A 115,343-nucleotide genomic window follows, 5' to 3' on the forward strand; every position below is an offset into this window, starting at 1 on the left:
AATATATTATTTAATAGTATAAAAGGCTTAAAAACCAAAATTAAACCCAACCTAGTAAAAAACTAGAAAAAACCTGTTGCTTTGTATATAATTATTATATACAAAGCAACTATTATAAATGAAATATACTGCTATTTTATCAATCTTTTTATTAATGCATAGTGTTAATTTATTTTGCTTTCAAAATAAATTAACCACTTCTTGTTGGGAATTCCCCAAAGAGGATATAATGAAAAAAAAAATAAAAATGGGCATAATTTACCATAATTATATAAATCCTATTTTTTACAATGAAAACTATAAATACATCGCCTTTATCGGAATATTAACATCTTATAATGAATGGATTGAAATACAATTCAGCCCCATCAATTTTTTTACTATCCCAATAAATAAAGATTTTATTTCAAATACTTATTTCAATTTAGCTCTCACTATTTACATTGCGAAATATTCAATTTTAGCTGATACGCTGACTATAAAATTCTTCATTGGAACCCAAATCAATTTAACTCTAAGAACTACTACATTTATAGGAAAAACAACTAATGCATTTCTCTATCCAATCCTTCCCATAATTACCTTCAAACTTGAAATTGATTTCATACCTAATAACTATAGTATTTACTATAAATTATCAACTTCTTTTAAAGAATTTATTCTTTTAGATCTAGGAATTTCTATATTTATGCAATAAAAATTTCCAACAAAACAAGAAATTATATAAATTTAAATTATTTAAATCTCAAATTGCCAAAGACCAAAAACAATTTCACTAAGGAATAAGGACTATATTTACACCCGAACTTAAAGCCTTTTTAATAGCATTTTCAATATTAGAAAAATTTCTTGTAATTGCTCCCATATCATAAGAATCTGTTATCATAATACTAGTAATATTTAAATTTTCCCTTATAATATTAACAATATTTTTAGACATACTAGTTATATCTTTAGAAATTTTAGGAACATTTACATGGCCAATCATAATAAATTTAGCAGCTCTACCAAAAACAAATGGAACAAAATTATTTAACATCAAAAAGCTTTTACTATAAGGCAAAAACGCCAAATATTTATGCGTATCTGTAGTTGTTCCCCCTAATCCAGGAAAATGTTTGATTGCCGAAAATACTCCATGATTCTGCATTCCATCAATAAAAGCTTCTACCATAAGTCCAATATTATAAGCGGAATATCCTCCGAATGTCCTATTTAGCAAAGGAGTGTGAGGTGCAAATTTTATGTCAGCAACTGGAGCCATATTCAAATTAATACCCAATCTACGCAATTGCTTAGCAAGAACTTCACCAATTTTATAAATAAGATGCAAATCTTTAACACCCCCTACATGCTCCATAGCCGGAAAATTATAAACCCCCATTTTTTTATTTTCACTAGCTCTACTGACTATCCCCCCCTCTTCATCAATAGCAATAAAAATATCATGTCCGATATGACTCTTTATTGCACTAATCAATCTCCTTGTTTGCTCAGCATCTTTTAAATTTTCTCTAAATAAAATTATACCAATCGGATTAATCTTTTTTATTCTATTAATATCATTGCTATTAAGACCTTGGACATTCTTGAAATTTGTTAAATTTCTAATCCCAATAAATAAGTTTCTATCTTTTAAAAGAGTTTGAAAATCTAATTCACCTAAAAATTTTATAAAATCTACAAGATCTGATTTATCCTCGTTAAAATATTCATAATCTATTTCTGGCAAAGATTCTATTGCAAATAAATTTAAACAAAAAAAGCTAAAAAATGAAAAAAATAAGGCTTTCAAAAAGTCCATTTATCTAGCCCACAAAGCAAACCATAATCTTTTGATAGCAAATCATAAAGAGCTCTAAAATTCTTAGCAGAATTATCGACCCCCTTCTTATAACAATATCCACATCTATCTTCAAGATTGCTATTAATCAACATGTCAATAAATAACTTTGCGGGAAGAAATCTTCTATTTCTATCAACCGTTAAAATTAATGGATTTTCCATTAATTTTAGCACTTCCCATGTTATTTGCTCAACCGAAATATATTTACCGATTTCTTTATTTTGCTCTATAATTCTAATGGGCATTTTTTCTATTATTTCATCAATATTTTTTATCAAATACTCTAAATTAAAAAGCCCGGTTGCACAATTAAATAACAACCTATTGCCCTTATTTTCAAAATCTTGCACAATTTCTGAAGAAATTCCCCCGCCAATATCAACACAGGTTAAACGATTTTCACAGTTTACTGCCAATATCCCTCCCTTAAAATCTGCTTTGCTTTTAAAACTAAATTCAAACCCAGAAGAACAATTGGTCAAAGCCATTACAGCAAGTGCTTTAAAATTAATTGTAAAGCCCACATTATCAACATTACCAATGTATATAAATCTTTTCCCAGATTCATAAAGCTTTAAATAAATATCTTTTAAAATTTTAAAATTTTGACCATGCCCGGCAGGTAAAGCCAAAATAGAATTAGCATTTTTATTATCTTTAAGAGTAAAATATTGATAATTAAAGCTATTCAGTCTTTCATAACAATAAACTAAGGGCTGAACAGCTGTGAAAATATCTTCTTTCTTAAGAGAACAAAAATTTATACCTTTAATCAAATCATCTACAAATAAATCATCCAAAAATTTTGAAATAAATTCATTCGTTTTACAACTAGTCATTTGAAATATTGAGGGTTTAATCATTTTGCCATAAAAAGATTCATATCTTTTAGCAACCATTAAAAGGTGCCTAATTTTCAAAGCCAAAAATGAAAATCCCAAACTACCATCTTTATTAATATAAGCTGGCGTTATCCCCTTTGGAAATTTTTCAAATTTTTCTTTAAATTCAAGTATTTTCGATTCATATAGCATATATAAATCTTCATTTAACGCCCTATTTTTAGCTAAATCAAAATAACTTGTTGCAGAGCCTCCATTTAAAATTCCAAAAGAAAGGTATGGGAAAAGCATTAGTCCTAAATTTTCAAGATCACAAGAAGAAAAAATATAACAATCGCCTTCTTCTAAGTACAAAAATTTAGAAAAATCATGAAAATATTTTTTTAAATTATCTTCAACCAAACCTTTGCGAAACTTAAACCTCAAAATTTTATCCGAAATATTTAAAATATTTTCATGGCTATCATAAGGAAAATATTTAATGGATTCAAAATTATTAATCCCTATCTCGCCAGAATTAAGTTTTTCAAGTATCATTTCAGAAAAAATTTTATCAACTTTAACATTCATCAGTTAAAACCAAAACCCTTAAAGAAAAGCTTATTAATATAAGCAAAAAACTAATTTTTTAAGTATAATAATATAAGTGACCATATTATTAATTGTTAATTATAGCAATAATATAGCTGGAATATCAATGAGAAGAAATTGACATGCTTAAACAATATTCACTTAACATGAAAAATTTTAAAAAAGCTTTTGATGAGATGATACTTTCTCCTTCAGGATTTAGAAAAATTTTTGCAAAATCAAAAAATGAAGATTCAACAGAAAATGAAATAAACAATGAAGATAAAGTGCTAATAGCGCTAATAATCTTCACAATATCAAATTATTTTAAAAATGAACCCAACCCCTACATTGGATTAGGATTAGACTCAAGACCAACTGGCAAAATTATTGCAGAAATAACAATAAAAATATTAATAACAAACAAAGAAAAGATTAAGTTTTTTGGAATACTTCCAATAACTGAAATTTTGGCTTATATGAAAAACAACAAAGATTCAAAGGGCTTTATTTACATCTCTGCAAGCCATAATCCAACAGGATACAATGGGATAAAAATAGGGTTAAACGATGGTGGCGTACTAAATTCCGAAAAAGCTCATGAAATAATAAAACAAATTAAAAATAATAGCCGAAATGAAAAGCTAATAAATCATTTAATTAACACTCTAAACAAATTTGATGAAGATAACTCTCATTTAGAGAATTATAATAAAATAATAAAATTAGAAAGAAAAAATAAAAACCAATCTTACAAAAGATATAAATCATTAATACATGAAATAGCATATGAAAACGATATTAACAATAAAAATATCGAAATTTTAGAAAAAAGAATACTAAAAAATCCAATTGGGATAATAGCAGAAATGAACGGAAGCTCCAGAATCAATTCAATAGATAAAGAATTGCTAGAATCTTTAGGATTGAAAGTAAAATTATATAATAACGAAATGGGTATTTTTAAGCACAATATTATTCCTGAAGGAAAATCTTTAAATGAATGTAAAAAGCTGCTACAAAATAAATACATACAAGACAATTCTTTTGAACTAGGATATGTGCCAGATTGTGATGGAGATAGGGGGAATCTAGTGTTTATAGACAAAACCACAAACACTGCGAATATCATCGAAGCGCAAAAAATATTTGCACTTGTAGTAATTTCAGAGCTTAGCTATCTTCATTACATAGGAATAAAAAATAATGTAGCAATAGTAACCAATGATGCAACATCTCTAAATATTGAAAAAATTGCAAATTTTTTTAACGCCAAAGTTTATAGAGTAGAGGTTGGAGAAGCTAATCTAACAGAAATGGCAGATGATTTAAGAGCTCAGGGGCTGGTTGTAAAAATCTCAGGAGAGGGCTCAAATGGAGGCTGCATAATTCACCCCTCAAGGGTAAGAGACCCAATTACTACTTTAATTAGTATCGTAAAATTATTAAAAATGAAAGAACTTTACCAAATATGGTGTAAGTTGTCTAAAAACTACTATAAAGAAAAGTACGACTTAAAAGATATTTTAAATACAACAAATTTTTATAGTAATGTAATAGTATCATCCAAGAAAGCCAATTTAACAAATCTAAAAATAGAAAATCAAGAAATTTTAAAAAGCAATTATGAAAATCTATTGATTAAAGAGATAAAAAGCAATAACTTATTTCAAGAATTATCAGTAGTTGATTATGAAATCATCAACTATGAAGGCAAAAGACAATCTAAGATTAGAACGGGGGATTCTTCGGGAGGATTAAAGGTATTGCTAAAAACTGACAAAGAAATCGTTGCAACCTTATGGATGAGAATGTCAAAAACAGAACCGGTAACAAGGGTGCTCAGCGAAGTTATTTATGCAAAAAGACACATTTTGTTCAAACTACTAGAATTTAACAAAAGATTAATAAAAAAGGCAAACCTACCTAATAATTAATATTGTTTGATTTAAATAATAAGTTAATCACTAGTATAAGTCTAGCATAAAATCAATAATTTTCATTCCTCATTTTTTATTTTTTCCTCAACACTATATTTTATTCCATTCCAAGTTTTTGAAAGTCCTATTAAGTCCTTAACATCTTTTACTACTTTATTTGCAACAAACCTTGCCTTGCTTGTACCATCAAAAATAATTTCATCAATGTAATCTTTTTTTTTGGCTTCATAAAAACTTCTTTTATCCCTTATTGGTTTTAAAAAGTTATTCAAAGCTAAAAACAATTTTTTCTTAACCTCAACATCGCCTACTTTACCTTTCTTATACCTATTTTTAAGATCTTCAACTTCTTCATGATTACTATTAAAAATTCCGTGATAAATAAAAACGGGATTACCTTCAACATTACCAGGAATATCTGCCCTTATTCTATTTGGATCTGTATACATGGACATAATTTTTTTTTCTAATAAATTTTCATCATCGTTTAAAAAAATTGCATTATTAAGACTCTTGCTCATTTTATTCTTGCCATAAATACCCACCAAAGGACGAGAATCTGTGAAAACAGATTCGGGTATTGGGAAAAAATTATTTTTATACAAATGGTTAAACCTTCTTGCAAGTTCTCTTGCAAATTCAATATGAGATTCATTATCACGCCCAACGGGAACTAAATTTGCCTTTGTCATCAAAATATCTGCACTCATAAGAACAGGATATCCCAAAAGGCCATAAGGAATCTCTTTAAGTCCGGCCGCAATGCTCATGTCTTTTATACTTGGAATTCTTTGCAAGCGCGCAACAGTAACAATCATTGAAAATATTAAATGGAGCTCAAAAAGCTCGGGTATGGCTGATTGCAAATATATACTAACCTTATCAGGGTTAATACCACAAGCAAGATAATCTAAAACCATTTCCCTAACATTGAAAGGTATTGCATTGATGCTCTTCAAGTCGGGCTTTGTAGTCAAAGTATGTAAATCGGCTATAATAAAATATGTTTCATAATCTTCTTGAAATTTCAACCGATTTACTACAGATCCCACATAGTGCCCTAAATGAAGAGAGCCGGTAGGTCTATCTCCCGTAAGCATAACCTTTCTTTTCAAAATCAAATCTCCTTATCTTTACCCGAAATGCTAACATTACTTAAAATCTCAGAGCCACCTAAAAATACAGAAAAAGACTTAAGCCAACTAACATTATCAACTATTACCTTTACAATCACAGTAAAAGGATAAGATATTAAAAGACCCACAATGCCCCAAAGCCATCCCCAAAAAAACAAAAAACATAAGAGCAAAAATGGTGAAATATCAAGTCTTTTTCCCTGCAATTTTGGCTCAAGAATATTTCCAATCAACATTTGAACAGAAGTATTATATATAAAAATATAAAGCACTATGTTTAAATTGGGATAAAATTGAATTAAAGATGTTATTACAATAAAAAACACAGCTAATATCGAACCAATGCTGGGAATAAAATTGAAAACAAAGGAAAGAACCGCCCAAACAAGAGGAAAATCTTGCCCAAATAAGGTTAATCCAATAAATACTAAAATGCCTGTTAAGCAGCTCACAAAAATTTTTATCCCCAAATATTTACCAATTTGATTATTAATGGTATCTAGAGCTCCAATAAATCTAGTAGATACCGGTTTTTTAAAAGCTTTACCAAGTTTCTTTTCAAAAACATGTATTTCTGAAAGCAAAAAATACAACAACAAAAAGACCACTACTAAGCTACTTGTAAATCCAATAATCTCATTGTAAACTCTTGTTAGAAATGGATAAATATAACCTGAAAAATTCATATCATTAATAACAGAACTATCAACTTTATATCGACTAAGCACATCTTTCATAATAAATGCTAATTGATTTTGATAATAAGGCAATTGCTTCATTAGAACAGTAACGCTGTAATAAACAAAACTAAAAATCAAATAAGAAAAAGAAAATAATAAGAAAAATATAATAAAAACTATTAAAAATTTTGGAACTTTAAATCTTGCTAAAAAAGTATAAACGGGATACATCAAAAATCCCAACACTATGGAAATAGCCAAAGGTTTAAATACAGTTTCTGCTATTTTAAAAGCCCCAATAAATATTAAAACTATAACAATACAATAAAAAACAGATTCCACTTTCCAAGGTTTTAACCCTTGATTTGTATTTAAATCTTTAAGCATATTCCCCTCTTTTAATTTTTTTGCTGCTTTTATCAACTAAACAAAAGTAAGTTAAATAAATTACACACTCAAGCAAATTTTCTCCATTATCCAATTATATAATTTAGTGCCCTTGCTATAATTGGCCTCAGCAAAATCTCCCACTCTATTCTCATAAAACAATTTTTTTGCATTCTTATCATTTCCATGATACACTGTTAAGGTATTTCTACAATGTTTCAAAATATTATTTAAGATTTCAAATGCTGGAATATCGCTAAATCCATCTGCAATGTAAAATATATTTTTAAAAGGAATTTGTCTTTTGCTCTTTGGGACTCTCTCATTAATTTTCTCATAAGACCCTTTATTGATTTCAAAAATAACTCTGGTTTTGATTGTATGATCTACAAAATAGCAAACACTGCTTAAAATCTTATTTTTAGAAAATTTATCATCTCTTCGTTCGTAAAAAGGCATCAAATAAGAATCTATAAACTCACATGCCCACACTTTGCTCACATAGGGCGCAATTTTGCTTCCCAAAATCATTTGTCTAAACCCACTTGAAACAATGTAAATTTTAATCTGAGAATTATTACCTTCCAATTTCTTATTTATTTCAGATATCTCATCAAATAAACCAATAACCCCCTCAAAAAATCTTAACTTAGCGCCCAAATCAAATAATGCTCTATTATCAAGACTTTTAAAAAACCCCTCTCTTACGTAGGTTAAAAAATGGGATAAATATATCATTTCATTAGAAATTATATTATAACCATTTTGCCTATAAACATACTCTAAGCCTTCAACTTCTTTCCAAAAGGAACAAGAATCAATACAATACTCATCAAACAGTACTTGCTGCATATTACCATAAATAAGAGTATTATCAAAATCAAATATTAAAGCTATAATATTTTCTCTTTCATTCATAAATTAAAAAACAATTTAACTTAAATAACCACAAATTATGCTTATTTATATATTTTATATTATACTAATATAGGTTAATAAGTACAGTGTTTTCACATTGAGTAGAAAATTTATGATAGACATAAATGATTTAAATCAAATAAAAGATACTTTTTCAAGAATTTTAGATCTAAGCTTAATCAGCATCCTAGTATACTACATATATAAAAACGTAATCAATTCTTATTCTACAAATCTATTAAAAGGAATGTTAATCATAATCTCTATAGGAATTATCTCATATTATTTAAATCTTTATACTATTAGTTGGCTGCTGAATTATATAGCCAATATATTGCCAATAGCAATAGTCATACTTTTTAATCAAGAAATAAAAAAAATAATAATGCAAATTGGAAATTTCAATTTGGCCTTTAAACTTTCAAATAAAAAAGAAGAAACTTTAAAAGTTATTTCTGAAATCCTAAAAGCAGTCAAACACCTATCTGAAAACAAATCTGGCAGTCTGATATGCATTGAAAAAAAAATACAGTTGGAACAAATAATAAACAAAGGGACTAAAATTGATGCACTAATATCTAGTGAACTGTTAATATCACTATTTGAACGCGAAACTCCTCTTCACGACGGAGCTGTGATAATTAGCAAAAATAAATTAAAATATGCAGGCTCATTTTTACCATTATCTAATGTTGATTCTATTAGCAAAGCATTTGGAACAAGACATAGAGCAGGACTTGGAATTTCTGAAAATTCTGATGCAATAACAATAATAACCTCTGAGGAAACTGGGTCTATTTCTATTACAATCAATGCAAAATTGGAATACAATTTAAGCTTAAGTGAAATTAGAAACAAGTTAAATCTCGAGCTAATAGAGTAAAATAATGAAAATAGGCAAAAAAATAATAAATATAATAAAATTACTATTTGATGATTGGCAAAATAAAGCTATTTCCATTTTAATAGCTATTCTAATGTTTGTAGCATTTAATTTCAATAAAATAGAATCAATAACAACTGAAAAAGAATTCAAAATTATCTTGAATGATCAAATAACTCTTGGGAAAATGCCAGACTTTAGCAAAGTCAAGATTACAATAAAAGTCAATAAAGATGACTTAAAATACCTTGACATTAATAAAATAATATTATTTATTGAAGCATCAAACATAAAGATTCCCGGAAACTATAAGCTACCAATAAAAATAAAAAATCTTAACTCAATACACATTGCAGAATATAAGCTTTCAAAAACAAATGTTTTGCTAAATCTTGATAACAAAATCTCTAAATTAGTCAAAATAGAGCCCAAGTTTAAACTTATAGAAAAAGATGGCAAGGGAGAATATTTTATTGCAAAATACAATATATTGCCCGAGAACTTATTAGTATATGGGCCTGAACAAGAGCTCAAAAAAATAAACACTATTCAAACCAATGTAAAAGAGTTTGACACAAGAACTCTATTTGTATCAGATTATCTTGAAGTAGTCCCACCAAATCCTCTAGTTATGTTTGAAAAAAGTCATGTGGTAGTCAATATTTATTTAAACAAAAAATATTCAAACACAACAATTAAATCTCCTAATCTTATTTTTAATAATCTTAAAAATGGCCTTGAAATTAAAGATAAAGAAAAAATAATAAACCCAGAAAACAAAATGTTTGTAAAATTAAAAACAAGACTTTCTGAAAAACAAATTAAAGCTCATATAAACAATCAAAATATAAGTCTTGCTTTTGATTTGGCAAATATAAAAACTCCCGGAATTTATAACATTGCTACAAATATAATTTTTAAAGAGAATATCAATGAAACAGAAATATATGATTATGAACCTAAAAAAATAAAACTGGAAATAATTGAAAGCTCAGAGATCAAACCATGAAGTCAATAGGATGTGATATAATAAAAGTAGCAAGATTTAAAAATTTTTTAGAAAATAAAAAAAAAATGGAGAGGTTCTTTACACGTAAAGAAATTGAAAATTTTAAATTAAAAGGGGGCAGCGTTATAGAAAGTTTAGCTGGAAAATTTGCAGCTAAAGAATCTTTAATTAAAGCATTAAGTCCACTGTTGCAATATAAAATAAATTATACCCTTAAAGATATTGAAGTAATAAAATCTTTAAAAGGAAATGCAGAATTTTGTTTACATAATGAAGTTGAAAAATTTGCAATAAAAATGAATTTAAAGCTATACCTAACAATATCCCATGAAAAGGAGTACGCTATTGCATTTGTAATAGTAGAAAATTAATTCATGAAAAAAATATCATATTTTACAAAAGAAAAAATTGAATGCCCTGTATGCTCTTTTAAATTTCAAAAAGAAGAATTTTTGACTGGAAGTAGTAGGTTAATAGCTGGAGAGTTAAAAATTGATCTAAAAAGAGAGTATATAAAAAACGACAAATATGGCAACATTTATCCTAGGATATATTCTGTAACAGTATGCCCAAAATGCTACTTTGCGGCATTCCCAAGCGAATTTAATTCAATCCCTAAAAACAAGAAAGAAATTTTACAAAATAAAAAATACGAAAGAAAAAAAATAAATGTGATTTTTGACAACATGATCAACTTTAGTAAACCTAGGACATTAAAGGAAGGAGCTGCAAGCTATATTCTTGCTATGCTATGTTATGAGCATCTGGAAAAGAATCATAACCCCACATTAAATCAAGCAAAATCAGCAATAAGAGCCGCTTGGACATTTGAAGACCTTGAAAAAGAAGAACCAAATAAAAACTATAATTATCTTCAAAAAATATTTTATCACAAAGCTGCTTATCTTTATAAACTAGTTATTGAAAAAGATAAAGACAATTCAGAACCTGTTAGCGCATCAACCATATTTGGTCCAGATACAGATAAAAATTATGGCTATGACAGCGTACTATATTTATCAGGTCTTCTAGAATACTTTTATGGAAATAAAGACAATAAAGAATACAGATACAAACAATTAAACGACATAAAAACCACTCTTTCTAAAATAGCAGGCATGGGTAAATTTTCAAAAGAAAAGCCTTCAATACTTATAGATAAGATCAAAGAGGTTTACTTTAAAATATCAAAGGAAATGAAAAATCTCAAATAAATGAAAAAAATATTAGCTGAAATCGCTTACGACGGATCTATATACCATGGATTTCAAATACAACCAACAAAGCCTACAGTTCAAGGAGAAATTGAAAAAGCTCTAATGAAAATCAACAAAAAAAAAGTAAAAATTCATTCATCCGGAAGAACAGATAAGGGTGTTCATGCAAAAAGACAAATCATAACTTTTTATATGGATATTAATATTAAGCTCAACAATCTAAAAAAAGCTTTAAATGCAATATTATTAAAAACCGGTATAAAAATACTAAAACTCAAGTATGTGGAAAATTCATTTCATCCACGTTTTAGCGCCCAAAAAAGAAAATACAGTTATTATATATTAAATAGCGACAATCACTATCCCTGGGAAAGCTATCAAGCTCACTATGTAAATAAAAAACTAAACATAAGCAATTTAAACCAAATGGCTAAAACGTTGATTGGAAACCATGATTTTACCACATTTTCATGCATAAAAGATAAAAGCAAATCTAAATTTAGGCATATACATTTTGCCAAATTTAAAAAAAGAGGGAAATATATTATTTTTGAAATAATAGGATCTTCCTTTTTGTGGAAAATGGTAAGGTCATTAATAGGCACAATGCTGGACATCGAAATAAAAAACGAATCAATTTCTACTTTTGAAACAATACTAAAATCTAAAAATAGAAACCTTGCAAGAAAAACTGCGCCTGCAAATGCTTTATTTTTAGACAGGGTTTACTATGAATAATAGTATTTTAACTAAAAAACTTTTTTTACTTAAAATATTGAAAAATAATATCGAAGGCAAAATTACAGAAAATTTTGAAGAAATAAACAATGAAATTAAACAAAAAATAGAAAAAGCTAAAAACACTAAAACTTATCAAAAAAACGAAAATAGCAAAGAACCTGCAAAATTAACTTTAGAAAACAAAAATTCAACAAAAATATTGCTAAATAATAGCATACAAGAAAAAAATATCAACGATCACATCATAATATATGTAAACAAAAACTACCTTAACGAAATCTCAAGGGATATTATCACAAAATGGTGCAAAAGCATAAACATACACAATTATAAAATAATAGATACTATTGAATCACTTAACTTAGAAATAAGCAACAAAAATCCTAAAGCAATTTTATCTTGCGAAGAAATAGATTTTTTCTTAAATCAACCGTTAAGAATTCAAATTGTAAGAGGAATAGAGCTAAGATTTAAAGGCATTCCATTAGTTTTTACATATCTTCCTACAAATCAAATAAAAAATCCAGAATTAAAAAAAGAAATATGGCAAGATTTAAAAATAATAAAAGGCATAATAAAATATGGTTGAGCATTGTCATTCAACTTATTACTATGAAATTGCAATAAATATTCCTTTAAATAAACTTTTTTTTTATAAATTTAACCTGAATCTAGAAATTGGAATAAGAGTAATGGTTAATTTCAATGGATCCAATAAAATTGGAATAATTATTAAAAAATATTTTGAAGACGAATTCAAAGAAAAATTTGAATTCAAAATAAAAGAAATTATCAAAATAATAGATACAACTAAACTAATAACAGAACATAACATTAATTTAGCACATTGGATTAGTAAAAAAACATTTTCGGGATTTGGAGAAACTTTATTCTTTGGGCTACCTAAAAATTCAAAATCTAAAAACCCCCAAACATTCCCTTCAATAAATGAGAAGCATCCAGACCATAAAAAGTGTCTTCAGCTAAACAGTGAACAACAAAATATTTACAAAGAAATTATAGAGTCAGAAACAACTAATATTTTTTACCTTTTTGGAATACCTGGATCTGGAAAAACTGAAATATTTATCAAATTGTGTGAATACTATTTAACACTAGAACAACAGGTACTTTTTTTAATTCCTGAAATATCATTAGGATATCAAATAATAAAAAGAATAAAATATGCATTAAATATGCACCATAAAATTTATGAATATAACTCTAAAGTTTCAAATTCTAATAAAAATTTAATATGGAATAAGGTCAAAAATGGAGAAAGCCTGGTTGTCGTTGGCATTAAAAGTGCTTTAATGCTGCCTTTTGCCAAATTAAAATTAATAATTATGGACGAAGAACACGAAACTACATACAAATCTGAAAATACTCCAAAATTTCACTCAAGACACATATCATTTTTTTTGCAAAAAAAATTTAATGCAAAATTTATAATGGGAAGCGCAACACCTTCTCTTGAAGCATACTATGCAATGAAAAATAACCAAATAAAAAAAATAATAATGCAAAACAAATACTCTCAAAGTAAAATAAAAGATATAAAAATAATAAACATGAAAAAAGAATCTAGCACAATTTCATCAGAGCTGTTATACAGTATACAAAAAAGTTTAAATGAAAAAAGACAATCTTTAATTTTCATTAATAAAAGGGGATATCTAAAAAATCTCGAATGCAACGAATGTGGGTACACAATTTGTTGTCCAAACTGTTCGTTTGGCTTGATTTACCACAAAAAAGAAAACAAACTTTTATGCCACTATTGTAGCTATAAAACAAAAACAGCAAACCATTGCCCTCAATGCGAATCAAAAGATATTAAATACAAAACTTATGGAATTCAACTTGTTGAAAAAGAATTAAAAAAATTTTTACCAAATGCAAAAATTGCAAGAATCGATTCCGATATTACAAAAATAGAAAATATAGATTCCATAAATAAGTTCGAAAATAAAGAGATAGACATACTTATCGGAACACAAATCATTGCAAAAGGATTCAATTTTGAAAATATTAAAACACTGGGTATAATCAACGCAGACATTGGAATGAGACTACCTGATTTTAGAAGTAGCGAAAGAATTTTTACAACACTCTCACAAATTATGGGAAGGGCCGCAAGATTCAAAAATGACAACACAATTATTATACAAACAAAAAATCCCAATTATTACGCCATAAAATATGCTTATAAGAACCAATATGAACAATTTTACGAACAAGAACTAGATATAAGAAAAAAATTGAACTATCCTCCGTTTAACAAAATTATTAGAATAATATTTAGAAGTAAAAATGAAGAATCTGCTAAACAAAAATGTTGGGAATTTTTTGAAAAATCTAAAGAATTTTTGCAAGAAGGAATTGAACACTTAGGCCCATCAGAAGCTATCATGAAAAAAATATCCAACAATTACAGATACAATATAATATACTTGTCAAAATCCTACAACCTGCTTGAAAAACTAGTTAATAAGACAAAAGAAAAAGTAAAAATGACAAATACTGTTTACATTGAAATAGATTATTATCCAATATCATTAATTTAGGTAAAATCTAGTCCTTCTTTACTTAAAGACTTAAGAAACGTTGAAAGCACGTATAAAGCCTTATCATTGTGGCCTCCCTCTGGAATAATAAGATCCGCATATTCTTTGGTAGGTTCGATAAACCTATAATAACCCCATCTAGTGGTAGTCAAATACTGATCAATCACCGACTCTACAGTACGCCCTCTTTTGGAAATATCTCTTCTTAAGCGCCTAATAAATCTAATATCATTTGGAGTGTCAATATATATTTTAAGATCTATTAAATTTCTTACCCTCTCTTCAACAAAAATCATAATACCCTCAACAATAACAACAGGTGTTGGAACAACTAAAACCGTTTTAAGCTGTCTTTTATGATTAATAAAATCGTAAAGAGGCATATCTATTGGACTATTTTTTTTTAAATTTTTTAAATGTTCGTAAAACAAATTATTATCAAAAGCATCAGGATGATCAAAATTTACCTTAGAAAATTCATTTTCATAATCACCCACACTCTTATAGTAATTATCTTGAGAAATAAGGACAAATTCTGGAATAAACTCACTAATCTTGCTTACAACTGTACTTTTCCCGCTTCCAGAACCACCAGATATCCCAATAATCTTCGCCATCAACCAACTTCTTTTTTTTTCGCTTGTGGCATGTCTTTCAAAGTACCAGCCACAAACACATTCTTAAATCCCATGCTTTTTAAAACTTTTTTAGCCTCGTAGGACTTATTAAAACTTTTACCATAAACAATTATTTGGGACTCAAAATCACCTAATTTATCCTTTTTAGCAAATAAATTATTAAAAGGAATGTTAATTGATTTTAAATAATGAGACTTACTATATTCTTTGGGAGATCGAATATCCAAAATTTTTGCGCCATTTTGGATTTTTTCCAACAAAAACATATTAGCTCTTTTCATCCTAAGGATAATAAAAAACCAAATATAAAAAAAAAGCAGAACTATTAATACTGCAAATCTCACATAATTCATCGCCATAGTTTTATGAACATAATATCAAAAAAAATAAAAAAAGTGAATAAAATTGTTTTTTTTGCAAAATTAATATAGAATTCAAGTAAATTTAGCTTGTAGCTTAAAAGTAGCTCGCATTAAGATGAAAAAGAAAAAAAAGATACGTTGTCGTAGGATTAAAAAAAAACTCAAACTATTATTCATAATACTAATAAAAAAAATAAAGACTATAACTAAAAATCCCAAATTAATATTTGATAGCACAATACAAATAACTTTAGGATCCGCACTAATGGCAATTTCCACCAATGTTTTATACATTCCTCATGGGCTTCTTAGTGGGGGGATTGGGGGTATTTCATTAATGCTACATTACCTGTTAAGCTTCAATTTGGGATGGACAATATTTGCATTAAACATACCATTATTTCTTATTGGAATAAAATTTTTAAACACAACATTTATAATTCAAAGTTGGATTTCAATGGGATTATATTCTATTATCATAAACTACTCCCAGTTTTTACAAAATAAAATACATCTTAACGATATGATGCTTGTATCAATACTAGCTGGACTTATTTCTGGGCTTGGACTTGGACTAGTATTTAAAGGTAAGGGATCTTCGGGAGGATCAGATATAATTGCTATGATTATTAAAGAAAAATACTCAATTAGTATTGGAACAACAAACTTCATTGTCAATCTAGCAGTATTAATGCTTGCAACCTTTTTCTTTAATATTGAAATAGCACTTTATACCCTAATAGCATCATTTGTAACATCCATCATGACAGACAAAACAAGCACTGGATTTGGCAATCAAAAAGCAATATTAATCATTTCGGATAAAGGAAAAGAAATTGCTTATCTTCTTACAAACAAGTTAAAACTAGCTGCTACATTAATAGACGGGAAAGGGGCTTGGGCAGGAGCAGAAAAAACTATAGTATTTATAGTAGTTCCAATAATGCGTTTATCAAGAATTAAGTATATATCACAAAAAGTTGATCCAAATTGTTTCATTACTGTTATTAACACTAATGAAATCACTGGAGGAAAAATAATAACTGACCCAATCTCATTAAAACAAGAAATTTTAAATTAAAAATCTCTTAAAAAGAGAACCAAATTATCAATAATCAAATTCAATTCATCGCTCTTGTAAAAATTTGACAAAAAAATAACAAATCTTTTGGGAAATTCAGAAATGAATTTCTCAAAAGATTTGTTTCCAATATCAATTTCAAGCTTATAAGAATGAAGCATTAGGGTGATTTTTTTTAAACTGCCATCTACTCTGCCATAAACCTCATCTCCCAATATTGGAAAATTAAGATACTTCATATGAACTCTCAATTGATGAGTGCGACCGGTTTTAGGCTTTAAAGCTAAAAGAGAATATCCTCCAAAATTGAGCAACAATTTATATTCTGTTAATGCATTTTTACCTCTATCTTTAGAAACACTAAATCTTTTCCTGTTGTATTTATCTCTATCTATAAAAGATTCAATACTTCCAAAAAAACTATTAAAATTACCCTTAACAATTGCAATGTAAACTTTATTTGTCATTTTATCTTTAAACTGCTGAGCTAAAAATCTTAAGGTGCTAATATTTTTCGCACAAATTAGCACTCCAGAAGTATCTTTGTCTAATCTATGAACAATTCCAGGTCTAATTTTTTCTTCATTAAAATCAATTTTCAAGCTTTTTATATGATATAAAAGAAAATTCACAACAGTATCATCCCAATGCGATATTCCAGGATGACTCAAAATTCCTTGGGGTTTATTCAAAACAATAACATTAGAATCTTCATAAATTATAGAAATAGGGATATTACTCGGCTTAAGGCAGTCAATTTGACTACTCTCCTCATCAAATTCAATCATTATTTCATCGCCTTTAAAAACAGGTTTGGACAATTTTATTTTCAAAAATTTCCCATTACTCTTTTTAAACGCTTCTACATTTCTTCTTTTGATCTGACTTCTAGTAAGAACCTCCAAATTACTTGATAGGTAAAGATCCAGTCTTAAAGCATCTTCTTTAACGGTAAATTCTCTCTTAAGCCTTATCATATCATTAAAGAAAATAATCAATTAAAGCAATGGTTAATGCAACTATTGCCCCAATGGAAGCTGAAACAATAAATTTTTTATAAATCTCATCTTTTGAAAAATTAGGACCATTTGAAAAAGGATATGGAACGTAATTTGCATTCATTCCGCTATAAAAATAGTAACCCACATCAAAAAAAAACAAGCTCAAAAATAAAACTATTGGAAAAGATCCAATACTAATAGCTGAAAACCTAAACAGGTCTTTTGCTGATTTTGACTCAAGATCATTTTCAAGATTTAAAGCTTTATTCTCTTGAATATTTTTATAAAGAAAAGAATCGTCATTATCAGCAACAGGCATGTTATTATTTTTTTTATGAGAAATAAAATTGCCACTGGAAGTCGATTTGTCTTGCAATGGCAAACTTTTAGCAATACTCCACTTTAAATAATTAAAATTCGGCTTGAAATAATCAAGTGAATTTGAATAAACATTCAAAACACCAAAAAGTAACAACAAGCTTCTAACAAGCATAAACTTTCTACTTTGATAATTCTAACTTTAAAGTCTCAGTTATTTCATCAACAATCTCAGAAGAACCAAAATACTGCACAGGGCCTGGACATGAATACAAATTATTCAAAGCCCACTTATCACGATTTTTAACAAACTCTTTAAATGGCCTTCCTTCTAAATCAACTAAGGCTTTTTTTATAACAGGCTTTTTCTCTCCATACCTCTCTTCCATGTTCATCAACATTGTTAGAGGCACTCCTCCTGCAATCCAATCTGTTGGTTTTAAATTTAAATTTTTTATACAAGACATATAGCCTGTAAGACCATTTAAAATAAGAACAACAGCATTATATCCCAAGCTATAACAATAATCACTATCAAAATTAGAAGGAAAAGCGCTTCTACCTTCATAGCCAAAGAAATGATCAACTGGGGTAAAACTTCCCTTATATTTTCCACTTTTTTTCAGTTCATTTAATCTTGATTGAACCATTTCAATAAACAATTTTTCAGTAGGAACTCTTGAAACATTAAAATTCCCATGAGGATCTCTTTCTAAAATTGAATTTACAAGTTCAATTTGAATAAACAAAGGCAAAGATAAATAAACTCTCTTCATATAATCACTAAGCTTGGAAACGAAAATTTCTTTCATCCCTTCAATATTAAGCCCTTTAAACTCACCTTCATTTTTATCAAAAATATCACATAATTCAACCATTAAAGACTTAACTTCTGGAATAAACTCAATCAGACCTTCAGGAACTATAACTATTCCAAAATTATCCCCATTTAAAGATCTCTTCAAGATAACAGACACCATTTCATCAACAATCTCAGCCAAAGTTTTCTTTTTAGCCAAAACCTCTTCAGACACAATGCAAATGTTTGGATGAGTTTTTAAAGCACATTCTAAAGCAACATGAGATGCACTCCTACCCATAAGTTTGACAAAATGCCAATATTTTTTAGTCGACATAGCATCTCTATATAAATTACCTATCAATTCAGAATAAATTTTTGTAGCAGAATCAAACCCAAATGAAATTTCAATATGATCATTTTTAAGATCAGCATCAATTGTCTTTGGAACTCCAATAACTTGAATATTTTCTCCTTTCTTTTTGAAATACTCAGCAAGAATAGCAGCATTGGTATTCGAATCATCACCACCAATAATAATAATTGCATTAAGATTGTTTTCTTTGGCAACAAATAGAGCTTTACTGTAATGTTCTTCGGTTTCTATTTTTGTTCTTCCAGAAGATACAATATCAAAACCCCCGGTATTTCTATAAGAATTTACTAAGCTTTCAGTAAGTTCAATTTTATCATTTTCCAACAGGCCCAAAGGGCCCCCTTTAAACCCAAAAATCTTTGAATTTGGATTGAATTTTTTTATTGCATCAAAAACACCAGATATAACATTATGCCCCCCAGGAGCAGGCCCTCCAGAAAGAATAATTCCAATATTTAAAGCTTTTGAAAAAGATAAATTGGAGTTTCCCTCGGTAAAACTTACAATTGGCAACCCATAAGTATTCTTAAAAAATTCTTTTAAAGCCTGTCTATCTTGAATTGCTTCAGTTTTTTTTCCATAAACCAAACTAATATTACTAAAATCTTTTTTTAAAATGCTTGGCAATTTAGGAACATACTTTTGTCTTTCTTGATTAAAAAGAGAAGTATTCATACATTTTCCTCCTAATGATTTAAGTTAAGCCTTATCATAACTTAAATATTAAAATAATTCACAATTAATATCTATATATGATTTAAAACTAACATAGCATCACCGTAGGAAAAAAATTTATAACCTGTATTTATAGCTTCTTCATAAGAACTAAACACAAAATCTTTACCTGCAAATGAAGAGACCAACATCAAAAGAGTAGATTGTGGTGTGTGAAAATTGGTAAAAAGCATGTCGACAAACTTAAAACAGTAGTTCTTTCCGGGATAAATAAAAAGATTTGTACTTTGTTGGCCTGTTTTAAACTTCTTAAGCTTATTATCATAAGATGACTCTAAAGCCCTAAGAGTTGTAGTGCCAATTGATAAAATTTTTTTACCAATAAATTTAGCATTTTGTAATCTTTTAGCCACACAATCTTTTATTAAAAAAGTTTCAAAATGCATATTGTGTTCTTCGATATTTTTTGATCTTACAGGAAGAAAAGTGCCAAGCCCCACATGAAGAGTGATAAAATCATATTCAATATTATTCTTTTCAAAAGCAGAAAACAAATCCTTACTGAAATGCAACCCTGCAGTAGCAGAAGCTGCAGAACCAACATATTTGGAATAAACAGTTTGATATCGATCTTCATCCATTTTTTCATAATCTCTTTTAATATAAGGGGGTATGGGAACAAAACCATGTTTTTCAAAATAATCTTCTCCAACATCAACATCAAATTTTAAAACAATCTCACTACTATTTTTTGACAAAATTTCACCTATTAATCCTTCGGGAAATTTGTAAAGATTTCCAACAATTTGCTTTTTAGACTTAGAAATAAGCGCAGTAAACGAATTGGTGTCAATTCTATCCAAAATTAAAACCTCAACATTACTGCCTATCTCCGATTCTGCATACATTCTTGATTTTCTAACTTTTGAATTATTAAAAATAATAAAAGTATTGCTATTTATATATTTTAAAATATTGTTTACAGAATCTTCATGGTAAATTTTTTGCAATTTAGGATCCAGTACCATTAGTCTTGAAGATCCTCTTTTTTCACTTGGATATTGAGCTATTAAAGAATAGGGCAAATTAAAATGAAACTCTTTGGTTTTCATTAAGACTACCCTCTTTCATCTCTAAGTTTAAGTGAAGATACGCAAACTCAGTAGCTTTACGGCCCCTGTGAGTTCTGCTGATAAATCCTTTCATAATTAAATAAGGCTCATAAAAGTCTTCAAGAGAATCAGCTGTTTCTCCTACAGAAATAGCTAAAGTATCAACACCTACGGGTCCCCCATTAAATTTCAATATTAAGCTTCTTAAAATATTTCTATCTTGCTCATCAAGACCTTCTCCATCAATTCTAAGCATTTCAAGCCCAATTGAAACAATGTCACTTGTAATAACCAAACTTCCGGTTACCTGGGCAATATCTCTTATTCTCCTTAGCAATCTATTTGCTATTCGGGGAGTCCCTCTTGAACTTCTTGCAAGAAGAAAAGCAGCATCCTCTTCTATTTCAATATTTAAAATAACAGAATTTCTCTTTATTATCTCAACAAGCTCTATTTCGCTGTAAAGTTCAAATCTTGCAGTAATTCCAAATCTCGCATAAAGTGGAGATGTTACTTTTCCCGGTTTAGTAGTAGCTCCAATCAATGTGAATTTTGGAAGTGGCATTCGAACAGTTCTTGCATTAGCTCCTTGCCCTATTACCCAGTCCAGCTCATAATCTTCCATGGCAATACAAAGCATTTCTTCTATTATTGGTCTGAGTCTGTGTATTTCATCAATAAATAAAACACTCTTCTCATCAAGCCCTGTTAAAATGCCAATAATATCTTTGGGCTTGTCAAAAGCCGGAGCTGAGGTAATCTTAATCGAAGCATTCATCTCAAAAGCAATAATACTTGCAAGAGTAGTCTTCCCAAGACCTGGTGGACCACTTAAAAACACATGGTCCAAGGCCTCATCTCTCTCTTTAGAAGCTTTTATAAAAATACTAAGGGTTTCTTTAACATTAACCTGACCTTTAAAATCTTCAAAAACTTTGGGCCTAAGCTCATTTTCACTCTTATCATATAAATAATTTTCATTAGAGTTTAAAAAACTTATATCATTTTCTTCTTTCATAAATACTCCTTAAAAACTATTTTTTCTCTATAAAAAACCAACAATTAACTTGATATTCTTTTTAAAACCTCCTTAAATAAAAACTGCTCCTTTTCAGAATCTTTTAAATTTGAAAATTCAGCTAAATTGGAAGCCTCTCTAATCTTGCTATTAACAATTTTTCTATCAAACCCCATGCTAACAATTGATTCTTCTAATTCTTTAAATCTAAAAAGACTAGTAGATTCAAGCTCACTATTAATCAAAAGCTTGCCTTGAAGATGTAAAAACATTTTACCAGCCATTTTTTTGCCAATGCCTTTGATTTTAGAAACAAGCTCAACATCTTCTCTATCAATAGCCTCTTTAAACTCATTATACCTTATATTGGATAACACCCTTAAAGCGGCCTTTGGCCCTATTCCACTTACTCCAATAAGACCCTTAAAGATCTCTCTTTCATCTGAATTCAAAAATCCAAAAAGTTTTAATTCATTTTCTCTTGTATAAAGATAAGTAAATAGCTCAACTTTCTCTGACAAATTAAAATTAGCAAGGCAAAATGCACTAGCTAAAAGTTCAAATTCAAAAACAGTGGTCATTAAAACCAAACTATATTCTTTCTTTTCTATAACTTTACCATGAATCTTATTTATCATATAATTAAATTATAAATTATATTACACAGAAACATCCAATTTAAAGCAAAAACCTTAAGCAAAAAAGGACACTAAATGAAAAATAAATTTCCAAATAACCATTTTCAATTCATTACAGCTATTTTCTTAATCTTATCTATAACTATGGTGGTAGCAGAAGAAACAACAAGCACACTAAAAGTTCCCAATGGATTTAAAGTCGAAATTTTCTTAAACAATACAATTGAAAAACCCAGAGGAATCACAAGCGATCAAGATGGAAATATATTCATAGGATCTGGGAGCAATTTTGCATACTTTGTAACAAAAAACAAAAAAATCTATACCATAGCAAAAACCCTGCAAAAACCTATTGGTATTGCTTATTGGGATAATAAACTCTATATATCTTCTGTCGATAAAATATATGTAGTTGAAAATGTAAAAGAAGAAATTAATAAAAGCATAAAATCAAATAAAGAATATACATGGAAAATGCAAATTTTTTCACTTTTACCAAAAAATAATACCAAAATGCACGCAGGACGTTACATTAAAGCGGATCCCAAAAATAACAAATTAATAGTAAACATAGGATCCCAATACAATGCTAAAATTCCTCCAAAAAAAGAATCAATAATCCTTAGCATCGATTTAAAAACAAAAAAAGAAAAAATAGTGGCTTTTGGGGTGAGAAACTCAGTTGGGTTTGATTTTCATCCAATTAGCAATGAAATATATTTTAGCGACAATGGCCAAGATGGATTGGGAGACGACATTCCCCCGGACGAAATAAACGTAGTAGTCGAATACAAAGAGCATTTTGGATTTCCCTATTTGTTTGGGAAAAATCAAAAAAATTACAGTTTTTATAACAAGGCACCCAAAAACACTAAGTTTAGCCCATCTATTTACGAACTTCCCGCACATGTAGCCCCACTTGGAATACACTTTTACCAAGGGAGTAACTTTCCAAAAGAATATATAAATAAATTATTCATAGCAGAACACGGCTCGTGGAACAGATCTTCTCCTGTTGGCTACAAAATAACTACACTAGACATTGATTTTAAAAATAGAACAGCAAAAAATTACAAAACTTTTTTATATGGGTTTTTAAAGCCTGATAACTCTAAATTTGGACGCCCTGTTGATATCATCACATATTACGATGGTTCAATTCTTTTTACAGATGATTTTAGAAATAAAGTATACAGAGTCTACTACGAAAAGATTTAAATAAAACTAACTTAATTCTTCTGGAATCTCTAAATTATGAATTACTTCCTGAACATCATCAAAATCTTCAAGCTTTTCAACAAGAAGAATTATTTTTTCTGCTTGCTCTTTGTTTAAAGAAATTTTATTTTCAGGAATTAAAGCTATCTCTGCCACTTCTTCTTTAAATTTAGTTTTTAAAAAAGATAAAACTTTGTCAAAATCATCAGGACTTGTTATAACTTCCGCTTCATTGTTTGAAACTAAAATATCTTCAACACCAACTTCTAATGCAAATTCCATTATTTCATCTTCACGATATTTTTCTAAACTGTACACAATAAGACCCTTTCTGTAAAACATATATGAGACTGAACCTGGGGTACCAAGAGATCCTCCACCTTTTGAAAGAACACTTTTTACATCGCTAGAGGTTCTATTTTTATTATCTGTTAAGCATTTAATCATTAAAGCAACCCCATAAGGAGCATAAGCCTCATAAGTTATCTCAAAATATTCAACCCCTTCATTACCGCCAATACCCTTTTTTATTGCCTTCTCAATATTATCTTTTGGCATATTGGCAACCTTGGCCTTGTTAACAGCTACCCTTAGCCTCGGATTAGATTCAATATCCCCACCCCCTATTTTAGCTGCAATGGTTATTTCTCTTATTAGCTTTGTAAAAATTTTATTGCGCTTTGCATCAAGAGCACCTTTTTTTCTCTTTATTGTTGACCATTTACTGTGACCAGACATTTACACCTCCACCAATTTTTCCAACCGATTTAAAACGTCAAACATCTTATTATTAATCAAATGAGCTTTAATTGTATTAAACATTAACATAAGAACCGTAACGGGCCCTATTCCTCCCTTAACAGGAGTAATAAATTTAACGCACTCTTTAATATTGTCAAAATCTGTATCGCCTGAGAGAATTTTTCCGTTATCAATCTCAATTTCAGAAATACCAATATCAATCACATAAGGCTTTCCGCACAACATACTTTTATCTATCAACTTGGGCTTACCAACAGCAGAAATAACAATATCTGCCTGTCTTAAATAAACATCTAAATAAATACTCTTGCTGTGACAAGCAATAACAGTTGCATCATAAGGTTTTGATGAGAGCAATATTGAAATAGGCCTTCCTACAAGAGGACTTCTACCAACCACAACAACCGTTTTCCCCGATGTTTTTATCCCTTCATCTCGCAAAATCTTTAATACGGCAAGAGCTGTACAAGGAATAAATCCTTTTTTATCGCCCAAAATCATTTTTCCTAAATTAACAAAAGATAAACCATCAACATCTTTTGAATAAACTATGCCATTTAAAATAGAATTTAAATCCATGCCTTTCAAAAGGGGTAATTGAACAATAATTCCGTCTGTACTTAAATTTTTATTTTCTCTATCAATTACTTGTAAAATATCGCTTTGAAGAGAATTTGTAGGAAATTTAATTATTTCAACATTCAAGCCAATCTCTTTTGCAACTCGACTTTTGATTGAAACATAAAGCTTGCTTGCAGGTTCATCATTTGCTAAAATAACTTTTAATGCAATTTTATCTCTCAGATCATGCTGCTTTAAGAATTCTTTAAGCATTAAATAATACTTATTCGCAAAATCTTTCCCATTAAACACAGTATTCAAAATATACCCCCTTAAACCTAACAAGATTACCTTAATATTATACTTAGATTGTAAATATAAGAAAAGCCAAACAACCAAATTTCAAATTGTAATTAAATTTATTTTCAACTATAATAAACAAGGATAATAATTTTAAAAGAATGGAGAATAATGAGAAAGTATCTTTTTATAACACTAATTACAGTTTTGTTAATTGGTGTAAACATAAAAAAAATTACGGCCGCAGTCAATATTGATAGACATACAAACTCCACCTTAGGAATAGATTTAAGTGTTGGGATTCCTGTTTTTTACAACGACTTATCAAAAGCTTATCCCACCAATTTATATCCGGGAGGTATTGGGGCAATAAAATACCAGTACCATATTCTAAATAATTTGGCAATTGGACTTGAACTAAGATATATGTTTAACTTTGATATTAACCATTCTTTTAACATATTAAATCCAGATTCAAGTGTGGGTAAAATTTTTTATAGCGTGCCTATTACATTTTCATTAAATTATATATTTGATATAGGAGAATTATTTCAAATTCCAGTTTTCACAAATGTAGGATTTTCTCTTAACACATATGGAGATAGAAACAATAATATTACAAATTTAAGAACTTTTGATGCACTTCCTACAGTCTCTTTTGGATCTGGAATTTTATGGAACTTTAACTATAAATGGGCTTTCGGAGCAACAGCATCTTGGTGGATGATGTTTGAATTTGGAAATTCTGCTAAAATGGCGCATTTTGCACTTATATCATTATCAGTTACAGTAAATGTAAATAAATTGTAGGATAAAAATGAAACAAAAATATGAAAACTATTTTAAAAAAAGATTAATTTTAAACTTATTAATATTTTTACTACTAGCATGCTCAAGCGAATCTATATTTTCCCAATTAGGAAATTTGCAAAAAATAAGCCATGAATACAATATTTTAGGTAGTTCAAGTCCAAGAGGAATTTCTCTAGTAGGGGAAACTCTCTACATTGCAGCCATGAATTTATTTAAAAAAGAAAAGGGCAAGATTGAAAAAATTGATTTGAGCAATTCTTATGAGTTTATAAACGACATTGTAAATATATCTGGGAAAACCTATCTTTTAGCACAAAACAAACAAGAAGAACTAGAAGTTTGCGAGCTAAATGGAAAAGATTGGAAATTAAAATTTAAAAAACCATTAAAAGCATATAAATTCTTAAAATCTGTGGGAAGAGATGGCGTAAAAAACGCATATATTTTAGCTATAGACAAAAATAATCGTGAGAAAATTTTTGATCTACAAGGAGCTGACAAAACGCCATCACAAGCTACTGAAAATGACAAGTTTTATCAAATATCAAATGAAGATCAATTAATTACGGGAAATTCACTTAAAATATGGCAAATGAATAACAATACATATGCAAACATAGACTATCAACAAGCCAAGGAAATAATGCCTATCATTAAAACAAGCATTAGGGGTTCTTCTGAAATTTTAGTAATGACTGGGGGTTATAATAATTTAGATACAAAATTTAAGGTGTACTCAAGTGCAAATAATTACACAACACCAATATTTAATCAAGACGAAGTAGGCGAATTTAGCGGCTACTTTGCAAGAGAATTTAATGATGCAATATTAATCGGAAGTAATAATGGATTTGCAGAATTTACAAAAAATAAAGACGGGATTTTTGCTCTACAAGCACCCTCAAAATCAGTAGAACCTGGGGCTTATAACGGATCTCAGCTAAGCAAAACGGGCCTTAATGATATTATTCCTGTATCAAGCAACACGATTTATATATTAACCCAAGGCAAGGGTTTGTGGAAATTGGAAAACAGAAAATTAACTAAAGAATAAAGAATAAAAATTCTTTACAAATTTCTCATATCTAGATTTATTAAAATCTTCATCATAATATTTTTTAATCTTAATTTTCAAATTGAAATTAATCTTAGATTTAAAATATAAATAATTTATATTATTCATATCGAAAATTCTACCCTCATCGTTCATAACCTTGGCCTCAATATCTAAAAGGAGTTTGGCAAAAAAAATATCTCGAGTAATCACAAGGCTATGCCTATTTGCTAAATTTAAAATAAATGAATCAACATTATCTACCACTTCAAAAAAAACATTTTCTGTTTTTTCCAAACTTAAAAATTTATTAGAAACTACAATAAGTTCTGATTTATTGTGTAATATAAATTTTTGTAAAAATTTTATTATCTTAAAATTACAAGAATCAGCATCAACAAAAATTTTATTTAACAATCTTATAGTCCACTACCTTAAAGGCCAAAAAAGAAACAATGGCATTTTTATTAATAGGTCCAAATATTCTAGAATCATTTAAAACATTTAAATTGTCATTTAGTAAAAAAAATTCATTTTTTTTTAAAGTAAAACACTTAACCACTTCATCTGTATTAAAAAAATTATTCAACTTATAATAGCTAACCAAATTGCCATTCAAATAAAAAAAATTTGTATCCTTTTTATTTACCAAAACATTTAAACCTCTAACATACACAGAATCACCCTGAACAGCTACTATTCTTGATACTTTATAGCTTGCTCTTTTAAAAATTTTATTTAAAAAAAAGAAATCTTTTATTAAAGTTAATAAAAAATTATTACTTAGCCTAAAATCCTCATAAAGAACAATATCATTCATTTTCAAAGGAATAAAAAAAGAAGTTATATGTGTTGCTACAAAAAATAAACTAGCATTTTTTGTTATTGTTGGCAACATTTCATTACTTTTAATCATAAAAATTTGCAAAACAAACTTTGTGAAAAAAAAATTTAAAATTAAAAATGTTACAACACATTTTAAAAAAAATTTTCTTTGCTTTTTCCTCAAAAGCCTTTGCTCGAAAGTTAAATACGGAGCCATTTTAAATAAATCCTACCCTAGAAAATGGAAGATATATTATCAAAGTTCTTCCAAGCACTTTATTTTTATTGATTACTCCAAAAAATCGACCATCATGAGAATTGTCTCTATTGTCCCCAATTGGCAAAACATATCCATAAGGAACATAAATTCCACAATCTCTTATTATTGCTTTTTCCATATAATAATCAACATAAGGCATAAAAGCAGATAAATACTTATATTCCAACCTTTCAAACTCAAACCTATCAATCATTCTAACATCAAAAAATGAAAAATCGGGAGTGCTACTTAAATTTATATTTAACTGGCTCAAAGCAACAAACATAGCAAAATCGCCATAAATCCCATAGTCCTCATTTGCCACAATTTTTTTAATTTTAAAATTTTTATCAACCAAATCCCAATAAGAATCTTCTAAAATAAAATTTTCCTCACCTTCTCTTTTAATATAAGCTTTGCCGTTATTAAACCTAACAATTTTACCGTCTGCAAACACACCCCTTTTCACAAGAAATCTAACATTAGGATTGCCATATTCATCTCTATCAAGATCAATAAAAGATAACGTTAACATGTAAAGTATTCTTTGAAAGATGTCAAAAAAAACACCCTTTGATTTATATTCTGGATTTTCAAAAATAATAATATCGGATTCCTCTGGGACTTTAAAACCATTAATCTTAAATAATCCTGGTAAAAGTTCAGGGCCATAAGAAAATTTATCTACAAATAAAAAATCCCCTATTTGAAGAGTATTTTCCATTGAACCTGATGGTATTTTATAGGCTTGAACAAAATATTGATTTATTACCAATACAAAAATTGCTGCTGCTATAAAATCAAACAAAAAATTAAGCAAAAACCCTCGTTTCTTGGCCCTTAATTTACAAAAATATTTCTTTCTTTTTCTATATGTCAAATATTTCTCAACAATGTGTACCAAAAAAGATGCAAATTTATCCAATCTTCTTAAATACATAATCTAACCTCAAGAATTAAATCATACAAAATATTGACACTTATTTAAATACTTTTCTATACTTTAAAAGATGAAAGAGGTTGACGAGAATTCAAATATTGAGCTTTTTGAAGTTAAATTAAAGCCAATTCTAGGAATAGCGCCTAAGGTTTACGTATTTCTTACAACAATAATATTGCTTTTAAGTTTAATATCAATTTTAATAATTATACCTAAGTTTAAAAATCCAGGAGCATATTTAAAAATAAATTCCAATATTGCAAACACTTACATATATTTAAACGAAAAATATATCGGAAGAACTCCACTTAACAAATATATAAATGCCACTGAAGGAATTATTAGAGCAAAAAGGATGGGATTTAAAACCTACGAACAAAAGATAAAAATTCACAACAAATTTTTTGGAAACTACAGTTTGCAAATAAATTTAGAACTGGTTGATCCTGAAAAGATCATTAAACAAAGACAAAAAGAACTCTCTATAATGGTTAAAATAAAAAATACTAATGAAAATACAAAACTAATTCCCGTATTTTCATTAATATCTAGTGAGCTCAAAGAACATCCTAAATACATTAAAAATTTTCTAAAAAATTCCATACCTTACCTAAATTCAATCGAAATGTTTAAAGATTTTCTAGATTCATATAAAATCATATATTCAATAGACCAAAACAATAGCAATCAAGAAGAAATATGGAACTCTTTGAAAACAAATTTTGATTTAGAAAATAGAGCCATCTTTTGGTTTTTAGAAAATTTAGATAAAGATTTAAAAATGCTAACAAAAAATGAACCTTGGGTTAAAACATTAGCCAAAACCTTAGACAATGAAAATATTCAATTAATTTCTAAAAATGAAAAAATCAATATAAAATTGCCTGGATTTAAAAAAATAAATTCAAATAAAATAGAAAAAATCCAAAATTATGAATTAGATTCATTAGATTTAAAAAATATTTCACTAAAATCTACCTATAGTATAAAAGAATTTCTTATTCAAGAACAAAATGTTACAAAATACGAGTATCAAGATTTTTTAAAAGAAAATCCAAAATGGGCATTAAATAATAAAGAAAATTTAATTAAAGAACAACTTGTAGATGAAAATTATCTTAAAAATTTTAATCAAATAGGCTTAAATGAAGCTATCACAGGAATATCTTATTTCTCAGCAATAGAATACGCCAACTGGTACTCTAAAAAACTTCCTTCGGGATTTAAAGCAAGACTGCCTATATCACAAGAATGGGAATTATACCAAAAAGAACCAAACAAAAACCCATTAAATATTAATGAAATATCACAAAAAGTTGGATTTTGGAATTTAATGCAAAATTCATCTTTTAATGATATCGCAATATTCAAAAATGAAAAAAATTTTTATAACGAAAATTCAAATTTTCACTCATTGATAACAGAAATTAGAACATACTCTCATCAAAATAATAATTTACTCAATCCATCAACTAAAGCTTCTTTTTTGAAAAATTGGAGTTCTCCAAATATTGGTTTTAGATTGATTGTATCAAAGGAATAAAAGGAATAGATTTGAACACAAACACTTTGATTCTTGAAAACAAAAAAGCGAAATTTAATTACTTTATTGAAGAAAAAATCAGTTGTGGAATAGTACTAAAAGGAACCGAGGTAAAATCAATAAAGACAAAAAAATTATCATTTAATAATAGCTTTGCAAGCATAAAAAAAGAAGAATTGTGGCTTGAAAACTTGCATGTATCAAAATATAAAGAAGGAAATATCTTTAATCATGATGAATTAAGATCTAGAAAACTTTTAATCAAAAAAAAGGAATTACAAAGGCTAAAAAAATTTAAAGAAAAAGAGGGATATACTTTAATTCCTATTAGTTTCTATTTAAAAAAATCATTAATCAAAGTAGAAGTTGGAATATGTAAAGGAAAAAAATTGTATGACAAAAGAGAAATACTAAAACAAAAAAGCATAAAAAAAGATCTTAGTAGAGACATAAAATATAAATAAAAGCTCTTTTAATTACAATGAGCAATCACAATAAAGAATTGCAATCACTCATTTTTATAATAAATAAAATTAATAGCTTTTTTTGAAAGACAGTTCAAACCCAAGAGCACTTGCTTGACCCATCGCAATATCAAAACTAGGCTCAAATCCTCCCAAAGCTATATTAAGACTATTTTTTAGCTTCCTATTATAACTATTAGCAAATGTAAATGGAAGAATAATTTCTGTCAATCTTGTCACAGCCATAGTAACCACACCCGCTAACATAACTCCCTTACCCCAGGTCCATTGGAAAGCAGCTTTTTTGACATTATTATCAAGAGCTTTGATATCCAAATAAGCTCCAGTAAGTATAAGTCCTATACCAATCGCATCAAATCCAAGAATAAGAGATCCTCCAAGAATATCTCCTTGAGCAAAGGAGCCTATTCCAAACCCTAAGAAAAGGTTCAATAAAAATGGCACAATAGAATCTTGCTTGCTAGTTTCATAAACCAAAAGTTTTTCTCCAGCACTCATGCCAAACGCATCACTTTTAGAATCATTAGTTTGAGCAAAGCTAGAAAAAACACAAAAGATTGCCAAAACAAAAATTAAAAATTTATTCATAAAAAACCCCTTTATTAAAACTGGTACTATGGTAGCATATTAATGAAATTTAAAAAAGGTTTTTAAAATTATTTAAATTTAACTTTTTTCAAATTGTTACTTGAAATTCGCTTCCCAATGGAGCTTCTTGATTTAATCATAAAATTATCAATTTCAATTCTTTTAACAATGTCTTTATTTGTCAAAAATTCTACAAATTTGGGACTCAATGAAAAATCGACAAATTCATCATTTTCGCCTAAAAATTCATAAACTTTATCTGTAATAAATTTATCTATTTTAAACCTTTTAACATAATAAAAATTGTCAAGTCTGTTAAGATAAATTATTGAAAATATTTGCTCTTTTGAATTATTTATATCATAAACTAAAGCACACACATTCTTTTTATCTATAAATGTCTTGTCTTCAATATTTTTAAGAACATAACTATTTTCTCTAAAAACCAATATTTTATCATAATAACTAGCATTCCCAATAAATTCACCATCAAAAAGGCTAGTTCCCACAAAACCTTCTGCCAAGTTTAAATAAACTTTCATATTCTTTGTGGCTATTTCTTTTACATTCTTTGATTTAATTAAAGAAATTTTAGTCTTTCTTTGATGCTCTTTAGAATACTTTGCAAGTAATAAATCAATAAAGTTTATTGAATACCCTCTTATTGAAGAAATATTGCTATTTATACTTTTTAATTCTTTATTTAAAATTTTAATATCCTTAGAATTCTTATCAATATCAAAAAGACTTATTTTTCTAATTGGAATTTTAAGCAAATTTTCAACATCTTCTTTTAAAACTTCCCTTGAAAAAGATTCTTTGTACCTTAAAACCTCTGACAATATTATATTTACAATATTTTCTTCTTTAGAAATTGTTTCAAGAAGTTTATAAATCTTTTTTTCAATAAAAATTTGCTCTAGTGTTTTATAAAATATTTTTTCAAGAATCTTGCTTTTTTGCAATTCAAGTTCCATTTTTAAAATTTTTTGAAGATGCGCTGCATGAAACTTGATAAGATCTTTAATAGTATAAACAACAGGATATCTCTCGCTAAGCAACAATAAATTAACAGAAATTGATATCTGACAATTTGTATAATGATACAACTTTTCAATCACTTCACTTGCATAAACACCACGAGGCAAAGACAATTCTATGGCCACATTTTCAGCAGTAAAGTCATTAATGCTTGAAACTTTAATATAATTTTTTCTAATTGCTCTCTCAATCGAAGATATCAAACTCTCAGTAGTCTCACCAAAAGGCAATTCCCTTATTACAATTGTTTTTTCATCTACGGTTTCAATTTTAGCTCTAACTAAAACTTTACCGTTACCATCAGCATATTCATTAACATCAACTATTCCTCCCGTTGGAAAATCAGGATAAATATCGTAACTCTCTCCAAGAAGTTCGCTCTTTACTGCATTTAAAATCTCATTAAAATTATGAGGCAATATTTTGGCTGCCATTCCAACAGCAATACCCTCACTTCCCTGAATTAAAATAACAGGAATTTTGGCAGGATAAAGCAAAGGTTCATTATTTCTTCCATCATAAGAAGATTCATAAATTGTTATCTCTTTGCTATAAAGAACATCAAAAGCCAAAGGGGTTAATCTACATTCAATATATCTGGAAGCAGAAGCGGGATCTCCCGTAAACAAATTTCCAAAATTGCCCTGCTTTTCAATAAATAAATCCTTGTTAGCAATATTAACAAGAGCTTCATAAATTGATGTATCGCCATGAGGATGGTATTTCATTGTATTACCAACAACATTTGCAACTTTATGAAAGTTGCCATCGTGCATTTCAAAAAGAGAATGTATAATTCTCCTTTGAACTGGTTTAAATCCATCAACAACACTAGCAATAGCACGATCTTTAATAACATAAGATGAATATTGCAAAAAATTATCTTTAAGTACAGTTCTAATATCCATTAAATCAAATTCTCCATAATAAAATTCCGCCTCTCAGGGGTATTTTGGCCCATATAAAAACCCAATTTCTCTTTTATTTCTTTAATATTAAAAAGGTCCACCTTTGTAAGCTTAATGCTATTAATATCAATAAAACCTTTAAATTCATTTGGAGAAATTTCACCAAGACCTTTAAACCTTGTTACTTCACATCCCCCCTTAAGCTCTAGAATAGCTTTTTGCTTTTCTTCCTCAGAATAACAATAAACCGTGATTTTTTTGTTCCTAACCCTAAAAAGAGGAGTTTCTAAAATATACATATGCCCATTTAAAATTAAATCCTCAAAAAAAGTCAAGAAAAAAGTTAGCAACAAATTTCTAATATGAAATCCATCAAAATCTGCATCGGTTGCTATTACAACCTTATTGTACCTTAAATTTTCAATTGATTCTTCAATGCCAAGAGCTACCATCATATTATAAAGCTCTTCATTTTTGTATATTTCAGATTTATTCTTTTCAAACATATTTTGAGGTTTACCCCTAAGAGAAAATATGGCCTGAGTATAAACATCTCTACAAGACACCATTGAGCCTGTTGCAGAATCTCCTTCTGTTAAAAAGATCATGGTTTGTTCTGACTGATTGCTGCTGTCATTAAAATGAAATTTGCAATCCTTAAGTTTAGGGATTTTAAAAGATATTTTTTTTGCTCTTTCTCTTGCCTCTTTTCTTACGCTACTTAATTCTTTTCTGAGTCGCTCATTATCAACTACTTTTTTCTCAATCAATTTTGCAAGTATTTTATCTTTATATAAAATTTCAGAAATTATTTTCTGCACTTCCTTTGCAACATTGCCTCTAGTTTCAATATTTCCAAGTTTATTCTTAGTTTGACTTTCAAATATTGGATCTTTAATTTTAACAGAAAGAGTTGCAACAAGCCCTTCCCTAATATCTGTTGAAGAATATGTTTTTTTAAGAAAATCGTTAATAGCCCTTACAAAACCTTCTCTAAAACCAGTCTGATGGGTACCTCCATCGTTGGTATATTGCCCATTAACAAATGAAAAATAAGTCTCCCCATAATTATTTGTATGGGAAAAAGCAAATTCTAAAGTTTTACTAGAATAATAAACAATATCATAAAGCAAATCATCACTTTTAATTTCTGAATTCAAAAAATCTAAAAGACCATTCTTAGATTCAAAAATTTGATCATTATAGTTTATTATAAGTCCCTTATTCAAACAAGCATAATGGAAAAATCTCCTCTTGAGAAAATCTTCACTATAAGAATATTTTCCAAATATTTCTGAATCTGCTAAAAACTCAACATAAGTACCATCTTTATCAGAAGATTTTATTTCTCTAGATTCCAATAATTTTCCCTTAGAAAACAAAGCTTCAAAAGATTTGCCATTTCTTGTTGATCTTACTAAAAATTTTGAACTTAGGGCATTAACTGCTTTAGTTCCAACCCCATTAAGCCCTACAGAAAATTGAAAAACATCATCATTATACTTGGCTCCGGTGTTAATAACTGAAACACTCTCAATAACTTTTCCAAGAGGAATTCCTCTCCCATAATCCCTAATAGAAATAAGATTATCTTCTTTTTTTATAAAAATTTCATTTCCATAACCCATAATAAACTCATCAATTGAATTGTCTATTATCTCTTTAATTAAAACATAAATACCATCATCAATATTAGAGCCATCTCCCAAGCGTCCAATATACATACCAGATCTTAATCTAATATGTTCAAGAGAGGATAGAGTAATTATTTTACTTTCATCATAATTTTGAGTCTTCATCTAAATCCTTGCTTTATAAATTAAATTTTAATGGTTTAAAGATTTTTTAATAGTTTCAAGCTTTTTAACTATTTGATTTCTAATAATACTAGCGAGGTTCTCTTTTTCATATTCATTTAATTTTAAAATATCTATCAAAGGATGGACATGAATATAAACAGATAGTCCAGAATTAAAAATAACATTTTTAATAAAAAAGTTATTAGTATTATAAAGAGTAACAGGAAGAATTGATGTTCCTGTCTTTAATGCCATCTTAATTGCACCTTTTTTAAAAATCTTAGTATCCCCCCCCCTATTTCTAGTGCCTTCAGGGAAAATTCCAATAGATCTGCCTTCTCTCATAACCTTTATTGCCTTAGCCTCAGCAGCAGCAGCAGATCTTATGCTCTTTCTATTAACAAAAATAACACCCATAACAATTAAAACAATATTCACAAAAGGAATCCTAAGCAAAGAATGTTTTGCCAATATTACAAATGGACAGGCAAAAGTATAAATAAAAATTAAAGGATCCATAGCCGCAATATGATTTCCCATTATTACTAAATTGCTTTTTTTAGGAATATTCTCAGATCCCGTAACAATAATTTTAATTCCAGCAAGCCATAAGCCAATCTTAATGCAAGCCCGCATCATAATAAAACTAAGTCTAACAACATAGCGCTCAAGTAGAAAAATTTTACAAACCAAGTAAACAGGAAATAAAAAAAAAATTAAAATCAAGAAAAACAATAAAACATTAAAATAAGTTATAATACTTCTCAATATTTTCATAAAAACTATTATCCTATTTTTTCTATTCGCTCAAGCTTTAATTTTTGCCCTTTAACTAAGCTTACATCATCTTTTAAAATTTTAATAGGATTTAAAATGATTGTAGAAAATTTCTGCTTTTGAACAACTCTTTCGCTATGCTCAAGAAAAAAAGATTCAATAAGCTTGTAACTACCCATGTCAATCTCATATTCAAGAACAAAATTATTTTTTAAGGGGAAAATATTAAAAATACCATAATAAATTTTATTCTCATCAATATAAGTTAAATGGGGATAAGAAAAGTCGTAAATTTTGTCCTTATACACATAATTTCCGCTAGGAATAAAATAAATATCATTGACCCTTTTTTTAACATTTAAGACATTCTCATCAAATCTCTTAAATGCTCCCGAAAATCCACTATTATCATAAGAATTTGTACTAGTATCAATTTTGATTTCAATGTTTTCTTTATCTACAATTTTTATCCAAAAGTTGTAAACTATCAAATCCGAAAAAAGGGACTTTGCGCTAACATTAAGCGTGTTGTAAGCGGGTTTTGAAATATATTCAATCTTTGCAACTTCTTGAGAATTTTTTCTAAAAAGATTAATCTCGCTTGATTGCCTTTCAAAAGACAAGAATAAAACTTCTTCAATATCTCTACCATGCTTTTTATTATAATCATGAACATCATACCAAACTCCGTGTAAAAATCTATAAACTTCATCTTTGCTTAAATTCTTTAAAGTTTTATAAATATTATTATCAATTTTACCAACTTTTTCACTCACAGAAGAAAGATAATATTTGCCTTGAGTATGAGAATATTCATATTTTTCAATCTTGCTGATTATTAAATCTTCGCTCACTTTTTCATACTTTTCTAAAGAAATAGGATAGCTTTCTCTTGATCTATTTTCTTCATAAGCCGAAGATCTTGCATACTTATTGATAAGAACAGTGCCATTAACTTTGTCAAAAAAGATAGGCCTATAAGAAGAGACATCATTTAAAACAGATTTTTGAAAAACGTACAAAACAGATTTATCTTTTAAAAATCCCTGAACAACTATATTAAAATCATAATCACCTGTAATATCTTCAAGATACATGTTATAAGAATTTTTTGGATCAATATCTATTTGAGTTTTAAAAAGAATCGTTCCAACTTTAATTTTAGGATCAAAGCCAATAATAAACAAATATGCATTAAGATTTGAAAAATTTTGAGCCAAAACTACCTGTTCAAAATACACATCTAAATTCAAATTTTCTTGCTGAACTGCAAGAATCTTATAACCTTTTAAATCTATAATATCTCCAAAAAAATCTTCCATTTTATTAACTTCTAAAGCATTAGAAGTCAGATTGTCGACTTTAGAAGAAGATTTTACATCTTTGTTAAAAACAATAAAATCTTTACTTACCTTAGAACAAGCAAGAAATGCAAAAAAAAAGAATAAAAACAAAAATTGATACAAATAATTATAAAACCGAATTAACGCTTTATCTTTAATCAGATCAACTACACTAACAACTAAAACCTTTGTCTTAATATTCATTTCTTAATTTCGGCTAAAGTTTTGCAAGGCAAAAAAAGACTCATTAAAATTATTAACAAAATCTTTTTTATTTAGCAAAAAATCTGTAATCAAGCCACTATTTGCAATGTTAAAATTGTCAAGAAGTTTTTCATTTTTGATCTCTTCTTTGAGTCGATTAGATCTTTTTTTGGCTGAATTGAGAAAAAATAAATAAACTTTTTTATTTGCCACAAAAGGCTTAGACCAAGAATTTTCTTTTAATCCAAAAATAATATCATAAAAAGACTTGCTATTATTAAACTCAACCAACTCTTTTAAAGTATTGGGGTAAATATTAACATTATAAGACAAATTAACAATTTCTTTTTTTAAGCTAAGCTGATATTTTTCAAGAACTTGGCTTAAACTGCTAAATTTAATATCACCAAGAAAATCATTTAACTTATTTTCCAAATACCCCTCAATAACGCCTGGTTCATAAGTTTCAATATAATTTTTAACAGAACTAATATCACGATCTGAATTTTTATCAAAATCACGAATATTGCCAAATGCCTTATATATTTGATATTCATTTTTATTTTTAATCTTAATAGGCTTGCTAAATTCACCTTCTCTTAAAGAAAAAATGGAATTTAGATCTTCTTTCTTTTCAACATTAAGATCTAAATCAAAATAATATTTATCCAAAGAAACAACGCCCTTGAAATTAGCTATATCATCTGAATAAAGCTTAGCAAGCTCTTCAAATGGCGTTTTATTTAACAGTTTATCATAAGCATTCCGAGCATCATTCACATTTTTAAAACGAATAGACGCAAGTGATAAACATTTGAATAAATTTAAATTTTTCTCAGCATAAGATATTACCTCTTTATTAGAAAAATCCTGATAGGAAAGAGAAAGATATGAAATATGCCTTTCTACAGTGCTCATCTCTTTAATCAGATCAAAAAGAGAATCGGGAAATATCAAATTACTATTTAAAAAAATTTTCACATTAGAAAACAACATATTTTCTACCATATCATCATAAATTTTAACTTTTTGATAATCAGAAGTTTTATTATATCTTTTAGAACTGAAATTTCCACTAGGATCTAAATATTCTGGAGATTTAAGTAAATTTTTATTCAGCATTTCCTTAGAAATGTAAAAATTATATTTTTTTACTAAGTCCAAAAAAGCAACATCTTCAACATATTTCATAAATGCCAAATACCAGGCATTATAATCTGTATTAATATTTTTAGCATTGCCCTGCAATCTAGAATAAAGATTTGAATAATAATTAACATATTTGGCAAACTTACTATCTTTTTTATAGTAAATAGGTTGACCTTTATAAGAACCAAATTTTAAACCAGATGAATGAGCATTATCAAATATCCCTGGAAGTAAAGGCGCAATAATAAATCCGAAAACAATTAAAATAAGAGCAAAAATACCCCACATACCAACTTTTTTTTCTTTAGATTCAAGCTCAAGTAAATCATTTTTGACTTTTCTACTTCTTTTTCGCATAAAACAACCCTTAATAAACAAGCATGCTAATATACTAATAATTTAACTACTAAATTATCACAATTGAAAAATTATTGCAATTGAAATATCTAACTTAAGCTATACGCTTAATTATAGAACTAAAAAATTTTTTGCATTTCTAATATAAAAACGAATCTCTCTGGATAAAAAAGGAGAATGAAATCAAAAGTATATGAATATGAATCAAAACAAATTCAACCTTAATATAAATATAACTAAGGACGAACTTTTAAGATTAATAAAAATAGTTTACAACAATTTTGGAATCAATCTCAGCGAAAAAAAAAAGCTATTAATTGAAAGCAGATTATCATCCCTTTTAAAAGTTAAAGGTTTTAAAAATTTTACTGAATACATCAACTTTTTAGAAAAAAGCACTGGAAATATTCAATTAATCGAATTAGTAGACAAAATATCAACAAATCATACCTATTTTTTCAGAGAATCTAAGCATTTTGATTTTTTAAACAATAAAATATTACCCAAGCTTACTGAAAAAATATTAAACTCAGAAAACTCAGAAATTAGAATATGGTCAGCCGGCTGCTCAAGCGGTGAAGAGCCTTATACAATTGCAATGATACTAAAAGAATACATGGAACATAATAAAGTAAATTTCAAGGTCAAAATCTTAGCAACAGACATTTCAATTAGCGTCCTAAATGAGGCTAGTGAAGGAATTTATCCCGAAGATCGTATAATAAATTTGCCCAAATATTTAAAAACTAAATATTTAAATCAACTTCAAAATGATAAATTCCAAGTTAAAGAAATTTTAAAAAAAATGGTTTACTTTAAAAAATTAAATTTAATGGATGAGAAATTTCCATTTAGCAAAAAATTTGACCTAATATTTTGCAGAAATGTCATGATCTATTTTGATGAAAAAACTAGAAACAATCTTGCCAATAAATTCTACTCCTATCTTAAAAAGGATTCTTATCTTTTAATTGGACATTCAGAAACAATCAAAGGAAACAAAAATCTTGAATACGTAATGCCTGCCACCTATAAAAAGAATTAATGCTCTTGCGCATTAATTCTTTTTATAAATTTTCTATTATGTAAAATTTATTTAGCTAAAAGGTCTAAAAATACTACTGCTAAGTTAGGTTTACTTTTTCACCTATTCTAATAAAATAGAGCAATTCACCAATTGTTGCTACATGGTCGCCTACTCTTTCTAAAAAACTATTCAAAAATAAAATATTTAAAAGATAATCCAAATTTTCAGGATTTTTTTTCATTGCATCAATAACAATACTTTTCTGCTTTGAAAATAATTTATCTATTATATTGTCATACTTAACTATCTTTAATATTTTGGTAAAATCCCCATCAAAATATGCGTCAAAAATATCAGACAACATTTCTTTAGCTGTATCGGCCATTTCTCTTAAAGGTTTAAAATATAGATTAAGAAAATCAAAATCATCCAAATCTGATTCAAGCAGAAGAACAACCTTTACAATCTTAGTCGCATGATCTGCAATCCTTTCAAGAGAACTTATTATTTTAATAATTGCTAAAATTTCTCTAAGCTCTGTAGCAACAGGATGCTCAGTGGCAATTATTCTTCCACACAAATCCTCAATATCATATTGATAATCATCTATTATTTTTTCATCTTCATTGATTATTTTTTTAGCTAAACTTTTATCTTTAGATTCTAAGGCTATTAAAGAATCATCAATAATCTTAAGCACACATTCTTTCATATCCCAAAGATAATCTTTTATTATTTCAAGTTGTTTAGTAAGCTTTCTCCTTATCATATCATATCTCCTAAAAAAACCGCTTTAAAAACAAATATCTTATCTTGGCTCTCTGATAATAATAACTAAAAGGGTAATTATCAATAACCAATTTATAGTAATACAAGGCCTTTAAAAAATCTTTATACTTGCTCTCAGACTCATAAAGCTTTCCCAACAAATAACTATATTTGTCTGAAAAGCTTGAATTAATATACTTAGGAAAGTAAAGAGAGCTAAAATTTAAAGCAAACTCATGCTCTCCCCTTGTTACTAAGAATTCAAAGATTTCAAGATAAATACTCTCAGAAAACTCCACATTCTTTTCAACCAAATATCTGGCGTTCTCCAAAACCTCTTCTTTAATATCTAATTCTATACCAAGCTTAATTAGATCAAAAACAATGCTTTGAAAGCATCTGTTCTTCAATTTCAAATAATTCTCATAAGACTTTAAATAATCCCTATTTTTATAATAAATTTCCGCCTTCAACAAAATATATTTATCGTCATTAAAATTATACTTATTAAGCAAATCTATTGCTCCCTTATAATCATTTATGTAAGATAAATTCAAAGCCCTGGCAATAACCTCTTTAGCGGTTACTGCATTAATGCTGTCCTTTCCAGGTTCAAGACTATTATCACTTTCAACGCTCTTATCCTTCTTATCCTTGTTAGAGCTGCCACCGCCATGTGGACTTGCAACTTCAAACTTCTTTGTAATTTTCAAGATAATTATTTTATTAAATTCACTTGAATCTTTAACATTTTGATAACTGAAAACCAATTTAATCTTGCCTTCTTTTTTAGAAGCTTGAAAAGTAAAAACAGCACCGTTATCATAAGATTCTCCAATTAACTTAATAAAAGCTTCATTTTCAATGCTTTTAATATAAATCCAAGACTCATCTTTAAAAGAAAGATTAAACTTTGAATTGGTATTTACATTAATATCTATCTCTCTACTACTAAAATCAAGCTCGTATGAACCACCTTGACTTATAAAAGCCGGCTTAGAGCAAACTTCAAAAACAATAAATAGCAAACTTATATAAATCAAATATCTTTTAATCATTTGGAAATTTCTAAAATCTTATCTATTAATTTTTCATTCTCCTTCTCAATATCAACATTAAATAAATTTTCCTTTTTAATCCAAAGATCCTTGAAAAAATTCTCATCAAGAAATTTATTTTTAATCAACCCATCAACAACTAAATTCTTATTTAAATTTTCATTTAAAAAATCAGGCCTTGGAATAAAAAAATCATCCATATTTAGACATTCATTTAAATCAAAATAAAAATCTTCCATATCAACCAATTTAACTTTAGCATCTAAATTGTCTTCAGTAGATTTGTGAGATTTTTCTAACATTTGTGTTGCATAGAAATAAGTAATGCCCGAAACAATAAAAATCAAAAATATTAAAATTAAAAAATATTTTCTAAAACTAAACTTTCTATCTTGCATGTTAATTTCCTTGAATCTAACTTAATTATATATTAAACACCCTACTTTCACCATTATCAAGTGTAATACCTATCAAATTTTCACCACCCTCAGAAACATATGCATTATGGGTTATCACTAAAAGTTGGACTTTCTTTCCCAATTCTTTTAAAAGTAAAGAAAGTTTTTTGCTATTCTCAAAATCAAGAGCCGCATCAATTTCATCAAGCATGCAAAAACAAGCAGGAGAATAATAATAAAGTGCAAATAAAAAAGCCATACTAACCAAAGTATTCTCACCTCCTGAAAGCATATTATTGTTTTTGATAAACTTGTTTGAAAAATTTATTCTAATCTCAACATTATCGGTATTTTCATTATAAAAAAGACTGGCACTTCCTTTAAAAATTTTTTTAAAAAAATAAGAAAAATTTTTATTAATCTCATCAAATGATTCTCTAAATTTTTTATAAATCTCATCTTTTATTTTTTTTTGGAGCTTTTGTAATGAATATTTTGCAAGCTTTAAATCTTCTACTTGTAAACTTATTTTTTCAAAACGATCCTTAGTTTCATCAAATTCTTTATCAATATTGAAAAATACATAATCACCCAGTTTGATTGCATCTATTTCTTTGCGCAATAACTCTCTGGTTGCAAGATCTTCTTGTAAATCAAATTTATCAGACATTTGATTAGAAATATTGAAATTTTCTATTTCACTCTTAATGCTTGCATTAGAATTTAAAAAAAATTCGTATTCTGTCTGTTTTTTTATATATTCATAATAATTAGTTTTTTTAAAATCATTCAAAAATCCTAAAGAGCTAAAATTTTTCTCTTCAAAAGATTCACTACTGAATTTTGAAACACCAATAAGATTGCTTAAATTAAGTTGAATATCGCTCTTTTCTAAATTTAAATTCTTGAGCTTTGAATGCAAATTTTTAAGCTCTTCATCAAAGCTATTCTTAGATTCAAATAAAAATTCTAAATTACCATCTATAAGTTTAATTTCATCCAAATTTTTAAATTTAGAAAGTTCTATATATTCAAGCTCACCTAATACATCATTTAATTGAAGGGTCTTTTCTTCAATTAATCTTTCGATATTTGCTATCTCCTTAGCAAAATTTGATTTTAAAGCATTTTTTTCTAGCAAAAATTTTTTCAAATTAACATTTTGATCGAAAATAGGCTCAATTTTATCCCTCAATAAAGCCAAAAGATTCTCATCTTTGCTTATATACTTGATTAAATTTACCCTAATCTCTTTAATATATTTTATACTCAATGATTCTTCAAAAAGTTTAAGAGAATCTAATATATTCTCTTTTAATAAAACAAACTCTTCTGATTTGGCATTCTTTAATACAGATACAATTAGATCAACAAGTTCAAAAAAACTTTTAGTATACCTATTAATTTCGTCACTTAAAGAAAAAAATTCATTTTTCTTTTCTTTAAGCAAACTATTTAATTGATATAAATTGTTATTTATAGAATTTTTTTTCTCTTCGGACTCAGATTTGCTCTTGACAAACTTGTCTTCCAAATTCATCTTTAACGTCTTTTCTTGTTCTAATTTTTGAATTTTAATCTCCAACCCAAGAATTTTAGACTTCATAAGCTCAAGATCCTTTTCTAATTCTTGAATATTATTAATAACATTTTTTTCTCTAAATGAATAAAATTCTAACTTTTCCTTAAAACTAGAAGACAAAAATTTATTCAACCCGTCTAAATTTAATTCGCTCTTCAAGACATTAAGATCAAAATTAATATTGAAAAGCTTTTTTAATGTTATTTTTTTTTCTAAAGCTTCTAATTTTTGACTTAAATCTTGATGTTTTTTTCTCAAAAAGTAAGCATTTTTTATGTTATCGTACTTTTGCCTTAAATTTTCTTGCAAGGACAACAAAGATGATAAATTTTGATTAGATTGCTTAAAATTTTTCAAGGCCTCTTCTTGTTCAATTTTTAAAACATCTATTCCACTTGCCTGTTCAATTAAAGATTTGAGATTTACATTTCTTTCCAAAGAAATGTCTTCAACCTTGCCTTGAGTTATAAACATATAAGGTGATTTTTTAAACTTAAACCTGTTTAAAAGTTTATTATAATCTTGAAAATTCAAAACTTTATTATTAAAATAATATTCACTTGAGCCGTCCTTATAAAGACGCCTGCGAATATAAAAATCACCTTCAAATTCCTTTAAAGTCGCTTTTTCAGAGTTAATGTTGCTAAAAAAAAGAGTTACTTCTGCAAAATTTGATTTTCCTAATTTTGAAACTGAAATTAAATCAGAAATATCATCAACCCTTAAAAATTTTAAATTATCTTCTCCCATACAAAAACGCACAGCATCAATAAGATTGCTCTTTCCACATCCATTAGGACCAACAATAAAACTCAAATTTTCACCTATTTCAAACTCTTGTCTATTTAAAAAAGATTTAAACCCTAAGAGCACTATTTTTTTTAAAACCAAACTAACTCCTAATTAAAATTAAAAACCAATTACTGATAAATCTACAATTTCATATTATAATAAATAAAAATATTTTAAAAAAAGGTTAATTATGATTTGCGGAATAGATGAAGTTGGAAGGGGTTGCATTTTTGGACCTATTCTAAGTGCTGCTGTAGTTTTCAAAAAAAAACCTAACTTTATAAAAGAATTAGATGATTCTAAAAAACTAAAAAAAGAAAAAAGAGAGTACCTATCCTCATTAATACTTGAAAACTCATATTATGCATTTGCTGAAATTTCAAATATAATAATAGAAAAAATAAATATTCACAACGCATCCCTACTTGCAATGCAAACTGCATACGAAAACCTAAAATTAAATTGCGGCTTAGTACTTGTAGATGGCAAATTTGTTCCCAAAATAACAGCAAAAAATGTTAAAGCAATAATTAAAGGAGATTCAATAATAGATGAAATAAAAGCTGCTTCAATTATTGCTAAAGTTAAAAGAGACAAACTAATGGATGAATACGATAAATTTTATCCATTATATTTGCTCAAAAAAAATAAAGGATACCCCACAAAAGAACATAAAAATGCAATAAAGAAATATGGGGTTTTAAGCCTTCATAGAAAAAATTTTAAACTAATTTAAAAAAATAAAAATACTAAAATTTAATAATCCTTCTTTTTAAATCGACTGCCTGATAAATGAGATTTCTTATCAAATCTAGAATCGTCTAATTTAGATCTCTCTCCATATTCACCATACCCTTTATTATGCCTTGCAGAAGAACCACCGGGTTCTGCGGATACTTTCTGCTTAATAACCGATATTGCCTTAAGCAAATTGGATTCAAACTCATTTATATTCTCTTCATATACAAAAATAGAATGTCTTTCAAAATCTCCACTTGGACTTCTTTTACTCTCTACAATATTTAAAAAATAATCTCCCTTTCTATTTTCCTTGACATTAAAAAAATAAGTTCTCTCAGACTCTGTAAATAGTTTCTCAGAGAATACTTCCCCTCTCTCTCCCATCAATTTCCTCCACACAAGTTTTTGTACTTGACTACATTTAAGTTAAATTAATTGTACTTATTTAAAAAAAAAAATGCTAGCCAAAAATAACATTACAATAAATCTTATTGACATAAATTGATTTTTTTTATATAAGTAAATTATTGTATTGCGTCCTTCGTATAATGGCTATTACCTTAGCCTTCCAAGCTAATGATGTCGGTTCGATTCCGATAGGACGCTTAAAATACTGTTTTCACATTTCCTAAATTTAGCAATGCTTTTAAAGATAAGGGTTATATTTAAAGGATAAACAAAGGAATAAAATAAATGGAGATGGCGGGAATTGAACCCGCGTCCTAAAAACAATACTATAAGCTTCTACAAGCTTATCTAGTATTTTATTAAGCAATATGGTTTGGAAATACTAGCAAACCGCCAAATTGCTCTCAAGTATAAAAGTCCCTAAAAATCAACTTGAAAACATTTTTAAGCAAGCTTCGATGTCGAAAAGGGTATAAGTGAACCTCAAAGCCAAATTCAACAAAACCCCCTGCTAACTTAAGCAGCCATTACAAGATTTGAGCTTGTAAAGTTATTATTTTTTGCATTTATTTTAGAAGTTTTAAGAGATTCCCTCTGCCTGCAACTTACAATATTAGCATTTTTAGTCAAATCCAAAACATCCCCTCATATAGGCCAATATAACATAATTTTAAGAAAACAACAATACTACCTTATTTGAAAAAAGTAAGCTAAAATCTTATAATAGTAAATCCGATATTAGCAAAAGGTAATTTTATGTTTAATGAAATTTTATGGTTTTTTATGCTACTTACTACTTATTCATTTTTAATTATTGTATCCCTTTTTTTTAAAAAAAACGGATTATTTGCGTGGGTTGCAGTAGCAATTATTATAGCAAACATTCAAGTTTTAAAACAAATTACAATATTTGGAATTAATGCTACATTGGGCAACATTATTTATGCATCATCATACATTGCAACAGACATTCTCTCAGAATTTTATGGAGAAAAAACTTCAAAAAAAGCCGTTTATATTGGATTTATTAGCTTTATTGTCTTTGCAGTATTAACAAACGCACAAATTCACTTTATATCAAATAGAACTCAAGAAAATTTTAAAAGTTTAGAAAATATTTTCTCTTCAATACCAGCTTTGCTATTAGCCTCTCTTGTTGCATACCTAGTATCCCAATTAAACGACGTATATCTATATCAGTTTATTAAAAAAAAATTTCCTAAGTTTTTATTTGTCAGAACCAATGGATCAACATTAATAAGTGGCTTAATAGATACAACAATTTTTGTGGGCATAGCAACATATTTTAAAATATTTCCAAAGCAAGCTTTCCTAGACATAGTAATTTCCACATATATAATTAAAGGTTTAGCGGGATTTTTGGGAACGCCTTTTATATATTTTGCAAAATATATAAAACTTCAAAAATGAAAAAGTTAATTATCCTAAATAAAAAACTTTATTTAGGATAATTAATTTGGTAAAATTAAATGTCATGAATAAAGATATGTTTGATTTAAGCTTGTGGATAGGAATGTTTCTATTTACATATATAACATTGGGAATTCTTTACCGATTTTTCGGGAAATCCGGACTTTTTTGTTTCAATGCAATTATTTCAACAATGTCAAATATTATAATATTAAGAAATTTAAAAACATTTGGAATGTCCTTAAATTTATCAGGCATTACTTTTTTATCGGCATCATTCTCTTTAAACTTAATGGTAGAAAAATATAGCAAAAAAGAAGCAACAAATTCTGTGATATTAAGCCTTTTGTTAAACATAACTTTTACAATTATGATTAATTTTATGCTATTATTCAATCATAATAAATTAGATACCTCAGATATTCATTTTAAAATACTGTTTAATAACCTTACATACATTTTAACAATATTAATTGGAACATATGTGTTTTTTCTTTCCCAATATATAAACATCTTGCTATATAATTATTTCAAGCAAATAAAAATAAAATCTTTATGGATAATTCATCCTTTATCAAGACTAATTTCTGGATATCTGGCTAATTTGCTAGTTTCAATATCTATAAATACAATACTTAAATTTTACCCTGAAACAAAGAATATCGAACTTACAAAAGGTTCTCTAATTATTACATTAATAATAATTACTATCGATACCATTTTTTACCTATTTCTAAATTCTTGGAAAAAAATAAAAGAGGTTTAAGAATTAACAAGATTTTCAATAAATTGATAATTTTTAACAACTTGTCTATAATATTTTAATCTCAAATTTGATTTTTCAGCTTCGCTTAACAAATAATCAATGTTACTTTTTCTTAAGCAAGTCAATAAAGAATACATAACTATAGCAACAGCTACAGAAATATTATAACTTTGAGTAAATCCATACATAGGTATTTTTACATATAAATCAGCAGCACGCAATACTTCTGAACTAAGTCCTGTTAATTCTGTTCCAAAAAACACCGCCATTTTATTGTTAATTGTAAAATTTTCAAGATTTATTGATTGTTCATTCAAAGATGTGGCCACTATGCTATATCCATCAGACCTCAACTTATCAATTGCAAACTTAGAATTTTTATACTTATTTAAATTTATCCATTGTGAAGATCCCAAAGTAACATCTGGATTTAAAGTATGTTTATTCTTCTTATCAATAACATGAACATCACTGAGTCCTAAAATTTCGCCTGTTCTAATGGTAGCACTTGCATTTTGAGGCTGACAAATGTCTTCTAGCACAAATGTTAAATAATTGGTACGAATACTTAATACTTTCTCAATCTTAGCTTTTTTTTCATCTGTAATAAACCTAGACAAAACATCTATTCTTTTTAATACATCATCATCCATAATAAAAATTAAATTTTAAAAATAACAAATATATTCTTTAATATATTTCAAATTACAAACTATTTCTTATATAATACAAAAATGAAAGTAAAAATTGAAGAATCTTGGAAAGAAGTTTTAAATAATGAATTTAACAAAGAATACTTTAAAAAACTTGTAAAGTTTATAAAACATGAATATAAAACAAAAAATGGAAAAATATTTCCTCCTCCAAAACTTATATTCAATGCTTTTGATTCTTTACCATTTAAAGACATAAAAGTAGTAATAATTGGACAAGATCCATATCATGGGAAAAACCAGGCAAATGGACTTGCTTTTTCTGTAGATTCAAAAATCAAAATTCCACCGTCTTTGCAAAACATATTTAAAGAAATAGAAAAAAGTTTAAAAATAAAAACCATCCCAAACGGAGATTTAAAAAGATGGGCAATTCAGGGTGTATTTCTATTAAATACAATCCTAACGGTCGAAGAAAGCAAACCTTCTTCTCACAAAGCCGTTGGGTGGGAAATTTTTACAGATGAAGTAATAAAAATAATTTCTAAAAATTTGGAAAACATTGTGTTTATGCTTTGGGGCAATTTAGCAAGAAGTAAAAAAGGACTAATTGATCCAACAAAGCATCTAATTCTTGAAACAAGTCATCCATCTCCATATTCAGCAAATAATGGATTTTTAGGATCAAATCATTTTAGCAGTGCTTTAAATTATTTAAAAAAACACAATAAAACCATAATAAACTTTCAATAAAATTAATAATGGTATTTAAAAATCTCTTTAAAAAACTATGCGTAAATATACTCACAGCAAGCGTAACAGTAACCAATTTAAATTATTTTTCTTTCAAATTGTTTTCTTTAATTTCATTATTAGTATCTGATTCATTATTCTCATCATCCCAGAAAGTCGAACTATTCTTGTTTTCAGTCTTTATATCATTTAAAAAGCTATTATCTGCTCTTCTAGTATTTAGAAAAGATAACAAAACCACAAAGATAAAAAAGAGTGCTATAAAAAATCCAGTAATTTTTACAGCAACACTTGAAGACTTTGCCCCAAAAATAGAAGAACTACCGCCCCCAAAAACACCGCCTATTCCATCACCCTGCTCATCTTGAATCAAAACTAAAAGGATAATAAAAATTGAAACAATAACAAAAATTATAAAAATAAAAAATCTAACTAAATCCAAAACAAACCTCTTTAACTAAAGAACATTATTAATTATAGATAAAAAAGATTCAGCCTTTAAAGATGCTCCACCTATTAACGCACCATCAATATTAGGCTCATTCATAAGCTCTTTTACATTGCTTGAATTAACAGAACCTCCATACTGAATTATAATATCGTCTGAAGCTGACTTTGAATAAAGTCTCATAATCTCAAGCCTAATTGCCTTATGAACCTCTTCTGCTTCCTCTTTAGTTGCGGTTTTACCCGTTCCAATTGCCCAAACAGGTTCATAAGCTAAAATTATCCTTTTAATATCTGATTCAGAAACGCAATTTAACCCTTTTTTAACCTGATTTAAAACAACCTCTAAAGTTTTTCCAGAGTCTCTTTCATCAAGAGTTTCTCCAACACAAAGAATTAAGTATTTAAAAGGATGCTTAAGTCCCGCAAGAATCTTTTTATTTATTATTTCATCTGTTTCTGCTAAATACAACCTACATTCAGAATGACCAAGTATAACATATTCTACTCCAAATTCTAAAAGCATTGAGGGTGAAATTTCACTTGTCCTTGCTCCACTTTCCATATAAGACATATTTTGAGCGCCAAGAAGAATATTGCTACCCTTAATACATTCTGAAACCTTAGATAAAGCCGTAAATGGAGGAGTTATCATTATTACAACATCATTTTTTAAGGTCTTAACCTCAGCTGCAATTTTTTTTGCAACAACAGAAGCTTCTGAACTTGTATAATGCATTTTCCAATTTCCCGCTAAAAATGTTTTTCTCATTTTAATTCTCCAAAACCTTAATGCCCGGCAAAATTCTTCCCTCAAGATATTCAAGTGATGCACCACCACCTGTTGAAACATGAGTAATCTTATCAGATAAATTAAATTTATTAACAGCCGCAACAGAATCTCCACCACCAACAACAGTTAAACCCGAGCAAGATGCTACCATTTCGGCAACCTTAGCAGTTCCTTTTGAAAATAAATCAAATTCAAATACACCAAGAGGGCCATTCCAAATTATAGTTTTGGCAGTTTTTATAACCTTTTCAATTTCTTTTAAAGTATTGGCTCCAATATCCATGCCAATCTTGTTTTCAGGAATATTAAATGAATCAATGTACTCAGGGGTTGAATTTTTATCAAAATCACTAGCTACAATATGATCAAGCGGTAAAATTACTTTAACACTTAGCTCTTTTGCTTTCTTTAAAAAAGAAGAGGCTATATCAATATATTCATCCTCTAAAAGAGATTTGCCTATAGAATATCCTTCGGAATGTAAAAAAGTATAAGCCATTCCGCCACCAATCACAACTACATTTGACTTTGACAAAAGCGATTCCAGTACCGCAATCTTTGAAGAAACCTTAGAACCACCAATAATTGAAATAAATGGCCTTTCAGGATTTTTCAATACTCCGCCAAGGAATTTATCTTCTTTTTCCATTAAAAATCCACCAACAGATGGCAAATAATCAGCAACTCCTACAGTTGAAGCATGGGCTCTATGAGCCGCACCAAAAGCATCATTTACAAAAACATCTCCATTTTCAGAAAGTTTTTTTGCAAAATTTTTATCGTTTTTCTCTTCTTCTGCATAAAACCTTACATTTTCAAGCAACACAACATCCCCATCCTTCATTTGCAAGGTACTATTTACAATTTCACTTCCAATACAATCAGAAAGCATTTTGACATCTTGGCCTAAAAGCTCTGATAATCTATTGGCAACGGGTTTAAGAGAATATTTAGGATTTTTCTTTCCCTCTGGTCTACCCAAATGACTTACAAGGACAATCCTAGCTCCTCTTTCTTTTAGATACTCTATTGTGGATAATGCAGCCTTAATTCTAGTATCATCGCTAATGCTCCCCTCTTTTAGGGGAACATTAAAATCACATCTTACTAAAGCTCGCTTGCCAGCAAAGCTACTCAAGTCTTTTACTGTTTTTATTGACATTTTATTACCTTAAGCCTACTTATTTTAAGAGTTTTTGAGCAAGATCAACCACTCTTGTAGAATATCCAAACTCATTGTCATACCATGACAACACTTTTGCAAATCCATTTTCAAGAACCATTGTCTCAAGACCATCAACAATAGAAGAATGAGAATTCCCCTTTATATCTGAAGATACAATTGGATCTTCCGTATACCCCAAAATACCTTTAAGCTCAGGCGTTTCTGATGCCTTCTTGAGGGCAGAATTAATCTCTTCTTTTGTAACATCTTTTTTCTTGAGTTGAACTGTAAGATCAACAATTGAACCTGTTGGCACAGGCACCCTCATTGAAGTCCCATTCAACTTACCCTTAAGTTCAGGCAAAACAAGTCCAACTGCTTTTGCAGCACCAGTTGAAGTTGGAATAATAGAAAGTGCAGCGGCTCTTGCTCGTCTAAGATCAGAATGAGGAAGATCCAAAATTCTTTGATCATTAGTATAAGCGTGAACAGTTGTCATAAGTCCTTGTTCAATTCCAAATGATTCATGAAGTACTTTTGCAAGAGGAGCCAAGCAATTGGTTGTACATGAAGCATTTGAGACAGCCTTTAAATCAGAATTAATATCGTGATCATTTACACCAAGAACTATTGTTTTAATCTCGTCTTTAGCAGGAACCGTTAAAATAACTTTCTTAGCCCCAGCATGATTTACATGGTCAAGATATCCCCCTTTATCGCTAGTTGCTGATGAAAAAACACCTGTTGCCTCAATTACAACATCAATTCCAAGCTTTGCCCAAGGAAGATTTTTTGGATCTCTCTCAGCAATAATTTTTATTTCTCTTCCATCTACAACAATGGCACCATCTCTTGACTCAACTTTTTTATTATATACTCCAAAAGTCGAATCATACTTTAAAAGATGTGCAAGAGTTTTAGGATCTGTTAAATCATTTATTGCCACAATATCAATTCCTCTTTCAAAAGCAATCTTAAAAACATTTCTACCAATACGTCCAAAGCCATTAATAGCCAATTTCATACAAAATCCTCCAATTTTTTGATTTTATTCTTACTAGAATTATTAAATCACAAATTAATAACAAGTGTCAAACTATCTTTTTATAAGCACAGTGGCTCCTTCTTGAATATAATCCTTTAAAAAGGTAGAAGATTTTATAGTGCCTTTAGAAATATAATCACTTATATCCTCAATTAAAATCTCTCCTAAAATATCTGATTTTTTGTAAACAATAAAACCAGAATCTCTAGTATCACTGTTTAAAGCACCCTCTTTAAGAATCAAAAAAATATCACCCTTTACAACCCCGTTTACTTGGCCAAGATCAATAAGAGCATCATCATTTTTAATTTGAAGAATCTTTCCTTTTTTGGGCAAATAATCATGAAAATCTTTTGAAAAAGAATTTAAAGCATTGCTTAAATAATTAATACCCCCCACATCATAAGAGAAAGAAACAACCTTAATTCCTGTTTTGCCTGAAAAAACATTCACTACCAAAGTGGCTGTATTTTTCAAAATATCTGCCTTAAAATCAAAAATTAAAAATAAATCTAAATTATTATTTCTTGAATAAGAAAATCCTTCGGAAAAATTATTAATCAAATAGTCTCTATTTTTATTATAATCAAAATTATAGTTAACTATTTCCATATTTAAATTACGTTCAAGCACCCTTTCAGCGTATCTTAATATCAAATCATTTGCCCCAAAAAACTTATTTTCACTTTGAGTAAAAATAGCCATTTTATAAACCACTCTGTCATCGTAAAGCTTATTAAAATCAGCAATGCTTTTATATCCATATTTATAAAATAAAGACTTTCTAACATCAAAAGACACAACGTCATAAAAATCTAAAATTCTAGAATCAGTAGAATTTTTCTGTTTTGCTAAATAAAAAAGCTGCTCATAAGCCATGATATCTAAATTCATAAGCTTGTATATTTTTGAAAGCAAAAACCTAGCACTATCATTATCAGGCCAAATATCAACAGCATTCTTTGCATTAAACAATGCTTTGTTTAAATTTAAGGACTTAAGAGCTTTAAGCCCCTCATTTTCATAATGCTTAGAAATTTTAGCATTGGAATTATTTTTCAAAAAATTTCTAAAATTAGATGCAAAAAAACTTTCCTCAAGAGCAATATTATAAAATTCTAAATCTTTTTTAAGATTTTTAGCTCGCTCCAAATTTAAAATAGCCTTTTCAATATCTCCAAATTTTAAATAAGAATATCCCAATAAATAATAAAGCTCATCAGAATCTTTATTAACCAAAATAGCTTTCTTCAATGCCTCTATTGCATCCTCATATTTAAATTCATGCAAATAAACAAGTGCAAGCAATCGATATGCATCAACAACTCCAAAATCTTTGTAAGAGCTTTCAATTAAAGCTAAATAATTTAAAGCATACTTTTCAGCAAGCCCCAAATTATTAATGCTAATGTAAAATTCAGCTACTCTTTTATGAAAATCTGGAAAAGATAAAAAATTTACCCTGACTTTATTTATCAAGTGCCTAATCTTGTCGTGCATTCCCAGCCTTTGATAAATATCAATAAGATGCTCAAAAGCACTATAATTATTTTGACTATAATCAAGAATAGATAAATAATAATTAGCAGCGGCTATAAATAATCCATTTTTTTCAAAAATTGAAGCAAGTCCAACCAAAGCATCAATATTATTTCTCTGTTTAACTAAAACCTCAGAATAAATTTTTTTTGCTTGATCAATTTTATTATTTTTTAATAATATATTTGCATAAAGAATTTTATACTCGGTGTCCTCGTTAGACATTTTAGAGGCTTTCTCTATAAAAAATTGTGCTTGAGTATATATCTTAAGAGAATAGTAAATTGATGCAATAAATTTATAAGCTTCATAATAATTGGGATTAATTTTTATAGCCTCAACAAGTTCATCAATAGCATCATAATACCTTTTAGATAAATAATACTCATGGGCCTTTTGATAATGTCCTAATGCTGTAGTGTCACTTCCTAATAGAATACTAAAATTAAAAAGGAATAACATTAAAAACCGATTAAAATTCATAAACCTTCCTTTTTGGCAATCTTTATAACCTTAATATTTCTTTGATGCATATTTTTAATCGAAAAAATCAAATTGTTATATTCCACCTTTTCATTTTTCAAAGGAATCCTTCCAAAAAGATCATAAACGAAACCGCCAAGAGTATCAAAGTCTCCATTTGGCAAATTTAAATTAAGTTTCTCATTTAAATCCTCTATTAAAATTCTTGCATCACAAAGATAAGACCCATCATCAAGGCGAACTATCTCATCAAGTTCATTGTCAAATTCATCTTGAATGTCTCCTACTATCTCTTCAAGAATATCCTCAAGAGTTACAAGCCCGGAAACCCCACCATACTCATCAACTACAATTGCAATATGAACATGATTCTCTTGAAATTCTTTTAAAAGAGAGTCTGTTTTTTTGCTTTCCGGAACAAACATAACCTTTCGCATAATATCTTTTAAGTCTATTTCGTAGAAATCTTTCTTACACATATGCAATAGTATGTCTCTTGTATGAATTATCCCAACAATATTGTCAATAGTGCCATGATACACAGGAAATCTTGAATGACTACTAGATGTTACAACCTTTAAAAGCTCATCCTTGCTCTTAGCATAATCAACAAATATAACTCCTATCCTAGGAACCATAATCTCTTTTACAATAGTCTCTTTAAGCGCATTGAAATTTTTTATCAAAGAAGTTCCAATATTCGACTTATCTTCAAGATCATTTTCTGGGCTTCCTTTTTTCTTCTTTTTGTTTTTAAAATTAAAAAATCCCAACATCTAAAATACCCTTTTATTTTCTCTTAAGATATTTTCTTGAAGAATCAACATACCTTCCTTTTGAAAATCATTGGTTTCATGTTTATATCCCATTAAATGCAAAATCCCATGAATAGTTACACGTTGAAGTTCTTCATAAATTTCAACATTAAACTCTTGCGCGCTAAATTTTAAATATTCAAAAGATATGACAAGATCTCCTTGTATTTTATAATTTATACCATCAACCAAATCTTCGTTAAGTTCATTATAATTAAAAGAGAGAACATCGGTTGGCTCGTTCTTGTTTCTAAATTTCTTGTTCAATTCTTGTATATAAACATTATCACAAAGAATCACTGAAAGTTCAAAATCGACAATAGAAAGAGTATTCAAAACAGATACAATAAAATCATAAAAAACACTAATGTGTTCAAATTTAATATTTTTTACCAATAAATTCAAATCAGATTTGGACAAATTAAATATACCTTAGAATAATCCATATATAACTTACAAATATGATTAATTGCTATAGCAATTAAATTATTTTATTTTGCAAACTAAAAACCAAAAAAATCCTTAATTATGTTTTCAAAAGCATCTTCTTGCAAAAAGCCAACAGAAATCTTTGGCTTACCATCAATGGGAATAAAAAGAAGAGTTGGAAGACTTTGTACTCCAAGCGCAAAAGAAATATCTTGCTCTTTGTCTGTATCTACTTTGTAAAAATCAATACTATTCTCATACTTTTTAGAAAGTTTTTCAAAAATCGGAGAAAGCATTTTACATGGACCACACCAATTAGCATAAAAATCAATTATTGCAGGCCTATCGCCTCTAAAATTCCACTCTTTATTGTTTTTATAATCAAAAACTTTAACAACAAAATCTTCTTCGGTTAAAGAAATAGCCATATATTTTACATGCCCCCCTATCGACTTAAAATTATATCACAAATACAATATTAATAATAAGGAATTATAAGAAATGAATCTAATGTTAATAACTTTTAGTGAATTTAAAACAGGAATTCCACTAAATGATACTAGGGCAAAACATCTTGTTAAAATCTTAAAATTAAAAGATAACGACAAATTTAAATTTGGCATTCTTGGAGAGAAAAACATTTACCATTGCATTTACAAAAAAGATAAAAAACTATTTTTCAAGAAAATCTTTAAAATAGATGAGTCTAATAAACTTAAAAAATTAAATGTACTAATTGGAATGATAAGACCAATCGTTGCCAAAAGAATCATAAAAGAACTTGCTAGCATTGGAATATGCGAAATAATTTTTTTTAACACTGAGCTTACCGAAAAATCATACTTAAATTCTAAAATCTTTAAAAACAATGACTGCGAAAAACATTTAATAGCCGGAGCAATGCAAGGGGGAGTAACGTACTTACCAAAAATAAAAATTATGAAAAATTTGAAAGATAGCCTTAAGTATATTAAACAAGAAAATTTTGAAACAAAAATATTACTTGAAAAAAATAGTGAAAAAAATTTAATTGATATAAAACAAATAAACAATGCGGCCATTATTGTGGGGCCTGAGAGAGGATTTACGGAAAAAGAAAAACAATTAATAGCTCAACATAATTTTTCCTCTCACAGCATATCTTCAAATATCCTAAGAACAGAAACAGCCACAATTGCTGCAGCTATTATTACAGCATCAAAACTAATTAATATGTGATTTTATGTTAGATTTTTTTATCGTTTTAATTCAATCCATTTAAGCAAAATTAATTAATAACTGTTTGATTGATCAGCTTATCATAAATATAAAGCTCAATCGTAGAACCTTTTTGAACCTCATAGGGCAACTTAATCAATCCTCCTTTTGACTTAAAAGAATACATTAAAGAATTTTTACCATCCAAGCCTTTTAACCTAACAGATATATCAACATAAGATGGATGTTGCCTTAATTTATAAGTCAAAATTCCAAAAACAATTTTATTGTCAACCTTGGGCTTTGCAATAGTAATTAAAATTTTATCTGGCTCATTTATTTTAGTTCCGGGTGGAATAGACTGAAAAATAATATTTCCAAAATCGTTAGTATTTGCCAAATCAATGTCAAAGCTAATGTCATCATTTAAAAGAGAAGCAATCGCATCTTTATAATAAATTCCAATATAATTTTTAACATGTTTTTCCAAACGATCTTTACCCTTACTAATTAAAAATTGAAGATCCGTTAAACTTGATATTTGACTGCCTGGTGACGGATTTTGACTAATTATTATGCCTTTTGGCAATTCGCTCTCAACCTCAAGTGGATTTCCAATATGGTAAAGTAATTTAGAATTATCAAAAGAATTAGCATTTAAATTGATAATAACATCATCAATGTTTTTACCAATAAAATTATCAACTCTATTTATTATAGCCCCTTTGCTAATGAAAATTATAACCTTATTGCCATGTCTTAAAACAGTTCCTGGTTTTGGACCTTGATCTATTACTTTCCCCTTATCAAGAGCGCTTGAAGAAAATTTAAATTCAATATACGGAATTAACTCTTTTTTCTGCAATTCAACAACAGCATCCTCAATAGTAAGAGAATAAAGATTTGGAACGACTGTAATCTCGTTATTTTCTAAAACCATAAAGAAAATTGCAAAAGCAACAATTAAAGATCCAAAAATAACTAAAAGCAATGCCTTAATTGTAGTTTTAGGCAAAATCAACATTTCATTATTGCAATTTTTATCACTCTGAGCCAGATCTAATTTATTTTTAAACAATTCCTCTTCATTAGAAAATTTATTTTCTAAATTGTCATTATTATTAAAACTAATATATCCCCCCCTATTCTATTGAAGAAAACACTTGTCCTATTAGCTGCCTACTTCCATTATAAAAAGACTTAAAATCCAAAACCTTTCTTCCAGCTCTTTGAACCTCTAAAAGTAAAAGAATCCCTTTCCCGGTATTAACAAATAATCCTTTTTTGGGATTAAAATCAACAATTTCTCCTACTTTTCTCTCCTTATATAAATCTACCTCCAAAAAATCGGCGCGATGAAAAATAATGTCGCTATCATTAAGCCTAGCTCTTACAAGTGGCCAAGGATTACACGCATTAATTTTGTTTTTAATCTCAAATGCACTTAGATTAAAATCTATAAATCCAGATTCTTTTTTAAAAAAAGAACAAAAAGTAGCTTCGTTTGATTTTTGAGGAATCCCCAAAAACCCCTTACTAATTTTTTCCAAAGCTTCTAGCACAAGGCTTGGACTGAGACTTGATACAAGTTTTGAAATATCGCGACTTGTATCATAAGACCTTATTTTAAAATTTTTTTGCACTAAAATATTGCCACTATCCATTTCTAAAGCCATACGCTGAATAGTAATGCCGCTAACACAATCACCATTTAAAATTGCAGATTGTATCGGAGAAACACCTCTGTATTTGGGCAAAAGAGAAGGATGAACATTGACGCACCCTTTTGGGAAAAGATTTAAAAATTCTTTTTTAAAAATTTTGCCATAAGAAAAAACTAACATTAAATCTGGATTTAAATCCTTAACTAAATTTAATACATTATCATCAAGAATTAAAGGATCAAGAACTTTAATATTCCTAGCAATAGCCTCTACCTTTATTACATTTTGGCTTAACTTTTGCCCCCTACCCTTAGGTTTATCAGGCAAAGTCAAAACCCCCACCACTTCATAACACTTTACAATCTCTTTGAAAACTTCTAAAGCAATAGAAGAAGAGCTTACAAAAAATATTTTCATTTTGCCTTAAACCCTCTTTCTCTCATATAAGGCTTTAACAATTTATTTCTTAACTTTTCTTCGTAATAATCAATAAAAAGAACTCCATTTAAATGATCCATTTCGTGCTGAATAATTCTTGCCAAAAAATTAGAATTTTCTATAGTAAAAGATTTTCCATTCTCGTCATGAAAATTTACCACAACAGCCTTAGGCCTCATTACATCATAATAAACCCCTGGTATGCTTAAACACCCTTCTTTGTAAGAGCTAAGCTCATAAGAAGTTTCTATGATTGAAGGATTAATAAAAATCAAAGGCCTTGCCATTTTATTCTCTCTAACTACAAAAAGCGACAAATCAAGACCTACTTGGGGAGCAGCAAGCCCAACTCCACCGCTAATATCCATCAATTCTATCATCTTTTTAGCATAATCTCTAATCTTATTGTCAATATTATCGATTTGTTTTGTCTTAACACGAAGCAAATCATTAGGATAAAATACCATTTCCATAAAAACTCATCCCCCCTTCAAACAAAAAAGACACTTATTTTATCTTTCCAAAAAGCTTCCACTCCTCATTTCCCAATAATGAAAAATAAATATTACCAATCCTGGACTTGGGAATAGCATAAAGCTTGTTTTCATTGATATCTTTAAAAACTAAAAATTCTTTAAGATCTGTATCAAAAAGAACAAGCTTTCTGTCTTTGCCATTAAACTTTAATCGCCAATCACCTTTTAATGTTTTATAAAAAAAGGTTCTCTCATCAGCAGTATTAATTTCATAATCTTTTTGCTTTTTTAAAACACTTGTCGATTTTATAGCTCCCATAACATAGCTTAAAAAATCCTTATCAAATTGAACACTGCTTAAAACAGCACCCACATAAGCTGCCTTTATTTGCTCATTCTTAGAGTCAACAAAAAAAATAGTTGGACTTTTTTGTAAATTAATTTTATTAAAAATTTCATTATCCTTATCAATAACTAAAAAAACACTTTTTCTATATACCCTGTGAATAATTTCATCATTTGCAAAAGAATTTAAAAAATCTTTTATTAAATTTTCTTTAATATCTCTGCCAACCAAAATTAAAACATTTTTACCTAATTTTTGAGCTTTTTTAATTGCAATCTCATAAGAACTTTCAAAAATAATATCTTCAGGGGGCAAAGAAAACAAATTTAAAAATCCTTGATTTAAAATCATTAAAAATACAATTATAAATCTCATATTTTGCTTGTTAGCTTTGCTAAAAATTCCAACTCTCTTTCATCGTCAAAACGATCTTTTAAGGTTAAAAACACACATTCATGATAATCATTAATGTAATTTAACTCATCTTCTGAGAGCATTTCTTTTACTATCAATTCTTTTTCAAAAGGAACAAGAGTTAAATTTTCAAACTCTAAAAAAGATCCAAAATCATTTGTAAAAGCTTGCTTTACAAAAACTAAATTCTCAATTCTTATTCCGTGACTAAATGTTCGATATAGACCAGGCTCAATTGAAACCACCTCAGATCCTTTAAAAGGATAACTGGAACTAGGACTAATTGAAACTGGAAGTTCATGAACATTGAGGAAAAACCCAACACCGTGCCCGGTGCCATGAATAAAATTCAATTCATTTTTTAAAAGCGGCAATCTACAAATTCCATCAAGAAAAGCTCCAGAAGATCCATATGGGAACTTTAAAGAAGAAAGGTTAATGAAAGCCTTAAGAACCAAAGTATAATCACGCTTTTCTTCATCAGAAGCATCGCCTATTAAAAAAACTCTTGTAACGTCTGTTGTACCAAGTCCAAAATACGAACCCCCAGAATCAATCAAAAGAAGGCCGTTGGTATTTATTTTTTTACCTCTTTTGGGCTTATAATGCGGAAGAGCTCCATTTTCTCTAAAACCAACTATTGAATCAAAGCTAGAACTAAAAAAATCTTTATTCAATTTCCTGAAATGCAAAAGCATATCAGCAATATCTATTTCATCTAATTCGGCTAATTCAACCTTGCTAAGACTTTTAAATTTACGCAAAAATTTAATCAATGCAATAGCATCAATAATATGCGCCTCTTTCATCTTAAGAAGTTCATAATCGGTTTTTAATGCCTTGAGACTGCTTACAATGCTCTCTGCTAAAATGATATTAGCCTCACCAAGAACTTTTAAAATCCTAACATTGGCATAAAATGAAACAAAAAATTTACCTTCATGCTTTATTTTGTCCAAAAAACAGTAAAAATTACTGTAAGGCTCTATTTCAAAATTTTCCATTTCAAGTGCTTCTTTAACGCTTGAATCAAGTTTTTTTATATCAACAAAAAGAACATTTTTTCGATCTTTATTCCTAGATATTAAAAGAAACGAATAAAACAACGCCGATTCTTTAACATCCGCTCCTCTTAAATTCAATATCCAAGCAATCTCATCAAGAGCAGTAATAACATAAAAATCTGATAAATTCTTTTCTAAGATCAAATAAATAGATTTGATTTTTTCAATTCTTTTATTATTCTTCTGAGCATCAACCAATTCAAATATACGGCTAAACTCAAGCTGGGGCCTGGATTTCCAAATTAAATCAATTAAGTCTTGATTTAAACCCCTGATATGCGTATTTTTACATTTTTCAGACAACTCTTTATAAAACTTTATACTAATCTCATCTGAATAAATGCCAAGTTTTGATCCTTGAAGATTTAAATTTATATACGTAAAAATATCAGGAGATCCTTTTACTCCAAGCTTTATTAATACAACCTCAGTTCCCTTAAGTTCTTGTTCGGCCTGTAAAAAATATCTACCATCCGTAAAAAGAACGGCTTTGGATAATGTTACGATTACCATACCAAAGCTACCAGAAAAACCTGTAATAAACTTACGAGTGCTATACCTTTCATGAGAATATTCACTAAAATGAGGATCATAGCCTGCTACCAAATAAGCATCAACTCCATTATCCCTCATATGATCTCTAAGTAAAGCTATTCTTTTATTAATATCCAAAAAAAATCCCCTTTATACAACCTACTAATACTAGTATACCAAATAATTATCAATTTAAAAAAAATTTTTTATTTGATATAATTTAGCTTGAAATTAACTCCTAGAGGATAAAACATGAAAAATATTAAAGCGGTTGCTTCTGATCTTGATGGCACTCTTTTACTGTCAAAAAGCTATATTGGAGCCTTTACAGAACTTGTAATTAAAAAATTAACAAAAGAAAAAAAGAAATTCATAATAGCAACAGGAAGGAGTAAAAATGAAATCATTCAAATTACAAAAAAAATAAATCAACTGCGAGTTTCATTTTTCATCACATTAAACGGAGCAAAGGTTTACAACCAAGACTGGAAATTAATAAAAAGTCATAATTTATCTGCTGAGGTGGTAAAGAAAATTTTAAATTTAAGAGAAGAGAAATTTAGTCATATACCCCATTTTTTACATAAAGCAGATCAAAACGACGACCAATTAAATATTGACATCAAAACTAAAATTGCAATTGATCAATGCAAAAAATTGCAAGAAAAATCCAATATCTTCAGACATGAAATAGTAAGTTCACTCAATAAAATTCAAGAAATTAAAGACTTTAGCAAACTTGAAAATTTTGAAAATGTTGCAAAAATAATATTGGCTGGCAGAGAAGAAAGCCTAATAGAGTATGAAGCAATGATTTTAGAGAAATATAAAGGAGAAATAAATGCATACCTTTCTACTCCAAATTCACTAGAAATTGTAGATCATAAAGTTTCTAAAGGAAATGCGTTAAAAGAAGTTCTTAAAACTATAAATATTGATTTAAGTGAAACCATAGCTTTTGGAGATGGTTTTAATGATACTGATATGCTAGAAAATGTAAAAAAGGGATTAATAATGGGAAATGCAAATTATAGATTAAAAGCAATGCTTCCTTACTTAGAAGTAATAGGAACAAATGATGAAGAAGCCGTTGCAAACTACATCAATGAGAATGTCTTAGAAGAACCTATTTAGGAGGAATAAATGGAGAAAGATTTAATAAAATACGCAGAGCTTATAATTTTAAAGGGAATTAATTTACAAAAAAATCAATGTGTTTTAATTCAAGGTTCAATCGACAATTATAATTTTTTGAAAATATTAGCAAAAAAAGCTTATGCACATGGGGCTAAGTATGTCAAGCTAAATATTAAAGACATTGATATTTTAAAATCAAGATTAAAATTTTCACAAGAAGAAAACTTAGAATTTATTCCAAATGCCGAAAAAAGCTTTTTAGAAGAAATGGTTCAAGATAAATGGGCAAGAATAAACGTCGATGATACAGAAAATTTTGAAGACTTGAGAGAAAACATTGGTCAAAAAATGTCAATTTATCAAAAAGCCTTAAATCTGGCCAGCAAAACTTTATCGCAAGCGATAATGAGTAACGAAATAGCTTGGTGCGTTGTTTGTGCACCAGGCCCAAAATGGGCTTCCAAAGTTCTAAATAAAAAAGAAGGAAGTCAAACTTTAGAAGAATTTTTCAAAATACAAAAGAAAATATTACTACTTGATAGAGAAGATCCAATAAAAAATTGGGAATCCCACGGGGAAAAGCTTCACAAAAGATGCAAAACATTAAATGAACTTAATCTAGAAAAGGTAATTTTTAAAAATGAAAAAACAAACTTGGAAGTATATCTGCTTGAAACTTCCCTATGGACAGGTGGAAGCGAAAAGGTCAAAGGAACAGAAATAGAATTCAATGCCAATATGCCAACAGAAGAAGTTTTTACAACTCCAAACTATAAAAAAACAAAAGGCATTGTGTACGCCACCCGCCCCGTTATGGTTCTTGAAACGCTAATATCTGAAATGTGGCTAAAATTCGAAAATGGAAAAGTCGTTGACTTTGGCTGTAATGGCGAGAAAGAAAAAGAAATATTAAAATCCCATATTGAAACCGACATTCAAGCAAAATATATAGGAGAAGTAGCATTAGTTGATAGCAGCTCCCCTATTTATCAAAGCAATCTTATTTTTTACAGCACATTATATGATGAGAATGCAAGTTGTCACATAGCACTAGGAGCTGCATATCCGTCCTGTTTAAGCAATGAAGAAGATTTAAAGACTGATGCCGATAAACTAAATTATGGATGCAATGTTTCATTAATACATACAGATTTAATGATTGGAAGCGATGACCTGAATGTCGTTGGCGTGGACAAAAATGGAAAAGAGTACACAATCATAAAAGCTGGCAAATTCGCAATATAAAGGGAGGCTTAATAATGATAAGAGCATTGCTTACCAATGATCTTTTTTTATCTTGTCTTGTATCAGGAATTTCTGCTCAAGTGATTAAATATGGTATTCAAACCGCAAAAACAAGAAAGTTAAAACTAACTCCCGCACATCTTTTAAAAAAAATTTTTCTAGAAACGGGGGGCATGCCAAGCAGTCATTCATCAACAGTCACCGCTCTTTCAACCTCAATTGCACTAACTGAAGGAATAAATACAAATTTTATAATAGCTCTTGCATTTGCCCTCATTACAATAAGAGATTCTTTCGGCGTAAGATACATGTCTGGAGTTCAAGCAGAATATTTGAATGCATTATCAGAAAAATTAAAAAAAGAAATAAAAATTGACACAACAAAAATAAAAGTGGTCAAGGGGCATAAAAAGAAAGAGGTTCTAACGGGCATAATAATAGGAATAGCCTCTGCGTATATTGTGTGCTATTTTTAGCATAGGAAAAAATAAATGGTGCGTTTTTTAGGTTTTTTATATTTAATTACAACAATACCACTTATCACTTCCTGCGATGTAGCTCAATTTGGAGACTACAAACCTTTATACTTTGAAAATGAAAATGATCTAAAAACTGCCAATGAATATATAAATTCACTAGGATACAAAACAATCTCAGAATACACAACAAAAATTGACATTTTAGACTTCCCCGAAAATAAAAAAATCACAATAAATGAGACAAACAAACTTAACAATCTTGACCTGAGAAAAAGTATATTTTTAAAAAAACTCCCCAATCTTTTCAACATAGAGCATAAAAAACTTCTTTATGTTGAAAACAGGTTCAAAACTATAAATTTTAAAAACCTAAAAAAAGAACTCAACATTAATGCCGAAATGCATTCTCTTGACCACAAAACAAAAATTAATTTTCTTTCAGGTATAATATTTCTAATCATAATAATTTTATTAATTTTTTTAGACCCAACAAACTCTATATTTACTTTAATTTTTCTATTAATTTCATCTCTTATTTTTATAATAAGTAAAGAAATAATGTACTTTTATCCATTTACAGTTCTATCTTATTTGCTATTTTCAATAATCAGCAATTTTAACAAAAATTATAATAAAATATATTTAAAAGAAATAAATTTTTTAACACTAATGACAAAAATAAAACACTTATTATTTTTATTTATATTCACAACCCTATATTTCATTGCAATCACAACCTTTTTTACTATAAACATTGACCCCACTTTTATTGCATTTGTTGCAATACCAACTCTTTGCATTTTTTTAATTTTCAGCTGGGTCAAAACAGAAAGCAATTTTAAAGATACATTTTTATTCCCAATCGAAATTAAAGAGAAAAAAATAGAAAGGAAAAAAACTTTAAAGTCAAAAATAGCAATACATCTACTGCTATTTACGCTCTCATTAATTCCTTTTGCTTATTCAAGCTATATGCTAAATTCTTATAAAAACATTAATTACCTTTACAGTAAAAAATTAAATTACTTTGATTATTTAAATCCTAACAATATTTATATAATGCTAGGATACAACAAAGACATACCCAATATTATAGGATACCTGTCCCACATTCTCTATCAAAATGAACTAAGATACAATCTTACTGCTAAATATGGAAAAATTCCTAAAGATATAAAAGAAAATTACTTTGAAATCAAAAACGGCAAGATAGAAATTAATCCTAAAACTGTTTACGAAGTAGACAAATCATTTATTGATGAAATTCTTAAAAAAGATCTTGCAAGTCTGTTTTTAAAAAATGAAAATCCAATCCTAATATACAAAGAAAACAAGAATAATATAAACACAGATAAAAAAAATTACAAAATACTTTTCTTCTTCTCTTTACCATTCTTTCTATTACTATTCCTATTTAAAGCAATAAGATTTACAATTCTTTTAAACATAAATGAAAAAACCTATAAAAAATATATTCAAGGATAAATAGCTAATGCTAGACTTAGAAAAAGTAAAAACAATTTTTAAAAAATACAATAAATACGAGATAAACATTAATGAGATTCAAATACCTGAATATGCCCTAATACCCCTTGAAACAGACAATTCAAAATCCATAATATACATAATTGAAAAACAAAAAATAGAAGAAAATCAAATTTTATCTAAAAATTCAAACATAGAGCTATACACATACTCTCCAATATCTGGAATAGTAGAGAAAATATACACAGCCAACTTTCCAGATGGAAAAAAATTAAAATCAGCATTAATCAAATTTCAAGGAAAAATAAAAACCGAAAAAAAACCAATTGAAGAGGGGACTTCAAGAGAAAAGACCCTGGAAAAATTAATTCAACTAGGAATTCCTTGGTTTAACGAAAATTCTTTATTTCAATTCATAAACAAATGTAAAAAAATAGACAAAATGATTTTATTAACCAATGGGAAAGATATATTTACAAATATTTCAGAAGCACTGATGGCAGAAAAATTAGAAGAAATTTTTTCAGGATTCCAAATAATCGACAAAATATTTAAATTCAAAGAAATAATAATAATATCAAATAAAGAAAAACTTAAAAAAGAATTTGAAAAATTGAGTATTTTTAAAAACAGAAAAATAAAAATTAAATCTTTAGAAAATGCATATCCTTATACAAATCATGAAATGATAATGCACTTTTTATACAACAATAAAAATACAAAAGACGATATAAACCCCCACAATAATATTTTATTAGCAAATATTGAAGATCTATACAATGCAAACCTTGTCATAAAAAATAACAACCCTTATAAAGAAAAATTTGTAGCTATAAATGGAAATAAAAAAATAAAAAGCAGAATACTGAAAGTAAAAATTGGGACTTCTTTCAGTCAGCTAATAAATGAAAAAATTGATACAAAAAAATATGAAATTTTTTTAAACAATCCAGCAAATAAAATAAAAATCAATACATTAAACATACCAATAACAAGAGATATTTATAGCCTCACCATATTAAAGAAAAAGTCAATATATGACAAAATTAAAGCATTTTTTATGTCCAGTTTTTCACCATTGCAAATGGAAAATATTATTTTTTCATTCTTAAAGAATGAAAAAATTAATAATAACAGTAAATTAAAAATATTTAATTATACAGAAAAAGAAGTAGAAGAAGAAATACATAAGGTTCAAAAAGAAATTAAAGGCAAAATTCTAAATGAAAGCCTAATAAATGAGGTGGTATACACCGAAAACAATTTAAAAGACATATACTTTGCTATTATACTATCACTATCACCTAGCCTGATATTTTCTTTCTTAAATAACACAAAATTCATGACAGACACTTTACTGTTAATATTTATTAGTGTAGTGGTCTATATACCTATAATGCTAAAAATTAATTACAAATGCTTGTCTTTTTTTGTTTACGCCGCCTTAATGATGAGCATTATATTGCCTTTAGATTTAGAAATTACACTAAAAATAACCTCCTTATTATTTACTTTTTTAGTATTCTTTTACTTTTTCAGACTATCAGCATTTTTAGCAAACCCTATATTAATTTCTTTTATGTTTTTTGTATTAAATTTTCCAGTAAGTTTTAAGCAAACCTATCAAGAGGAAATTAAAAATTCAAACTCAATAATTCCAACCTGGAATGAAATAATTGAAAAAAATCCAAACACAAAAAATTTAAAAAGTTTAAATACCTTAACAAGATATGAAAACAAAAAAATTGATGCAATTGAAAACTTTGTAAATCAAAACATTTTTTCTGTTTTTAATATAATTGTCACAAGATTTCATATTGAAAGTTTTTTGGGAGTTAACAACGAAAAAAAAATATCTCCTCTTTTGCTTTATTTTGGACTCTTGTTAATAGTTGGCAAATATATAATAAACAAATTAATACCATTATCATTTTATATAAGCCTGATGGCAATCTCATACACAGCGCATAATATAGGGGTGCTAAGCCACATCAGCTCCGATATGCTAACACTGCTTATTTCTCCAATCCCAATGCTGTTAATATTTACAATGGCAACAGAACTGCAAATATCGCCACAATTTAAATTTGAGCAAATACTCTACGGATCAATATTGGCATTTATATACTTCTTTACATTAAGCTATATTCCTTTTGAAACCTTGTCGACCATAATATCTATTTTTATCTTACAAATAAGCTCAAACTTAATAAAAAAATATAGCTTAACCTTAAAAATTAAAAAAATAATGCATATTTTGAAAACAAATAAAGAAAAAGCATTCAAAAATCCTCTTGAGAATGAAAAGGATATAATAAAATTATGACCAGTAATTTAATTACATGCTTGATTATTAACAATTTAACTTTAATACACTTTGTTGGACTTGAGGACATAAAAATAAAAAACAATGTAGCCTTAATAAAAAGGTACATCATAATAACAATTACTTCTTTATTAATATATTCAATATCGTTTTATCTTTACAAACTGTTTACAAAGAATAATTTACTGTTCTTAATACCAATTTTTTATGTAATTTTAATTTACGTGTTGATATTATCATTTAAAGCATTAAATGATATATTTATTGTTTATAACAAAAAATCAAATTATTCAAACGATTTCATGCTTTCAAATAACAGCTTAATTGCAATAACATTCTTTGCACTCGACAAGAACAACGGATTTTTTGAAGGATTAGAAATACTTATTCTATCTGCACTTGGCATACTAATCGCTTTAATGTCAATAACATCGGTAAAAAAAAACTTTGATAAAAACCCTAAAATCAATATATTGGAAAACGAACCAATATATTTTTTTATAATGTTTATTTTATCTTTAATTCCAAATATAATTATATTAATATACAATCAATAATAGCGAGAAATAAAAATGAAAGAAAAAATAAATACATTGTTTAAACAGGCCGAAGACATTTGGAGGAAGCTTTGACAAAAATGAAATTCAAGCTAAAATCGAAAAATATGAAAAAGAAATAAACCAAAAAAATTTTTGGAATGATCCTAAAAGAGCTCAAGAAGTAATTAAGGCTCAAAGTATTTTGAAAAACAAAATTGTTCCGTGGGAAGAGCTAATAAATAAAATAAAAGACTTAAGCGATTTGTGTGAAATTGTTGAAAATGAAAAAGACACTAACAGCTTGGAAATTGAATTTAATGCACTTGAAAAACAATACAAAGATTTACTTACAATTTCTTACTTTAAAGAAGAGCTTGACGCAAACAATGCTTTTTTAACTATTCATTCTGGAGCTGGAGGCACTGAAGCATGTGACTGGGTTGCAATGCTTTACAGAATGTATTCAAGATACGCCGAGAGAAAAAAATACAAAATAGAACTTATTGATTTACTTGAAGCAGAAGGTGGAATTAAATCTGTTACAATAGAAATCAAAGGAGAATATGCTTATGGACTATTAAAAAGTGAAGTCGGAATACATCGTCTTATAAGAATTTCTCCTTTTGATGCTGCTAAAAAAAGACACACCTCTTTTGCATCCGTATTTGTTGACCCTGTTATTGATGACAAAATAGAAATAATAATCAAACCAGAAGACATAAGAATTGATACATACAGGGCATCGGGAGCCGGAGGACAACACGTCAACAAAACATCTTCTGCAGTAAGAATAACTCACATTGAAACAGGAATAGTAACTCAATCTCAAAGCGATAGGAGCCAACACAAAAACAAAGACTTGGCAATGAAAGTTTTAAAATCAAAACTTTACGAATACTATAAGAGAAAAGAAGAAGAAAAAAATAAATCCAAGCAAGACACAAAAAAAGAAATTTCTTGGGGCAACCAAATAAGATCCTACGTATTTCAACCTTACAATTTGGTAAAAGATCACAGAACAAAATTTGAAAATTCAAACACCACTTCAGTTATGGACGGCAATATAGACAATTTCATAGAAGAGTATCTAAAATGGAAAAGCTTAAACTAAAACTAGCAATACCATTGCTAGTCTTTGCAATATGCAAAATACATTCTCAAAGTAATATTGAGTACAACTTTTCCTATATCATTAATACAAAAAAAGAAAATATTGATCTTAAAAAAGGAATTGAAAAACAATTGGACAAAATCTATGATAAAATAACAGAACATATAGTAAACAATGATGACAAGAACATAATTAAAGACATTTATATAAACCAAGATATAATAAAAACAGAACTTGAAATTAGCAAATTAAAAAAAGAAATTGATAAAAAAAAACTTCAAAACATAATAACCGCAAAAGAAAAGCATGACACCAAAACCAAAATTGATGATCTTAAAAAAGAGATTCAAAATATTAATAGTAAACAAAAAAAATTTGAAGAATATTTTAACAATTTAAACAAACTAAAAGTAAACCATAAAAAAATCGAAGAACAAACAAATATATCAAATTTAAATAAAGAATTTTTTATAAGAGAAAAATTATTTTTTATTAACTATATTGACCTGAAAAAAATAGAAAATTATTATTTACTAGAAATTAGTAACATCACTCCTGAGAAAATTGATACTAAAAAAGCAGTATTTAAAACATCATCTTCCGTTAATGATATTGCAGATCAAATAACAAAACACAGCTTCAAAGAAATACTGGGTAGAGAATTTTTAAAAATCAACATTAACGTAAAAAACAATCCAGATGCAAAAATCTATATAAATGAAAAATTTGTTTCAAAAGGAATTTATTACGATAATATTTTTGACATTTCTAAACTCCCAAACAAAGAAATTGAAATACAAATCACAAGTACAAATTTTGAAAACTACTCTATTAAAAGAATGGTAAAAAATGCAGATTCAATAATATTAAATATTGATTTAAAAAGAACAACCTCTAAAAAAGTATCAATTACGAGCAATGTACAATCTAAAGTTTTTAAAAAAGGCATATTTATGGGCGAAACCCCAATTGAAATTGAAAAACCCGAAAATCAAGATATCATTTTGCTTAAATCTAAAGGGTATAAAGATAAATTCAAGTTAATAAATAAAGAAGAAGATCGAGTAGAAATAGAAATGATAAAAACTAACAAAAATAGACTTATCGACACAAGAGATAAATTTTATGTTAATCTGGCTGTTTTTACATTAAGCACAATAGGAACCATTTTTGCAGGAACATTACTTAACAATTCAGAGAAACTTTACACGATAACAGGCAATCACTTTATCAACAAAAGATTAACAGCAGAGGATGTTTATATGGCAAAAGCAGAACAAATGACAGCAACATTTCTATTTGGAGCGGGCATCACTTTAACTATTGGCAGCTTTATCTCATTAATAACTCATTTAGTAGAATATATTAAAGAAGCAAATATGGGAGAATAGACTTAATAATCTGAAATAAAATAGGAGAACAAACATTTGGGTATTTTAGAAAAAATAAAAAATTTATTTAAAGATAAACAACAAGAAAATGTTATTGAAAATTTAGAAGACATTTTATTAGAGTCAGACATTAATAATGAAATTGTAATAGAAATAATAAATAAATTAACAAAAGAAAAAAATCAAACTGAAAAAACCATTATTGAAAAACTAAAAGAACTTTTAAGTAATTATATTAACACAAAAAAATTTACTCTAGAAAATAACAAACTAAACATTTTGCTAATAGTTGGTATAAATGGAATTGGAAAAACATCAAGCATAGCAAAGCTTGCAAATAAATTAAAAAATGGGGGCAAAAATATTTTAATATCGGCCGCCGATACATTCAGAGCAGCTGCAATTGAACAAATAAAAATTTATGGAGAACAAATCGGGATCAGAGTAATATCTCAAAACCAAGGAAGCGATCCATCAGCTGTAATATTCGACAGCATATCAAGCGCTAAACTTAAAAATTACGATGCACTAATTATTGACACAGCCGGAAGATTGCAAAATAAAGAAAATTTAATAAAAGAGCTTCAAAAAATAAACAATGTAATATTAAAGCAAATAAAAAACACTAACATCAATTACCAAAAAATACTTGTAATAGATTCTACTATCGGAAAAAATGCAAATAGCCAAGCAGAAATTTTTAATAAAGCAATAGAAATAGACGGAATAATAATCACGAAACTTGATTCATCTTCAAGAGCCGGCACAATAATAAACATTTCTAAAATTCTTGAAAAGCCCATATACTTTACTACATTTGGAGAACAACTAAAAGATATTAAAGAATTTGATATTAATGAATATCTTAATAAATTACTATGAAAAAACAACAATTAATATTTCTTCTATTTATACCACAAATTATTTATGCAAAAAGCTATTTTGCATCTGATGCATTTTTCAATAAATACCAAAAATTAAACGAAAAACCAAAAACAGGGTTTTACATTGAGTATTATTCCATTGATGATACTGAAAAGCTCTACTTATACAAAGAAAATAACTTAATAAAATGCAAAACAATTCAAATCACAGAAAACACAAAAAAAATTACATTTTATGATACAAAAGATACAAAAAAAAAAGAAGAGGTTTACGACAATTTAAATAACAAAATACAAGAAATTGAATATGACAACAAAGGAAAAATTCTTGAAACAGCAAATTACTTTTATGAAAACGGGAACTTAATATCTAAAAATTTAAAAACAAAACACCAAAACCCAAAATTAATATATTATTCTAAAGATGAAAATGGCAAATTACTAAAAATAACAGGATCAAATTTTCAAATTTGGAACTATGGAATTAATGGGGACATAAAATCTACATACTTTGACATCAAAAAAGCAACAACAAAAGTGATAAAATATGATGACAAAAAAAGAAATTCAAACAGTACAATAATTGTTAATAATAAAATAAAATCCAAAGAAAAAAACCAATATCTAGATAAAGGAGAAATGGTAAATACCTTTGAAGAAGAGAATACAAAAATAATATCTACCTACAAGGCAAACAATCTGATTAAAGAAGAAACATATAAAAATAATGAACTTATAAAAATAAATGATTTTCAATACAACGAATCTGATATGATAATTTTTAAAAACACCAAAGAAAAGGATAAAGACCAATACACCAATACTAAAATTGAATACGAATATAACAAAGACAATCAATTAAAAAGCAAAAAAATTTATGAGAACGATATTATTTATCTAAAAACCGAATACTACAATGATAATGAATATGAAGAAGAAATTTACTACAATAAAAAACCTGCTCTTAGGGTAAAACACAAGAACGGCAAAGTCACCGAAGAAAACCCAGTAGGAACAAATTAAATGGGTATAAGAAATTTTTTGCTTAAAAAATTAATACTAGAAGAAAAAAATAGCCTCGCCCTTACAATTGTAATAATATTAAGCATTGCCTTAGGTGAAATAATAATTATCTTAACAATATCAATCATGAATGGTTTTCAAAACGATTTTTTTCTCAGCATTACAAATGTGGAAAGTGGAAACTTAAAAATAGAAAATGAACTTACTCAAGAAGAAATCAAAGAAATTAAAAAGATTAAGGGAATAAAACATATAAATAAAATATACGAAACACAGGGCATTGGAATTCAAAATTATTATTATCCAACTATTTTAAATATCATTGCCGTTGATATTAAAGATCTCAAACAAGACCAAAATTTTATTTCATTTACAGGACTTAAAAAAGATGATCTAGATCTTAAAGACAATGAAATCATCATTGGAAATGTACTCTCCCACAATTTCAACCTATTCGAAAATGACCTGCTAGAATTAATAATAACTGATGAAATAAAAACACTTATATCGCTAGAAAATGATATAAAAAGCTTTAAAATAAAATCCATTTTTAAAAGTAATTATGCAAAAATAAATGAAACTTTAATTTTCATGAATATAGACTATTTCATTAAAAATAAAATTTTACATAATTCTAGCATTAATTACCAAGTAAAAACAAAAAATTTAAATCCAAGTAATAAATTAATTGAAAAGATCAAGACTATTAATCCAAAAATTAAAGTAAAACCCTGGAATGAATACAATAAAGAATTCTATAAAATATTGAAAATAGAACGAAATACTATGCTAATTATTTTAGCAAGCATTTTCATTATTATTGCCGTTAATGCATATTATCTTCAAAAAAGAATAATAATAAACAAAAATAAAGCTATTTTAATACTATTAGCCATGGGACTGAGAATAAAAAGAATAAAGCAAATTTTTTTTATTCACTCAATAATAATCTGCACTGTAGGGGGATTTCTTGGCTTGGTGCTTGGCATTTCCATTTCCTTAAATATAAATGAAATTTTAAAAATAATTGACAATCTGGTAAACACTTTAATAAATTTTTTAAATCAAATATTGGCTTTAAAAATAGATGGAATTAAAATACAAATAGTAAAAAATATAATTACTCCTAAATTATTTTTAAGCGATTTGGCATTTACTTTCTGCTTTGCATGCTTTTCTACAATTTATTCAAGCGTGAAGGCAACAAAAAAAATTGGAAATCAAAAAAACATTGAAACTATTAATGGGTAGTAAAATGGACAATATATTAATTATAAAAAATCTTTGCAAAGCATATAAAAAAAATAAAACAAAAATTCAAGTAATAGAAAATTTAAACTTAACCGTAAAAAGGGGTGAATTTATTTCAATCCAAGGAAAAAGTGGCTGTGGAAAATCAACTCTTTTTAACATGATTTCAGGAATTGACAAAATAGATTCTGGAGAAATAATATCGTGTGGAATATTTTTGAAAAATGCAAATGAAAAAACACTAAGTTTGTATAAAAACAAACAAATAGGTTTGGTATTCCAAAATTATAATTTAATAAATGAATTTAGTGTAATTGAAAATATAATCTTACCTCAAATTATTTCGGGCCAAGAAACAAAAGAAACAATAAATAAAAAAGCTTTCGATCTCATGAAAATATTAAAAATAGAAAACAGAGCAAATCATTATCCTTCAGAGCTCTCAGGAGGCGAATCACAAAGAGTTGCTATTGCTAGAGCACTAATCAATGAACCGAATATAATATTGTGCGATGAACCTACGGGAAATTTAGACTTAAGCACAGCTAAAACTGTAGAAAATCTACTTATCAATACAGCAAAAAATTTTAAAAAAACATTAATACTGGTTAGTCACAATCCGCAATTTGCAAACAAAGCAGATTCAAAATATGAATTCAAAGATAGGACATTAAAAAAAATATGATACTAAAGCTACCAGAAATTATAAAAATTGCGTATTTAATTTTTAAAAATTCAACAAATAAAATAGCTTTAATAGGCTCTGGAATATCATTAAGTTTAGTAATGATTCCATTAATTATCGTCTACTATATGTCTAGCAACATTATGACTTCTACTATTAATAAATATATTGAAAGTGAAGGATTTTCAATGCAAATAGAATACAACGATACAAATATAACTTATTATCTAAAAGACAGATTAAGCTCTCTTAAAAAAAAATATAATTACAAGGATTTGAATTATTTTTTTGAGAAAAGAACTTATGGAATTATTGGAAATAATAAAAAACAAGGTGTATTAATAAGAGCAATAGAAAATAAATTCATATTAGAAAATAAATCAATAAAATTAATAAAGGGTACTAAAAATTTAAAAAAGGATTCTATACTCATTTCAAATCAAATAAAAAATAAACTTAATTTAAATCTTAATGAAAAAATTGATGTTTTGATTCCAAATACAAAAAATAACAAAATAATGCCCAGAATAAAAAAATTTAATATCTCAGGAATAATTGAAACCGGATTAAAAGATATCGATAATAATTTGGTGCTGATTTCTTTTGAAAACGAAAATTTAATGTCAAAAAAATTTTCAAAAAGCATACTTGGACTTAAAACAAATTCCAATTCCATAAAAAACAATGAAATCTTAAAACAGAATTTAGAAACCGAATTTCAAGAATTCCAAATAAAAACATTCTATGAACTTTACTCAAATAAATACAATAATCTAGATATAAGTAAAAAACTTTTAATATTCATTATGGCTTTGATTATAATATTTGCAAGCATCAATATATCTTCGTCCCTTTCAATGCTTATTTTTGAAAATAAAAAGAAAATTGCAATACTAAAATCAATTGGAATGAATAATTTAAACATAAAAATAATATTTCTTTTGATATCGCTCACATTAAGCACCACCTTTTGTGGAATTGGAATAATAATTGGAAATTATTTAACACTTAAAATATCTTATTTAATAAATTTTGTTGATAATGTTTTAAATTTTTTTTTAAAAATATTTGGAGAAGAAAATTCTGAAATATTAAACTCAGAATATTACGTATCTGAATTTCAAATACATTTAAGCTTAAGCTTTAGCTTAACACTTCTTGGCCTTTATATGTTGATAAACATTTTGACCACACTGATTCCGCTTAACATTGTCTCAAATCTAAAAGAAAAAGAAATCTTAAGATAGTTTTAAAGCTCTATTTAATCATAACATTATAAATTTTAATAGAAGAAAAATCTTTTTCAATTGTAGGATAAATCTCATTTGGGAAAATCGTACTAATTGTGAAACTCTGCTTGGATTTAGATTTTAAAAAAGAATTGGCAGAAGAGATTAATTTGCGTCGCAAAGACCTAATGATCCTACCCTCCTTATCAATATAACCAATTTCAATCTCCAAATTTTTAATAACATCTTTTGAAGAATTGAAAACTTCTATCACAGTATTTGCCTTATAAATCCCAAAAGACTTTTGAAAATAATTTCCAATATATTTAAATTTTAATATAAAAGAATCTGAGTCAAGATTTATGCCAATTTTATCATCAACATTTTCAAAAAAATCAATGTCAATAATATCTAATACTATTTTTTTAGGATTAACATCGATAGCTCTTGGTATACTTGATATAACATCAATTGGGATATAAACATCTTTGCCCCATTTTGCAGAAAAATCACTTTCTTTAGAAAAAACCTGATTCAGCACAGATTTGCCAAGATCATCGTAAACTGTAACTCTGTAAGAAATCTTTTTAACAGGATACGTTGTTGAGACAACCCCCGCCTTAAGCTGATACAAATGCGCATCTTCAAACACCAAAACTTTAGCATCCTCTATTTCTATGTAATAGAACTCTTTGGGGCTTGAAATAAGATTAACAGCTTCAACTACTAAATCAGTAGCCATGGTAATAGGGGGAAGACCTTGCGATGTGAAAGAAGGAGTAAATTTTTCTTTTAAAGCCATTTTACCATTCCCATTCATACCCATGAAACTCTGAAAAGATCTGTAAGTAATCAAAGAAATACAAAATATTAAAATAGAACTTATAGCTAATATTAACATTCTGTTCTTAGATTTCTTAAATTCATAATAGTCGATTAAATCTAAATCATCTCTTATTCCGAATTCTTTTGCTTGCAAAGTCAAATGGATCATTTTTTTTTTAGATTCTTTAGTATCTACCCTATCAGCAATTTCTTTAAAAAGAAAAAAAAACAAACTAAACATTGATTTATCGTGAAGAGAATAAAAATAGATAGATTCAAGCTCTCTAAAAGCAATATCTATCTTGCCTATATCAAAAAATCTTTTGGCTCTCGCATAAGACCTTTTAAAATGGAGTCCTATATTTTCAATATCATTATCAGAAATATCTGATACTTCAATAATATTTTTAATACTATTTGTGCTTAAAATTTTGTTTTTATACTTCCTAAGTTTTGATAAATAAATCTTAATTCTATCTTCGGATGTTTTACTATTCATTATCTTCTAATTCATCAACTTTTTTCAAAAGCCAATAAGCAATATTTCTAGCAGTAGTCTTTGTAATAGAAATTCCTATAAAAGAGTTGATTAATACTATTTTCCCCTCTTCCCCACTTTTAAGCTCTTTTGAAGCCTCTTCCAAAACACCTTCTTTAGTTTTTGTGTAAGCAATCTCTTCAGAAATCTCTGTGGACTCAAAAACAAGATCGCAAAAAATCTCTCCTGTATTAGTTACATTCCCATAAATATTATTAACAGGAACTAATTTATAATCTTCGGCTTTCTCAAACCTATAAATTACTTCTTTCATATAAACGAGTATATCATAATCAAAAAACATAACCAATAAACAAAATTTATACAAAAAAATAAATTTGAATTTTAAAAAAAAATGATTATTAATTAATAATCATTTTAAACTTTTTTTGTTAAGAAAAAAATAATGATATAATAATTAAAGGCTAAAAATTAATACAAAGGAACTTATAAGGATTATGGATTTCAAACAAATAAAAAGCAATGTCGAAAAGGTTAAATTTTTAAGAAAAGATTTTCCTATTTTAAATAAAAAGTTTGACAATAAGCATATAATTTATTTTGACAATGCAGCAACTTCTCAAAAGCCCAAAAACGTAATTTATTCTAACGTTGAATATTATGAAAATTACAACGCAAATGTGCACAGAAGCGGGCACAAATTTGCAATTCAATCGAGCATAAAGATAGAAAAAACAAGAGAACTTGTGAAAAATTTCATTAATGCAGAATCTGCAAAAAATATAATATTCACCTCTGGAACTACTGATGGAATCAATACTATTGCAAGCTCATTTTTTTACTCAAAATACTTTAAAAAAAAAGATGAAATTATTCTTACAACTCTTGAACATAACAGTAATTTGCTTCCTTGGGTAAATCTTGCAAGTTTGGCTAATTTAACAATTAAATTAGCCAAGTTCAATGAAATGGGAATTATTACCCCTGAAGAAATTGAAAAACTTATTACAGAAAAAACAAAACTAATTAGTATTTCAGGAATAAATAATACCTTAGGAACCATTAATGATTTGGAATCTATTGGAAAAATCGCAAAAAAATACAATATATGTCTTTTTATAGATGCTGCACAAATGGCACCCCATATAAAAATAGATGTTAAAAAAATTGGCTGTGACTTTTTGGTATTTTCTGGACATAAAATGCTTGCTCCAACAGGAATAGGAATTTTATACATTTCAAATAATATGGCTGAAAAACTTCATAGCTCAAAATTGGGAGGAAATACTGTAGAAGAAATATTTATAGAAAATGAAAAAATTAAATTCAAATCGTCTGATGCTCCTAATAAATTTGAATCAGGAACCCCAAATATTGCAGGAATTGTCGGGCTTGAAGAAGCAATAAAATATATCAATAATATTTCTATGGATTTTATTTTAGAGCATGATCAGCAGTTAATCGAATATGGGGTTAAAAAATTACAAGAGCTTGATGAAGTTGAATTTATATTAAATACAAATCTTAAAAGAAATTCAATAATATCATTTACAGTAAAAAATATTCACTCCCACGATATTGAAACCTATCTAGATACAATGGGAATAGCAACCAGAGCCGGAAAAACTTGTTCATATGTAGCATTTTTCCCAGAAAATTTAAATAAAAACCATCTTTTAAGAATTAGCTTTTATTTTTATAATACTCAAGAAGAAATTGATAATTTTATATTGGGATTAAAAAAAGTAATAAAAGAGCTTTCATAAAAATTTATAAAATAAAGATCTTAACAAAGTTAATCAAAAATTTGATTTTTGATTAACTTTAATTTTAGGATCATCTTTTATTATTGATTTAATAAATCAAAGAAAATAAAATTAAATTATGCTCACTGAAAAAACTAAAAAAGAATTAATAAGGCTTAGTAAAGTAAATAATTACGTAATAAAAGTAGAAACAAACCAGAATTTCAAGCATCAATCCAAATGTGGAGATCAAATTTTATTCCAAATAATAGAAACAAATAATGGACAATTTAATTTAAAACATCATGCATCTGGATGCATAGTTTTACTTGCAAGTGCCAACGCTTTAAATAAATTGTGCAATAACAAACCAAAGCTCGAAATTCTAAATTTAGTGCAAAAAGTGATAAACAATGATTTTGAAAATCTAGACGAAATTGACACAAGTTTAAGAATTTTTGACGTATTTACAAATACAAATAGAAAAGACTGTTTTTTACTGCCATACAAATCATTAAAAGATAGTTTGGAAAGCTACAAGCCTTTAAGGAGAGCTATTAGATGAAAATCTATTCACACTCATCAATCGGATATGAAGGAGAACTAATTGAGATTGAAATAGACATAAAAAAAGGAATTTCTGGAATTGATATTGTAGGACTTGCTGGGAGTGAAATTAAAGAATCAAGAGAAAGAGTAAAATCGGCTATCAAGAATTCAAATTTTAATTTCCCTAAAGATAGAATATTAATAAATCTTGCACCAGCCGGAATTAAAAAGCTTGGTACAGCTTTTGACCTTTCGATTGCTATTAGCATTATTAAAATCCAAGAAAGCAAAGATAATAAAAATTTAGAAATCTTAATATTGGGAGAATTACAATTAGATGGCAAAATAAGATCAATAAAAGCGGTTTTACCAGCAATTGCTCTTGCCAAAGAGAAGGAAATAAAATTTGCAATAGTTCCTTTTGAAAATTTAGAAGAAGCCCGCCTAATAGATGGTTTAAATATTTGGGGTGTTAAAGATTTAAAAGAAACTATAAAAATTATAGAACAATTAAACGGCAATATACTTCCTCCAAGAACAAATACCAAACAATCAAAAATTGAAGAAGATTCTATTTTAGATTATGACTTTAAGAATATAAAAGGACAACAAAGAGCAAAAAGAGCAATTGAAATAGCAATTGCCGGTGGACATAACATCATGCTGTTTGGTCCACCTGGAAGCGGAAAAACACTTAGCATTAAATGCGCCCAATCTATTCTTCCTCCACTTACAAACAAAGAGCTTATAGAAACAAATAGAATATGGTCAATATCGGGAAAATTAATAGACAGCAAGATAATAAAAAAAAGACCTTTTAGAAATCCTCACCATACTGCCAGTAAAGAGGGAATAATCGGAGGGGGCCCTAATCCTTTACCTGGAGAAGTGTCTCTTGCCCACAACGGAATATTATTTCTAGATGAAGCTTTGGAATTTAAAAAATCTATCTTACAATCTTTGCGCGAACCTATTGAAGACAAATCAATTTCAATCTCAAGGGCAAGTTCTAAATTATTCAAATACCCTGCCAATTTTCAACTAATACTTGCAATGAATCTTTGTCCTTGTGGAAATCTTGGCAAAAAAAATACAGACTGTTTTTGCTCACAACAAGAAATTTCAAATTATTGGAAAAAACTTGGAGCTGCAATGCTTGATAGAATTGATATTAGAGTTCCAACAAGAGCAATTAATAATGAAAAATTATTCAGCGAAACAAGCGAAAGTTCAAGTGAAATAAAAAAAAGAATAATAAAAGCAAGAAATATTCAAAATATAAGATACGAAAATTTTGCAAACATAAATAAAAATTCCGATCTTAATTCCGATCACATTGAAAAATTTTGCGAATTAAGTGCAATCTTAAAAAATGATTTGATTTACATTCTAAACAAACTCAATATATCTTCAAGAGCAACACATTCAATACTAAAAATTGCAAGAACAATCTCCGATTTAAAGGAAGAAAAAAACATTTCAAGAGAAGCCTTACTTGAAGCAATTGAACACAGAAAAAACGGAGAAAATATGCTTGAAAAATGAAAACCCCCAATATTTAGGGGTCTTTATACTAAAATTCTATTTTATCGATATAGCTTTTAAGCTGATTAGCAGAACTGTTAAACCTCTCAAGCTCTTTAGGGCTTATCTTAAAGTTTAAAACTTCTTTGACTCCTTCTTTGCAAACTATGGCAGGTGCTCCAATATAAATATCTTTAACTAATCCCCCATACTGACCATCGATATAAGAAGATATTGGCAAAATAATATTCTGATCTCCAATTATTGCATTTACAATATTCTTAATACCAAGTCCAATAGCATAATAGGTTGCCCCCTTAAGCTTAATCACCTCATAAGCAGCATTCACAACCTTTTTATGAATTTCATCAAGCTCAGGCTCGGTTATTTTGCCTTCAGCAAGATATTCTGATAAAGGTTTCATTGCTATTTTTGTTTCATCCCAAGTAGCAAAAGAACTGTCACCATGCTCACCCATAATATATGAATGTATATTTTGAGTGTTTACATTAAAACGATCACTTAAAAAATATCTAAGTCTTGAAGTATCAAGAATAGTGCCAGTACCAATAACCCTATGAATAGGAAATTTGGAATATTTCATTGTAACATAAGTCATGATATCTACAGGATTACTTGCAACTACAAAAATACCATCAAAACCACTAGATACAACATTAGTTACAATATCTTTAAAAATTTTAGAATTTTTATCAACCAAATCAAGTCTTGTTTCACCGGGTTTTTGATTAAGCCCTGCTGTAATTACAACAATATCTGCATTAGCACAATCTTTGTAAGTTCCAAACAATACATTAATATTCTTCTTTAAAAACATTTGGCCATGATTAAGGTCCATAACCTCACCTTTTGCTTTATTTTCATTAACATCAATAATCACAAGTTCATGTACAAGCGAATTGTCTATTGTCAAAGCATAAGCAAAGCTTGAACCCACTCCGCCAGCTCCAATAAGAACAACTTTATTAGACTTAAGCATAAATTACTCCATATAAATTTAAAACTACATACAACTAATTTTAAATAAGTAATGATAAAAATATTCTATCGCATTTTCAAGGGCTTTGCCAATCAAATGACTTTAAAAATTAAAAACAAATTTAATTATCATTGGATTTTAGAACCGCTAGAAAAGCACTTTGTGGAATTTCAACATTTCCCACCATCTTCATTCGCTTTTTACCTTCTTTTTGCTTTTCTAAAAGTTTCCTCTTACGAGTAATATCACCACCATAACACTTGGCAATAACATCTTTTCTAACAGGAGAGATTGTCTCTCGAGCAATAACATTAGAACCAATAGCACCTTGAATAGCTATTCTAAACTGTTGTCTTGCTATTTCATCTTTCAATTTTTTACAAATCCCAATAGCCTTAGTTCTGGCACTATCTTTAAAAACCAACTGAGATAGTGCATCAACTCTATCTCCATTGACTAATATATCTAATCTTACTAAATCTGTATACTCATAATCTAAAAGTTCATAATCAAAAGAAGCATATCCGCGACTTACAGATTTAATCTTGTCATAAAAATCAAAAAGTATTTCAGAAAGGGGCATTTTATAAATAAGTTCAACACGCTTAGTATCAAGATAAATCAAGTTTGTCTGCACTCCTCTTTTTAATAAACACACGCTCATAATATTTCCCAAAAATTCTGTAGGAACAATAATATTAGCCTTAATATAAGGCTCAAGAACGCTTTCAATAGCTTCGTTTCCAGGAAATTGCTCGGGAGTTTCAATAAAATAAGGCTCTCCCTTTTTAGGGATTATTTTGTATCTAACAGAAGGAGAAGTCAATATCACATTTAAATTAAATTCGCGCTCAATGCGTTCTTGAATAACTTCTAAATGCAAAAGACCAAGAAATCCGCATTTAAAACCATGACCAAGCGCCGATGATGAATCTTTTTCAAATGTTAACGACGCATCATTAAGCTTTAATCTATCCATTGCCTTTAAAAGATCATCATATTGATTGGCATCAACCGGATACACCGAAGAAAACACTACAGGCTTGACTTCTTTAAATCCCTCAAGAGGAGATAATGCAGGAAAATCACAAAGGGTTACTGTATCTCCAATCTTCACATCTGATATATTTTTTATTCCTGCAATAAAATATCCAACATCTCCTGCTTCTAGACTATCTTTTTTTTCAAGTGATATTTTAAAAATTCCAATCTCTTCAATTAAATGCTCGCTATTAGTATGCATTAGCCTAATCTTATCGCCTGTTTTGATTTGTCCTTCGAAAATCCTAAAATGAACAACAACCCCTCTATAAGAATCATAATGTGAATCAAAAATTAATGCTCTTAATGGGTCCTTAACACTTCCTTTAGGAGATGGCACGTACTTACAAATAGCTTCAAGCAAATCATCAATTCCTATTCCATTCTTAGCAGAAATCAAAATAGCAATTTCTTCATTTAATCCTAAATCATTTTTTATTTGCTTTTTTACAAAATCAACATTAGCATTCGGAAGGTCTATCTTATTAATAACAGGAATAATTTCTAAATCATGCTCAAAAGCCATATAAAAATTAGAAACTGTTTGAGCCTGTATTCCCTGGCTTGCGTCAATTAATAAAAGAGCGCCCTCACAAGATGAAATTGCTCTTGAGACTTCATAAGAAAAATCAACATGGCCTGGAGTATCTACAAAATTTAACTCATAAAAATCACCGTCATTACTTTTATAAGTAATTGTTACTGCCTGACTTTTTATTGTAATTCCTCTTTCTCGCTCAATATCCATACTGTCAAGCATTTGACTTTTAAAATCACGATCGGATATTATTTTGGCCTTTTGAATAAATCGATCAGCTAATGTAGATTTACCATGATCAATGTGTGCAATAATGCAAAAGTTTTTCTTACGAATACTAATACTACTCCCCCTCTTGAACTACAAGTCAAGATTTAAAAATTATTTTTTTTAAAATATAAAGAATTTTTAATTTGACTTCTTGATTTCGCAATATAAGGAGAAAATCCTGGTGCAAGATCTACTATTAGTTTCCAAGTATCTATTGCTCTAAATTTATAATTGCCATTAGAATATGCATAAGTAGCAGCAGCAACGTTATAAACTATTTCCCAAAAATCTGTAGATTCAAAAGCATTTTTTATTGCCTTATACTCATTAATTTTTTGAACAAAAGACCTTAAATTTCTAAACTGATACACAGGTTCATAATAACAAACATAATCATACATTCTTGTTAAAATTCCTACTGCAGCTATAAGTCCATGAGTAATTGAAAGTTCATAAGCTTTTAAGCGCAAATAAACTTTTGACAATAATTGATGAGTATCAATAACATTGTAGTTTTTAAATCTATAAAGATTAAAAGTAAAATCAATACCAAAAGCTCCTCTTACTTGTTTTAAATAAGAAGTTAAATAAAATGAAACATTAAATTCATTATTTGACATACTATTTTCGCCTTGAGAATAATCATGATAACTGTAATAATCTTTTTTAGTTGAAAACTTGTTTAATATGTCATTCAAATAATCAATCGTATCAACATAATTATTCTCAAGTTCAGCCATTTTAGCTAAAGAAAAAAGTATTTTTTTTTCAAAAGATTCATCTAGTAAATAATCTTTGTCTTCAAAAGACTTGTAAAGGTTTAATTTTTCAAGAATAGCATTGCCAGACATACCATAAGCTACTGACAAATAATAGCTGGCTTCAGGATAAACGCCCTTTCTAAGCAAAGCTTCCTGCAAATAATTAATAGCCTGTGTAAGATTAGACTTACTAAATTCAGATTTAGAATAAAGAAATTGCCTGCCTTTTTCAAGTAAAATCCAATACGGAAAATTTTTATTACTTGACGAATTCGAAAAAATAGAAAAAGGCAAAGCAAAAAACAATAAAACCACATTTCTCATAATAATAAATATATTAAATTAACTCATAAATTACGAGAAAATTTAATATTAAAAGAAATAATAAATCAAAATTAAACAAACTTAAATATCATTAAGAATACCATTACAAAAAGAGCAACAGATTCTATTAATCCTAAAACTAATAGATATGTAGCAAATCCTTTCCCAGTCTCAGAAAATGCATCACAAGCACCTGCTGCTGCTTTACCTTGAGCAAATCCAGAAACAGCAATAGCAAACCCACCACCAAGACCAGCTCCAAGCAACAACCATGGATTTGTCTGCATCATTACCTCATATAATGTGTTCATCAAAATATATCCATATATTATTTGGGTTAATGGTGCTGAAACAAAAACGATCAATAAAAATGGCGCTGGCTTTCCTTGCATATAGCATCTCTTCCATGCTCCAATAGCAGCACTACCTGCTGCCCCCATGCCCAACGCAGAACCTATTGCTGAGATTGTTAAAGCTGAATTAACTCCTATTAAACCTATATCCATAAGTACTCCTTTTTATTTATTTTTTCATTTTTCTAAAAGGCTTATAAGCATATCCACTCCATTCTTGCCCTAAATGGTTTGAAAATTCAAGCATATTAAGCCTTACTCCATGAACAATTACTGAAAGTAAAGATAACATTATATTTAAAACATGCCCAAAAAGTATAACAATAATTCCGGCTACTACAAAACCAATATTAGAAGATTTTAACAAAGGTATTGACATAGTATTAAAACTTGCTGAGATTGAAAGTCCTGCAAGCCCAACTGCAAAAAGTCTAATATAAGATATTATATCTGCAAACCCCGACACAGTGGTTAAAAACTGCTCTATAATACCCCCAAAACTTTTCAATATACACTTGAAAAAATTTGAGCCATCTTGCTTACTAAAAACAAATACAAGTGCAACGCCAAAATATATTACATTATAAACAGCATTATACATGGGAAATCGAGATTGACTTAGTATTAAATTCAAAACAAGATAATAAAGTCCAAATATACACATAAGCCAACCAATCTGTGCAATTGAATGAATATAAGGCTTTTCCTTTACTTGTCTTAAAAAATTCCAAGTATGCGCTAATGAAATTTGCAAAACTCCTATTGAAAAACAGATAAAGATAATATTTTGTACACTATTTTTCTCTGTCAAATAACTAACTTTAAATGAATTTAAAATAGGAAACATTTCAAGAATTAAAGGACTACCAAACCAAGTCCCAGTCATGGCGCCATAAAGTATTGATGATATACTTAGATAAAATATTAACCCATGAACTGGTGTTAAGGGCTTGCCCTTAAAAAGAAAACTCAAACTAAGCAAAATTCCTATCAAAAAAAATATCACTCCATAAGCTGCATCACCTATGATCATACCAAAAAACACAAAGAAAAATAACATAAAGATAAAACTTATATCCCTTTCTTTATACCCAGGAATTGTCTCTAAAATATTAAAAATAGGTGCAGCCAAATTGGCAATTCCTTTTCTTTTTATATAAGTTGGAATAATATCATTTTCTCCAGGATCTGCAAATTGCACCGCAAAACCTGCTTTTAAAACTGCGCTTTTAAGAGATTCTTGACTTTCAGCTGGAACAAAGCCTGTAATATACGAAAAATCCTCAAAATCGGTTTGCATATCAGCTAAAACTTGCTCAAACTCTACTATTTGATCGTAATTTTTTATCTCATCTCTTAAAATATCAATATATTTATTAAAAAGAGAAATTTGAGTCAATTTTTGATCTAAAATCTCATCAACAACCTTTAATTTATTATTAATATAATTAAGATCATAATTAAACTTAAACTCATCAGCAATTTCAATTTTTTGCTCAAACTCACCAACACTCACAAAATAAGAAGTGTTTTTTACGTTTTTAATCAAAAACACATTAACATTAGGGTCTCTTAATAAATTTTTATATTCACTTTTTTGAATTTTAAAAAATTGAATATAAATGTTAGACTCTTTCAATTTATCAATATTCTCTAAAGAAAAATTTCCCCAAACAGAAATCAAATTCCTTTCATGTAATAAAGATCGCTTAATGTCTTGAAATTCTTTAATTTCATTACCTAAATTGACTATGCTTTTTGCAATATCTAAAAAATTTCCATTAGAAGATTTTAAAGCTTTAACGCCCCCATCTTCTCTAAGCAAGGAAAAAGCTTGTATTAAAATTCGCCTATTATCAATGCTTTTTTGCAAAGATTCTGAATTCTTGTTGCAAGAATTAATGTGAACTGCTCCAAAGTCTCTTAAAATCTCTAATGATTCTTTTTTATATTTTGATAAAGTCAAAAGTAAAACTTTTTTCATTTTTACAATCATAAGCTGTTCCTATTTTTTTTTATCAAACTAGATTTAGCAATTTTACCTCTTACAACAGCCGCGGTTTGCTGATCTCCAAGATATATATTAATTTTTTTTATATTAGCCTTAGCTGTTGGTATCATAACTTTTTCAAATAAATTAACCCTCTGAGATGTTACTCGAAACTCTTTTAAAAGCAAATTGATCTGTTTTTTTAAAATTTTAAGTTCTACATCAATTTGAATCACAATTTTAAGAATTTCAATCCCCTTATCTACCCAATAAGGGGTAAAAAGTAAGTCATGCCTTATCTCTTCATATTCAATAGAATCGAATATGGGAATTGCAACCCCTGCAATATTTAAAGACTTTTTGACTACTGTTTTTACCTGAATCCAACTCTCAAAAGGAAATTTTTCGCTAAAAAGAGAAATCCAATTAGAAATACTCTCCTTAAGTTTTTGTTGCTCAAGTTTTTTAATTCTACAAGAATTCTCAATTTTAACAATTTCCATATAAAGCTGTTGCTTTTTAAGCTGCAAAGTAGGTAAATATCTCTTAAACATTTTAAGTTCGTCTTTTTGCTTTTTAAGATCATTTTTGGTTAATTTAATTTTAGACATACTCAATAAGTCTCTTTTTTAGGCCAATACTTTTCAATAAGGTCTGTTTTTATTCCCGTTTCTTTTGGACTAAAACAACTAGCAAGAATCTCCCAACCCAAATCTAAAGCCTCTTCTAATGGAATATTAACAGACAAATCCATCATCTTGCTTTCAAACATATTGCTATACTTGAGCAATTTTTCATCCCACTTGGTCATATTAAATCCCATAGCCTTTTTTTCTACAGACTCTTTTGAAGATGCATAAAGCTTGATCATTGAATCCATTATAGTTCTATGATCGTCTCTAGTTCTACTATTTACCATTTGCTTAAGCCTTGAAAGCGACCCAAAAGGCTCTATTCTGCCGCCCTTTAAATAATACTGGCCTTCTGTAATATACCCAGTGTTATCAGGAACAGGATGAGTAACATCATCACCCGGCATTGTTGTAACCGCAAGTATTGTAATCGATCCTGCACCTTCAAAATCAATAGCTTTCTCATAACGATATGCAAGCTGAGAATATAAATCTCCAGGATAACCTCTATTAGAAGGTACTTGTTCCATTGTAATAGATATTTCTTTCATCGCATCAGCAAAATTTGTCATATCTGTAAGAAGTACCAAAACTTTTTTACCCTTAAGGGCAAACTTCTCAGCAACAGAAAGCGAAATGTCAGGAACAGTTAAGGATTCAACAACAGAATCATTAGCAGTATGAACAAAAAAAATTGCCCTACTTAAAGCTCCACCTTTTTCTAAAGAATCTTTAAAAGTTAAATAATCATCATTCTTAAGCCCCATTCCGCCAAGAATTATTAAATCAACTTCTGCTTGAAGCGCAATTCTCACAAGCAGCTCATTATAAGGCTCCCCAGAAACAGAAAAAATTGGCAATTTTTGAGATTCAACAAGAGTGTTAAAAACATCTATCATCGGAAGCCCCGTTCTTATCATATTTCTAGGAACAATCCGTTTTGTAGGATTTGCAGAAGGCCCCCCGATTTCAATCAAACTATCATCAAGAGTAGGACCTCCGTCTCTAGGATTTCCAGAACCATCAAAAATTCTACCCAACAAATTGTCAGAAAATGAAACCTGCATTGAATGGCCCAAAAATTTTATTTCGTCTGACGTAGAAACACCTCTTGTACCACCATAAACCTGAAGAGAAACTTTCTCTCGATCAAGCTTAATCACTTCGGCTAGAGAACTTGTATCTTTTGCTTTCACAATAGCAAGCTCACCATACTTAATCCCTTGAGCTGTAACAGTTATTACATTGCCTGCTATAGACTCTATTTTACTATAGACTCTTTTCATATATATATTTCTCCAAACCCCTAAATTACCTTTTTAAAATTTATCAATTCATTCAAAGCATGCTCCAATTTATTAAACTTATAATCTTTAAAATAAGAAAGATTCATGTCTAAAAGATTTTGCCTTAATTCATTTATAAAATCTCTTGCTTGAAGTTTATCAGAAAACTCAAAGTTGGCTTTAAGAATGTTGTAAACTATATCAAACATATAATTTTGACGCTCTGAATTTACAGCAGCATCAACAGAATCAAATGAATTTTGTTGTAAATAACATGCATCAAGAAGTTCAGATTTTAAATAAATTAAAAAATCCTCGTTACTTATGCCCTCCTCCCCAACAACTTTCATCATCTGATTGATTTCGTTGCCTTTTACCAAAAAAGATCTTGCATATTCAGTCTTTTCAGAATCAATAACACCCTTATATTTGCTCCAAGATTCAAGAGGGCTAATTGCTGGAAATTTCCTAGCATCAGACCTTTCTCTTGTAAGTCCGTGAAATGCTCCTACAACCTTTAAAGTTGCTTGAGTGACTGGCTCTTCAAAATTACCGCCAGCAGGACTTACAGAACCACCAACTGTTACAGACCCAATATCGCCATTATTAAGAACTACAATGCCTGCCCTTTCATAAAAGGAAGCAATAATAGATTCAAGATACGCCGGAAAAGCCTCTTCACCGGGAATTTCTTCAAGACGACCAGACATTTCTCTCATAGCTTGCGCCCATCTTGAAGTTGAATCTGCCAAAAGAAGAATATCAAGTCCCATTTGCCTGTAATACTCACCAATAGTAATAGCAGTATAAACGGAAGCTTCTCTGGCTGCAACTGGCATTGAAGATGTATTACAAATAATACAAGTCCTATCCATTAAAGATTTACCGGTTTTTGGATCCATTAACTCAGGAAATTCCTTAAGAGTTTCGACCACTTCTCCTGCTCGCTCACCACAAGCCGCAATAATCACCACATCAACATCAGCATTTCGACTTGTAACCTGTTGAAGAACTGTTTTTCCAGCTCCAAAAGGCCCCGGAATGCAAAAAGTTCCACCTTTGGCAACTGGGAAAAATGTATCTATAATTCTAGTTTGAGTCAACATAGGCTCACTAGGAATAAGTCGTTCCTTATAATTAGTAATAGGAATTTTAACAGGCCAATGAAAAGACATTGTAATATTATGCTTCATGCCAGAATCATCTTCAATTACAGCAATTTGCTCATCAATCGAATAGTCACCATCATTTACAATCTCCACAATTTTATAAGAATCTCTTTTATAAAATGGAATCATTATTTGATGGTGAACAGTTCCCTCAATCACAAAACCTAAAAAATCACCCGCAATAACGATATCTCCAACCTTGGAAGTTCTTTTAAAATTCCACTTTTTATCTTTATTCAAGGGCCTTAAATATACTCCCCTTTCTAAAAAAAATCCACATTGAATAGCCAATTCCGGCAAAGGATTTTGAAGTCCGTCATACACTTGAGTTAAAAGGCCTGGCCCAAGTTCAACTGTTAAAAGCTTGTCTGTAAATTCAACTAGATCCCCAACAGATATACCTTTTGTTAATTCAAAAACTTGTGCATCAACTTCATTGCCTCTAACACGAATTACTTCGGCTTTTAAATTTCTACCAGCGGTCTTTACAAATAAAACTTCATTCATAGAAACTGAACCTTCTACCTCAATAGTAACCAAGTTTCCATTAACTCCAACGACTTTTCCTTTTGTATTCATCTAAATTCCTTTTCTAAACTTTTTCATTAGTTTTATCAATTAAATTTTTACAAATATTGTCAAAATTTTGAATACCCAATTTTTCTTTAAATAAATTATGCCTTAAAAATAACCTTAGCTTTAAAAAGTAAATTATTAATTTCTCAAAATCAAATTCATGCCCAACCTCAAGATCAGTTAAAAATTGCCACTTAAGAAGATCAAAACTTAATTCTATTTCAAAAGGATTTTCTTTCAAACAGATATTTTTCAAAATACTCAGATAGTAACTTGAAAAATAAGCAGATTCTAAATAAAAATCCTTAGACAACCCCAATTTTTCTGCCCTTAAAGCCGCAAGTGTATATCTTATTGCATCTTCAAAATCAAGGAAAAGATCAATAACTTTTGACTTACCCCTATCTACCTTAAATTCTAACAATCCTTTTAAAAAATCAAAGTCCTTTTTACTTAAAGAAATTTCGACATTATTCAAAAAATCTGAAACACTATACTTTTTCAAAGATTTTAAATCAATATAAGGCAAAGAAGATAAAACATAATAATATGAATCCAACACAAAAGTCTCCTAGACCACTTTTATAACTTCCTTAAATCTTGGATTAAGATAATCAAAAAGAATGTCTGCAATAGTTTCAGCTGAAAAATCATAATGCAAACCAATATTCTTTTTTTGAATCTTAAAACCTTTGCTTATGCCTCTGAAAGGTCTAAGCTCCATTCCTTCCTTAAGCTTATTGCCAAGCTTTAGTTTTAATATCTGTTCTAAACTAGAAAAATCAGATTCATTTAATTGAATAACTAATTTTTCTCCCTTGGCCCATGAATCTGTTATTTTAATTATAAGCTCTGCTAAGAAATTATTATCACTAAAAACTTCTGATACATTATCTTTTAAAGCATTTTTAAAAAGAGATTTAAGATTCTTTTCAACGCCAATAATTAAATCCCTGATGGCCTGACGAGAAGCTTCAAGAGCATGAGATTTATAATCATTAGCTTCTTTTTCTGATTTTACCTTTAATGCTCTAGCGGCTTCTTCTGCTCTAGCAACTATTTCTTCTGCCTCTCTTTTAGCCTTCAAAATAATATCATTAGATGCTCGCTCAGCTTCTTCAAGCCCATCTTTTTTAATTTTATTTATCAGATCCTTTACTTCAAATTGCATTAAAACTCCTTATCATACAACATAAAAATAATAACTTAACACTTATTAGCAAGCAAAGCTTTTCAAAAGCATACAATAAATTTTTAATATTAAAAATTTCTCAATATTAAAAAACATATCAAATTGACACAATAATACTTCTTTAATGAATATATTTATTCTCAATTATTAGAAATAATACAACCATTAAAAAAACGGCCCAATAATTTTATAAACATTGCCATCAAGCACTATATCAAGATTTTTGCTTGGAAATTTATTTTTAAGTCCTTCTCTAAAGATTTCAATACCCCTTTTATTTATCTTATCCCAAAATTCACCATCAACAAAATTTAAAGTTAATATCTCAATAATAATCAAATAACCTCTTCCAAACTTAGATCCATAGCCTGACGTAAAAGTTGTTGTAACGCTAAAAAGACCATCCAAAAGACCATTTGCAGCCTTGCCCCTAAAAGGCCTGTTGGGGTGAATATCATAAGAATTGCCAAATTCATTCTCAAGCACAAAATCAACATCAAGGCAAATGTGAAACAATACATTTTCAAATTCATTAAATTTTGATATATTCACTTAAATTAAATCTCAACTATAGTTTTTCCAGACCCTCCATCACTAGGGTGAGCAAAATAATATTTTCTAACAAACTTCAATTCTTTTAGCAAATTGTGAACTTCTCTCATAAGATGCCCCTCACCTTTTCCATGAATGATCTCAAATTTATTAATGCCATTTAATATAATATTATCTATTTTCTTATTCAAAAAGTCTAGAGCATCAACGGCTCTCATGCCCCTAATATCAACGACAAGATTTAATAAATTCTCCTTATCATAATCAATTGAAAAGTTAAAATTTTTACCATCCTCTTTTTTTTCTTTAAAGTTTTCCAAAGATATCTCTGAGCTAGAAACACTAACATTAAAAGCACCTACATTAACAGTAATCTTCTTTTTTGAAATCTCAACTATTTTCCCTTTTGCATTAGAATTAAGTATCTTAACCCTGTCTCCTATTTTAAAATCTGCAACCATATTTCTCTTATTGTTAAAAGAATTTACTTTATTTAACTTAAGATCTACATTTTTTTCCAAATCTGATATAAAAGCTTTATTCTTTGCAACATTAATATTGCCCTCTTTTATCTCTCTAACCAAATTTTCTAAAACTTTTCTTGAATTTTTTAAAAATTCATTCTGCTCATTTAAAAGCTCTGTCTCAATATTTTTTTCCTTTAATAAAAGATCTTGATAAAAATTTTCTATCTCTTTTTCTCGCAATTCTATTTGGATTAATTTCTTATTCATATTTTCTTTAATTAAAAGCAAATCTTTTTCTTTTTCTATTAATTTTTCTAAAATTTCATTAATTTCTGTTTTTTGAGATGAATAAATTTCATTAGCACGAACTACTATACCCCTGTCAATCAAAGCCCTATTAGCAACATTAAACGCATAACTTTCACCAGGAATTGAAAAAATTAAATTATAATTAGGCTGCATCGTTTCTAAATCCATCCGCATAGAGGCATTAACAACACCTTTATGGGTATATGCAAAATATTTAAGGGCATTATAATGCGTTGATATTAAAACATAAGGATTAATATTGATTAAATATTCAAGAATTGAAATAGCAAGCGCCTGACCTTGATCAATGTCCGTCCCTGAGCAAAATTCATCAAATATTACAAGGCTATTTTTTGTAGTATGTTTTAAAATATAAGAAATATTACTCATGTGGCTTGAAAAAGTTGAAAGGGAGTTGGAAATTGACTGCTCATCACCAATGTCAATAAAAATGTTATCAAAAATTTTAAAAGTGCTAGACTCACCAACAGTAATAGGAATTCCAAATTGAAACATTGCGCTAAGTAGTCCAATTGTCTTTAAAGTTACTGTTTTCCCACCAGCATTAGGACCAGTAATAATTACAACACGATTCTCAGAAGGAGTAAAAGTTATTACCCTTGGATCCTTTAACAAAGGATGATGTGCATCAAAAATATTTAATACATCTGAAATCTCGGGAAATATCCCTTTGGTTTTGATTCCATAAATCGCTCGTGCTTTTAAAGAATCATAATACAAAAAATTATTATAAAGATTATTTAAAAGAACAATGTTGTTATGAACTTTAGCAGAAAGATTTTGTAAAATTTTTAAAATTATTCTTTCTTTTTCTAAACTCAAATAATTTAACCTATTGTTATCATTTACAATATCATTTGGTTCAATATAAAATGTTTCACCTGATGACGAAATAGAAATAATATTACCCTTAATTTTACCTTTAAAATTAGACTTAAGAGCAAGAGTATATTTATTTGATTTATAATAAACAAAACTAGAAGTCAAATATTCTGCATTCAAACTAATTATTCTTTTTATCTGATTTTCAATTTGCCTATTTAAATTTTTAATTTCAAATTCAATCGAATCATATTCTTTTACAACACCACTTTTCAATTCAAGAGAATCAACATCTATATGTTCTTTCAATTCATTAAGCAAACTTTTTAGTTCTGAGTTGAAAAATAATAAATCAGATAAAATTTGAACATTAAGATTCTTGATGTCATTATTTTTATGTAAAAATAAATTTATTCTTGAAACCTCATCTAAAAACACTACAATATCTTTCAAATTATCAATAGAAACTCTTGAATTTTCTTTTGATAATAATGAAATGGGATATTTTAAACTATTTATAAAAGAGTTTGGATATCCTTTATAACTCTCAAAAAGCATTCTAATCAGACTTACAAAGGAGAACATTTTCTCTAAACTTTCTCTTGTTTTTAATATTTTTTGATTACTTAGTAAATCAACGGTGTCTGGATTAGAAACGTACTTAGATACTAAAGACAAAATTTCATAAAAGTCAATATTTTTTAAATATTTATCTTGCTGCTTATCTTGCATAATTTTTATAATTTTTAAGCTCTGACAAAATCTTTAAATAACTTTCGTATCTAAGTTTAGAAATACCATTACCTAAAGAACTTGTAACAGAACAGCAGGGTTCGCTAACATGCAAACAAGATTTATATTTGCAAAAACTAGCAAAATTTTCAAACTCTTTAAAATAATACTTAAGACTCTCAAAAGGTAATGTTTCAATTCCAAACTCCTTTATTCCTGGAGTATCAACTATTATTCCACTCTCAGAATGAAATGATATCGAATAAACGGTAGTATGCTTTCCCCTGGAATATTTATGTGAAATTTCATTTACCGATTGAGAAGCCCTCGAATCAATCAAATTTATCAAAGAAGATTTACCAACTCCAGACTGGCCAATAAAAGAAGTTCTTGAATTTTTCAAAATCTCTTTTACTTCTTTAATGCCCTCAGAAGTTTTAACAGAGGTTTTTAAAACTTTGTATCCTAGATTTTCATAAATTTCAGAAAATTCTTGCACCCTTTGGCTTATTCCTTTGTCAATTTTATTAATTACAATAACAGGAACAATATTTTGCTCTTCTGCAACAACAAGAACTCTGTCAATAAAAAAATTTTTCATCTCGGGAAAATTAGCAGAACTTACAATCAAAACATTATCAATATTAGAAACAATTGTCTGCCTAAGATCTGCTTTCTTGTTGTAACGCCAAAGAATATTTTTTCTATTTACTCGCTTATCAATATAAACCTTGCGAGAACCATAAATATACCCCAATACTATATCCCCTGGAACTAAAGGACTGTACTCCTTGCAACCTGTTTCTAATACTTTACCCTTAAAAATTCCTTCATAAATTAACTTACTGTTAAGCTCTAAAATAGAATATATATTATTCACTCCCCAAATAACTTCAAATTCAAGATAATTCAAACTATCATTCCTTTAAAGCGGAGATTATATTTTTTGCAAAAATTTTGATAAAAAGTTAAATTTTTATTTTCAGTCAAATAAAATTCATCTACAAAATCAAAATCATTTTTATAATAATTACCCTTATGTTCAGAAAAATTCATTGATCTAATAAGATTTTGTACCACTAATTCACGATTCTCGTAAACAGGAATTTTTAAAAAATCTTCTATCATTACCTTAAGATGCAAATAATGCGTGCATCCAAGAAAAACAATTTCTCTGCCAGTATTTACAACTTCAAATTTTAAATCTTCCAAACATCTAAGAGCATCTTTTTTGTATCTCTTTCCATATTCAACAAAATTAACAAGCTCCCCAGCAGATTTTACAAGCAAATCATTGTGTATATTTACTTGATCCTTAACAAATTTGCTTTTAAGGGTAGTATTTGTTGCAATCAAAAGAACCCTTTTTAAAGCAAGATCTGAAACTGAACTTATCTCTGGCAAAGTATAAACTACTGGAAAAATAAAATTTAATTTATTGTATACACTAACAGAAATTGTATTGCAAGCTAAAATTAATGCGCCAATATTATAGATTTTTTTAAGTTTTTCAATTAACAACAAAACTGCTTCTAAAAGATATTCAGGACTTTTTTCTCCATAAGGAAAGTTTTTATTATCGGCAACATAAACATATTGAAATCCCCCTATTTTACTTTTAATATATTTAAAATAAGAAAGTCCTCCTATTCCTGAATCAAAAATAATTATTACTTCTTTGAAATTTTTCATTACAAAATAATAATCACCCCTAAAAAATAAAGTATAAATATTAACAAGGTTAATATCAAGAATTAAAATAATAAAAATTGTTTAATGTTTTTTTTAAAAAAAAGTTTTAAGCTATAATAAAATTGATTTAGCAATATTAATAAATATTTAGGGTGATAAATAAAATGTTTACAAGCATTAAAGATATTTTAAAAAAGCCAATTTTAAACAGCAATGTTACAATAAACGGCTGGATTAGAACAAAAAGAAGTAATGGTAAGATTGGATTTATAGAAATTAATGACGGCTCAACACTTAAAGGAATTCAAGCTGTAATAAATGAAGAAGAAAATCAATTTAGTGAAAAAGATCTAAAAAAATTAACAACCGGAGCAAGCATATCGTTAACAGGCCTATTAGTGGAAAGCCCTGCAAAAGGTCAAAATTATGAAATAAAAACACATAGTTTTAACGTAATCGGAGAAACAGACCCAGAAACTTACCCATTGCAAAAGAAAAGACATTCTTTTGAATTTTTAAGAGAAATACCTCATTTAAGAATACGAACCAACACATTTGGGGCTATTGCTAGGGTAAGAAATAAAATTTCATACAAAATTCATGAATATTTCCAAAAAAATGGTTTTTTTTATATTAATACACCAATAATTACATCAAATGATGGAGAAGGTGCCGGAGAAATGTTTAGGGTTTCCACACTAAAATTTAATAAACCAAGCAATACACTCAACAATATTGATTTTAAAGACGATTTCTTTGGAAAAGAAGCTTTTCTCTCTGTCACCGGGCAATTGCACGGGGAAGCATACGCAATGGCTTTATCTAAAATATATACATTCGGCCCAACATTTCGAGCAGAAAATTCTAACACCACACGCCACGCTTCAGAATTTTGGATGATAGAACCAGAAATGGCTTTTTATAAGCTTGTCGACAATATTACACTAGCAGAAGATCTTTTGAAATATCTTTTAAGTTCAATTTTAAACGAATGCTCACAAGATATGGATTTTTTGGAAAATTATATTGAAAAAGGTTTAATAAACAAACTAGAAAATGTAATAAATTCAAATTTTGAGGTTATTACCTATACTAAAGCAATTGAAATTCTTGTAAATTCAAAAAAAAATTTTGAAACAAGGCCCTGCTGGGGAATAGATTTGCAAACAGATCACGAAAGATACTTAACAGAAAAGACTTTTAAAAAACCAGTAGTGGTCATTGACTATCCAAAAAATTTCAAAGCATTTTACATGAAAGCAAATAAAGACAACAAAACTGTTAAAGCAATGGACATACTTGTTCCAAGAATTGGAGAGATTATAGGGGGAAGCGAAAGAGAAGATAACCTGCAAAAATTAGAAAATAGAATAAAAGAATTAAACCTAAACATTGAAAATCTAAACTGGTATCTTGACCTAAGGAGATTTGGCTCGACTCCTCATTCTGGTTTTGGACTTGGACTTGAAAGATTGGTGCAATACTCAACAGGAATATCTAATATAAGAGATTCGATACCATTCCCAAGAACTCCTAAAAATCTTTATTTTTAATCAAACTAAAGGAAACAAAAAGATGAAATTAACAAAACTTTACAAACTAATGCTACTCTTTCTTTTTGTAACAAGATTATTTTCAGTAAAAGATGAAAAATTAAACAATAAATTGGAATTATTTTCAAACGTAGAAACAAAAATAAAAAAAAATTCTCAAACTTTCGACTCAAGCTCAAGAATTAAAAAGATCAAAAAAAATTCAATTTTCAAAAGAGATACAAATAGTGAAGAAAATATAAATTCTAATATATACATACAAAAATCAAAAAAAATTAATTATCCCAACAGAAATTTAGACAAAAATATAAATCAAAAAACTGCAAATGATGTAAACTTTGCAACAACTAATTATGTTAAAGTTTATCCTAGCTATAAAGGTGATAACTTTCAAGAAATTAAAAATGATAATAAATTCCCAATTAAAACCGAAAAAACTCATATGCTAATCGGCCCAATATTAAAAGATAATCTAGGAATAATTATTAAAATGCTAAAAACAAAGGGATATACTTTAATAGAATATATAGAGAACAATAATTAAGATTTATTTTTTGCCAAAAATCTTAAAACCTCATTAAGTTCATCATCTATACATTTAAAACTATTCTTATATTCATCTTCATTTAATCCTGTCAACTCATGATTTCCATAATGAATCCAAGTATTTAATTCTTCTTGATTAGAATATTTATTAACATAATAATCAGGAATATAATCTACAAATCCATGATCCTTATAATCGTAAACTGCTATTTTAACATTTTTACTCTCTATGCCCTTTTTTAAAACTTCATTTCTCAAATAAACAATAGTACGTCCCGTATCAAAAATGTCATCAACAAATAAAACTTTATCGCCTGCCCTTAAATATTTTGGATCATAAGTCCAACCATCTATCATTATCTTTTTTTGCTCATTAAAAATATCATAAGATCTAGCAACAACAGCAGCATACAAAAGGGGCTTATCTACTTTTACAAATTTAAAAAATTCGCTAATAATATTGCCAAGATAGGCTCCTCCTCTCAAAGAAACATACATAATATCTGGAATAAATCCATCTTTATAAATTTTATAAGCAAGCTTAAATCCATTAATTCTTATCTCTTCATAAGAAACATATTTCTTCATAATTAAAACTTATTCCTTTTATTCTTTTCTAATAACAATAAAATTTATTTAATCAAAATATTTTAATGCAAACTAACGCATAATAATTGCATAAAACAAAAAGGGTTAAGATCAACTCTTAACCCAAAATTAAAACTTACTAAAATGAAATTTTAAAAGAATCATTTCCTCTTAAAATTTTATAAGTATTTTTTCCAACCTCAAGAGCATCATAAAATTCTCTTAAATTAGAAACACTTTTTGAATTTACAGAAAGAATTACATCTCCTGACTTCATCTTAATATTTGGTGCTAAATTTTTATCAATATAATCAACGACAACACCTTTAATCCAATTTCTTAAATTAAGCTGAGCTTTAATATCCTCAACTAATGGATATACAACAAAACCAGGAAGCATCTTTGAAGAAGAAAGCTCTTTGTCCTTAGGTCTAACAGCAAGAACAATCTCAATATTTTTTTTGATATTACCTCTTAAAATTTCTACATTTACTTTTTCGCCCGCATAAAAATCACTAATATATGATGTAACATCTTGGAAAACGCTCATGGACACCCCATTAACCTTCACAATAATATCTCCTGCCCTAAGCCCCGACTTAACAGCGGGTGAACCTGGGTAAAGAGAAGCAATAATTGCAGCTGAAACATCATTACCTTCAACCCCCAAGCTTTTTAGCACCTCAGAATCTCTTGTCTTTAACGGATAAAAAGAAATTCCAAGCCAAGCCGATTCAATTTTTTTACCTTTAAGGAAAAAATCTACAGTACTTTTAATATTGTTAACAGGAATTGCAAAACCTAACCCAATATTTCCACCAGAATTTGAAGCTATCCAAGCATTAATTCCAATAACCTCACCTTTTATGTTTACAAGAGGACCACCTGAATTACCTCTGTTGATTGCAGCATCGGTTTGAATAAATAAATTCCTTGATTGCAAATTAGGATTTGCAGAACGCTGCAAACCACTTACAATACCTGCTGTAACTGTAAAACTAAATTGAAAAGGACTGCCTACTGCCATAACCCAATCACCTATTTCAAGCTTATCACTATCGCCAAGATCAGCTACTTTAATAGTTGCGTCATCACTTTCAAAGCTAATAAGTGCAATATCTTTTTTTTCATCTTTGCCAATTAACTTAGCCTTGTGCTTTTTCTTATCATAAGATACAACCTCAAGTTCGGTTGCCTTATCTACTACATGACTATTTGTAACCACATAAAATAATGATTTTTTTTGAGAATCTCTACCAATTATTACTCCAGACCCTGCCCAATTGCTCTTTCTCTCAGAATCAAATTCTGGCATATCAAAAAAGAAAAATGGAATAGGAAAACTCTGCTTGATTACACCTGTTGCATGAACTTCTACAGATGATGGTAAAATTTTCTTGGAAACTTCTCTAAAAGAATCTTGCAAGGCTCGTACTGTATTGTCCTTTTCTTCTGCAAAAACAATGTTGCTTCTATTAGAATCTAAATAATGCATTCCAATAAAAAACCCAATACCCAAAGCCAAAAAACTAAGAAGAAATCCAGAAAAAAACTTTTTTTCCACTTTTATAACCTCCACATAATTACTCGATTTTACAAAAAATATTTAAATATTTGATTAATTTAAAATTTAAACTTCACTTAAAATTAAAGGCAATCCATCAACAACAGCAACAGTATGTTCAAAATGTGCAGAACAACTAAGATCAGATGCAAAAACAGTCCAACCATCACTTTTTATTGAAACCTCGTGCCCCTTTAAGTTTACCATAGGCTCAATAGCCAAAACCATACCCTCTTGAATTCTAATATTTTTAAAAAAAGGTGCATAATAATTTGGAACACTTGGTTCTTCGTGAAGCTGAAATCCAACACCATGACCTGTATATTCTCTAACTATTCCAAAACCAAAGGGCTTTATATAACCTTCTATTGCCTTTGATATATCTAAAATTCTATTTCCCACTTTCATTTCAGCAATACCCTTGTAAAGAGAAGCATTTGTAACTTCTAAAAGCTTATCAATACCAGGATCCACATTCCCCACTTTAAAAGTTTTTGCCATATCGCTATAAAACCCATCAAGAATAACTCCACAATCAATACTAACAATATCCCCAACAGCTAATTTTCTTTTTCCGGGAATGCCATGAATAACCTCTTCATTAACAGATGCACAAATAGTGCCCCTAAACCCACGATATCCCTTAAAAGCGGGCTTAGCTCGATTTTTAATAATAAAATCATAGGCTATCAAATCAAGCTCCTTAGTACTAATACCAGGAATAATATTTCTCTCAACTTCTAACAAAGTAAGTGCCAACAAGTTTGCTGAAGCTTTTATTTTTTTAATCTCATCTTTAGATTTCAATCTTAGTTTAGTCAAAATTCAACTTCCTTTCTCTGAGTGTATCTATCATATTTTTATAAAGCCTTCCTTCATCAGTTTCGTAAAAAGAATAAGAAGCCAAAATAGACTCTTTGCCTTTTTCCATTTTTCCCAAATAAAGATAATTAATTCCTTGTTTTAGGTAGATTTTTGATACAATCTCACGTTCATGGTTAGTACTAGAATCTTTATCATAAAAACTACTAGGCAATAAAGATATTCCTTTATTAAAATATTTTTCCGCTTCTTTATAATCTTTTTCAGAAAAGCTTAAAACTCCAAGATTATAATAAATTCCAAACATATATTTTTGAGATTTATTGTCAAAAATTATCTTTTTTGAACTAATAAAATCTCTCTTAAGGAAATAATAATAAAATTTATAAAAATCATACCAATCCTGTTTATTTTCAGAAAAATTATAAATTCTAAAAAATAAATCTAGGTCCTTTAAATCTGAATAAAGCAGCAAATTCCAAGCCAAAAATTGTGCAACACTAGAATTGTACTCAGTCTTATAAAATAGTCGCCACAAATAAGATTTTTTTGCCTCATACTTAGAATTTGCATAATTTAATGCAAAATAAAGTTTAAAAAATAACGGATCTTCCTTGTAATTAGCTATGATTTCATTAGCTTTAAAATAATTTTTAATTCTAAAGTATATGTTTGCTAAATAATAATTTATCATCTTATTATCTTTAAACACCTCATTAGCCTTATTTAAATAAGAAATCGCTCTTTTATGATCATTCTCACTATTAGCTATGAGTGCAAGATTTAAATAAACAAGAACATTGTAATTAGGAAATTTTGTATAAAGCTTTAAATATTCATTTTTAGCATTCTTAATATCTCCTTTTTTGAAATAAGCATCGGCAAGCAAAAAAAGCAAAGTGGGGTCTTCTTCATTTTTAATGAACTTAAGATTGGAAATTGTAAAATCCAAATCATTAAGATTATATGAAATATATGCAAGCTCTTTTAAAAAATTTTTGTCTTCTTTAATTTTGGAAAGTACACGCTTAGCGGCATCTATGTTTTTTTTCTCTATATACAAAAGCATTGCATTTATTAAAAATGCATTATTTTTAAGATTTAAACCTACCTCTTCAAAAATACGAGCATCCCTTTCTTTATAGATTTTATCAATAAATTTGTTAAAATCTAAAACCCCATTATTTACGCTTAAATTTTTAATAAAAACTTCATCATAAAGCCCTTGATATTCTTCGCTATTTAAAAGATATTGATTTGCAATTCTATAAGCGTCTTTTAAAAGCCCAATTTTAAGCTTAGAATAAACTTCCAAAGCTCTTAGCTTCAAATTCCCCGGCAAAACTTTAACACCAAGATTTACTATCTCCCCCATAAGATGATAATCACCCGTATTTAAAGCCCAAAGCTTAGCTCTTTTAACAAGGGCTAGCCATTTAAATTCAGTATTAGCATAATATGATGAAAATAGCATTGCTTTTTTAGCATCAGTGAATTTTTTTTTATCAATATAAAAATCAATCCCCATAATAAGCTTGCTAAAATCTTTCTCACCTTTTAAAAGGTATAAAATATTGGGATCAAAATATAAATAAAAACTCCCTAAAAAAACCGATAATAAGAATAATAAAATGAACACTAAAGTTTTATTTTTTTTCAATACAACTCTCCATATTTTTAAGTAAAGCATCAAGTATACCATTTATAAACTTGTAAGAGTTTTTACTGCCATATTTCTTAGCAATCAAAATTGCCTCATCAATTACAGCGCGTTTTGAATTTTTAAAATTTTGGAACTTCAAAGAATAAACGCTCATTCTAAGTATTGCAAGATCAACTTTATCCATACGATCTAAAGACCAATTCAAAGAAATATCCCCAATCAAACTATCAATATGCTCTAAATTATTAAAAGTACCATTTACTAAAGAAGAATAAAACGATTTAATAGATTCACTTTCTATGTCCAATCCTTTATCTTCAATATTAAAAATATCAAAAATATCATCCATTGCACTTTGATTAATATCAACGCTATAAATCTTTTGAAAAGCTAAAACTCTAATTTCATGCATTAAATCCATAATAAAATTATATAAATAAAAATATGTTTTATTTTAGACTAGAATCCAAGATTTGTATATTTGCAGACTTATTAAGCTTGCCATACATATCTTGCTGCACCTGAACAACAATTTGCTGTTGTTGAACATTAATCATGTTATTTCTTATTGCATCTTTAACAATCAAATCTGCAGTAGGAGATACTTTATCATTCAACCCTAAAAATCTCTGAGCATATTTTTCTGTAACCTTAATGATATGAAACCCCTCCTTTGAAGCAATAGGCGAAGATATATCACCCTTATTAAAATTAAAAACTTCTTTCACAAAATCGGCTCCAAGAAGATTTTGAGCACCTTGATCACCCCTTGACAAAAACCCAAGATCGCCATTTTTAGCCTTAGAAGACTCATCGTTTGAATATTTTCTCACAGCTTCTTCAAAAGTAATTTTTTTTGATCTTATTTGGCTTAAAATATTTTTTGCTTGATCTAAAACATCTGATCTTTTTTTATCTTTAGTAGAAAAAAATACATGACTAACTCTTGAAATATCGGGATTTACAAATTTAGTTTTATTGGCCTCATAATACTCAATAATTTCTTTCTCACTAGGAGTTTTAATTTCAGAAAACTTTGGTTGAGCTTGCTTTAAAACAAGTTTTTGGGAAGAGAGTGATCTTTTCATTGAAGACAAAAGCTCGACCCAATTTGTACCTTGTTTTTCTATCATCTGCTTGATTTGCTCATCAGTAAAATTCACAAGTCCAAATTGAGTTCTAATTGTTTGCATAACCTCATCATCTGAAATTTTAATTCCTTGTTTTGAAGCCTCTTGGCTAAAAAGAACATCTGCTATTAAAACTTGCAAAACTTGCTTTTTCTCAGCAGAAGTTAAGTCTCTACCTTGAGTCTTTTTAAATATATCAACCTTAGAATCAAACCCGGTTTTAGTAATAATTTCATTCTTATGTAAATTAATAATAGCAATAGGAGTATTTTGAGCAAAAGAATTAATCCCCACAATTCCTAATATTACCCAAAATAAAAAACTCTTCATAACATAACCTCTTATTAACGAATCACTTACCCACTAATTTAACAAAATTTTACATTTAAATCTAGTTAATAAAACATTTTCATCTATACAAAAAACTAGAAATTCCTTGTCCACCGCCAATACAAATAGATGCTATTCCTTTTGTTTTATTCTGCATTTTCATAGATCGAGAAAGTGTTAATAAAATTCTTGAACCACTAACTGCAAATGGATGCCCCAAAGCAATAGCGCCGCCATTTACATTAATAATATCACTAGTTATATTGTATTTTTTAAACAAAGTCTTTTCAATGCTTAATGCTTGAGCCGCAAACGCCTCATTAACCTCAATCAAATCTATTTCGCTAGGATTCAAACTTAATTTATTAATAATGCCTTCAATGGCCATATAAGCTCCAAAACCCATATAAAGCGGATCAAGACCAACGCTTTTAAATCCTCCAATATAAGCTAATGGGCTTACCCCTAAGCTTTTTGCTTTTTCCTCGCTTGCCAAAATTAAAAAACAAGCCCCATCATTTAAACTAGAGGAATTTCCGGCAGTTACTGTACCCGATTCTTTAAAAACAGGATTAAGAGATGCTAACTTATTTAAAGTTAAATTATCTCTTATTTCCTCATCACTTGAGATAATCCGGCTAGAGTTGGTCTTCTTATCAAAAACAGTCAGGGGATAAATTTCATCTTCAAAATATCCAAGTTTTCTTGCCTTTAATGCCTTTTCATGAGAATTATATGCAAATTCATCTTGCATTTCCCTTGTTATTTTATATTTTTCTGAGAGATTTTCTGCAGTAAGCCCCATGGAAATAAAATTTAGAGAATCTATTAAAGCATCTTTTTGGATTGAATCTTCAAGCCCAAAATTACCAAATTTAAGGCCATCAAATCTAATCTTTCTGGGTAATAAATAAGGAGAATTGGTTAGATCTTCTACCCCCCCAGCTAGAACAATATCATTGTCCCCAAGAGCAATAGAATTAAATGCAAGCTCTAAAGCCTTAAGACCAGAACCACAAACTTTATTAACGCTAAATGCAGGCACAGCATCGCCCAAAACAGACTTTAAAGCAATTTGTCTTGCAATATTTTGACCAAGTCCTGCAGATATTACATTGCCAATAATCACCTCATCCACTTCACATAACTTATTTCTTTCAAATAAAGCTTTAACAACTTTTGAAGATTCATCAATAATGTTCAAACCCCTAAAAGAACCTCCAAACTTGAAATTAGGGGTCCTAAGTCCATCAATAATAGCTACTTTTTTTATCACAATTACTCCTAAAGTCTTAGTAAACTCTATTGAATTATACAATACAATAATCACTATAAAAACTAAGTTTATTTAATAAAAATAAACCATTTAATTATTTAATCTGAATTATTTAATAAATAAACTAAAATGCTATAATTTTAAAATGCAGTTTAAAAAAAAGTTTTTAATAATATTTATAATTTCTGCTTTAAAAGTTTATTCTTATAATTATGCAATTCAATATAAAAATGAAGGTATTGACAAATATTATTTTGAAATGCTAAATGATGGATTCGGATTTTCATTAAGCGATTTTTTTGATGATTTGAGAAGTGGATCTCTAATTTTTACCTATGCCTCAAAATACAATTTTATAATCAATTTAGAAGCACACATGTTAACTTATAGAGGTTATAAAGACTCACCAAAATCTTTAATAAGTAGAACAGACCTAATTGAAATAGGTTTCATGTATTATTTCCCAATCTTATTGCTAATTAATGGAAAAAATTTTGGAGAAATAGATTTGGGAATTGGGGTTAAAAACTTATTATTTGGAGACTGGGGAGGGCACTTAATGCAAAACATAATTCATCTCATTTTAAATCAACGCCGCCCAATTCCAAGTATAAAAAGCTACGATAGCTACAATTATAGAGGATTTTTAAGCTTTGCTATAAATTACTCATACATGAATTTTTTAAATTTAGAAAATTATATGGATTTATCCTATTTTGCAGATTATTTTATCAAAAACAGTATTGGAATTACGTTAAAAAATGAAAATATTGGATTTGATATAAAATTCTACTCTCAAATTCAAAACCAAATTAAAAGCCTTAAAACATATTCAAAAATACAAGAAGCAGAAACAGGGATTGGAATAAATTATCAATTTTACTCTAAAAATTTTTTCATAACCAATAATTTAAACATTAAAAATTTTTCAACCAAAGAAAATTTCTTAAGCGTTGGAGGATTTGGAATAATCATTACACCTGAAGAATACCCAAAAATATCAGAGTCAAATAATGAATTTAATATTGTAAGTAATAATTTTTACTTTGGATTTGACATTATGATCCCATTAAAAATAAGAAATTCATTATTTTATAAAATAAATGAAAACATCAACAATTACTTTTCAATATCAACAAATTATTACACTAATTATAATGAAACTAATAGCTTTACAAATCAATTATCATCAGGCATCATGTATGAATTTTTACCACAAAAAACATTCAATCCTTACATAATTTCGGGATTATTTTTTGCCTATAATCAAAATAACCAAGATATTAAAAGCATCTTCAGACCAATAAGAATAAAAAATATTCTTCAAGTTGGAATTGAAAATGAATTAGGATTTTTGTTCAAAATGCTAAAATACCGCAATACCGAGTATATTTTCAAAATATATTCAAAAGTTAGTTATATTCCTATAGCTTATAGCTTAGATGAAAAAAAATTAGAAAAACATTCTATTAACTTTAATTATTTAGGAATTGGATTAGTAGTTAAATAATAACTAATACTGATGGTCTTTATTAACAAACTTAGTAATGTGTGGTAAAAATAATATATCTGCCCTACCCGTAGGGCCATTTCTATGTTTTGCTACAATAACCTTAGTTTCTATTGGCTCTATCTCAGCAGAAGACTCAAATTTAAAATCCTTATCCCTGTGAAGTAAAATTACAATATCGGCATCTTGCTCTAATGCTCCTGATTCCCTTAAGCTGGCAAGATTAGGTTCGCGCCCTTCTGTATCTCTTGTAAGCTGAGATAATGCAACAATAGGAATTTCAAGCTCTCTAGCAAGCTCTTTGAGAGATTTACTAATCGAAGCAACTTGTTCATGTCTTGGAAGATTTTTTGTTTCAAAAGAAATCAAACTGATATAATCAACAAATATTATATCTATACCATAAAATCTCTTAAGTTTTCTAGCTTGAGTTGCTAAAGTTAGCAAACTAATATTGGGAGTATCTTCAATATAAAGCTCAGAATCACTAATCTCATTTACAATATCATTTAATGATTTTATCTCTTGTCCAGTTAAAATGCTATTTTGAACTTTAAAGCTATCAATACAAGATTGAGAAGATATTATTCTTTTTATTAAAGCATCTGCAGTCATCTCAAGAGAAAAAAATCCTACTTTTTTCTTTCCTTCTTTTCTCAATGCTATAGCTGAAGCAATATTTAAAGCAAATGCCGTTTTACCGATGCTAGGACGAGCACCAACTATAATAAAATCACTATTTCTAAACCCCCCAATAAGAGAGTCAACCTTTCTAAAGCCACTTGGAATGCCAAAATTTGCTTCTTTTTTCTTCATACTGCGCTCATATATCTCATTATGAACACGCTCTGCAATAACTTTAGCATGATAGAGGTTTTTACTAGAATAATCCAATTCAATTGAAAGAATCTTTTGTTGAGACTCTTCAACAACCTCGTTAATAGATTTTGTAGAATCACTTATATAATCATTAAGTTCTTTAGAAACATTTAAAATACTTCTGCGAACACTCTGCTCTTTTATAATCTTTGCATAAACATTTATAGTTCTATCTGTTGGCAAATAAACTGAAAGAGAATCCAAATAATCCGGCAAATTGATTAAATCTTTTTTAATCAAAAGTTGGTTTTTTGAAACGTGCTTAGATACTTCTTCAAAAACAGTAATAGGATCAATATTTTCCCTTTTTTCATAAAGCGAAACCATTGCTTTGAAAATCAACTTGTGAGTTTCATTGTAAAAATCATCAGCTCTTACATGAAAAGCAATTTGCTCTAATTTATCTGAATTATAAAATATACTAGAAATTACCGCTTTTTCTGCACCATCATTAAAAAGAAGTGCAGAATTTGAAAAAGCTGCTAAAGCCACAAACTACACCCTTTCTTTCCAAACCTAATCATCTGTTTTATTTAACTTTTTATTTAAAGACTTTTCATCCTCTTGCTTTTTTTCTTTTTTTATCTCTACTTTAATAATAGAACTAATACCCTCATAAAGCTTAATTGTCACATCATAAGTTCCAAAAGCCTTTAAAGTCCCATGATGTATATCTATTTTTTTTCTCTCTATATCAAAGCCAAGTTTTAAAAGTTCATCAGCAATATTTAAACTGTTAACACTATGAAACAATTTGCCAGAATCATTAGATTTCATGAAAAATTCTAATTTAACAAGATCAAGCTTAGATTTCAAATCATTGGCCATTTGCCTTTTTGTTTCTTGCTTTTTTAATATTGATCTTCTTTTTTGATTAAAAATTTCAATATTATGTTTATTTGAAAAAACTGCAAAACCTTTGGGCAGCAAATAGTTTCTTGCAAATCCATCTCTTACCTCTACAGTATCTCCTTCTTTTCCAAGATTAATAAAATCTTCCTTTAAAATCACTTTCATAATTATCCCCCAAATAATTATTTTTTCACGAAAGGCAACAAAGCCATATATCTTGCCCGTTTAATTTCTAATGCCAAACGCCTTTGATGCTTAGCAGAAGTTCCAGTAATTCTTTTGGGTAAAATTTTACCTTGTTCGGTAATAAACTTTTTAAGAAAATCAAAATCCTTATAATCAGGATGTTTGCCAGAATCACAAAATTTACATGACTTTCTCTTAAAAAATCTGAAATTTGAATTTTTCTTAAAACCATCCTGCTGATTTTCAAATCTTGAATCTCTTTGATTTGCATCTCTATCTTTATACATAAACTTAAACTCCATTAAAAAGGTATATCTTCGTTAAATTTATCATCAACAATATCAATATCCTTAACTACATCTTCTTTTTTATGATTTGTCAAACTATTAATATCTGAATCTTGCATTTGCACAGTATTAGAACCTGAACTAAACATTTGCAAATTATCTACAAATATATTTACCTTACTTCTCTTGTCACCAGTATTCCTATCTTGCCAGCTTTCATATTTAAGAGATCCACTTACCACAACTTGTTTGCCCTTTTTCAAATAATCGTTGAGACTTTCGGCTCTTTTTGAAAAAATAACACAATCAAAATATTGTGGATAATCAATCCATTCATCATTTTTCTTCATTCTTCTATTATTAGCTACAGAAAACCTAAGAACAGCCATGCCACTTTCTGTATAAGAAAGCTCAGAATCTTTTGTAAGCCTACCAGACAATACCAATGAATTAATATCAGCCACTCTTTAAAACCCTCTTATTTTTCCTGAATATCTGTACTTTCAGAACCTGTTGTTGCTTCAACTTTAGAGGCGCCTTTAAGGCTGTCTTTGTCAACATTATCTCTAAATTCTCTAAAATTTCTTCTTTTGATTTTTTTAGTATTAATCTTTCTAACTATTTTAACCAAAATCATATACCTAAGCAAATTTTTAATTAACTTAAGCTTTGATTCAAGTTCTTTCAAGTTATTACCTTCCATATTAAATTCTATTATTTCATAACGACCTCTAGCCTGCTTTTTGATGGGATATTCTAAGGCCCTCTCTCCAATAAAATTGCTAACAATCTCGGTTGCACCAAAAAATTCTAAAGATTTTTTAACCTCTTCTAAAGAACCTTTATATTCAATTTCTTCACTTTTAAACAAAAAACATGCCTCATATCTTTTAATCATTACTAAAACTCCTTATGGTCTATCGCATTGCAAAATATGCAACAAAGGTTACTTAGTTAGTATATAAAAGAGACCAATTTTTTTCAACAATAAAAACTTTTTATAACACAAAAGGTAACTAAAAAATAATCTTAATCCTTAATCTTCTTCTAATTCGCTAATCTTATAAGTTTTTCCCGATTTGCCTTGCTTTTCAAGTTTTTTGTCTTCTTTCATTTCAATATAAGTCTTAAAGCCTTTTTTTACATTATCAACTGCAACCATAACACTGGCTTCAAAAAGACTCTTTGGAGAATAAGTATCAATAGCCTTTTTGATATAATAAACATTAGTTCCGTAAAAAAGCTGGACCTTACCATTAACAAGGGCTACTTTAAGAACTCCAGCCTCTTTAAGTAAATCATCATTAACAAGCTCTGTATTAACAACATCAACATGTAATCTTGTAGAACAAACATCAAGCTTTGTAATATTATCAAATCCACCAAGACCCTGAATTAAAAGATGAGCAATCCCCAGACTCTCTAGCTTGCCTTCTTGTCCTTCAAAAAATGGATCGTCTGTAACAAATATCTGAAAATCAAAATATCTATAAAGCCAACTAAAAGTAAAATAATAAAGAGCAAAAAATATTACCCCTAAAGGTAATACACTAATCCAATTTGTCTTAGAATTTCCTTGAAGTATTCCAAACATAAAAAAATCAAAAAATCCAGTAGAAAAGGTATTGCCAATAGTAACATCAAAAAAATTAGCAATCAACAATGCAAATCCCGAATAAGCGGCATGAACAAAATAAAGCAAAGGCGCTGTAAAAATAAATAAAAATTCTAAAGGCTCAGTTATTCCTGTTAAAAAAGCTGTCAAAGCCCCAGATAAAAGAAGCGCTGCAACCTTATTTTTATCTTCATGAACAATTCCCCTGTAAACCCCTAATGCTGCTCCAGGCAGTCCAAACATAATAGAGAGATAAAATCCGCTGCCAATCTTGGCAAAACCTGATGAAAATTTAACAAGTGATGGGTCTAATAACTGCTCATAAAATATATTCTTAAGACCCCTAACAGTATTGCCATTAACCATCTCTACTCCTCCCAAAGAAGTAAACTCAAAAGGAAAAGATAAAATAGAATGCAATCCCAAAGGCAATAAAAGCCTATTTAAAAATCCATAAAGAAAACTGCCAAAATATTCAAACTTAAAAACAAAAACGCCTAAAGATGTAATCAACTTGTCAAAACTTGACCAAATCAAACAAAAAAATATAGCCAAAATAACACAAAAAGGCAAAATTATTACTATGGGCACAAAATGGCACTCTGAAAAAAAACTAAAAGGTTTTGGAAGTTTCATATTATAAAATTTGTTATGCAAATAACCAACCACAAGGCCTACCGCCAAAGAACCTGCAATTCCCGTATTTAAAGTTTGAACACCCAAAAAATTTATACGCCCCACAGAAGACATTGCCTCTGCCTCAACAAGTCCTGAGAAAGTCTCAATAAAATAATTTTCGGTAATATTAAATGTTAAATAACCAATAAGACCCCCCAAAGCCGCTGTTCCTTGCCCCATTCTTGCAACTCCAATAGAAATTCCAATAGAAAAAATTAGGGGCATATTGAAAAGAATAGCATTGCCTATGGCCTTCATTAGGCCTAAAACATTTTGAATAAAAATCTTATCAACATAAACAATACTAGAAGAATTTGAAAATACAGATCCAATACCAATTAATACACACGAAACTGGTAAAATAGAAATGGGCACTCGCAGTGCTTTGGAAAATTTTTGCAAACTTGAAAAGTTAATTATTTTAATAAAATTAATCATGCTAAGCCTCTCCAATGCTAATTTCAGCAAACACTATTTATTATAAAGCTTTTTTTGCAAAAAAAAACCTACTTATCAAACAAGCCTAATAATAAGATTAGATAAATCAAGTAAGATTTAATTTGATCTTGAGAAAAACTTATAATTAAAGTAATGTATTATATATTTTTTATAAATAAATGATAAAACGGAGGTGAAGTTGTGCCTGGAGAAAATAAACTTAAAAATTACTCGTTAAGCGATGTTAATACAAGCAAAATACCAAAAAATGAACTTTTTAGTTCAATATCGCATCTTTTTGGAATTATCTTGTCTATTATTGGAACAACAATTCTTGTTACAATATCTACTCTTAAGAAAAAAGATTTACATGCACTTGTATTTTTTATTTACGGATTTTCAATGACCCTATTATATGTAATGAGCACTCTTTACCACATATTTCCAAAAGGAAGTAAACTAAAACAAATATTTAGAAAATTTGATCATATTTCAATATTTATCCTAATAGCAGGAACATATACTCCTGCATGTGCGATTCTTGTGCCAAACAAATCAGGAATAATAATCTTATGCATAGTGTGGAGTGTGGCTATAATTGGAATCATTTTTAAAGCAATATTTACAAATAGCCCTGGGTGGTTTAATGGATCTATATTTATAATCATGGGGTGGATCATCCTTTTTAAAATTAAACCCATTTACAAGGCCCTTAATGGAAAAGGATTTTTTTGGCTAGTTTTTGGTGGAATAGTATATACAATAGGCGGGATAGTATACGCATTAAGTAAAAAATTCAATCCAACAATTAATATGAAAATGCATGATGTATTTCATATTTTAATAATAATCGCATCAGCATCTCA

At 28.2% G+C, this 115,343-nt stretch carries 113 protein-coding genes, 1 tRNA gene and 1 other RNA gene (1 of these 115 running past the window's edge); 42 read left to right on the forward strand and 73 right to left on the reverse strand.

All coding sequences use genetic code 11. The annotated features are described in order from the left end of the window. Positions 1–118 precede the first annotated feature (118 nt). Positions 119–697: a hypothetical protein gene (locus QIA46_RS00005; protein WP_317267996.1), complete on the forward strand. Its 579-nt coding sequence runs from the start codon at positions 119–121 to the stop codon at positions 695–697. A gap of 78 nt (positions 698–775) precedes the next feature. On the opposite strand, the gene QIA46_RS00010 is transcribed toward QIA46_RS00005, so the two are convergent. Together QIA46_RS00010 and QIA46_RS00015 are read right to left on the reverse strand one after the other, a co-directional pair. After that, the gene (locus QIA46_RS00010; protein WP_317267997.1) at positions 776–1,804 is read right to left on the reverse strand and encodes a glycoside hydrolase family 3 N-terminal domain-containing protein; all 1,029 of its coding nucleotides are present in this window, start codon (positions 1,802–1,804) and stop codon (positions 776–778) included. Beyond that, entirely contained in the window at positions 1,792–3,258 is a 1,467-nt protein-coding gene (locus QIA46_RS00015; protein WP_317267998.1) for a UTP--glucose-1-phosphate uridylyltransferase, read from the reverse strand. The genes QIA46_RS00010 and QIA46_RS00015 overlap by 13 nt, the downstream gene beginning before the upstream one ends. 143 nt (positions 3,259–3,401) lie before the next feature. Between QIA46_RS00015 and QIA46_RS00020 the strand changes: the two genes are divergently transcribed. Next, on the forward strand, positions 3,402–5,195 hold the full coding sequence (locus QIA46_RS00020) for a phosphoglucomutase (RefSeq protein WP_317267999.1): 1,794 nt from the start codon (positions 3,402–3,404) through the stop codon (positions 5,193–5,195). Between the two features lie 62 nt (positions 5,196–5,257). Here the strand turns inward: QIA46_RS00020 and trpS are convergent, their stop codons facing one another. From trpS to QIA46_RS00035, 3 genes are read right to left on the reverse strand one after another with little or no spacing between them, the layout of a single operon-like run. After that, positions 5,258–6,313, reverse strand: coding sequence for a tryptophan--tRNA ligase (gene trpS, locus QIA46_RS00025; protein WP_317268000.1), 1,056 nt, complete (start codon positions 6,311–6,313; stop codon positions 5,258–5,260). Between the two features lie 2 nt (positions 6,314–6,315). Further along, complete coding sequence (locus QIA46_RS00030) at positions 6,316–7,401, reverse strand: AI-2E family transporter (protein ID WP_317268001.1); 1,086 nt, start codon at positions 7,399–7,401, stop codon at positions 6,316–6,318. Positions 7,402–7,461: 60 nt separating this feature from the next. Beyond that, positions 7,462–8,319 (reverse strand): HAD family hydrolase, encoded by an 858-nt coding sequence (locus QIA46_RS00035; RefSeq protein ID WP_317259938.1) that lies wholly within the window; start codon positions 8,317–8,319, stop codon positions 7,462–7,464. A 112-nt stretch (positions 8,320–8,431) separates the two neighbouring features. Between QIA46_RS00035 and cdaA the strand changes: the two genes are divergently transcribed. The 7 genes from cdaA to priA are packed head-to-tail and all read left to right on the forward strand — an operon-like array spanning position 8,432 to position 14,736. Next, positions 8,432–9,202, forward strand: coding sequence for a diadenylate cyclase CdaA (gene cdaA / locus QIA46_RS00040; RefSeq protein WP_014023268.1), 771 nt, complete (start codon positions 8,432–8,434; stop codon positions 9,200–9,202). 4 nt (positions 9,203–9,206) lie between these two features. Next, positions 9,207–10,211, forward strand: coding sequence for a CdaR family protein (locus QIA46_RS00045; protein WP_317268002.1), 1,005 nt, complete (start codon positions 9,207–9,209; stop codon positions 10,209–10,211). Then, on the forward strand, positions 10,208–10,582 hold the full coding sequence (gene acpS / locus QIA46_RS00050; protein WP_317268003.1) for a holo-ACP synthase: 375 nt from the start codon (positions 10,208–10,210) through the stop codon (positions 10,580–10,582). The genes QIA46_RS00045 and acpS overlap by 4 nt, the downstream gene beginning before the upstream one ends. A 3-nt stretch (positions 10,583–10,585) precedes the next feature. Further along, a complete protein-coding gene (locus QIA46_RS00055; RefSeq protein WP_316255924.1) occupies positions 10,586–11,425 on the forward strand; it encodes a DUF2225 domain-containing protein in 840 nt (279 codons plus the stop codon). After that, positions 11,426–12,166 (forward strand): tRNA pseudouridine(38-40) synthase TruA, encoded by a 741-nt coding sequence (gene truA / locus QIA46_RS00060; protein WP_317268004.1) that lies wholly within the window; start codon positions 11,426–11,428, stop codon positions 12,164–12,166. It abuts the gene before it with no gap. Next, a complete protein-coding gene (locus tag QIA46_RS00065; protein ID WP_317268005.1) occupies positions 12,159–12,758 on the forward strand; it encodes a uracil-DNA glycosylase family protein in 600 nt (199 codons plus the stop codon). The genes truA and QIA46_RS00065 overlap by 8 nt, the downstream gene beginning before the upstream one ends. Next, positions 12,751–14,736, forward strand: a complete 1,986-nt coding sequence (gene priA / locus QIA46_RS00070) for a replication restart helicase PriA (RefSeq protein ID WP_317268006.1) — start codon at positions 12,751–12,753, stop codon at positions 14,734–14,736. The genes QIA46_RS00065 and priA overlap by 8 nt, the downstream gene beginning before the upstream one ends. Here the strand turns inward: priA and udk are convergent. Both udk and QIA46_RS00080 read right to left on the reverse strand, forming a co-directional pair. Beyond that, a complete protein-coding gene (gene udk, locus QIA46_RS00075; protein ID WP_317268007.1) occupies positions 14,733–15,353 on the reverse strand; it encodes a uridine kinase in 621 nt (206 codons plus the stop codon). The two genes, priA and udk, sit on opposite strands and share 4 nt — an antisense overlap. After that, positions 15,353–15,727: a rhodanese-like domain-containing protein gene (locus QIA46_RS00080; RefSeq protein WP_317268008.1), complete on the reverse strand. Its 375-nt coding sequence runs from the start codon at positions 15,725–15,727 to the stop codon at positions 15,353–15,355. Before QIA46_RS00080 ends, udk begins: the two co-directional genes overlap by 1 nt. Before the next feature lie 124 nt (positions 15,728–15,851). Here QIA46_RS00080 and QIA46_RS00085 point away from each other — a divergent pair, with 124 nt between their 5' ends. Beyond that, positions 15,852–16,817 carry a YitT family protein gene (locus tag QIA46_RS00085; protein WP_317268009.1) on the forward strand — a complete coding sequence of 322 codons (966 nt, stop codon included), beginning with the start codon at positions 15,852–15,854 and terminating at the stop codon, positions 16,815–16,817. Here the strand turns inward: QIA46_RS00085 and QIA46_RS00090 are convergent. The 6 genes from QIA46_RS00090 to ruvA form a co-directional block, all read right to left on the reverse strand. Further along, complete coding sequence (locus QIA46_RS00090) at positions 16,814–17,794, reverse strand: RluA family pseudouridine synthase (protein ID WP_317268010.1); 981 nt, start codon at positions 17,792–17,794, stop codon at positions 16,814–16,816. The genes QIA46_RS00085 and QIA46_RS00090 overlap by 4 nt on opposite strands. 4 nt (positions 17,795–17,798) lie before the next feature. Further along, complete coding sequence (locus QIA46_RS00095) at positions 17,799–18,311, reverse strand: hypothetical protein (protein WP_316255933.1); 513 nt, start codon at positions 18,309–18,311, stop codon at positions 17,799–17,801. A gap of 7 nt (positions 18,312–18,318) precedes the next feature. Beyond that, positions 18,319–19,986, reverse strand: a complete 1,668-nt coding sequence (locus QIA46_RS00100; RefSeq protein ID WP_317268011.1) for a diphosphate--fructose-6-phosphate 1-phosphotransferase — start codon at positions 19,984–19,986, stop codon at positions 18,319–18,321. Positions 19,987–20,057: 71 nt separating this feature from the next. Continuing rightward, positions 20,058–21,098 carry a tRNA preQ1(34) S-adenosylmethionine ribosyltransferase-isomerase QueA gene (gene queA / locus QIA46_RS00105; RefSeq protein WP_317268012.1) on the reverse strand — a complete coding sequence of 347 codons (1,041 nt, stop codon included), beginning with the start codon at positions 21,096–21,098 and terminating at the stop codon, positions 20,058–20,060. Next, on the reverse strand, positions 21,073–22,116 hold the full coding sequence (gene ruvB / locus QIA46_RS00110) for a Holliday junction branch migration DNA helicase RuvB (RefSeq protein WP_317268013.1): 1,044 nt from the start codon (positions 22,114–22,116) through the stop codon (positions 21,073–21,075). The genes queA and ruvB overlap by 26 nt, the downstream gene beginning before the upstream one ends. A gap of 44 nt (positions 22,117–22,160) precedes the next feature. Then, a complete protein-coding gene (gene ruvA, locus QIA46_RS00115) occupies positions 22,161–22,754 on the reverse strand; it encodes a Holliday junction branch migration protein RuvA (RefSeq protein WP_317268014.1) in 594 nt (197 codons plus the stop codon). A 75-nt stretch (positions 22,755–22,829) separates the two neighbouring features. Here ruvA and QIA46_RS00120 point away from each other — a divergent pair, with 75 nt between their 5' ends. Continuing rightward, positions 22,830–23,972: a PQQ-dependent sugar dehydrogenase gene (locus tag QIA46_RS00120; protein WP_317268015.1), complete on the forward strand. Its 1,143-nt coding sequence runs from the start codon at positions 22,830–22,832 to the stop codon at positions 23,970–23,972. 6 nt (positions 23,973–23,978) lie between these two features. Here the strand turns inward: QIA46_RS00120 and QIA46_RS00125 are convergent, their stop codons facing one another. After that, complete coding sequence (locus QIA46_RS00125) at positions 23,979–24,710, reverse strand: YebC/PmpR family DNA-binding transcriptional regulator (RefSeq protein ID WP_071890552.1); 732 nt, start codon at positions 24,708–24,710, stop codon at positions 23,979–23,981. Further along, a complete protein-coding gene (locus tag QIA46_RS00130) occupies positions 24,711–25,616 on the reverse strand; it encodes a bifunctional 5,10-methylenetetrahydrofolate dehydrogenase/5,10-methenyltetrahydrofolate cyclohydrolase (protein WP_317259951.1) in 906 nt (301 codons plus the stop codon). 150 nt (positions 25,617–25,766) lie between these two features. Here QIA46_RS00130 and QIA46_RS00135 point away from each other — a divergent pair, with 150 nt between their 5' ends. After that, positions 25,767–26,405, forward strand: coding sequence for a BB0027 family outer member beta-barrel protein (locus QIA46_RS00135; RefSeq protein ID WP_301341235.1), 639 nt, complete (start codon positions 25,767–25,769; stop codon positions 26,403–26,405). 7 nt (positions 26,406–26,412) lie between these two features. Further along, entirely contained in the window at positions 26,413–27,462 is a 1,050-nt protein-coding gene (gene bamB, locus QIA46_RS00140; protein ID WP_317268016.1) for an outer membrane protein assembly factor BamB, read from the forward strand. Here the strand turns inward: bamB and QIA46_RS00145 are convergent. From QIA46_RS00145 to lepB (QIA46_RS00155), 3 genes are read right to left on the reverse strand one after another with little or no spacing between them, the layout of a single operon-like run. After that, positions 27,448–27,879 (reverse strand): DUF188 domain-containing protein, encoded by a 432-nt coding sequence (locus QIA46_RS00145; RefSeq protein ID WP_317268017.1) that lies wholly within the window; start codon positions 27,877–27,879, stop codon positions 27,448–27,450. The two genes, bamB and QIA46_RS00145, sit on opposite strands and share 15 nt — an antisense overlap. Then, a complete protein-coding gene (gene lepB / locus QIA46_RS00150; protein ID WP_301341238.1) occupies positions 27,869–28,504 on the reverse strand; it encodes a signal peptidase I in 636 nt (211 codons plus the stop codon). The genes QIA46_RS00145 and lepB (QIA46_RS00150) overlap by 11 nt, the downstream gene beginning before the upstream one ends. 1 nt (position 28,505) lies before the next feature. Then, positions 28,506–29,486: a signal peptidase I gene (lepB, locus tag QIA46_RS00155; protein WP_317268018.1), complete on the reverse strand. Its 981-nt coding sequence runs from the start codon at positions 29,484–29,486 to the stop codon at positions 28,506–28,508. Positions 29,487–29,556: 70 nt separating this feature from the next. Between lepB (QIA46_RS00155) and QIA46_RS00160 the strand changes: the two genes are divergently transcribed. Then, the gene (locus QIA46_RS00160; protein WP_317268019.1) at positions 29,557–31,029 is read left to right on the forward strand and encodes an SUMF1/EgtB/PvdO family nonheme iron enzyme; all 1,473 of its coding nucleotides are present in this window, start codon (positions 29,557–29,559) and stop codon (positions 31,027–31,029) included. An 11-nt stretch (positions 31,030–31,040) separates the two neighbouring features. Beyond that, entirely contained in the window at positions 31,041–31,493 is a 453-nt protein-coding gene (smpB, locus tag QIA46_RS00165; RefSeq protein ID WP_317268020.1) for an SsrA-binding protein SmpB, read from the forward strand. Between the two features lie 69 nt (positions 31,494–31,562). Here smpB and QIA46_RS00170 read toward each other — a convergent pair whose 3' ends face one another. The 6 genes from QIA46_RS00170 to QIA46_RS00195 all read right to left on the reverse strand — a co-directional run bounded on the left by QIA46_RS00170 (position 31,563) and on the right by QIA46_RS00195 (position 39,680). Beyond that, positions 31,563–32,102 carry a P13 family porin gene (locus QIA46_RS00170; protein ID WP_317268021.1) on the reverse strand — a complete coding sequence of 180 codons (540 nt, stop codon included), beginning with the start codon at positions 32,100–32,102 and terminating at the stop codon, positions 31,563–31,565. Between the two features lie 68 nt (positions 32,103–32,170). Further along, positions 32,171–34,051, reverse strand: coding sequence for a DNA topoisomerase IV subunit A (locus tag QIA46_RS00175; RefSeq protein ID WP_317268022.1), 1,881 nt, complete (start codon positions 34,049–34,051; stop codon positions 32,171–32,173). Next, positions 34,051–35,850: a DNA topoisomerase IV subunit B gene (locus QIA46_RS00180; RefSeq protein ID WP_301341244.1), complete on the reverse strand. Its 1,800-nt coding sequence runs from the start codon at positions 35,848–35,850 to the stop codon at positions 34,051–34,053. The genes QIA46_RS00175 and QIA46_RS00180 overlap by 1 nt, the downstream gene beginning before the upstream one ends. Positions 35,851–35,877: 27 nt before the next feature. After that, positions 35,878–36,627 (reverse strand): 1-acyl-sn-glycerol-3-phosphate acyltransferase, encoded by a 750-nt coding sequence (locus tag QIA46_RS00185; RefSeq protein ID WP_317268023.1) that lies wholly within the window; start codon positions 36,625–36,627, stop codon positions 35,878–35,880. 8 nt (positions 36,628–36,635) lie between these two features. Continuing rightward, a complete protein-coding gene (locus QIA46_RS00190) occupies positions 36,636–38,174 on the reverse strand; it encodes a pallilysin-related adhesin (protein WP_317268024.1) in 1,539 nt (512 codons plus the stop codon). Positions 38,175–38,177: 3 nt separating this feature from the next. Then, entirely contained in the window at positions 38,178–39,680 is a 1,503-nt protein-coding gene (locus tag QIA46_RS00195) for a peptidylprolyl isomerase (RefSeq protein ID WP_317268025.1), read from the reverse strand. Between the two features lie 193 nt (positions 39,681–39,873). Between QIA46_RS00195 and QIA46_RS00200 the strand changes: the two genes are divergently transcribed. Then, entirely contained in the window at positions 39,874–40,725 is an 852-nt protein-coding gene (locus tag QIA46_RS00200; RefSeq protein ID WP_317268026.1) for a protein-glutamate O-methyltransferase, read from the forward strand. Between the two features lie 79 nt (positions 40,726–40,804). Here QIA46_RS00200 and phoU read toward each other — a convergent pair whose 3' ends face one another. The 4 genes from phoU to QIA46_RS00220 are packed head-to-tail and all read right to left on the reverse strand — an operon-like array spanning position 40,805 to position 45,404. Continuing rightward, positions 40,805–41,476 carry a phosphate signaling complex protein PhoU gene (phoU, locus tag QIA46_RS00205; RefSeq protein ID WP_014023301.1) on the reverse strand — a complete coding sequence of 224 codons (672 nt, stop codon included), beginning with the start codon at positions 41,474–41,476 and terminating at the stop codon, positions 40,805–40,807. A gap of 10 nt (positions 41,477–41,486) precedes the next feature. Next, entirely contained in the window at positions 41,487–42,533 is a 1,047-nt protein-coding gene (locus QIA46_RS00210) for a hypothetical protein (RefSeq protein WP_301341249.1), read from the reverse strand. Beyond that, positions 42,530–42,931 carry a hypothetical protein gene (locus tag QIA46_RS00215; RefSeq protein ID WP_301341250.1) on the reverse strand — a complete coding sequence of 134 codons (402 nt, stop codon included), beginning with the start codon at positions 42,929–42,931 and terminating at the stop codon, positions 42,530–42,532. The genes QIA46_RS00210 and QIA46_RS00215 overlap by 4 nt, the downstream gene beginning before the upstream one ends. Before the next feature lie 25 nt (positions 42,932–42,956). Beyond that, positions 42,957–45,404: an AAA family ATPase gene (locus QIA46_RS00220; RefSeq protein WP_317268027.1), complete on the reverse strand. Its 2,448-nt coding sequence runs from the start codon at positions 45,402–45,404 to the stop codon at positions 42,957–42,959. A gap of 91 nt (positions 45,405–45,495) precedes the next feature. On the opposite strand from QIA46_RS00220, the gene QIA46_RS00225 reads away from it, so the two are divergent. Continuing rightward, positions 45,496–46,041 carry a ribonuclease HII gene (locus QIA46_RS00225; RefSeq protein ID WP_317268028.1) on the forward strand — a complete coding sequence of 182 codons (546 nt, stop codon included), beginning with the start codon at positions 45,496–45,498 and terminating at the stop codon, positions 46,039–46,041. A 20-nt stretch (positions 46,042–46,061) separates the two neighbouring features. On the opposite strand, the gene bpuR is transcribed toward QIA46_RS00225, so the two are convergent. After that, the gene (bpuR, locus tag QIA46_RS00230; RefSeq protein WP_317268029.1) at positions 46,062–46,430 is read right to left on the reverse strand and encodes a transcriptional regulator BpuR; all 369 of its coding nucleotides are present in this window, start codon (positions 46,428–46,430) and stop codon (positions 46,062–46,064) included. 150 nt (positions 46,431–46,580) lie between these two features. On the opposite strand from bpuR, the gene QIA46_RS00235 reads away from it, so the two are divergent. Then, positions 46,581–46,652 (forward strand) — tRNA-Gly (locus QIA46_RS00235). Between the two features lie 85 nt (positions 46,653–46,737). Here the strand turns inward: QIA46_RS00235 and ssrA are convergent. Further along, positions 46,738–47,099: a transfer-messenger RNA gene (ssrA, locus tag QIA46_RS00240) on the reverse strand. Positions 47,100–47,210: 111 nt separating this feature from the next. Between ssrA and QIA46_RS00245 the strand changes: the two genes are divergently transcribed. Continuing rightward, the gene (locus tag QIA46_RS00245) at positions 47,211–47,885 is read left to right on the forward strand and encodes a queuosine precursor transporter (RefSeq protein ID WP_317268030.1); all 675 of its coding nucleotides are present in this window, start codon (positions 47,211–47,213) and stop codon (positions 47,883–47,885) included. 76 nt (positions 47,886–47,961) lie between these two features. Next, positions 47,962–48,651 (forward strand): queuosine precursor transporter, encoded by a 690-nt coding sequence (locus QIA46_RS00250; RefSeq protein ID WP_317260532.1) that lies wholly within the window; start codon positions 47,962–47,964, stop codon positions 48,649–48,651. On the opposite strand, the gene QIA46_RS00255 is transcribed toward QIA46_RS00250, so the two are convergent. Continuing rightward, entirely contained in the window at positions 48,648–49,304 is a 657-nt protein-coding gene (locus tag QIA46_RS00255; protein ID WP_317268031.1) for a TrmH family RNA methyltransferase, read from the reverse strand. The genes QIA46_RS00250 and QIA46_RS00255 overlap by 4 nt on opposite strands. An 81-nt stretch (positions 49,305–49,385) precedes the next feature. Here QIA46_RS00255 and ung point away from each other — a divergent pair, with 81 nt between their 5' ends. Then, complete coding sequence (gene ung / locus QIA46_RS00260; RefSeq protein ID WP_317268032.1) at positions 49,386–50,057, forward strand: uracil-DNA glycosylase; 672 nt, start codon at positions 49,386–49,388, stop codon at positions 50,055–50,057. Positions 50,058–50,139: 82 nt separating this feature from the next. Here ung and secG read toward each other — a convergent pair whose 3' ends face one another. The 8 genes from secG to trxA all read right to left on the reverse strand — a co-directional run bounded on the left by secG (position 50,140) and on the right by trxA (position 57,201). Then, positions 50,140–50,499 carry a preprotein translocase subunit SecG gene (secG, locus tag QIA46_RS00265; protein ID WP_014023312.1) on the reverse strand — a complete coding sequence of 120 codons (360 nt, stop codon included), beginning with the start codon at positions 50,497–50,499 and terminating at the stop codon, positions 50,140–50,142. 15 nt (positions 50,500–50,514) lie between these two features. Next, the gene (tpiA, locus tag QIA46_RS00270) at positions 50,515–51,276 is read right to left on the reverse strand and encodes a triose-phosphate isomerase (protein WP_317259972.1); all 762 of its coding nucleotides are present in this window, start codon (positions 51,274–51,276) and stop codon (positions 50,515–50,517) included. A gap of 1 nt (position 51,277) precedes the next feature. Then, positions 51,278–52,459: a phosphoglycerate kinase gene (locus QIA46_RS00275; RefSeq protein ID WP_317268033.1), complete on the reverse strand. Its 1,182-nt coding sequence runs from the start codon at positions 52,457–52,459 to the stop codon at positions 51,278–51,280. Positions 52,460–52,478: 19 nt separating this feature from the next. Beyond that, complete coding sequence (gene gap / locus QIA46_RS00280) at positions 52,479–53,486, reverse strand: type I glyceraldehyde-3-phosphate dehydrogenase (RefSeq protein WP_301341259.1); 1,008 nt, start codon at positions 53,484–53,486, stop codon at positions 52,479–52,481. Between the two features lie 72 nt (positions 53,487–53,558). After that, positions 53,559–55,529 (reverse strand): tetratricopeptide repeat protein, encoded by a 1,971-nt coding sequence (locus tag QIA46_RS00285; RefSeq protein ID WP_317268034.1) that lies wholly within the window; start codon positions 55,527–55,529, stop codon positions 53,559–53,561. Further along, the gene (locus tag QIA46_RS00290) at positions 55,526–56,305 is read right to left on the reverse strand and encodes a hemolysin family protein (RefSeq protein ID WP_317268035.1); all 780 of its coding nucleotides are present in this window, start codon (positions 56,303–56,305) and stop codon (positions 55,526–55,528) included. The genes QIA46_RS00285 and QIA46_RS00290 overlap by 4 nt, the downstream gene beginning before the upstream one ends. Beyond that, positions 56,306–56,764 (reverse strand): rRNA maturation RNase YbeY, encoded by a 459-nt coding sequence (gene ybeY / locus QIA46_RS00295; protein WP_317268036.1) that lies wholly within the window; start codon positions 56,762–56,764, stop codon positions 56,306–56,308. It lies immediately after the preceding gene. Positions 56,765–56,847: 83 nt separating this feature from the next. Next, the gene (gene trxA / locus QIA46_RS00300; protein WP_317268037.1) at positions 56,848–57,201 is read right to left on the reverse strand and encodes a thioredoxin; all 354 of its coding nucleotides are present in this window, start codon (positions 57,199–57,201) and stop codon (positions 56,848–56,850) included. 73 nt (positions 57,202–57,274) lie between these two features. Between trxA and QIA46_RS00305 the strand changes: the two genes are divergently transcribed. Then, a complete protein-coding gene (locus tag QIA46_RS00305) occupies positions 57,275–57,991 on the forward strand; it encodes a 16S rRNA (uracil(1498)-N(3))-methyltransferase (protein ID WP_317268038.1) in 717 nt (238 codons plus the stop codon). A 49-nt stretch (positions 57,992–58,040) separates the two neighbouring features. Here QIA46_RS00305 and QIA46_RS00310 read toward each other — a convergent pair whose 3' ends face one another. The 5 genes from QIA46_RS00310 to QIA46_RS00330 all read right to left on the reverse strand — a co-directional run bounded on the left by QIA46_RS00310 (position 58,041) and on the right by QIA46_RS00330 (position 63,044). Further along, a complete protein-coding gene (locus QIA46_RS00310) occupies positions 58,041–59,048 on the reverse strand; it encodes a PASTA domain-containing protein (protein ID WP_317268039.1) in 1,008 nt (335 codons plus the stop codon). A gap of 64 nt (positions 59,049–59,112) precedes the next feature. Continuing rightward, entirely contained in the window at positions 59,113–60,051 is a 939-nt protein-coding gene (gene fmt, locus QIA46_RS00315; protein WP_317268040.1) for a methionyl-tRNA formyltransferase, read from the reverse strand. After that, on the reverse strand, positions 60,048–60,545 hold the full coding sequence (gene def / locus QIA46_RS00320; RefSeq protein ID WP_317268041.1) for a peptide deformylase: 498 nt from the start codon (positions 60,543–60,545) through the stop codon (positions 60,048–60,050). The genes fmt and def overlap by 4 nt, the downstream gene beginning before the upstream one ends. 34 nt (positions 60,546–60,579) lie before the next feature. After that, on the reverse strand, positions 60,580–61,269 hold the full coding sequence (locus QIA46_RS00325; RefSeq protein WP_317259981.1) for a hypothetical protein: 690 nt from the start codon (positions 61,267–61,269) through the stop codon (positions 60,580–60,582). Then, positions 61,266–63,044: an aminopeptidase P family protein gene (locus QIA46_RS00330; protein WP_317268042.1), complete on the reverse strand. Its 1,779-nt coding sequence runs from the start codon at positions 63,042–63,044 to the stop codon at positions 61,266–61,268. Before QIA46_RS00330 ends, QIA46_RS00325 begins: the two co-directional genes overlap by 4 nt. 114 nt (positions 63,045–63,158) lie before the next feature. Between QIA46_RS00330 and QIA46_RS00335 the strand changes: the two genes are divergently transcribed. The 13 genes from QIA46_RS00335 (at position 63,159) to QIA46_RS00395 (ending at position 77,709) form a co-directional block, all read left to right on the forward strand. Then, the gene (locus QIA46_RS00335; RefSeq protein ID WP_301341270.1) at positions 63,159–64,040 is read left to right on the forward strand and encodes an HAD family hydrolase; all 882 of its coding nucleotides are present in this window, start codon (positions 63,159–63,161) and stop codon (positions 64,038–64,040) included. A 9-nt stretch (positions 64,041–64,049) separates the two neighbouring features. Then, on the forward strand, positions 64,050–65,288 hold the full coding sequence (locus QIA46_RS00340; protein WP_317268043.1) for an aminopeptidase: 1,239 nt from the start codon (positions 64,050–64,052) through the stop codon (positions 65,286–65,288). A gap of 14 nt (positions 65,289–65,302) precedes the next feature. Continuing rightward, positions 65,303–65,764, forward strand: a complete 462-nt coding sequence (locus QIA46_RS00345; protein ID WP_014023328.1) for a divergent PAP2 family protein — start codon at positions 65,303–65,305, stop codon at positions 65,762–65,764. 15 nt (positions 65,765–65,779) lie between these two features. Further along, the gene (locus QIA46_RS00350) at positions 65,780–67,252 is read left to right on the forward strand and encodes a hypothetical protein (RefSeq protein WP_317259985.1); all 1,473 of its coding nucleotides are present in this window, start codon (positions 65,780–65,782) and stop codon (positions 67,250–67,252) included. A gap of 7 nt (positions 67,253–67,259) precedes the next feature. Beyond that, positions 67,260–69,578 (forward strand): RnfABCDGE type electron transport complex subunit D, encoded by a 2,319-nt coding sequence (locus QIA46_RS00355; protein WP_317268044.1) that lies wholly within the window; start codon positions 67,260–67,262, stop codon positions 69,576–69,578. After that, the gene (locus tag QIA46_RS00360; RefSeq protein WP_317268045.1) at positions 69,575–70,135 is read left to right on the forward strand and encodes a hypothetical protein; all 561 of its coding nucleotides are present in this window, start codon (positions 69,575–69,577) and stop codon (positions 70,133–70,135) included. Before QIA46_RS00355 ends, QIA46_RS00360 begins: the two co-directional genes overlap by 4 nt. Positions 70,136–70,150: 15 nt before the next feature. Further along, positions 70,151–71,228 (forward strand): peptide chain release factor 2 gene (gene prfB / locus QIA46_RS00365; RefSeq protein WP_317268046.1). Its coding sequence is split into 2 segments (ribosomal slippage): positions 70,151–70,207 and positions 70,209–71,228, totalling 1,077 coding nucleotides; the frame shifts between segments, so codons are not numbered across the junction. Further along, positions 71,210–72,619 (forward strand): hypothetical protein, encoded by a 1,410-nt coding sequence (locus QIA46_RS00370; RefSeq protein WP_317268047.1) that lies wholly within the window; start codon positions 71,210–71,212, stop codon positions 72,617–72,619. Before prfB ends, QIA46_RS00370 begins: the two co-directional genes overlap by 19 nt. A 36-nt stretch (positions 72,620–72,655) precedes the next feature. Then, positions 72,656–73,501 (forward strand): signal recognition particle-docking protein FtsY, encoded by an 846-nt coding sequence (ftsY, locus tag QIA46_RS00375; RefSeq protein WP_317268048.1) that lies wholly within the window; start codon positions 72,656–72,658, stop codon positions 73,499–73,501. After that, entirely contained in the window at positions 73,498–74,526 is a 1,029-nt protein-coding gene (locus QIA46_RS00380; RefSeq protein WP_317268049.1) for a hypothetical protein, read from the forward strand. The genes ftsY and QIA46_RS00380 overlap by 4 nt, the downstream gene beginning before the upstream one ends. Beyond that, positions 74,527–75,777, forward strand: coding sequence for an ABC transporter permease (locus tag QIA46_RS00385; RefSeq protein ID WP_317268050.1), 1,251 nt, complete (start codon positions 74,527–74,529; stop codon positions 75,775–75,777). A 4-nt stretch (positions 75,778–75,781) separates the two neighbouring features. Then, entirely contained in the window at positions 75,782–76,462 is a 681-nt protein-coding gene (locus tag QIA46_RS00390; RefSeq protein WP_317268051.1) for an ABC transporter ATP-binding protein, read from the forward strand. Beyond that, positions 76,459–77,709 carry an ABC transporter permease gene (locus QIA46_RS00395; protein WP_301341281.1) on the forward strand — a complete coding sequence of 417 codons (1,251 nt, stop codon included), beginning with the start codon at positions 76,459–76,461 and terminating at the stop codon, positions 77,707–77,709. Before QIA46_RS00390 ends, QIA46_RS00395 begins: the two co-directional genes overlap by 4 nt. Positions 77,710–77,719: 10 nt before the next feature. Here QIA46_RS00395 and QIA46_RS00400 read toward each other — a convergent pair whose 3' ends face one another. Both QIA46_RS00400 and QIA46_RS00405 read right to left on the reverse strand, forming a co-directional pair. Beyond that, positions 77,720–79,018 carry a hypothetical protein gene (locus QIA46_RS00400; RefSeq protein ID WP_317268555.1) on the reverse strand — a complete coding sequence of 433 codons (1,299 nt, stop codon included), beginning with the start codon at positions 79,016–79,018 and terminating at the stop codon, positions 77,720–77,722. Beyond that, entirely contained in the window at positions 79,008–79,328 is a 321-nt protein-coding gene (locus tag QIA46_RS00405; RefSeq protein ID WP_184107592.1) for a hypothetical protein, read from the reverse strand. The genes QIA46_RS00400 and QIA46_RS00405 overlap by 11 nt, the downstream gene beginning before the upstream one ends. A 184-nt stretch (positions 79,329–79,512) precedes the next feature. On the opposite strand from QIA46_RS00405, the gene QIA46_RS00410 reads away from it, so the two are divergent. From QIA46_RS00410 to QIA46_RS00420, 3 genes are all read left to right on the forward strand, one after another. Next, the gene (locus tag QIA46_RS00410; protein WP_317268052.1) at positions 79,513–80,781 is read left to right on the forward strand and encodes a cysteine desulfurase; all 1,269 of its coding nucleotides are present in this window, start codon (positions 79,513–79,515) and stop codon (positions 80,779–80,781) included. A gap of 118 nt (positions 80,782–80,899) precedes the next feature. Further along, positions 80,900–81,325, forward strand: a complete 426-nt coding sequence (locus QIA46_RS00415) for an iron-sulfur cluster assembly scaffold protein (RefSeq protein WP_317268053.1) — start codon at positions 80,900–80,902, stop codon at positions 81,323–81,325. Next, positions 81,322–82,854: a YifB family Mg chelatase-like AAA ATPase gene (locus QIA46_RS00420; protein WP_316255981.1), complete on the forward strand. Its 1,533-nt coding sequence runs from the start codon at positions 81,322–81,324 to the stop codon at positions 82,852–82,854. The genes QIA46_RS00415 and QIA46_RS00420 overlap by 4 nt, the downstream gene beginning before the upstream one ends. Before the next feature lie 28 nt (positions 82,855–82,882). Here the strand turns inward: QIA46_RS00420 and QIA46_RS00425 are convergent, their stop codons facing one another. From QIA46_RS00425 to murI, 14 genes are all read right to left on the reverse strand, one after another. Beyond that, positions 82,883–83,833, reverse strand: coding sequence for an L-lactate dehydrogenase (locus QIA46_RS00425; RefSeq protein ID WP_301611314.1), 951 nt, complete (start codon positions 83,831–83,833; stop codon positions 82,883–82,885). A 121-nt stretch (positions 83,834–83,954) separates the two neighbouring features. After that, entirely contained in the window at positions 83,955–85,754 is a 1,800-nt protein-coding gene (gene lepA, locus QIA46_RS00430) for a translation elongation factor 4 (protein ID WP_317268556.1), read from the reverse strand. Between the two features lie 32 nt (positions 85,755–85,786). Further along, positions 85,787–86,767, reverse strand: a complete 981-nt coding sequence (locus tag QIA46_RS00435; protein ID WP_317268054.1) for a hypothetical protein — start codon at positions 86,765–86,767, stop codon at positions 85,787–85,789. A 71-nt stretch (positions 86,768–86,838) separates the two neighbouring features. Beyond that, entirely contained in the window at positions 86,839–87,273 is a 435-nt protein-coding gene (locus tag QIA46_RS00440; RefSeq protein WP_004790144.1) for an ATP synthase subunit K, read from the reverse strand. Positions 87,274–87,289: 16 nt separating this feature from the next. Continuing rightward, positions 87,290–89,116 carry a V-type ATP synthase subunit I gene (locus QIA46_RS00445; RefSeq protein WP_317268055.1) on the reverse strand — a complete coding sequence of 609 codons (1,827 nt, stop codon included), beginning with the start codon at positions 89,114–89,116 and terminating at the stop codon, positions 87,290–87,292. Next, the gene (locus QIA46_RS00450; RefSeq protein WP_317268056.1) at positions 89,113–89,721 is read right to left on the reverse strand and encodes a V-type ATP synthase subunit D; all 609 of its coding nucleotides are present in this window, start codon (positions 89,719–89,721) and stop codon (positions 89,113–89,115) included. Before QIA46_RS00450 ends, QIA46_RS00445 begins: the two co-directional genes overlap by 4 nt. A 2-nt stretch (positions 89,722–89,723) precedes the next feature. Next, positions 89,724–91,028: a V-type ATP synthase subunit B gene (locus tag QIA46_RS00455; RefSeq protein WP_014023350.1), complete on the reverse strand. Its 1,305-nt coding sequence runs from the start codon at positions 91,026–91,028 to the stop codon at positions 89,724–89,726. Positions 91,029–91,048: 20 nt separating this feature from the next. Then, on the reverse strand, positions 91,049–92,776 hold the full coding sequence (locus QIA46_RS00460; protein WP_317268057.1) for a V-type ATP synthase subunit A: 1,728 nt from the start codon (positions 92,774–92,776) through the stop codon (positions 91,049–91,051). A 13-nt stretch (positions 92,777–92,789) separates the two neighbouring features. After that, complete coding sequence (locus QIA46_RS00465; protein ID WP_317268058.1) at positions 92,790–93,335, reverse strand: hypothetical protein; 546 nt, start codon at positions 93,333–93,335, stop codon at positions 92,790–92,792. Positions 93,336–93,344: 9 nt separating this feature from the next. Further along, positions 93,345–93,944: a V-type ATP synthase subunit E gene (locus QIA46_RS00470; protein ID WP_317268059.1), complete on the reverse strand. Its 600-nt coding sequence runs from the start codon at positions 93,942–93,944 to the stop codon at positions 93,345–93,347. A gap of 186 nt (positions 93,945–94,130) precedes the next feature. Beyond that, positions 94,131–94,517, reverse strand: coding sequence for a hypothetical protein (locus QIA46_RS00475; RefSeq protein WP_301341292.1), 387 nt, complete (start codon positions 94,515–94,517; stop codon positions 94,131–94,133). Between the two features lie 5 nt (positions 94,518–94,522). Further along, entirely contained in the window at positions 94,523–96,868 is a 2,346-nt protein-coding gene (locus tag QIA46_RS00480) for an endonuclease MutS2 (RefSeq protein ID WP_317268060.1), read from the reverse strand. Continuing rightward, the gene (gene rsgA / locus QIA46_RS00485; RefSeq protein WP_317268061.1) at positions 96,858–97,781 is read right to left on the reverse strand and encodes a ribosome small subunit-dependent GTPase A; all 924 of its coding nucleotides are present in this window, start codon (positions 97,779–97,781) and stop codon (positions 96,858–96,860) included. The genes QIA46_RS00480 and rsgA overlap by 11 nt, the downstream gene beginning before the upstream one ends. Further along, entirely contained in the window at positions 97,778–98,560 is a 783-nt protein-coding gene (gene murI, locus QIA46_RS00490; protein ID WP_317268062.1) for a glutamate racemase, read from the reverse strand. The genes rsgA and murI overlap by 4 nt, the downstream gene beginning before the upstream one ends. 164 nt (positions 98,561–98,724) lie before the next feature. On the opposite strand from murI, the gene asnS reads away from it, so the two are divergent. Both asnS and QIA46_RS00500 read left to right on the forward strand, forming a co-directional pair. Beyond that, positions 98,725–100,113 carry an asparagine--tRNA ligase gene (gene asnS / locus QIA46_RS00495; RefSeq protein ID WP_317268063.1) on the forward strand — a complete coding sequence of 463 codons (1,389 nt, stop codon included), beginning with the start codon at positions 98,725–98,727 and terminating at the stop codon, positions 100,111–100,113. A 22-nt stretch (positions 100,114–100,135) separates the two neighbouring features. Further along, positions 100,136–100,657: a hypothetical protein gene (locus QIA46_RS00500; protein ID WP_317268064.1), complete on the forward strand. Its 522-nt coding sequence runs from the start codon at positions 100,136–100,138 to the stop codon at positions 100,655–100,657. On the opposite strand, the gene QIA46_RS00505 is transcribed toward QIA46_RS00500, so the two are convergent. From QIA46_RS00505 to QIA46_RS00535, 7 genes are all read right to left on the reverse strand, one after another. After that, complete coding sequence (locus QIA46_RS00505; RefSeq protein ID WP_301341297.1) at positions 100,654–101,247, reverse strand: phosphoribosyltransferase; 594 nt, start codon at positions 101,245–101,247, stop codon at positions 100,654–100,656. The genes QIA46_RS00500 and QIA46_RS00505 overlap by 4 nt on opposite strands. Before the next feature lie 139 nt (positions 101,248–101,386). Further along, a complete protein-coding gene (gene htrA / locus QIA46_RS00510) occupies positions 101,387–102,811 on the reverse strand; it encodes a DegQ family serine endoprotease HtrA (protein ID WP_317268065.1) in 1,425 nt (474 codons plus the stop codon). Positions 102,812–102,877: 66 nt separating this feature from the next. After that, a complete protein-coding gene (gene map, locus QIA46_RS00515; protein WP_317268066.1) occupies positions 102,878–103,633 on the reverse strand; it encodes a type I methionyl aminopeptidase in 756 nt (251 codons plus the stop codon). Then, positions 103,626–105,293: a tetratricopeptide repeat protein gene (locus QIA46_RS00520; protein ID WP_317268067.1), complete on the reverse strand. Its 1,668-nt coding sequence runs from the start codon at positions 105,291–105,293 to the stop codon at positions 103,626–103,628. The genes map and QIA46_RS00520 overlap by 8 nt, the downstream gene beginning before the upstream one ends. After that, positions 105,280–105,708 carry a transcription antitermination factor NusB gene (gene nusB, locus QIA46_RS00525; RefSeq protein ID WP_301341965.1) on the reverse strand — a complete coding sequence of 143 codons (429 nt, stop codon included), beginning with the start codon at positions 105,706–105,708 and terminating at the stop codon, positions 105,280–105,282. Before nusB ends, QIA46_RS00520 begins: the two co-directional genes overlap by 14 nt. Before the next feature lie 37 nt (positions 105,709–105,745). Continuing rightward, complete coding sequence (locus tag QIA46_RS00530) at positions 105,746–106,756, reverse strand: peptidylprolyl isomerase (protein ID WP_317268068.1); 1,011 nt, start codon at positions 106,754–106,756, stop codon at positions 105,746–105,748. Between the two features lie 79 nt (positions 106,757–106,835). Further along, a complete protein-coding gene (locus tag QIA46_RS00535) occupies positions 106,836–108,032 on the reverse strand; it encodes an acetyl-CoA C-acyltransferase (RefSeq protein ID WP_317268069.1) in 1,197 nt (398 codons plus the stop codon). 145 nt (positions 108,033–108,177) lie between these two features. On the opposite strand from QIA46_RS00535, the gene QIA46_RS00540 reads away from it, so the two are divergent. Further along, entirely contained in the window at positions 108,178–109,542 is a 1,365-nt protein-coding gene (locus QIA46_RS00540; RefSeq protein ID WP_317268070.1) for a hypothetical protein, read from the forward strand. Positions 109,543–109,545: 3 nt separating this feature from the next. Here the strand turns inward: QIA46_RS00540 and dnaB are convergent, their stop codons facing one another. The 6 genes from dnaB to QIA46_RS00570 all read right to left on the reverse strand — a co-directional run bounded on the left by dnaB (position 109,546) and on the right by QIA46_RS00570 (position 114,477). Beyond that, the gene (dnaB, locus tag QIA46_RS00545) at positions 109,546–110,913 is read right to left on the reverse strand and encodes a replicative DNA helicase (protein WP_317268071.1); all 1,368 of its coding nucleotides are present in this window, start codon (positions 110,911–110,913) and stop codon (positions 109,546–109,548) included. Positions 110,914–110,937: 24 nt separating this feature from the next. Then, the gene (gene rplI, locus QIA46_RS00550) at positions 110,938–111,438 is read right to left on the reverse strand and encodes a 50S ribosomal protein L9 (protein WP_317268072.1); all 501 of its coding nucleotides are present in this window, start codon (positions 111,436–111,438) and stop codon (positions 110,938–110,940) included. 17 nt (positions 111,439–111,455) lie between these two features. Further along, a complete protein-coding gene (gene rpsR, locus QIA46_RS00555) occupies positions 111,456–111,746 on the reverse strand; it encodes a 30S ribosomal protein S18 (RefSeq protein ID WP_014023370.1) in 291 nt (96 codons plus the stop codon). A gap of 14 nt (positions 111,747–111,760) precedes the next feature. Beyond that, positions 111,761–112,210 (reverse strand): single-stranded DNA-binding protein, encoded by a 450-nt coding sequence (locus tag QIA46_RS00560; protein WP_071892023.1) that lies wholly within the window; start codon positions 112,208–112,210, stop codon positions 111,761–111,763. Between the two features lie 14 nt (positions 112,211–112,224). Beyond that, positions 112,225–112,644 carry a 30S ribosomal protein S6 gene (gene rpsF, locus QIA46_RS00565; protein ID WP_317268073.1) on the reverse strand — a complete coding sequence of 140 codons (420 nt, stop codon included), beginning with the start codon at positions 112,642–112,644 and terminating at the stop codon, positions 112,225–112,227. A 138-nt stretch (positions 112,645–112,782) separates the two neighbouring features. Continuing rightward, positions 112,783–114,477, reverse strand: a complete 1,695-nt coding sequence (locus QIA46_RS00570) for a PTS transporter subunit EIIC (protein ID WP_317268074.1) — start codon at positions 114,475–114,477, stop codon at positions 112,783–112,785. Between the two features lie 201 nt (positions 114,478–114,678). Between QIA46_RS00570 and trhA the strand changes: the two genes are divergently transcribed. Continuing rightward, positions 114,679–115,343 carry the 5' portion of a PAQR family membrane homeostasis protein TrhA gene (gene trhA / locus QIA46_RS00575; protein WP_317268075.1) on the forward strand. Its footprint extends 37 nt past the window's final position, so only the first 665 of its 702 coding nucleotides appear in the window; it begins with the start codon at positions 114,679–114,681; its stop codon lies beyond the right edge, outside the window.

It is taken from the genome of Borreliella carolinensis (assembly GCF_032595855.2).
Lineage (GTDB): Bacteria > Spirochaetota > Spirochaetia > Borreliales > Borreliaceae > Borreliella > Borreliella carolinensis.

Excerpts from the sequence above, each read along its gene's own strand:
- QIA46_RS00015 (WP_317267998.1), bottom strand. The coding sequence starts at position 3,258 with ATGAATGTTAAAGTTGATAAAATTTTTTCTGAAATGATACTTGAAAAA.
- QIA46_RS00380 (WP_317268049.1), top strand. The coding sequence starts at position 73,498 with ATGAAAAAACAACAATTAATATTTCTTCTATTTATACCACAAATTATT.
- QIA46_RS00420 (WP_316255981.1), top strand. The coding sequence starts at position 81,322 with ATGAAAATCTATTCACACTCATCAATCGGATATGAAGGAGAACTAATT.
- QIA46_RS00415 (WP_317268053.1), top strand. The coding sequence starts at position 80,900 with ATGCTCACTGAAAAAACTAAAAAAGAATTAATAAGGCTTAGTAAAGTA.
- cdaA (WP_014023268.1), top strand. The coding sequence starts at position 8,432 with ATGATAGACATAAATGATTTAAATCAAATAAAAGATACTTTTTCAAGA.
- rplI (WP_317268072.1), bottom strand. The coding sequence starts at position 111,438 with ATGAAAGTGATTTTAAAGGAAGATTTTATTAATCTTGGAAAAGAAGGA.
- QIA46_RS00185 (WP_317268023.1), bottom strand. The coding sequence starts at position 36,627 with ATGAAAATATTGAGAAGTATTATAACTTATTTTAATGTTTTATTGTTT.
- QIA46_RS00175 (WP_317268022.1), bottom strand. The coding sequence starts at position 34,051 with ATGGATATTAGAACTGTACTTAAAGATAATTTTTTGCAATATTCATCT.
- QIA46_RS00540 (WP_317268070.1), top strand. The coding sequence starts at position 108,178 with ATGCAGTTTAAAAAAAAGTTTTTAATAATATTTATAATTTCTGCTTTA.
- QIA46_RS00005 (WP_317267996.1), top strand. The coding sequence starts at position 119 with ATGAAATATACTGCTATTTTATCAATCTTTTTATTAATGCATAGTGTT.
- truA (WP_317268004.1), top strand. The coding sequence starts at position 11,426 with ATGAAAAAAATATTAGCTGAAATCGCTTACGACGGATCTATATACCAT.
- QIA46_RS00425 (WP_301611314.1), bottom strand. The coding sequence starts at position 83,833 with ATGCTTAAGTCTAATAAAGTTGTTCTTATTGGAGCTGGCGGAGTGGGT.
- QIA46_RS00125 (WP_071890552.1), bottom strand. The coding sequence starts at position 24,710 with ATGTCTGGTCACAGTAAATGGTCAACAATAAAGAGAAAAAAAGGTGCT.
- QIA46_RS00305 (WP_317268038.1), top strand. The coding sequence starts at position 57,275 with ATGAATCTAATGTTAATAACTTTTAGTGAATTTAAAACAGGAATTCCA.
- QIA46_RS00350 (WP_317259985.1), top strand. The coding sequence starts at position 65,780 with ATGGTGCGTTTTTTAGGTTTTTTATATTTAATTACAACAATACCACTT.
- QIA46_RS00120 (WP_317268015.1), top strand. The coding sequence starts at position 22,830 with ATGAAAAATAAATTTCCAAATAACCATTTTCAATTCATTACAGCTATT.
- QIA46_RS00440 (WP_004790144.1), bottom strand. The coding sequence starts at position 87,273 with ATGGATATAGGTTTAATAGGAGTTAATTCAGCTTTAACAATCTCAGCA.
- QIA46_RS00335 (WP_301341270.1), top strand. The coding sequence starts at position 63,159 with ATGAAAAATATTAAAGCGGTTGCTTCTGATCTTGATGGCACTCTTTTA.
- lepB (WP_301341238.1), bottom strand. The coding sequence starts at position 28,504 with ATGGCTCCGTATTTAACTTTCGAGCAAAGGCTTTTGAGGAAAAAGCAA.
- QIA46_RS00445 (WP_317268055.1), bottom strand. The coding sequence starts at position 89,116 with ATGATTGTAAAAATGAAAAAAGTTTTACTTTTGACTTTATCAAAATAT.
- QIA46_RS00200 (WP_317268026.1), top strand. The coding sequence starts at position 39,874 with ATGAATATGAATCAAAACAAATTCAACCTTAATATAAATATAACTAAG.
- QIA46_RS00030 (WP_317268001.1), bottom strand. The coding sequence starts at position 7,401 with ATGCTTAAAGATTTAAATACAAATCAAGGGTTAAAACCTTGGAAAGTG.
- QIA46_RS00285 (WP_317268034.1), bottom strand. The coding sequence starts at position 55,529 with ATGAATTTTAATCGGTTTTTAATGTTATTCCTTTTTAATTTTAGTATT.
- QIA46_RS00275 (WP_317268033.1), bottom strand. The coding sequence starts at position 52,459 with ATGTCAATAAAAACAGTAAAAGACTTGAGTAGCTTTGCTGGCAAGCGA.
- fmt (WP_317268040.1), bottom strand. The coding sequence starts at position 60,051 with ATGAAAATATTTTTTGTAAGCTCTTCTTCTATTGCTTTAGAAGTTTTC.
- acpS (WP_317268003.1), top strand. The coding sequence starts at position 10,208 with ATGAAGTCAATAGGATGTGATATAATAAAAGTAGCAAGATTTAAAAAT.
- rpsF (WP_317268073.1), bottom strand. The coding sequence starts at position 112,644 with ATGATTAAAAGATATGAGGCATGTTTTTTGTTTAAAAGTGAAGAAATT.
- QIA46_RS00355 (WP_317268044.1), top strand. The coding sequence starts at position 67,260 with ATGCTAGACTTAGAAAAAGTAAAAACAATTTTTAAAAAATACAATAAA.
- QIA46_RS00290 (WP_317268035.1), bottom strand. The coding sequence starts at position 56,305 with ATGTTGGGATTTTTTAATTTTAAAAACAAAAAGAAGAAAAAAGGAAGC.
- QIA46_RS00410 (WP_317268052.1), top strand. The coding sequence starts at position 79,513 with ATGGATTTCAAACAAATAAAAAGCAATGTCGAAAAGGTTAAATTTTTA.
- QIA46_RS00210 (WP_301341249.1), bottom strand. The coding sequence starts at position 42,533 with ATGATTAAAAGATATTTGATTTATATAAGTTTGCTATTTATTGTTTTT.
- bpuR (WP_317268029.1), bottom strand. The coding sequence starts at position 46,430 with ATGGGAGAGAGAGGGGAAGTATTCTCTGAGAAACTATTTACAGAGTCT.
- QIA46_RS00100 (WP_317268011.1), bottom strand. The coding sequence starts at position 19,986 with ATGAATACTTCTCTTTTTAATCAAGAAAGACAAAAGTATGTTCCTAAA.
- nusB (WP_301341965.1), bottom strand. The coding sequence starts at position 105,708 with ATGCATGAAATTAGAGTTTTAGCTTTTCAAAAGATTTATAGCGTTGAT.
- QIA46_RS00530 (WP_317268068.1), bottom strand. The coding sequence starts at position 106,756 with ATGAAGAGTTTTTTATTTTGGGTAATATTAGGAATTGTGGGGATTAAT.
- QIA46_RS00360 (WP_317268045.1), top strand. The coding sequence starts at position 69,575 with ATGACCAGTAATTTAATTACATGCTTGATTATTAACAATTTAACTTTA.
- QIA46_RS00065 (WP_317268005.1), top strand. The coding sequence starts at position 12,159 with ATGAATAATAGTATTTTAACTAAAAAACTTTTTTTACTTAAAATATTG.
- QIA46_RS00135 (WP_301341235.1), top strand. The coding sequence starts at position 25,767 with ATGAGAAAGTATCTTTTTATAACACTAATTACAGTTTTGTTAATTGGT.
- QIA46_RS00195 (WP_317268025.1), bottom strand. The coding sequence starts at position 39,680 with ATGCGAAAAAGAAGTAGAAAAGTCAAAAATGATTTACTTGAGCTTGAA.
- trxA (WP_317268037.1), bottom strand. The coding sequence starts at position 57,201 with ATGGCTATTTCTTTAACCGAAGAAGATTTTGTTGTTAAAGTTTTTGAT.
- tpiA (WP_317259972.1), bottom strand. The coding sequence starts at position 51,276 with ATGAGAAAAACATTTTTAGCGGGAAATTGGAAAATGCATTATACAAGT.
- QIA46_RS00505 (WP_301341297.1), bottom strand. The coding sequence starts at position 101,247 with ATGAAGAAATATGTTTCTTATGAAGAGATAAGAATTAATGGATTTAAG.
- QIA46_RS00570 (WP_317268074.1), bottom strand. The coding sequence starts at position 114,477 with ATGATTAATTTTATTAAAATAATTAACTTTTCAAGTTTGCAAAAATTT.
- QIA46_RS00500 (WP_317268064.1), top strand. The coding sequence starts at position 100,136 with ATGAAATTAACAAAACTTTACAAACTAATGCTACTCTTTCTTTTTGTA.
- QIA46_RS00340 (WP_317268043.1), top strand. The coding sequence starts at position 64,050 with ATGGAGAAAGATTTAATAAAATACGCAGAGCTTATAATTTTAAAGGGA.
- QIA46_RS00170 (WP_317268021.1), bottom strand. The coding sequence starts at position 32,102 with ATGAATAAATTTTTAATTTTTGTTTTGGCAATCTTTTGTGTTTTTTCT.
- QIA46_RS00245 (WP_317268030.1), top strand. The coding sequence starts at position 47,211 with ATGTTTAATGAAATTTTATGGTTTTTTATGCTACTTACTACTTATTCA.
- asnS (WP_317268063.1), top strand. The coding sequence starts at position 98,725 with ATGTTTACAAGCATTAAAGATATTTTAAAAAAGCCAATTTTAAACAGC.
- QIA46_RS00085 (WP_317268009.1), top strand. The coding sequence starts at position 15,852 with ATGAAAAAGAAAAAAAAGATACGTTGTCGTAGGATTAAAAAAAAACTC.
- queA (WP_317268012.1), bottom strand. The coding sequence starts at position 21,098 with ATGAAAACCAAAGAGTTTCATTTTAATTTGCCCTATTCTTTAATAGCT.
- QIA46_RS00090 (WP_317268010.1), bottom strand. The coding sequence starts at position 17,794 with ATGATAAGGCTTAAGAGAGAATTTACCGTTAAAGAAGATGCTTTAAGA.
- QIA46_RS00045 (WP_317268002.1), top strand. The coding sequence starts at position 9,207 with ATGAAAATAGGCAAAAAAATAATAAATATAATAAAATTACTATTTGAT.
- rpsR (WP_014023370.1), bottom strand. The coding sequence starts at position 111,746 with ATGTATAAAGATAGAGATGCAAATCAAAGAGATTCAAGATTTGAAAAT.
- def (WP_317268041.1), bottom strand. The coding sequence starts at position 60,545 with ATGGAAATGGTATTTTATCCTAATGATTTGCTTCGTGTTAAGACAAAA.
- QIA46_RS00460 (WP_317268057.1), bottom strand. The coding sequence starts at position 92,776 with ATGAATACAAAAGGAAAAGTCGTTGGAGTTAATGGAAACTTGGTTACT.
- ruvB (WP_317268013.1), bottom strand. The coding sequence starts at position 22,116 with ATGAAAGAAGAAAATGATATAAGTTTTTTAAACTCTAATGAAAATTAT.
- ung (WP_317268032.1), top strand. The coding sequence starts at position 49,386 with ATGAAAGTAAAAATTGAAGAATCTTGGAAAGAAGTTTTAAATAATGAA.
- QIA46_RS00370 (WP_317268047.1), top strand. The coding sequence starts at position 71,210 with ATGGAAAAGCTTAAACTAAAACTAGCAATACCATTGCTAGTCTTTGCA.
- QIA46_RS00180 (WP_301341244.1), bottom strand. The coding sequence starts at position 35,850 with ATGAAGACTCAAAATTATGATGAAAGTAAAATAATTACTCTATCCTCT.
- QIA46_RS00395 (WP_301341281.1), top strand. The coding sequence starts at position 76,459 with ATGATACTAAAGCTACCAGAAATTATAAAAATTGCGTATTTAATTTTT.
- QIA46_RS00450 (WP_317268056.1), bottom strand. The coding sequence starts at position 89,721 with ATGTCTAAAATTAAATTAACCAAAAATGATCTTAAAAAGCAAAAAGAC.
- QIA46_RS00080 (WP_317268008.1), bottom strand. The coding sequence starts at position 15,727 with ATGAATTATGTGAGATTTGCAGTATTAATAGTTCTGCTTTTTTTTTAT.
- QIA46_RS00255 (WP_317268031.1), bottom strand. The coding sequence starts at position 49,304 with ATGGATGATGATGTATTAAAAAGAATAGATGTTTTGTCTAGGTTTATT.
- ruvA (WP_317268014.1), bottom strand. The coding sequence starts at position 22,754 with ATGATAAATAAGATTCATGGTAAAGTTATAGAAAAGAAAGAATATAGT.
- QIA46_RS00215 (WP_301341250.1), bottom strand. The coding sequence starts at position 42,931 with ATGCAAGATAGAAAGTTTAGTTTTAGAAAATATTTTTTAATTTTAATA.
- murI (WP_317268062.1), bottom strand. The coding sequence starts at position 98,560 with ATGAAAAATTTCAAAGAAGTAATAATTATTTTTGATTCAGGAATAGGA.
- gap (WP_301341259.1), bottom strand. The coding sequence starts at position 53,486 with ATGAAATTGGCTATTAATGGCTTTGGACGTATTGGTAGAAATGTTTTT.
- QIA46_RS00480 (WP_317268060.1), bottom strand. The coding sequence starts at position 96,868 with ATGCAAGATAAGCAGCAAGATAAATATTTAAAAAATATTGACTTTTAT.
- priA (WP_317268006.1), top strand. The coding sequence starts at position 12,751 with ATGGTTGAGCATTGTCATTCAACTTATTACTATGAAATTGCAATAAAT.
- phoU (WP_014023301.1), bottom strand. The coding sequence starts at position 41,476 with ATGATAAGGAGAAAGCTTACTAAACAACTTGAAATAATAAAAGATTAT.
- QIA46_RS00225 (WP_317268028.1), top strand. The coding sequence starts at position 45,496 with ATGATTTGCGGAATAGATGAAGTTGGAAGGGGTTGCATTTTTGGACCT.
- QIA46_RS00385 (WP_317268050.1), top strand. The coding sequence starts at position 74,527 with ATGGGTATAAGAAATTTTTTGCTTAAAAAATTAATACTAGAAGAAAAA.
- QIA46_RS00390 (WP_317268051.1), top strand. The coding sequence starts at position 75,782 with ATGGACAATATATTAATTATAAAAAATCTTTGCAAAGCATATAAAAAA.
- QIA46_RS00010 (WP_317267997.1), bottom strand. The coding sequence starts at position 1,804 with ATGGACTTTTTGAAAGCCTTATTTTTTTCATTTTTTAGCTTTTTTTGT.
- QIA46_RS00035 (WP_317259938.1), bottom strand. The coding sequence starts at position 8,319 with ATGAATGAAAGAGAAAATATTATAGCTTTAATATTTGATTTTGATAAT.
- QIA46_RS00345 (WP_014023328.1), top strand. The coding sequence starts at position 65,303 with ATGATAAGAGCATTGCTTACCAATGATCTTTTTTTATCTTGTCTTGTA.
- udk (WP_317268007.1), bottom strand. The coding sequence starts at position 15,353 with ATGGCGAAGATTATTGGGATATCTGGTGGTTCTGGAAGCGGGAAAAGT.
- QIA46_RS00020 (WP_317267999.1), top strand. The coding sequence starts at position 3,402 with ATGCTTAAACAATATTCACTTAACATGAAAAATTTTAAAAAAGCTTTT.
- bamB (WP_317268016.1), top strand. The coding sequence starts at position 26,413 with ATGAAACAAAAATATGAAAACTATTTTAAAAAAAGATTAATTTTAAAC.
- QIA46_RS00190 (WP_317268024.1), bottom strand. The coding sequence starts at position 38,174 with ATGAATATTAAGACAAAGGTTTTAGTTGTTAGTGTAGTTGATCTGATT.
- QIA46_RS00160 (WP_317268019.1), top strand. The coding sequence starts at position 29,557 with ATGAAAGAGGTTGACGAGAATTCAAATATTGAGCTTTTTGAAGTTAAA.
- QIA46_RS00055 (WP_316255924.1), top strand. The coding sequence starts at position 10,586 with ATGAAAAAAATATCATATTTTACAAAAGAAAAAATTGAATGCCCTGTA.
- lepB (WP_317268018.1), bottom strand. The coding sequence starts at position 29,486 with ATGTATTTAAGAAGATTGGATAAATTTGCATCTTTTTTGGTACACATT.
- QIA46_RS00435 (WP_317268054.1), bottom strand. The coding sequence starts at position 86,767 with ATGAGAAATGTGGTTTTATTGTTTTTTGCTTTGCCTTTTTCTATTTTT.
- QIA46_RS00470 (WP_317268059.1), bottom strand. The coding sequence starts at position 93,944 with ATGCAATTTGAAGTAAAGGATCTGATAAATAAAATTAAAAAAGATGGG.
- QIA46_RS00325 (WP_317259981.1), bottom strand. The coding sequence starts at position 61,269 with ATGAGATTTATAATTGTATTTTTAATGATTTTAAATCAAGGATTTTTA.
- QIA46_RS00405 (WP_184107592.1), bottom strand. The coding sequence starts at position 79,328 with ATGAAAGAAGTAATTTATAGGTTTGAGAAAGCCGAAGATTATAAATTA.
- QIA46_RS00250 (WP_317260532.1), top strand. The coding sequence starts at position 47,962 with ATGTTTGATTTAAGCTTGTGGATAGGAATGTTTCTATTTACATATATA.
- QIA46_RS00095 (WP_316255933.1), bottom strand. The coding sequence starts at position 18,311 with ATGCTTGTTAGAAGCTTGTTGTTACTTTTTGGTGTTTTGAATGTTTAT.
- QIA46_RS00455 (WP_014023350.1), bottom strand. The coding sequence starts at position 91,028 with ATGAAAAGAGTCTATAGTAAAATAGAGTCTATAGCAGGCAATGTAATA.